Source organism: Alphaproteobacteria bacterium RIFCSPHIGHO2_01_FULL_41_14, assembly GCA_001767855.1.
In the GTDB taxonomy this organism is placed as follows: Bacteria; Pseudomonadota; Alphaproteobacteria; order UBA7879; family UBA5542; genus 2-01-FULL-41-14.
Map to the genome: position 1 here is coordinate 680,114 of MEMF01000002.1, position 115,343 is coordinate 795,456.

The 115,343-nt window shown below is 45.4% G+C and carries 118 protein-coding genes and 4 tRNA genes (2 of these 122 running past the window's edge); 47 read left to right on the forward strand and 75 right to left on the reverse strand.

What is annotated here, in order from left to right:
* Positions 1 to 1,036 carry the 5' portion of a hypothetical protein gene (locus A2621_03345; protein OFW89896.1) on the reverse strand. 278 nt of this gene lie to the left of the window's left edge, so 1,036 of the gene's 1,314 nt are visible here — the first part of the coding sequence; the start codon lies at positions 1,034 to 1,036; the stop codon falls past the left edge of the window.
* A 229-nt stretch (positions 1,037 to 1,265) separates the two neighbouring features.
* Between A2621_03345 and A2621_03350 the strand changes: the two genes are divergently transcribed.
* The 11 genes from A2621_03350 to A2621_03400 all read left to right on the forward strand — a co-directional run bounded on the left by A2621_03350 (position 1,266) and on the right by A2621_03400 (position 8,873).
* Positions 1,266 to 1,589: a hypothetical protein gene (locus tag A2621_03350; GenBank protein OFW89897.1), complete on the forward strand. Its 324-nt coding sequence runs from the start codon at positions 1,266 to 1,268 to the stop codon at positions 1,587 to 1,589.
* A 43-nt stretch (positions 1,590 to 1,632) separates the two neighbouring features.
* A tRNA-Pro gene (locus tag A2621_03355) sits at positions 1,633 to 1,709 on the forward strand.
* Between the two features lie 20 nt (positions 1,710 to 1,729).
* Positions 1,730 to 2,041, forward strand: coding sequence for a hypothetical protein (locus A2621_03360; protein OFW89898.1), 312 nt, complete (start codon positions 1,730 to 1,732; stop codon positions 2,039 to 2,041).
* Between the two features lie 98 nt (positions 2,042 to 2,139).
* Positions 2,140 to 2,601 (forward strand): 50S ribosomal protein L13, encoded by a 462-nt coding sequence (locus A2621_03365; GenBank protein OFW89899.1) that lies wholly within the window; start codon positions 2,140 to 2,142, stop codon positions 2,599 to 2,601.
* Positions 2,602 to 2,604: 3 nt separating this feature from the next.
* Positions 2,605 to 3,051, forward strand: coding sequence for a 30S ribosomal protein S9 (locus tag A2621_03370; GenBank protein OFW89900.1), 447 nt, complete (start codon positions 2,605 to 2,607; stop codon positions 3,049 to 3,051).
* A gap of 92 nt (positions 3,052 to 3,143) precedes the next feature.
* Positions 3,144 to 3,356, forward strand: a complete 213-nt coding sequence (locus A2621_03375) for a hypothetical protein (GenBank protein OFW89901.1) — start codon at positions 3,144 to 3,146, stop codon at positions 3,354 to 3,356.
* Positions 3,357 to 3,441: 85 nt separating this feature from the next.
* Positions 3,442 to 4,479: a rod shape-determining protein gene (locus A2621_03380; GenBank protein OFW90134.1), complete on the forward strand. Its 1,038-nt coding sequence runs from the start codon at positions 3,442 to 3,444 to the stop codon at positions 4,477 to 4,479.
* A gap of 30 nt (positions 4,480 to 4,509) precedes the next feature.
* A complete protein-coding gene (locus tag A2621_03385; protein OFW89902.1) occupies positions 4,510 to 5,394 on the forward strand; it encodes a rod shape-determining protein MreC in 885 nt (294 codons plus the stop codon).
* Between the two features lie 2 nt (positions 5,395 to 5,396).
* Positions 5,397 to 5,900 (forward strand): hypothetical protein, encoded by a 504-nt coding sequence (locus A2621_03390; protein ID OFW89903.1) that lies wholly within the window; start codon positions 5,397 to 5,399, stop codon positions 5,898 to 5,900.
* The gene (locus A2621_03395) at positions 5,897 to 7,765 is read left to right on the forward strand and encodes a penicillin-binding protein 2 (protein OFW89904.1); all 1,869 of its coding nucleotides are present in this window, start codon (positions 5,897 to 5,899) and stop codon (positions 7,763 to 7,765) included. The genes A2621_03390 and A2621_03395 overlap by 4 nt, the downstream gene beginning before the upstream one ends.
* Positions 7,755 to 8,873, forward strand: coding sequence for a rod shape-determining protein RodA (locus A2621_03400; protein ID OFW89905.1), 1,119 nt, complete (start codon positions 7,755 to 7,757; stop codon positions 8,871 to 8,873). Before A2621_03395 ends, A2621_03400 begins: the two co-directional genes overlap by 11 nt.
* Positions 8,874 to 8,936: 63 nt before the next feature.
* On the opposite strand, the gene A2621_03405 is transcribed toward A2621_03400, so the two are convergent.
* From A2621_03405 to A2621_03415, 3 genes are all read right to left on the reverse strand, one after another.
* Positions 8,937 to 9,275 (reverse strand): tRNA-binding protein, encoded by a 339-nt coding sequence (locus tag A2621_03405; GenBank protein ID OFW89906.1) that lies wholly within the window; start codon positions 9,273 to 9,275, stop codon positions 8,937 to 8,939.
* 167 nt (positions 9,276 to 9,442) lie between these two features.
* The gene (locus tag A2621_03410; protein ID OFW89907.1) at positions 9,443 to 10,021 is read right to left on the reverse strand and encodes a hypothetical protein; all 579 of its coding nucleotides are present in this window, start codon (positions 10,019 to 10,021) and stop codon (positions 9,443 to 9,445) included.
* Positions 10,018 to 10,467: a hypothetical protein gene (locus tag A2621_03415; GenBank protein OFW89908.1), complete on the reverse strand. Its 450-nt coding sequence runs from the start codon at positions 10,465 to 10,467 to the stop codon at positions 10,018 to 10,020. Before A2621_03415 ends, A2621_03410 begins: the two co-directional genes overlap by 4 nt.
* Positions 10,468 to 10,548: 81 nt before the next feature.
* On the opposite strand from A2621_03415, the gene A2621_03420 reads away from it, so the two are divergent.
* Complete coding sequence (locus A2621_03420; GenBank protein ID OFW89909.1) at positions 10,549 to 12,597, forward strand: hypothetical protein; 2,049 nt, start codon at positions 10,549 to 10,551, stop codon at positions 12,595 to 12,597.
* A 5-nt stretch (positions 12,598 to 12,602) separates the two neighbouring features.
* Here A2621_03420 and A2621_03425 read toward each other — a convergent pair whose 3' ends face one another.
* The 4 genes from A2621_03425 to A2621_03440 are packed head-to-tail and all read right to left on the reverse strand — an operon-like array spanning position 12,603 to position 15,760.
* Complete coding sequence (locus tag A2621_03425; protein ID OFW89910.1) at positions 12,603 to 13,394, reverse strand: class D beta-lactamase; 792 nt, start codon at positions 13,392 to 13,394, stop codon at positions 12,603 to 12,605.
* A 6-nt stretch (positions 13,395 to 13,400) separates the two neighbouring features.
* On the reverse strand, positions 13,401 to 14,315 hold the full coding sequence (locus A2621_03430) for a hypothetical protein (GenBank protein OFW89911.1): 915 nt from the start codon (positions 14,313 to 14,315) through the stop codon (positions 13,401 to 13,403).
* Positions 14,316 to 14,330: 15 nt separating this feature from the next.
* Positions 14,331 to 14,621 (reverse strand): hypothetical protein, encoded by a 291-nt coding sequence (locus tag A2621_03435; GenBank protein ID OFW89912.1) that lies wholly within the window; start codon positions 14,619 to 14,621, stop codon positions 14,331 to 14,333.
* A gap of 44 nt (positions 14,622 to 14,665) precedes the next feature.
* Positions 14,666 to 15,760, reverse strand: a complete 1,095-nt coding sequence (locus A2621_03440; protein OFW89913.1) for a hypothetical protein — start codon at positions 15,758 to 15,760, stop codon at positions 14,666 to 14,668.
* A 165-nt stretch (positions 15,761 to 15,925) separates the two neighbouring features.
* Here A2621_03440 and A2621_03445 point away from each other — a divergent pair, with 165 nt between their 5' ends.
* The 3 genes from A2621_03445 (at position 15,926) to A2621_03455 (ending at position 19,810) form a co-directional block, all read left to right on the forward strand.
* Positions 15,926 to 16,198, forward strand: coding sequence for a hypothetical protein (locus A2621_03445; GenBank protein ID OFW89914.1), 273 nt, complete (start codon positions 15,926 to 15,928; stop codon positions 16,196 to 16,198).
* 12 nt (positions 16,199 to 16,210) lie between these two features.
* On the forward strand, positions 16,211 to 18,544 hold the full coding sequence (gene clpA / locus A2621_03450) for an ATP-dependent Clp protease ATP-binding subunit ClpA (GenBank protein ID OFW89915.1): 2,334 nt from the start codon (positions 16,211 to 16,213) through the stop codon (positions 18,542 to 18,544).
* 150 nt (positions 18,545 to 18,694) lie between these two features.
* On the forward strand, positions 18,695 to 19,810 hold the full coding sequence (locus tag A2621_03455) for a hypothetical protein (protein ID OFW89916.1): 1,116 nt from the start codon (positions 18,695 to 18,697) through the stop codon (positions 19,808 to 19,810).
* 102 nt (positions 19,811 to 19,912) lie between these two features.
* On the opposite strand, the gene A2621_03460 is transcribed toward A2621_03455, so the two are convergent.
* The 7 genes from A2621_03460 to A2621_03490 form a co-directional block, all read right to left on the reverse strand.
* Positions 19,913 to 19,988, reverse strand: a tRNA-Glu gene (locus A2621_03460).
* Between the two features lie 82 nt (positions 19,989 to 20,070).
* Positions 20,071 to 21,489: a hypothetical protein gene (locus A2621_03465; GenBank protein ID OFW89917.1), complete on the reverse strand. Its 1,419-nt coding sequence runs from the start codon at positions 21,487 to 21,489 to the stop codon at positions 20,071 to 20,073.
* A 103-nt stretch (positions 21,490 to 21,592) separates the two neighbouring features.
* Entirely contained in the window at positions 21,593 to 21,760 is a 168-nt protein-coding gene (locus tag A2621_03470; protein OFW89918.1) for a 50S ribosomal protein L33, read from the reverse strand.
* A 183-nt stretch (positions 21,761 to 21,943) separates the two neighbouring features.
* Positions 21,944 to 22,447 (reverse strand): hypothetical protein, encoded by a 504-nt coding sequence (locus tag A2621_03475; protein ID OFW90135.1) that lies wholly within the window; start codon positions 22,445 to 22,447, stop codon positions 21,944 to 21,946.
* A gap of 133 nt (positions 22,448 to 22,580) precedes the next feature.
* Positions 22,581 to 24,440, reverse strand: coding sequence for a hypothetical protein (locus A2621_03480; GenBank protein ID OFW89919.1), 1,860 nt, complete (start codon positions 24,438 to 24,440; stop codon positions 22,581 to 22,583).
* A gap of 26 nt (positions 24,441 to 24,466) precedes the next feature.
* A tRNA-Arg gene (locus A2621_03485) sits at positions 24,467 to 24,543 on the reverse strand.
* A 62-nt stretch (positions 24,544 to 24,605) separates the two neighbouring features.
* On the reverse strand, positions 24,606 to 24,836 hold the full coding sequence (locus A2621_03490; protein OFW89920.1) for a hypothetical protein: 231 nt from the start codon (positions 24,834 to 24,836) through the stop codon (positions 24,606 to 24,608).
* Between the two features lie 165 nt (positions 24,837 to 25,001).
* Here A2621_03490 and A2621_03495 point away from each other — a divergent pair, with 165 nt between their 5' ends.
* The 7 genes from A2621_03495 (at position 25,002) to A2621_03525 (ending at position 30,292) form a co-directional block, all read left to right on the forward strand.
* Positions 25,002 to 25,913, forward strand: a complete 912-nt coding sequence (locus A2621_03495; protein OFW89921.1) for a hypothetical protein — start codon at positions 25,002 to 25,004, stop codon at positions 25,911 to 25,913.
* 79 nt (positions 25,914 to 25,992) lie between these two features.
* Positions 25,993 to 26,086: transfer RNA gene (locus A2621_03500), tRNA-Ser, on the forward strand.
* Between the two features lie 45 nt (positions 26,087 to 26,131).
* Complete coding sequence (locus A2621_03505; protein OFW89922.1) at positions 26,132 to 26,500, forward strand: glyoxalase; 369 nt, start codon at positions 26,132 to 26,134, stop codon at positions 26,498 to 26,500.
* A gap of 85 nt (positions 26,501 to 26,585) precedes the next feature.
* A complete protein-coding gene (locus A2621_03510) occupies positions 26,586 to 27,326 on the forward strand; it encodes a hypothetical protein (protein OFW89923.1) in 741 nt (246 codons plus the stop codon).
* A gap of 10 nt (positions 27,327 to 27,336) precedes the next feature.
* Entirely contained in the window at positions 27,337 to 27,930 is a 594-nt protein-coding gene (locus tag A2621_03515) for a phosphoheptose isomerase (GenBank protein OFW90136.1), read from the forward strand.
* Positions 27,927 to 29,381 carry a hypothetical protein gene (locus A2621_03520; GenBank protein ID OFW89924.1) on the forward strand — a complete coding sequence of 485 codons (1,455 nt, stop codon included), beginning with the start codon at positions 27,927 to 27,929 and terminating at the stop codon, positions 29,379 to 29,381. Before A2621_03515 ends, A2621_03520 begins: the two co-directional genes overlap by 4 nt.
* Positions 29,382 to 29,557: 176 nt before the next feature.
* Entirely contained in the window at positions 29,558 to 30,292 is a 735-nt protein-coding gene (locus A2621_03525; protein OFW89925.1) for a hypothetical protein, read from the forward strand.
* A gap of 152 nt (positions 30,293 to 30,444) precedes the next feature.
* Here A2621_03525 and A2621_03530 read toward each other — a convergent pair whose 3' ends face one another.
* Positions 30,445 to 31,638 (reverse strand): hypothetical protein, encoded by a 1,194-nt coding sequence (locus A2621_03530; GenBank protein OFW90137.1) that lies wholly within the window; start codon positions 31,636 to 31,638, stop codon positions 30,445 to 30,447.
* Positions 31,639 to 31,830: 192 nt separating this feature from the next.
* Between A2621_03530 and A2621_03535 the strand changes: the two genes are divergently transcribed.
* A complete protein-coding gene (locus A2621_03535; GenBank protein OFW89926.1) occupies positions 31,831 to 32,898 on the forward strand; it encodes a hypothetical protein in 1,068 nt (355 codons plus the stop codon).
* 74 nt (positions 32,899 to 32,972) lie between these two features.
* Here the strand turns inward: A2621_03535 and A2621_03540 are convergent, their stop codons facing one another.
* From A2621_03540 to A2621_03570, 7 genes are all read right to left on the reverse strand, one after another.
* A complete protein-coding gene (locus A2621_03540; GenBank protein ID OFW90138.1) occupies positions 32,973 to 33,260 on the reverse strand; it encodes an addiction module toxin RelE in 288 nt (95 codons plus the stop codon).
* 12 nt (positions 33,261 to 33,272) lie between these two features.
* Entirely contained in the window at positions 33,273 to 33,512 is a 240-nt protein-coding gene (locus A2621_03545) for a hypothetical protein (GenBank protein ID OFW89927.1), read from the reverse strand.
* Between the two features lie 112 nt (positions 33,513 to 33,624).
* On the reverse strand, positions 33,625 to 34,629 hold the full coding sequence (locus A2621_03550; protein OFW89928.1) for a hypothetical protein: 1,005 nt from the start codon (positions 34,627 to 34,629) through the stop codon (positions 33,625 to 33,627).
* A complete protein-coding gene (locus tag A2621_03555) occupies positions 34,598 to 35,872 on the reverse strand; it encodes a beta-ketoacyl-[acyl-carrier-protein] synthase II (protein OFW89929.1) in 1,275 nt (424 codons plus the stop codon). Before A2621_03555 ends, A2621_03550 begins: the two co-directional genes overlap by 32 nt.
* Before the next feature lie 39 nt (positions 35,873 to 35,911).
* Positions 35,912 to 36,148: an acyl carrier protein gene (locus A2621_03560; protein ID OFW89930.1), complete on the reverse strand. Its 237-nt coding sequence runs from the start codon at positions 36,146 to 36,148 to the stop codon at positions 35,912 to 35,914.
* Between the two features lie 115 nt (positions 36,149 to 36,263).
* Complete coding sequence (locus A2621_03565) at positions 36,264 to 37,004, reverse strand: 3-oxoacyl-[acyl-carrier-protein] reductase (GenBank protein OFW89931.1); 741 nt, start codon at positions 37,002 to 37,004, stop codon at positions 36,264 to 36,266.
* Between the two features lie 15 nt (positions 37,005 to 37,019).
* The gene (locus tag A2621_03570) at positions 37,020 to 37,958 is read right to left on the reverse strand and encodes a [acyl-carrier-protein] S-malonyltransferase (GenBank protein ID OFW89932.1); all 939 of its coding nucleotides are present in this window, start codon (positions 37,956 to 37,958) and stop codon (positions 37,020 to 37,022) included.
* Positions 37,959 to 38,114: 156 nt separating this feature from the next.
* Here A2621_03570 and A2621_03575 point away from each other — a divergent pair, with 156 nt between their 5' ends.
* Genes A2621_03575 through A2621_03585 form a run of 3 tightly spaced genes read left to right on the forward strand, consistent with a single transcriptional unit; the run spans position 38,115 to position 39,349 of the window.
* Positions 38,115 to 38,450: a 30S ribosomal protein S6 gene (locus A2621_03575; protein ID OFW89933.1), complete on the forward strand. Its 336-nt coding sequence runs from the start codon at positions 38,115 to 38,117 to the stop codon at positions 38,448 to 38,450.
* Positions 38,451 to 38,469: 19 nt separating this feature from the next.
* Positions 38,470 to 38,745, forward strand: a complete 276-nt coding sequence (locus A2621_03580; GenBank protein OFW89934.1) for a 30S ribosomal protein S18 — start codon at positions 38,470 to 38,472, stop codon at positions 38,743 to 38,745.
* Between the two features lie 13 nt (positions 38,746 to 38,758).
* Entirely contained in the window at positions 38,759 to 39,349 is a 591-nt protein-coding gene (locus A2621_03585; GenBank protein OFW89935.1) for a 50S ribosomal protein L9, read from the forward strand.
* A gap of 56 nt (positions 39,350 to 39,405) precedes the next feature.
* Here A2621_03585 and A2621_03590 read toward each other — a convergent pair whose 3' ends face one another.
* On the reverse strand, positions 39,406 to 39,987 hold the full coding sequence (locus tag A2621_03590) for a hypothetical protein (GenBank protein OFW89936.1): 582 nt from the start codon (positions 39,985 to 39,987) through the stop codon (positions 39,406 to 39,408).
* Positions 39,962 to 40,477 (reverse strand): hypothetical protein, encoded by a 516-nt coding sequence (locus A2621_03595; GenBank protein ID OFW89937.1) that lies wholly within the window; start codon positions 40,475 to 40,477, stop codon positions 39,962 to 39,964. The genes A2621_03590 and A2621_03595 overlap by 26 nt, the downstream gene beginning before the upstream one ends.
* 215 nt (positions 40,478 to 40,692) lie before the next feature.
* Here A2621_03595 and A2621_03600 point away from each other — a divergent pair, with 215 nt between their 5' ends.
* Positions 40,693 to 40,905, forward strand: a complete 213-nt coding sequence (locus A2621_03600; GenBank protein OFW89938.1) for a hypothetical protein — start codon at positions 40,693 to 40,695, stop codon at positions 40,903 to 40,905.
* Here A2621_03600 and A2621_03605 read toward each other — a convergent pair.
* Complete coding sequence (locus tag A2621_03605) at positions 40,902 to 41,912, reverse strand: 2-nitropropane dioxygenase (GenBank protein ID OFW89939.1); 1,011 nt, start codon at positions 41,910 to 41,912, stop codon at positions 40,902 to 40,904. The two genes, A2621_03600 and A2621_03605, sit on opposite strands and share 4 nt — an antisense overlap.
* Before the next feature lie 117 nt (positions 41,913 to 42,029).
* Here A2621_03605 and A2621_03610 point away from each other — a divergent pair, with 117 nt between their 5' ends.
* Together A2621_03610 and A2621_03615 are read left to right on the forward strand one after the other, a co-directional pair.
* Positions 42,030 to 42,773, forward strand: a complete 744-nt coding sequence (locus A2621_03610) for a hypothetical protein (protein ID OFW89940.1) — start codon at positions 42,030 to 42,032, stop codon at positions 42,771 to 42,773.
* A gap of 541 nt (positions 42,774 to 43,314) precedes the next feature.
* Positions 43,315 to 44,739, forward strand: a complete 1,425-nt coding sequence (locus A2621_03615) for an antibiotic ABC transporter ATP-binding protein (GenBank protein ID OFW89941.1) — start codon at positions 43,315 to 43,317, stop codon at positions 44,737 to 44,739.
* Between the two features lie 11 nt (positions 44,740 to 44,750).
* Here A2621_03615 and A2621_03620 read toward each other — a convergent pair whose 3' ends face one another.
* The 11 genes from A2621_03620 to A2621_03670 form a co-directional block, all read right to left on the reverse strand.
* The gene (locus A2621_03620) at positions 44,751 to 48,203 is read right to left on the reverse strand and encodes a DNA polymerase III subunit alpha (GenBank protein ID OFW89942.1); all 3,453 of its coding nucleotides are present in this window, start codon (positions 48,201 to 48,203) and stop codon (positions 44,751 to 44,753) included.
* Positions 48,200 to 48,883 carry a hypothetical protein gene (locus A2621_03625; GenBank protein ID OFW89943.1) on the reverse strand — a complete coding sequence of 228 codons (684 nt, stop codon included), beginning with the start codon at positions 48,881 to 48,883 and terminating at the stop codon, positions 48,200 to 48,202. The genes A2621_03620 and A2621_03625 overlap by 4 nt, the downstream gene beginning before the upstream one ends.
* Positions 48,876 to 50,120, reverse strand: a complete 1,245-nt coding sequence (locus A2621_03630) for a hypothetical protein (GenBank protein OFW89944.1) — start codon at positions 50,118 to 50,120, stop codon at positions 48,876 to 48,878. The genes A2621_03625 and A2621_03630 overlap by 8 nt, the downstream gene beginning before the upstream one ends.
* The gene (locus tag A2621_03635; GenBank protein OFW89945.1) at positions 50,117 to 51,424 is read right to left on the reverse strand and encodes a proline--tRNA ligase; all 1,308 of its coding nucleotides are present in this window, start codon (positions 51,422 to 51,424) and stop codon (positions 50,117 to 50,119) included. Before A2621_03635 ends, A2621_03630 begins: the two co-directional genes overlap by 4 nt.
* Positions 51,425 to 51,431: 7 nt before the next feature.
* The gene (locus A2621_03640; protein OFW89946.1) at positions 51,432 to 52,076 is read right to left on the reverse strand and encodes a guanylate kinase; all 645 of its coding nucleotides are present in this window, start codon (positions 52,074 to 52,076) and stop codon (positions 51,432 to 51,434) included.
* A 4-nt stretch (positions 52,077 to 52,080) separates the two neighbouring features.
* A complete protein-coding gene (locus tag A2621_03645; GenBank protein ID OFW89947.1) occupies positions 52,081 to 52,878 on the reverse strand; it encodes a hypothetical protein in 798 nt (265 codons plus the stop codon).
* Between the two features lie 64 nt (positions 52,879 to 52,942).
* Positions 52,943 to 53,494 (reverse strand): hypothetical protein, encoded by a 552-nt coding sequence (locus tag A2621_03650; protein OFW89948.1) that lies wholly within the window; start codon positions 53,492 to 53,494, stop codon positions 52,943 to 52,945.
* 51 nt (positions 53,495 to 53,545) lie between these two features.
* Entirely contained in the window at positions 53,546 to 55,156 is a 1,611-nt protein-coding gene (locus A2621_03655; GenBank protein OFW89949.1) for a microcin ABC transporter ATP-binding protein, read from the reverse strand.
* Positions 55,153 to 56,187, reverse strand: a complete 1,035-nt coding sequence (locus tag A2621_03660; GenBank protein ID OFW89950.1) for an ABC transporter permease — start codon at positions 56,185 to 56,187, stop codon at positions 55,153 to 55,155. Before A2621_03660 ends, A2621_03655 begins: the two co-directional genes overlap by 4 nt.
* Positions 56,188 to 57,255 (reverse strand): microcin ABC transporter permease, encoded by a 1,068-nt coding sequence (locus A2621_03665; GenBank protein ID OFW89951.1) that lies wholly within the window; start codon positions 57,253 to 57,255, stop codon positions 56,188 to 56,190.
* 1 nt (position 57,256) lies between these two features.
* Entirely contained in the window at positions 57,257 to 59,056 is a 1,800-nt protein-coding gene (locus A2621_03670; GenBank protein OFW89952.1) for a hypothetical protein, read from the reverse strand.
* Positions 59,057 to 59,096: 40 nt separating this feature from the next.
* Between A2621_03670 and A2621_03675 the strand changes: the two genes are divergently transcribed.
* Positions 59,097 to 59,840: a 3-deoxy-manno-octulosonate cytidylyltransferase gene (locus tag A2621_03675; protein ID OFW89953.1), complete on the forward strand. Its 744-nt coding sequence runs from the start codon at positions 59,097 to 59,099 to the stop codon at positions 59,838 to 59,840.
* Here A2621_03675 and A2621_03680 read toward each other — a convergent pair.
* Complete coding sequence (locus tag A2621_03680; GenBank protein OFW89954.1) at positions 59,837 to 60,865, reverse strand: hypothetical protein; 1,029 nt, start codon at positions 60,863 to 60,865, stop codon at positions 59,837 to 59,839. The two genes, A2621_03675 and A2621_03680, sit on opposite strands and share 4 nt — an antisense overlap.
* 6 nt (positions 60,866 to 60,871) lie before the next feature.
* Positions 60,872 to 61,153 carry a hypothetical protein gene (locus A2621_03685; GenBank protein ID OFW89955.1) on the reverse strand — a complete coding sequence of 94 codons (282 nt, stop codon included), beginning with the start codon at positions 61,151 to 61,153 and terminating at the stop codon, positions 60,872 to 60,874.
* Positions 61,154 to 61,313: 160 nt separating this feature from the next.
* Here A2621_03685 and A2621_03690 point away from each other — a divergent pair, with 160 nt between their 5' ends.
* Together A2621_03690 and A2621_03695 are read left to right on the forward strand one after the other, a co-directional pair.
* Positions 61,314 to 62,540, forward strand: a complete 1,227-nt coding sequence (locus A2621_03690; GenBank protein OFW89956.1) for a hypothetical protein — start codon at positions 61,314 to 61,316, stop codon at positions 62,538 to 62,540.
* A 65-nt stretch (positions 62,541 to 62,605) separates the two neighbouring features.
* On the forward strand, positions 62,606 to 62,731 hold the full coding sequence (locus A2621_03695; GenBank protein ID OFW90139.1) for a 50S ribosomal protein L36: 126 nt from the start codon (positions 62,606 to 62,608) through the stop codon (positions 62,729 to 62,731).
* A 77-nt stretch (positions 62,732 to 62,808) separates the two neighbouring features.
* Here A2621_03695 and A2621_03700 read toward each other — a convergent pair whose 3' ends face one another.
* From A2621_03700 to A2621_03735, 8 genes are all read right to left on the reverse strand, one after another.
* Entirely contained in the window at positions 62,809 to 63,933 is a 1,125-nt protein-coding gene (locus A2621_03700) for a hypothetical protein (protein ID OFW89957.1), read from the reverse strand.
* 32 nt (positions 63,934 to 63,965) lie between these two features.
* Complete coding sequence (locus A2621_03705; protein OFW89958.1) at positions 63,966 to 65,786, reverse strand: glutamine--fructose-6-phosphate aminotransferase; 1,821 nt, start codon at positions 65,784 to 65,786, stop codon at positions 63,966 to 63,968.
* A gap of 9 nt (positions 65,787 to 65,795) precedes the next feature.
* Positions 65,796 to 67,124, reverse strand: a complete 1,329-nt coding sequence (locus A2621_03710; protein ID OFW89959.1) for a UDP-N-acetylglucosamine diphosphorylase/glucosamine-1-phosphate N-acetyltransferase — start codon at positions 67,122 to 67,124, stop codon at positions 65,796 to 65,798.
* A 102-nt stretch (positions 67,125 to 67,226) separates the two neighbouring features.
* Entirely contained in the window at positions 67,227 to 67,643 is a 417-nt protein-coding gene (locus tag A2621_03715; protein ID OFW89960.1) for a nucleoside-diphosphate kinase, read from the reverse strand.
* A gap of 146 nt (positions 67,644 to 67,789) precedes the next feature.
* Positions 67,790 to 68,218: a MucR family transcriptional regulator gene (locus A2621_03720; GenBank protein OFW89961.1), complete on the reverse strand. Its 429-nt coding sequence runs from the start codon at positions 68,216 to 68,218 to the stop codon at positions 67,790 to 67,792.
* A 146-nt stretch (positions 68,219 to 68,364) separates the two neighbouring features.
* Complete coding sequence (locus tag A2621_03725) at positions 68,365 to 68,808, reverse strand: hypothetical protein (protein OFW89962.1); 444 nt, start codon at positions 68,806 to 68,808, stop codon at positions 68,365 to 68,367.
* A complete protein-coding gene (locus A2621_03730) occupies positions 68,786 to 69,436 on the reverse strand; it encodes a tRNA (adenosine(37)-N6)-threonylcarbamoyltransferase complex dimerization subunit type 1 TsaB (GenBank protein ID OFW89963.1) in 651 nt (216 codons plus the stop codon). The genes A2621_03725 and A2621_03730 overlap by 23 nt, the downstream gene beginning before the upstream one ends.
* A gap of 1 nt (position 69,437) precedes the next feature.
* Complete coding sequence (locus tag A2621_03735; GenBank protein OFW89964.1) at positions 69,438 to 70,508, reverse strand: recombinase RecA; 1,071 nt, start codon at positions 70,506 to 70,508, stop codon at positions 69,438 to 69,440.
* A gap of 127 nt (positions 70,509 to 70,635) precedes the next feature.
* On the opposite strand from A2621_03735, the gene A2621_03740 reads away from it, so the two are divergent.
* Positions 70,636 to 72,432: an aspartate--tRNA ligase gene (locus A2621_03740; protein OFW89965.1), complete on the forward strand. Its 1,797-nt coding sequence runs from the start codon at positions 70,636 to 70,638 to the stop codon at positions 72,430 to 72,432.
* Positions 72,432 to 73,700: a hypothetical protein gene (locus A2621_03745; protein OFW89966.1), complete on the forward strand. Its 1,269-nt coding sequence runs from the start codon at positions 72,432 to 72,434 to the stop codon at positions 73,698 to 73,700. Before A2621_03740 ends, A2621_03745 begins: the two co-directional genes overlap by 1 nt.
* A 35-nt stretch (positions 73,701 to 73,735) precedes the next feature.
* On the opposite strand, the gene A2621_03750 is transcribed toward A2621_03745, so the two are convergent.
* The gene (locus A2621_03750) at positions 73,736 to 74,290 is read right to left on the reverse strand and encodes a hypothetical protein (GenBank protein ID OFW89967.1); all 555 of its coding nucleotides are present in this window, start codon (positions 74,288 to 74,290) and stop codon (positions 73,736 to 73,738) included.
* A gap of 179 nt (positions 74,291 to 74,469) precedes the next feature.
* Here A2621_03750 and A2621_03755 point away from each other — a divergent pair, with 179 nt between their 5' ends.
* From A2621_03755 to A2621_03765, 3 genes are all read left to right on the forward strand, one after another.
* Entirely contained in the window at positions 74,470 to 75,600 is a 1,131-nt protein-coding gene (locus tag A2621_03755; GenBank protein ID OFW89968.1) for a hypothetical protein, read from the forward strand.
* Positions 75,601 to 76,018: 418 nt separating this feature from the next.
* Positions 76,019 to 76,516, forward strand: coding sequence for a hypothetical protein (locus A2621_03760; GenBank protein ID OFW89969.1), 498 nt, complete (start codon positions 76,019 to 76,021; stop codon positions 76,514 to 76,516).
* On the forward strand, positions 76,495 to 77,031 hold the full coding sequence (locus A2621_03765) for a hypothetical protein (protein ID OFW89970.1): 537 nt from the start codon (positions 76,495 to 76,497) through the stop codon (positions 77,029 to 77,031). The genes A2621_03760 and A2621_03765 overlap by 22 nt, the downstream gene beginning before the upstream one ends.
* On the opposite strand, the gene A2621_03770 is transcribed toward A2621_03765, so the two are convergent.
* The 9 genes from A2621_03770 to A2621_03810 are packed head-to-tail and all read right to left on the reverse strand — an operon-like array spanning position 77,006 to position 85,763.
* On the reverse strand, positions 77,006 to 78,220 hold the full coding sequence (locus tag A2621_03770; GenBank protein OFW89971.1) for a phosphoglycerate kinase: 1,215 nt from the start codon (positions 78,218 to 78,220) through the stop codon (positions 77,006 to 77,008). The genes A2621_03765 and A2621_03770 overlap by 26 nt on opposite strands.
* Positions 78,221 to 78,224: 4 nt before the next feature.
* Positions 78,225 to 79,193: a hypothetical protein gene (locus tag A2621_03775; GenBank protein OFW89972.1), complete on the reverse strand. Its 969-nt coding sequence runs from the start codon at positions 79,191 to 79,193 to the stop codon at positions 78,225 to 78,227.
* Positions 79,190 to 81,271: a hypothetical protein gene (locus tag A2621_03780; protein ID OFW89973.1), complete on the reverse strand. Its 2,082-nt coding sequence runs from the start codon at positions 81,269 to 81,271 to the stop codon at positions 79,190 to 79,192. Before A2621_03780 ends, A2621_03775 begins: the two co-directional genes overlap by 4 nt.
* Complete coding sequence (locus A2621_03785) at positions 81,261 to 82,496, reverse strand: hypothetical protein (GenBank protein ID OFW89974.1); 1,236 nt, start codon at positions 82,494 to 82,496, stop codon at positions 81,261 to 81,263. The genes A2621_03780 and A2621_03785 overlap by 11 nt, the downstream gene beginning before the upstream one ends.
* Positions 82,496 to 83,071 (reverse strand): hypothetical protein, encoded by a 576-nt coding sequence (locus A2621_03790; GenBank protein OFW89975.1) that lies wholly within the window; start codon positions 83,069 to 83,071, stop codon positions 82,496 to 82,498. The genes A2621_03785 and A2621_03790 overlap by 1 nt, the downstream gene beginning before the upstream one ends.
* On the reverse strand, positions 83,068 to 84,246 hold the full coding sequence (locus tag A2621_03795; GenBank protein OFW89976.1) for a hypothetical protein: 1,179 nt from the start codon (positions 84,244 to 84,246) through the stop codon (positions 83,068 to 83,070). Before A2621_03795 ends, A2621_03790 begins: the two co-directional genes overlap by 4 nt.
* Positions 84,243 to 84,893: a hypothetical protein gene (locus tag A2621_03800; protein ID OFW89977.1), complete on the reverse strand. Its 651-nt coding sequence runs from the start codon at positions 84,891 to 84,893 to the stop codon at positions 84,243 to 84,245. The genes A2621_03795 and A2621_03800 overlap by 4 nt, the downstream gene beginning before the upstream one ends.
* A 10-nt stretch (positions 84,894 to 84,903) precedes the next feature.
* Complete coding sequence (locus A2621_03805) at positions 84,904 to 85,374, reverse strand: hypothetical protein (protein OFW89978.1); 471 nt, start codon at positions 85,372 to 85,374, stop codon at positions 84,904 to 84,906.
* Positions 85,371 to 85,763 carry a hypothetical protein gene (locus A2621_03810; GenBank protein OFW89979.1) on the reverse strand — a complete coding sequence of 131 codons (393 nt, stop codon included), beginning with the start codon at positions 85,761 to 85,763 and terminating at the stop codon, positions 85,371 to 85,373. The genes A2621_03805 and A2621_03810 overlap by 4 nt, the downstream gene beginning before the upstream one ends.
* A gap of 117 nt (positions 85,764 to 85,880) precedes the next feature.
* Here A2621_03810 and A2621_03815 point away from each other — a divergent pair, with 117 nt between their 5' ends.
* Genes A2621_03815 through A2621_03825 form a run of 3 tightly spaced genes read left to right on the forward strand, consistent with a single transcriptional unit; the run spans position 85,881 to position 90,396 of the window.
* Entirely contained in the window at positions 85,881 to 87,614 is a 1,734-nt protein-coding gene (locus A2621_03815; protein ID OFW89980.1) for a hypothetical protein, read from the forward strand.
* A 60-nt stretch (positions 87,615 to 87,674) separates the two neighbouring features.
* On the forward strand, positions 87,675 to 88,565 hold the full coding sequence (locus A2621_03820; protein ID OFW89981.1) for a hypothetical protein: 891 nt from the start codon (positions 87,675 to 87,677) through the stop codon (positions 88,563 to 88,565).
* Positions 88,558 to 90,396 (forward strand): hypothetical protein, encoded by a 1,839-nt coding sequence (locus A2621_03825; protein OFW89982.1) that lies wholly within the window; start codon positions 88,558 to 88,560, stop codon positions 90,394 to 90,396. Before A2621_03820 ends, A2621_03825 begins: the two co-directional genes overlap by 8 nt.
* Here the strand turns inward: A2621_03825 and A2621_03830 are convergent.
* The 13 genes from A2621_03830 to A2621_03890 all read right to left on the reverse strand — a co-directional run bounded on the left by A2621_03830 (position 90,348) and on the right by A2621_03890 (position 104,655).
* Positions 90,348 to 92,141: a hypothetical protein gene (locus A2621_03830; GenBank protein ID OFW89983.1), complete on the reverse strand. Its 1,794-nt coding sequence runs from the start codon at positions 92,139 to 92,141 to the stop codon at positions 90,348 to 90,350. The genes A2621_03825 and A2621_03830 overlap by 49 nt on opposite strands.
* A gap of 17 nt (positions 92,142 to 92,158) precedes the next feature.
* Positions 92,159 to 93,040: a hypothetical protein gene (locus A2621_03835; protein OFW89984.1), complete on the reverse strand. Its 882-nt coding sequence runs from the start codon at positions 93,038 to 93,040 to the stop codon at positions 92,159 to 92,161.
* A 117-nt stretch (positions 93,041 to 93,157) separates the two neighbouring features.
* Complete coding sequence (locus A2621_03840) at positions 93,158 to 93,526, reverse strand: hypothetical protein (protein ID OFW89985.1); 369 nt, start codon at positions 93,524 to 93,526, stop codon at positions 93,158 to 93,160.
* A 192-nt stretch (positions 93,527 to 93,718) separates the two neighbouring features.
* Complete coding sequence (locus tag A2621_03845) at positions 93,719 to 93,970, reverse strand: hypothetical protein (protein ID OFW90140.1); 252 nt, start codon at positions 93,968 to 93,970, stop codon at positions 93,719 to 93,721.
* Positions 93,971 to 94,053: 83 nt separating this feature from the next.
* A complete protein-coding gene (locus A2621_03850) occupies positions 94,054 to 95,337 on the reverse strand; it encodes a phosphopyruvate hydratase (protein ID OFW89986.1) in 1,284 nt (427 codons plus the stop codon).
* Between the two features lie 9 nt (positions 95,338 to 95,346).
* On the reverse strand, positions 95,347 to 96,189 hold the full coding sequence (locus A2621_03855) for a 3-deoxy-8-phosphooctulonate synthase (protein ID OFW90141.1): 843 nt from the start codon (positions 96,187 to 96,189) through the stop codon (positions 95,347 to 95,349).
* A 6-nt stretch (positions 96,190 to 96,195) separates the two neighbouring features.
* Positions 96,196 to 97,815 carry a CTP synthase gene (locus A2621_03860; protein OFW90142.1) on the reverse strand — a complete coding sequence of 540 codons (1,620 nt, stop codon included), beginning with the start codon at positions 97,813 to 97,815 and terminating at the stop codon, positions 96,196 to 96,198.
* Positions 97,816 to 97,862: 47 nt separating this feature from the next.
* Positions 97,863 to 98,168, reverse strand: coding sequence for a preprotein translocase subunit SecG (locus A2621_03865; protein OFW89987.1), 306 nt, complete (start codon positions 98,166 to 98,168; stop codon positions 97,863 to 97,865).
* Between the two features lie 323 nt (positions 98,169 to 98,491).
* Positions 98,492 to 98,767 (reverse strand): hypothetical protein, encoded by a 276-nt coding sequence (locus A2621_03870; protein OFW89988.1) that lies wholly within the window; start codon positions 98,765 to 98,767, stop codon positions 98,492 to 98,494.
* A 139-nt stretch (positions 98,768 to 98,906) separates the two neighbouring features.
* Positions 98,907 to 99,359: a hypothetical protein gene (locus A2621_03875; protein OFW89989.1), complete on the reverse strand. Its 453-nt coding sequence runs from the start codon at positions 99,357 to 99,359 to the stop codon at positions 98,907 to 98,909.
* A gap of 11 nt (positions 99,360 to 99,370) precedes the next feature.
* A complete protein-coding gene (locus tag A2621_03880; GenBank protein OFW89990.1) occupies positions 99,371 to 100,864 on the reverse strand; it encodes a leucyl aminopeptidase in 1,494 nt (497 codons plus the stop codon).
* 78 nt (positions 100,865 to 100,942) lie between these two features.
* Positions 100,943 to 102,535, reverse strand: a complete 1,593-nt coding sequence (locus A2621_03885; GenBank protein OFW89991.1) for a hypothetical protein — start codon at positions 102,533 to 102,535, stop codon at positions 100,943 to 100,945.
* 83 nt (positions 102,536 to 102,618) lie between these two features.
* The gene (locus A2621_03890; GenBank protein OFW89992.1) at positions 102,619 to 104,655 is read right to left on the reverse strand and encodes a hypothetical protein; all 2,037 of its coding nucleotides are present in this window, start codon (positions 104,653 to 104,655) and stop codon (positions 102,619 to 102,621) included.
* Between the two features lie 65 nt (positions 104,656 to 104,720).
* On the opposite strand from A2621_03890, the gene A2621_03895 reads away from it, so the two are divergent.
* Both A2621_03895 and A2621_03900 read left to right on the forward strand, forming a co-directional pair.
* Positions 104,721 to 105,374: a fructose-6-phosphate aldolase gene (locus A2621_03895; GenBank protein ID OFW89993.1), complete on the forward strand. Its 654-nt coding sequence runs from the start codon at positions 104,721 to 104,723 to the stop codon at positions 105,372 to 105,374.
* A gap of 1 nt (position 105,375) precedes the next feature.
* Positions 105,376 to 106,281, forward strand: a complete 906-nt coding sequence (locus A2621_03900) for a hypothetical protein (protein OFW89994.1) — start codon at positions 105,376 to 105,378, stop codon at positions 106,279 to 106,281.
* Positions 106,282 to 106,423: 142 nt separating this feature from the next.
* On the opposite strand, the gene A2621_03905 is transcribed toward A2621_03900, so the two are convergent.
* Entirely contained in the window at positions 106,424 to 107,233 is an 810-nt protein-coding gene (locus A2621_03905; protein ID OFW89995.1) for a hypothetical protein, read from the reverse strand.
* Positions 107,234 to 107,412: 179 nt separating this feature from the next.
* Complete coding sequence (locus A2621_03910; GenBank protein OFW89996.1) at positions 107,413 to 107,838, reverse strand: hypothetical protein; 426 nt, start codon at positions 107,836 to 107,838, stop codon at positions 107,413 to 107,415.
* 118 nt (positions 107,839 to 107,956) lie between these two features.
* On the opposite strand from A2621_03910, the gene A2621_03915 reads away from it, so the two are divergent.
* Together A2621_03915 and A2621_03920 are read left to right on the forward strand one after the other, a co-directional pair.
* Positions 107,957 to 108,844: a glycine--tRNA ligase subunit alpha gene (locus tag A2621_03915; protein ID OFW89997.1), complete on the forward strand. Its 888-nt coding sequence runs from the start codon at positions 107,957 to 107,959 to the stop codon at positions 108,842 to 108,844.
* Complete coding sequence (locus A2621_03920; protein OFW89998.1) at positions 108,841 to 110,898, forward strand: glycine--tRNA ligase subunit beta; 2,058 nt, start codon at positions 108,841 to 108,843, stop codon at positions 110,896 to 110,898. Before A2621_03915 ends, A2621_03920 begins: the two co-directional genes overlap by 4 nt.
* Before the next feature lie 15 nt (positions 110,899 to 110,913).
* Here A2621_03920 and A2621_03925 read toward each other — a convergent pair whose 3' ends face one another.
* Positions 110,914 to 111,900: a hypothetical protein gene (locus A2621_03925; GenBank protein OFW89999.1), complete on the reverse strand. Its 987-nt coding sequence runs from the start codon at positions 111,898 to 111,900 to the stop codon at positions 110,914 to 110,916.
* 230 nt (positions 111,901 to 112,130) lie between these two features.
* Between A2621_03925 and A2621_03930 the strand changes: the two genes are divergently transcribed.
* From A2621_03930 to A2621_03940, 3 genes are all read left to right on the forward strand, one after another.
* Positions 112,131 to 112,448: a thioredoxin gene (locus tag A2621_03930; GenBank protein ID OFW90000.1), complete on the forward strand. Its 318-nt coding sequence runs from the start codon at positions 112,131 to 112,133 to the stop codon at positions 112,446 to 112,448.
* 61 nt (positions 112,449 to 112,509) lie between these two features.
* On the forward strand, positions 112,510 to 113,064 hold the full coding sequence (locus tag A2621_03935; protein OFW90001.1) for an iron transporter: 555 nt from the start codon (positions 112,510 to 112,512) through the stop codon (positions 113,062 to 113,064).
* A 230-nt stretch (positions 113,065 to 113,294) separates the two neighbouring features.
* On the forward strand, positions 113,295 to 113,681 hold the full coding sequence (locus A2621_03940) for a hypothetical protein (GenBank protein ID OFW90143.1): 387 nt from the start codon (positions 113,295 to 113,297) through the stop codon (positions 113,679 to 113,681).
* A gap of 34 nt (positions 113,682 to 113,715) precedes the next feature.
* Here the strand turns inward: A2621_03940 and A2621_03945 are convergent, their stop codons facing one another.
* Both A2621_03945 and A2621_03950 read right to left on the reverse strand, forming a co-directional pair.
* Positions 113,716 to 114,894, reverse strand: a complete 1,179-nt coding sequence (locus A2621_03945) for a hypothetical protein (GenBank protein ID OFW90144.1) — start codon at positions 114,892 to 114,894, stop codon at positions 113,716 to 113,718.
* A gap of 20 nt (positions 114,895 to 114,914) precedes the next feature.
* Positions 114,915 to 115,343, reverse strand: partial view of a hypothetical protein gene (locus tag A2621_03950; protein ID OFW90002.1) — the 3' portion only. 240 nt of this gene lie beyond the right edge of the window; 429 of the gene's 669 nt are visible here — the last part of the coding sequence; the start codon falls outside the window, past its right edge; it ends in the stop codon at positions 114,915 to 114,917.

The following is a 115,343-nucleotide window of genomic DNA, read 5'->3' on the forward strand; positions in this document are numbered from 1 at the left end:
AAAAATCTGGATCAAGAACATCAGCCCGAACCATGGCATGGGAGGAGGGGTCATACCCTTTCGTTGCTCCCTCTATTGGCAACGCAACGGTTAATTCCCCTACGTGTGCATCTCCACATGTTAAGCAATTATTTATCGCGCTTGGGAGAAGCCTGGTTTCTCTGAAGGCGCTGAGCGCATCATGGTCAGGCTGATGCCAAACCGTGGATCCACATCCAAGTGTTAGGATGTGGGGATGCCTAAGAAAAGACAAAGCCTGGCGTGTTGCCACTCTTGCATTATATGTCCAACCAGCAAGATCATCTGGGATGATCGTGTCGATAAGACGAGAGTCTTTCATTGTTTTCCAAAAGGCCAAAGTTTCGGGCGTTCTTCCTTCTGCAGGAAACAAAATCTGTGTATCAATGAAATGACGCAGGAGAGAGTTATTTTCAGGCCCGACTTCACGCAAGGCATCATTATAGCGCTTTGTTGTTTTATCAAGTGTTTCTCTGTAGGATGACAAGAAAGCCTCACGTGTGGCTGGTTCTGTCTTGAACAACGCCTGTGAAGACAGGAGGTACCCAATATAGTCCTCAACAGATCCTGCAAATTCTGAAAATACTGTACAAGGAGTGTACAGCACAGACCTTTGTTGCTTTCCTTCCTCTGTTTCCAAGTCAAGTGTTTCTATATAGTGTGTGCGAATCTGAACATAAGTTTCCCGCGCCAAATATTTTTTAAACAAGGGATAGGATTCATTTTCCTCTAAGCGGGTTAGAAGGAGATGGGGGAGGATATTTTCTCTAAATTCTTTTACAGCTGGTGATTCGGGTAAATCATAAACAGTTTGAGACAAGGCACCGATAGTGTCTTCAGAAATTCTGGGGAAATAATGCCCTTTAGAGACATAGTCAGCTTCCTCAATGACACTCCCTGCCGTTGCCGAAAAAGAAGTTTCAACAGAGAAAAAACTGAACATTCCCGCGATCAAAAAAATAATTTTTTTCATTTTTTCATATCCTTTATATATATTTAAATACAACGAACTTTTCAATTATGCCTTCCTAAGTTCTATATAAGTATTTATTGTAAAAAAACAAGTACCTTCTTGATCTTAATGAAAAAATAATTCACAGCCTGAAAAATATCCCTAATTTTTTGATGTATTTTATCAAAAATGTATACAAAATTTGCGGGAAGCTATTGACCACAATCGCATAGCACGGTAACTTGTTTGAAAATACGTTTTATATATTAACATGAATGGTAGGGAGTTATTTCCGATGAAGAACGAAACCGTTACTCGCGCACAGATTAGTGATGCTTTGAGAAAGAGGCTTGGACTCACAAGATCTCAGTCTCTTAATTCCATTGATTGTGTCTTAGATGAAATCACAGAAGTTTTAAAAGAAGATGAAGAAGTAAAATTACCGTTGTTTGGGGTTTTCTTCTCACGCCAGAAAAAAGAACGGATTGGTCGCAATCCCAAAACGCTTGAAGAAGCAAAAATCTCTGCTCGTCGTGTGACTGGCTTCCGCCTTTCTCGCCTGATGAAAGACCGCGTTGATATGTCCATTAAAAAAAGAAACACCCAGCAGTACAAATAATCTTTTGTCCTGGAAAGTTTTTTGTGTATAGTTCCTCGGAAGTCGGAGCGTAGCGCAGCCCGGTAGCGCGCTACACTGGGGGTGTAGAGGTCGTGGGTTCAAATCCCGCCGTTCCGACCATTCGTCTGAAGGAAACTGTCGTGTTCTACCTTGTATATACCACCGTCCCCGATGAAAAATCTGGTGAGAAAATTGCCAAACATCTGCTAAATAACAAACTCATTGCTTGTGCAAACCTTACACCCGCTAGCAAATCTTTTTACGTCTGGGAAGGCAATTTAAAAAACGAAACCGAGCACCTCTTATTTTTAAAAACAACCCCAGACAAAATGAAAACAGTAGAAGAAGAAATTTCAAAAGTACATCCTTACGAATGTCCATGTATTCTCTCCTGGAAATCAATTCAAGTTCACCCTCCTTTCTTAGAGTGGGCTATTCAGTCCATGGCGTAGGTATTTTTATACCGCTCTCTTTTTCTTAAATTATCTCTTGCTTTTTAGCCTTAAATGATCTAAAAATCCCTGTACTTACTAATAAATGGATACGATAAATGAAAACATTCTCACTGAAACAATCCGAGATCCAGAAAGACTGGCACCTCATCGATGCGTCTGGTCTGGTTGTTGGACGTCTTGCCTGTATTATCGCTAATCGGTTGCGCGGCAAGCATAAACCTGAATTCACCCCCCATATGGACTGTGGCGACAACATCGTGGTGATCAATGCCGATAAGGTTGTGTTCACCGGCAAGAAGTTGACTGACAAAGTCTTCTATTGGCATACAGGTCATCCAGGCGGGATCAAAGAGCGGACCATGGACAAGATCCTGGATGGCAAGTATCCTGAACGCGTCCTGATTAAGGCCGTGGAACGCATGATTGCGCGTGGGCCCCTAGCGCGCGCTCAAATGAAAAATTTGCACGTCTATGCTGGATCTACCCATCCGCATGAGGCTCAGCAACCACAAACCTTGGACGTTGCTTCCATGAACAGAAAAAATAAGAGGACTTAACGAATGGCAGTTATCATAAAAAAGACAGCAGAACTAAAGGCCACCGTCGCAAAGCCTGCAAAGACCTTAAAAACTTATGCCACCGGCCGTCGGAAAGACGCCGTTGCCCGCGTTTGGATTAAACCAGGCTCTGGAAAAGTATCGGTAAACAATCGGGATTGGGAGTCTTATTTTGCTCGCCCCGCTTTACGAATGATTATCAATCAGCCCTTCTCCGTTGCCCAACGCGCTGGCCAATACGACATTATCTGCACCATCATGGGGGGCGGATTGTCTGGTCAAGCCGGGGCCTTGCGTCACGGTATCAGCCGGGCCTTGGCAAGCTACGAACCTGATCTACACTCTTTGTTGAAGTCCAATGGATTTCTGACGCGAGACAGTCGTGTGGTGGAACGTAAAAAATACGGTCGCGCCAAAGCACGTCGTCGTTTCCAATTCTCGAAGCGTTAATTTTATGATAGGCTACCCCTGGATCCTCTATTTGGGGTGCCCTTAAAATTAAGAAGCCTTTTTTTTATTTCATATGACACGGAGAAACCCAGATGAATGGATTTAAAATAATAGTCTTAGGAGCAATCGTCACACTGAGCCTTGGTCACGCCGCCATGGAGGAGGATTCTTCAGCCGCAACGTGCGACGGGGAAAAAACTCCAACAAGACACGTTGAATCCTCCGCAGGAGACTCTGCCCCTCAAACAGAATCGAAAAAATATTACCCGGATATGGTACAGTATTTTCTCAAATCAGATAGTTGAATGTGCATTAGAAAATTGCTCTTCCTTTTTGCCTATATTGGGTATAAATTAATTTAAGCTATAATTTTTAGAGTATTCCATGTCTATTATTTCAAGATTTTTTCGTTTTATGTCTTCCGATATGGCCATTGACTTGGGCACCGCCAACACCCTTGTCTATGTCAAAGGAAAAGGCGTTGTTCTCGATGAACCGTCCGTGGTGGCCGTTTCCACAATCGGGGGTAAAAAACAAGTTTTAGCCGTGGGTGAAGAAGCCAAAATGATGGTGGGTAGAACGCCCGGGCACATCCAAGCTATCCGACCTTTGCAAGACGGCGTGATCGCCGATTTTGATGTGGCGGAAGAAATGATTAAACATTTTATTCGCAAAATTCACAATCGTATCATGCTTGCCCGTCCTCAAATTATTATTTGTGTTCCCTCTGGCTCCACAGCCGTTGAACGCCGGGCTATCCAAGAATCCGCTGAAAGTGCCGGGGCTCGCTCTGTGTTTCTCATCGAAGAAAGCATGGCCGCTGCCATTGGCTCTGGCCTGCCTGTCACTGAACCAACGGGTTCCATGGTAGTCGATATCGGCGGAGGCACCACCGAAGTTGCCATCATCTCTCTCGGCGGCATTGTTTACGCCAAGTCAATCCGCGTAGGCGGAGACAAAATGGACCAAGCCATCATCTCGTATGTGCGGCGCAACTATAATCTTTTGATCGGGGAATCCAGCGCTGAACGCATTAAAAAAGAAATCGGATCCGCCTCGTTAAAGCCCTCTCAAGAAAAAGAAATGAAAGTCAAAGGCCGAGATCTGATGAATGGTATCCCTAAAGAAATCACGATCCGCTCAAAAGATGTGGCAGAAAGTTTAGCAGAACCTGTGGCGGCCATTGTGGATGCCGTCAGAATGGCCCTTGAAAATACTCCTCCAGAATTATCTTCTGATATTGTTGATAAGGGCATTATGCTCACGGGCGGAGGCGCTTTGCTGAGAGATTTAGATAAAGTTTTAAGAAAAGAAACACACTTACCTGTATCTGTGGCCGAAGATCCGCTCTCTTGCGTTGTCTTAGGCACGGGATATGCCTTAGAGCATATGGACGTATTAAAGGATGTGTTGGTTTCAGAGGTATAATCCGCGCACTAACCTAGAGGAGGGGGCCTCTTGAGCTTAGACAAAAATGGAGCATCCAAATTTTATGTTAGAAAACCGTTTTTAAAACAGGTTAATTCTACTTTTCATGCGTATCGCCAGCTGATTCTATTTTTATTTCTATGCTTTGTAGCTCTTTTTATCCTGATCATTTCTATTTCAAGCCATGTTTTTGCCCAAAAAACGCGTCTCTTTTTAATGGAGATGATGCATCCCATCGCAAAGCTGTCAAATGCCCCTTCTGAAGGGATAAAAGACGCCAGAGAAAAAGTGGGGGACTGGATTTTCGCGTATGACCACTTACAAGCCCTCAAAAAAGAAAATCAGCAATTAAAGGATCGGGAAGCTTATTACCAAACCCTTAAAGCTGAGAATGCAGAGCTTCGCCAGATTTTGCATGTGGTTAAGAGCCATGAACGTCAATTTAAAACAGTCCCCGTCATTTCTTATCCAGGGAAACCTTTTGTAAAAAGTATTCTGCTCGAAGCTGGACAACAGCAAGGAATTGAGCCTCAAAAAGCGCTCATTACCAGTGATGGCCTTGTGGGACGCACCATTGAGTCTTCCCCCACCTTAACCCGGGGTCTTTTAATCACGGACTTAAACTCGCACATTCCCGTTATTGTGAAACCCTCGAATCACCACGCCATTTTAATCGGAGACAATACAGACAAACCTCTTCTAAAATACTTGCCCTACAATGTGGAGTTGAAGAAAGGGGACACAGTGGAAACCTCTGGGAAAGGGGGTGTGTTCCCCTCGGGCATCCCCGTGGGTGTGGTGGATTCCTTTTCTGACGGTGAAGCCACCGTAAAACCTTATGCGAATTTAGATTCCTTATCTTTTGTTCACGTCCTTAGCTATAAACTTGGGGAATTTTCTTCAAAGGTTGAATAGCCATGATTATTTTTTCGGACGTCGCAAAAAATGTCTTTTTTATAAAGCTCAAAATTATTGGATCTCTTTTAATTGCGGCCTGTATTGATCAGTTTAATTTTTTTCATTTGGTGCCCCTCCAACCTAATTTTTTCTTTTTAACTCTCTATTTTTGGTGTTTCTTTTTTAACCACTATTTATCCTTTACGCTGGTTTTCCTTTTTGGACTTTTGGTTGACCTCATGGGAGGGTCCTTTCTAGGTGAAAACACGCTAACCTTTATTCTGCTCTATGGATCGATCTCCTTTTATCAAGAGCATTATTCAAAAGATCCGGATCTCGAGTGGAACATTCTCTCCGTCGCCGTGGGGTCACTGACCATCTTTCAAATTCTTATGCTTTCCCTTATTCATCAACGTTTTGTGTTCTCCTGGAGACACTTAGTGGAAAATGGCCTTATGTTTGTCTTCTACCCGTGCATAAAATATGGTCTTCATTGGTTGATGAAAGAAAGAAGGTCCTCATGATTCCTCATGGCCAATCTTCTTTTTTTCAGCGACTTACGTACATTGGATGGTTTCAAGTTTTTGTGGTGTTTGTCATCGTTATTCGCCTTTTCATTTTACAGGTTTTATACTCTGACGAATACAAAACATTAGCGGAAGAAAATCGTACCCGCATTCGGGTAAACTTTGCACCGCGCGGGTATATTCTAGATCGATGGGGAGATCCCATTGTGAAGAATATAAAAAGCTATAACGCTTTGATTGTGCCTCAAGAATGCGGAGACCTTTCCAAGGCTTTAGAGACCATGACTTCCATTCTGAACCTCAGTTCGGAAGAAAAAAATGCCATTCTTAAAAAAGCAAAAATCCAGCCCCGATTCATTCCTTTATCCCTTAAAACCAATCTCAACTGGGATCAAGTGGCCAAGCTTGAACTACATAATACCGAATTCCCGGGCATTTATACGGAAGAAGGTCGGGCGCGAGATTATCTTTTGAATGACCATGCGTCTCACGTGATTGGGTACATTTCCTCCCCGAGCCGTAAGGAAGCGGAAAAAAATAAGCTCTTTATGATGCCTGGGGCCAAAATTGGCAAGAATGGCATCGAGGGGTATTACGAACAAGAAATTCGGGGAGAAATTGGTCAACGGTCCATAGAAGTTAATGCAAGAGGTCGCATCATCCGCGAACTCAAAAACACTGCCCCAAAGTCAGGCAACAACTTTTATTTAACCCTTGACAAAGAACTCCAAGATTATGTAAGCAATCTGCTCGCCCCTTACAAAAGTGCCGCCGCCATTGTTTTAGATGTGCATACAGGGGAAGTTTTATCCATGGTCTCTTCCCCCGGATATACACCATCTTTGTTCTTTAATGGCATTGCCCACGAACCGTGGAAACAATTGGTTAACAGCCCCTATGCCCCCATGATCAACAAAGTTATCTCCGGTCAGTATAGCCCGGGTTCTGCCTTCAAAGTAGTGATTGCTTTGGCCATTCTCGAAGCAGGTATTAGCCCTGAAGAAAAAATTTCTTGCCCTGGCTTTATGATGTTGGGCAAGCATCGGTTCCACTGTTGGCAACATCACGGGCATGGAGCGGTTAATCTCGCCCAGGCTCTGGCCCAATCTTGTGACGTGTATTTTTATCAAATGATGCGACGTCTCAAAATAGAAAATGTTTTGAAAATTGCCCAAAAACTAGGTGTTCATCAAAAAACGGGTATTGACTTAGAGGGAGAGCAAGAAGGATTTATTGCCACCCCTGAATGGAAAAGAAAAGTCAAAAAAGAACCCTGGTATGCGGGAGACTCCGTTCTAACCGCCATCGGGCAAGGATATGTATTGATGACCCCCCTTCAAATGGTTACCATGATGGCTCAACTGGCCAATGGAGGGTATAAAATTCGTCCCCATCTTAAATTGCAGAAACCAGAGGCTGAGGCGTCGGGAAAAGAGTCGCTTGATCTTAACCCTAATCACATTCAATTTGTGTTGAATGGCCTCTCTGAGGGGGTAAATGACCCCAAAGGCACGTCATATAGAGCCCGCATCACGGAAGAAAAATATAAAATGGGAGGTAAAACGTCCACCGCCCAAGTCCGACGCATCAGTATGCAAGAACGGCTGGAGGGTGTCAGACAATCCAGTGCCCTTCCTTGGCACTTACGGGATACGGCTGAATTCATTGGGTATGCCCCCGTCGATAACCCCCGTTATGCCGTTGCTGTGATTGGGGAGCACGAAGGGTGGGGAAGTGTGTTTGGGGCTCCTAAAGCACGAGACATCTTATATAAAACACAGCAGATTATGGACCGCAAAGAACTCCTCAAACAGGAGACCTCTCCCCTGACACCTAAAACAGGAAGCCCTCATGTACAGTGATTTTTTATCCCCGGTGGATCGTCTCCGAAGCCTAAACTTACCCGTGATTGCTCTTATTACACTCTTAGCCATCATTGGATTCTTGATGCAGTACTCAGCGGGAGGGGGGTCTCTTCTGCCCTGGGCTCTGCCGCAGATTGTTCGTTTTATGGTGGGGTTTGGGCTCATGCTTTTTATTGCCAGCACAGATTTGGAATGGTGGTTTAAAAAAGCCTATTTTATTTATGGCATAACGTTTGCTCTTCTCCTTTTAGTAGAAGCCGCCGGCATGGTGGGGAAGGGGGCTCAGAGTTGGCTGGATTTATATTTCTTTAAACTGCAGCCCTCCGAGTTCCTCAAAGTATCTCTCGTGCTTGCTGTTGCGGCGTATTTTCATCGCTATTCATCGGATGACATTTACAAACCTTCCCAATTGATTTTGCCCCTCTTAATGATTCTGTTACCCACAGCCTTGGTTTTGAAGCAGCCAGATCTGGGAACGGCCCTGCTTATCGCAATGATTGGATTTTCCTTATTTTTTGCCGCAGGTGCCCACATTTATTATTTTGCCGGGTTGTCCATTCTATTTTTAGCGGCCATTCCCTTTGCTTGGAATTTTTTGTTGAAATTTCACCAAAAAAATAGAATTTTAACGTTTCTCAGTCCTGAAAAAGACCCTCACGGCACAGGGTATCATATTCTACAATCAAAGATTGCCATTGGTTCGGGAGGCCTTTTTGGCAAAGGATACTTTCATGGCACACAAGGATACCTTAACTTCCTGCCCGAAAAACAAACGGATTTTATTTTTACACTTTTTTCAGAAGAGTTTGGCCTGTTTGGATCACTTTCACTTCTGTTCCTTTATGCCTTGCTGATTGTTCAATGCTATAAGATTATCTTAAAAAATCGCAGTAAGTTTGGACAGCTGGTTAGTCTTGGTATCATGATGACCATCTTTATTTATGTAAGCATTAATATCGCCATGGTCATGGGGTTGGTGCCCGTGGTGGGGGTTCCCCTTCCCATGGTGTCTTATGGAGGGTCCTCCATGATTACCATCATGATTGGGTTTGGGCTTTTGCTGAATACGGACGTGAACCACAAGACAAAGGTATCGAAGTATTAAAATTCCCAGGACGGAGTTCTCTGATAAGGATAGCCCCAAATTCTGAGAATGATTTTCAAAAGCCTAAAATAACTTCTGTCCTTTGGGCACAGCAGGCTCTGCTGTCACCAGACACACGGCTCCTGTTTCATCAGCGAACCCCACCAACAAGAACTCGGACATAAAGCCCGCAATGTTCCGAGGAGCCAGGTTAATGCATCCCACCACGAGACGACCCATGAGGCTCTCTGGCGTATAATGGACAGTCACTTGGGCAGAGGTTTGTTTGATGCCGATGGCCGGCCCAAAATCCACCCATACTTTATAGGCAGGCTTTTTGGCTCGTGGAAAATCTTCCACTTTTATCACCACACCAGACCGTAATTCAACTTTTTCGAACTCTTCACAACTAATGATATTCATTGTTTTTCCTTAAAATTTGTTTGATGTCACTCCCTCGACCATTTCCCGTCACTTCATGTCATTTCCGCGAAGGCGGGAATCCAGTTCTTCTCTTTACAATTTTCTTGACTGAATCATTTCCTGGGCCCCCGCCTGCGCGGGGGTGGCAGGAAGGAAATACGGGGGTGTCAAGAGTGAAAACCAGAGGAGGCCAGTTTTTTACTTTTCTTGGCCATCCTTTGAACACTTTCATAGAGAGGGTTTTGAATAATCTCCTCTAAAGGCACCCACGCCAACGCCAAGGATTCTCGCGGATTTATCTTTAAAGCAGCATCGGAAGGAGCCTGCAACAGAAAACGAATATCATAATGAAAATGTTCTGGCACGGACTGCCGCGCGAGGATGAGGTGCACATCCACATCAAAGATGTCATTGGATAAGACTTTAAGCGCCAGAATGCCAGACTCTTCCTGGGCCTCCCGCAAAGCCACATTTAGAATGTGACTATCTCCCTCTGCATGCCCTCCCAGCTGCAGCCATAGTCCCAGCTTGCGATGATGCACCAATAAGGCCGCTTCCATGGTTTCATTCACGATCCACGCAGAGCCTGTGACATGGCCGGAAAGATGAGATCGACAAAAACAATCCTCATTTTGATCTACGAATGTTCTGATTCTGTTTGTGGCTTCCAGCTGGAGAGGATCATTTTGACAATGCTGTCCATACCTGGTGAGCTTTGCCCGCAGCCACTCTCGGCTTTCGATCATGTAGGATCCTTAAGCGTACTTTTCAGCATCCATATGGTTTTTTGATGCTGCTCAATCTGCCCCAGCAAAATATCTGCCGTGCCCACATCTGTCATTTTTTCCGCCACCTTCATGGTTTTCTGCATAGAGTCAATCAAGATATCATACCCGCTCAGCAAAATTTTAATCATTTTTTCGGAGGGAATTCCGAGTTCCTCCACTTGGGGTACATTGGAAAGATCCTCAAACTCTTTAAAACTGCCGGGGGCATAGGCGCCAAGCCCGCGAATTCTCTCGGCCAACACATCCGCATAGTCTGCCAAAATTTCATACTGCTTTTCAAACATCAAGTGAAGTGCTGGAAAATCAGGTCCTTCCACATTCCAATGGCATTTCTGTGTGTTTAAATACAAGGTGTAGGTTTCAGCCAAGCACTGAGACAGTCCGTTGATCGCCGCATTCTTCATTTGAATCCTCCATTAAATTTCAACTTAAAATATACGTGTTTTCCCTTGTTAAAGAAATGAAAAAAGTTAGGGTGGGGGTAGATGGTGCTCTTTCTGAACGATACGCTAGATCATTTCTTTCATGAACAAAGAGAACGGTTCATTCTTTGGGTACCCGTTGGCATTGGGGTGGGTATTTTGGCCTACTTTTCTTTTACCCCTTTTTGTCACGTTTCCTGGTTTTTAATAGGAGGGATAGGTCTCCTCAGTGCGGCGTTGACGGTTCTTTTCTCAACGTTTTTCAAACTCCGCATCCTCCTCCTGGGCCTCTTCTGTATCAGCCTGGGCTTTATGGCCAGTCACATTCGAACTCTTGTTGCCACCACCCCAATCTTGAACACCTCCCTGGAAGACCCTGTCTGGGTGAGGGGGACGATTGTGGACATATCCCAAGGTGTTAATCAAAAGAAGCTGATTCTCTCTGTGGAGCACATTCAAAAAGTGATTCAAAACCCGCCGAAGAAGATTCAGCTGATTTACCGCGCCAAAAGAGAAAAGGAGAAAGTCTTACACCCTGGGGATTTTATAGAACTCAAAGCGAAATTAGAATGCCTCCAGGGCCCCCTCGTCCCGGGTGGGTATGATTTCAGGCGGCAGGCTGTTTTCAAACAAATTGGCGCCCAAGGATATGTGGTGTACATCCACCGGGTAACACATCCCCAGAAGAACTCTTTCTTTGCGCTTCTCGACCATTATCGTCTGACCCTCACCCAAAAATTTCTCAAACATCTGCCGGGGCAAGAAGGCGCCATGGCCGCCGCCCTCATCACCGGTGATACGGCGAGTCTCTCGAAGGAGGTGCGAACAGCTTTTGCGGACTCAGGCACGGCTCACATTTTGGCCATCTCCGGGCTACATCTTAGCCTCATTGGAGGACTCCTGTTGGCCCTCACGCGGTTTTTAGTGGGGTTCTGCCCCCCCTTGATCCTGCGCATTCCTGCCAAGAAGATTGCGGCTGTCTTGGCCCTTGTGGGCGCATTGGGGTATTTATATCTCTCCGGGTGTCGGGTCCCCACCCAACGGGCCTTCATTTCCTTTGGGCTCATGATGCTCGCCATCTTGATTGATCGGAATCCGCTCTCCATGAGACTCGTTGCTGTGGCCGCCACCTGCATTCTGTTGATCTCGCCAGAAGTTCTGTTTACCCCCAGCTTTCAGCTTTCCTTTGCCGCCGTGGTGGGGCTCATCGCCTTTTACGAAAGCGTTCAGATTCAAACCTACAACAAATCCCGCATTCATAAATTTTTAGTCTATGGCGTGGGCATTCTGTTCTCGAGCGTGGTGGCGTCAATCGCCACACTTCCCTTTACCATTTATCACTTTTACAAATTCACCCTGCAATCCATCAGCAGCAATTTGTTGATGATTCCGCTGTTGAGCCTTTGGGTGATGCCCTTGTGTTTGGGGTTCATTGGCCTCTCCTGGTGGCCATTGGGCGAGCAAGTCTGTGTTTTTTTCTTAGGCAAAGGCCTCGCGTTGATGATCCATATTGCGGAGGTGTTCTCTAATCTACCAGGCTCCCTCCTTTATCTGCCCGGGTTTTCCAGGGCGGCCTTTGCGCTGACTGTTTTTGGGGGACTGATTTTGTGTTTGTTCACCGGAAAAGTCAGATGGAACGGAGTAGGACTGTTGGTACTTGCCGTAGGATACACCTTTCTTTTTCCCAAACCAACACCCATTCTGTTCATTGCAGAGGGGGGTAAAAATATTGGCATTGTGCATCAAAATCATTTGTTTCTGTCGTCACCTCGAACGGATACGTTTCTAGCCACCGTATGGTCAGGATATGTGGGCATCCCCCCGAATCACGTGCATGCCCTCAAGCAGAAAAAAGCCCATCCCTTGATGCCACCTATTATCTGGCAGGGAAAAAGTTTTTTGGTGACATTGGAAGACCTGACCATTGGCTATGAGAAAACGGCGGAAGATGTGGCCTGGCTTAGGGAAAAGAGCGACGTGTTGGTGGCACCGAAAGGGCAGATTGTCAAAGGCGAGGGGGCCGTACCCACATTTCTTGTGGATGAAGAGATCGCGTCCCACGGCAGCCATATATTTTACCGGCATCCTAATCGCATGATGCGTGCACGGTAGGATCCCTATTCTGTAGACTGAACAAACTCCAGCAGCTTCTTCTTGGCGATTTCTTTTGCCCGTGAGCCGCCGCTGTCTTCCATTTTCTTATCATCTTCGATGTAATGCACAAACAGAACCTTCCGGTCACCCTTTTGAATCCAGCCGATAAACCAACCCATCTTTAAGTCGCCCTGAGACCCATCCGGCTTTGGTACACGCCCACTCCCCGTTTTTTCGTAAAGCTTCCAGCCAGGGGCGAGATCCTCAACGAAAAGAAGGTGACGCGTTAATCTTTGCGCTTTCGCACTCACCGGTAATTTATCATTGAGAAGCTTTTCCAGAAAAGCCAATTGCTCCAATCCCGAAATTTTCAGAGAGCTTGAAAGCCACGACTCTGTGAGGCCATTGTTTTTACCTTTATCTCCTGAAACATCCTGATTGCCATAGTCAAACTGGGCAAGGTAGGCTTTGAACTTTCGCAAACCGATTTTTTGTGTAATCAGTTGGGAATACCAAACACACGTATTTTTTATCCAGCTGGTGGGATTTTGAGGCCTTTTCCAAATTTCATACCAATCAGCATATCTTTGTTTAAACGGCCATTCAGGCGTCACCGCATCGATGAGAATGCCGTCATTGTATCCCATTAAACTGATGGGAATTTTAAAGGTAGAGCAGGGGGCATGACGCTCTTTACAATTTCCCTCTTGCTTTAGAATATAGCCCTTCTCAGAGAGAAGAAAACATTTCGTCTCTGAGAATCCTTGAACCCCGCAGAGCAATACACTCAAGAAAAAGAAAAGAAAAAATTTCATGGAAGGTTATTTCCCGAATAATTTGTGCAAATACGGCTTACCAGAATCGCAAAGAGGAAATACCACCACATCTTTTTCTGTCAGAGTGTTAGCAATCTTCATCACACCCAAAGCCGCCGCGCCTGAGCTGAATCCCACCAAATGCCCATAGGTGTGGCAAAGAGTACGGGTCATCTCAAAAACGTCCGCGTCTGCCACGGGAATCACATCATCAATCACCGAAAAGTCGATGAGATCGCTAGGGGCATCAATGCCAAAGGCTTCCACGGCATACGGGCGAGGGGATCCTTTGGTGGAATGAAACGATGTTTCTGGATCCACCGCATAGATTTTAATATTCTTGTTTTGTTCCTTCAAAAAACGTCCGGCCCCCGAGACTGTGCCCGCCGTTCCAGCTGCTGCGACAAAATGGGTGACTTTGCCCTGGGTTTCCCGCCAAATCTCAGGACCAATCCCATAATAATGGGCCAGGGCATTGTCTGGATTGTGAAACTGGTCGGGCATGTAAGCACCTGTCTCTTTGGCGATTTTGTGTGCTTGCTTATAATATCCTCGGGGATCCTTCTGATCCGTGACCATTGGGCAAATCACCACTTCTGCACCATAGGCCTTGAGGGTATCAATCTTTTGCTGAGCCGTTTTATCAGAGAGGGTAATGATCACCCGATATCCTTTCAGTCGCCCAATCATGGCAAGGGCAATGCCCATGTTTCCCGAAGAGGGCTCCACAATCACGCCCCCCCGCTTAAGCTTTCCTTGATTTTCAGCCTGTTGCACCATATAAAGCGCCGAGCGATCTTTGATGCTGCCAGCCGGATTCATATATTCCATTTTGGCATACACAGAGGCCGCACACGGCAAGGGTATTTTTACCAAAGGTGTATTACCAATCACATCCAGTATTGAATTAAACGTCGTCATAAATACCTTGAAAGCTTAAGCAGATTGAGAATCTGTGTCTTCTTCTTCTAAAGAATCTTCCGTGACAGGGGGTTGTCCCGCCTCAAAAGAAGTTGATTCTCCTGTGCTAGGTTCCTCTAAAGAAGGCTCACCACTGTCTTCTTCATCAGTCGCAGCGCTTTCTGGCTCCGCTTGAGAAGTAACATCTGGTGTGGGTGTAGGAGCAGGAACAGCAGGAGGCTCCGCATCCACAGTTTCGGCTATATCAGGTGTGGCAAGACTTAGGAAAACCCCCATTATCATAAATACAAAAACATACCTGAACATTCTTTATCCCCTTCCATTCAAGCATACGCCTAATCTTAGCGTTCTCATTTGTTTTTTACAACCACACATGATAAAGATTTTTTCTTCATGGAATTACACAGCTTCTGGGCTTCTGTTTTTGAGGCAAACCGACCGACGCGCGTGGTGTATTGCTTCCTTTTCAATCGCACAGAATTCCCCAATCTCGTAAAAAAGTTCTGTTTTTTGAAAAGGTGGCGATGCTCTTTCTTTAACTGTTTATTAAAAGAGATGGCCTGTTTACGCGTCCTGAAGGCCCCCGTTTGCACCGCCCAATAATGGACTACCCCTAAATCCTGACGCACATGGTGAATTTTGCGCTCGGCTTCCCGAATCTGTGCGAGTGTCGGTCTTTGTTTTTCAAGCAGGTAAACCATTAGCAAATCACGACGATGAAAAGACGACTCTCCCATCACCACCCCAATGACGTGTCGGTCTTCTAGTTTCTGAGAGGCGATTAAACAATGACGAGCAACCTGCGTATATCCCGTTTTCATGCCGTCAACGCCCTGGACAGTTCCTAAAAGTTTATTGGAGTTTTTATATTTTCTATTGTGGAAATAAAAATAGGGGGTGGAGAAAAAATAGGCATACTCGGGATGATCCTTTAAAAGATGGCGCGCTAGCTTTGCCAAATCACGGGCAGTACTGAATTGTCTTGGATGAGGAAGGCCAGCTGGATTATCAAATTGTGTGTGTTCTAAGCCGATTGCACGCGCCTTCTTATTCATCATGGCTACGAAAGCCTGTTCACTTCCCGCAATATGCTCGCCCAGGGCGATGGCTGCATCATTGGCTGATTTTATAATAATCGCTCGGAGAGCCTGATCCACCGTGATACTAGCCCCTGGCTTGTGGTACAGTTTAAAGTTGGGCATGTTGGCCACAGAGTTGGGCGTAATAGTTATCCACTCATCCAAAGAAAGTTTCCCAGCCTTCAGCTGATCAAAGGCAACGTAAGCTGTCATAATTTTTGTCAAAGAGGCCGGATAACGCACCAGATCTGGGTTGTGGGAGACAATCTCTTGTCCTGTCTTTGCATCAATCAAAATGGAGGAAGGGGTAGAAAACAAAAGCGTAGGAAAAAAGAAAAAAAGTAAAATTGATACACGTCTTTTCATGAAATAGTCTGTCTCTAATTCTTTATATTTTATGTTTTCCTAATATTCATTAGAAAACATCTCATTTATTTCTGCAAGGTCTTTTGAATCCGGGTAAACAATTATTTTTATTGAATCCTTCAAACTACTTGTTATATGATAAAAGCATAAGAACAGGGAAGCACAATGACAAAAAAAACAAAAAAAAATCCGTCTTGCTATCATGTGATCTTACTGGGGGATGATAGAACACCAACTGATTTCATCGCAGAAATTTTGGTTACCTTATTCCGCAAAAAAGAAAAGGAAGTATTACGCATTATTGCAGATGCTCATACTAAGGGAGAAGCCATTTGTGGCACTTACTCGTTAGAAATTGCGGAAACAAAATCAGCTGAAGCTGTAGAATGGGCCCGGCGCCAAGAGTTTCCTCTGCAATGCCGCATGGAGAAAGCATAAAAGGGAGCGACCATGATTTCAAGTAGACTGGAAACCACTTTGCAAAAGGCGATCGAGTTTGCCAAGATAAATCGCCATGAATATACCACTTTAGAGCATCTTTTGATGGCATTGCTTGACGATGAAGATGCAGCGGAAGCCTTTAAAGAAAGTGATGTTAAAATTGATAAAGTCCGCAAAGAACTCGTAGACTATCTCAAGGAACAAGACCTGGCCTTGCCAGGATCTGCCCCCATTGAGACACGTGTCACCATCGGATTTCAACGCGTTCTGCAACGGGCTTCCCTTCAGGCGGATAATGAAGAAATCAATGCCATTCATCTCCTTATTTCTTTGTTTAGCGAGAATGAATCGTACGCCGTCCACGTTATGGAGAAGCAACACATCACCCGTGTAGATCTTTTGAATCATCTTGCCGAAATGAGCAAGAAAAACTCCCGACAGAAAAAAGAAGTCCCCCAAGAATCGCCCCACCATACGGAAACACCGAGTGATGTGACCACGGCAGATGCTGACCCAGGTATTGTGGAAAAATTTTGTACCAACCTCAACAAAATGGCTCTCAACGGAGAAATTGAACCCGTCATTGGGCGCGAGGAACCCATTCAACGTATCATCCATATTCTCTGCCGCAAGGAAAAGAATAATCCTTTGCTTTTGGGGGATGCTGGCGTTGGAAAAACGGCTCTGATCGAAGGGCTTGCCCTTAAAATTGCCAGAGGAGATGTCCCTCCTGCGCTTCAGAATGCAAAAGTATTTGCGCTTGATATGGCAGGACTCGTAGCCGGTACTAGATTCCGAGGCGATTTCGAAGAACGTTTCAAAGGGATTTTGAAAGGATTAGAAGAGGAAGACAAAGCCATCCTTTTCATCGACGAAGCACACATCATGGTCGGAACAGGCTCGGTTCAAGGAGGCTCCATGGATACCTCCAATATGCTGAAGCCAGTGCTTTTGCATGGGAAGGTGCGCTGTATCGCTGCCACCACCTTTAAAGAATATAAAACACATCTAGAGAAAGATTCCGGCTTGTTAAGACGGTTCCAAAAAGTAGAAATTAACGAACCTTCCGTCTCAGAAAGCATCGTGATTCTAGATGGGCTCAAAGAAAACCTCGAAACCTACCATAATGTAAAGTATAAAGACGACACCATCCAAGCGGCGGTTGAGCTTTCCGTTCGTCACCTCATGGACCGACGGCTACCCGACAAAGCCATCGATATTTTGGATGAAGCCGGCGCTAAAAAACGCCTGGAAGCCGATAGTGACACAAAAACGTTGTCCATTACCTGCAAAGACGTGGAAGAAGTGGTAGCCCGCATGGCCGCCATTCCACCAAAACAAGTATCCCAAGATGATCGAAAAGTTTTGAAGAACTTAGAAAAAGAACTTAAAACGTTCGTGTTTGGCCAGGATGTCGCTGCCAGCGCCTTGGTGCACTCCATTAAGCTATCGCGATCAGGCCTCCGAAGCCCTGAGAAACCCATTGGATGTTACTTATTCTCCGGACCTACAGGCGTTGGTAAAACAGAAATATGTAAACAACTGAGCGCCACCCTTGGGATGCCACTCATTCGTTTTGACATGTCGGAGTACATGGAAAAGCACAGTATTTCAAAGCTGATCGGAGCTCCTCCAGGATACGTTGGGTTCGAACAGGGCGGTGCCTTAACAGATTCTGTGAGCAAGACACCCCACTGTATTATCTTGCTAGACGAAATTGAAAAGGCTCACAGTGACATTTACAATGTGCTGCTGCAATTAATGGATTACGGTATTGTAACCGATCACCATGGCAATTCGGTAAACTATCGCAACGTGATCTTGGTGATGACCACCAATGCCGGGGCGACAGAACTTTCCAAGCATGGGGTTGGGTTTGGCAACGAGAAACGGGAGGGGGAAGATGAGTCCGCTATTCAACGCATTTTCTCGCCCGAATTCCGCAACCGTTTGGATGCCATCATCCCCTTTGCCTCTCTAACTTCAGATATTATGGAAAAGATCGTGGATAAGTTTCTGAACGAACTTAAAAAACAATTGGATGATCGCGACATTAATTTGGCCATCTCCAAAGAAGGCAAAAGATGGTTACGTGACCATGGGTTTGATCCGGTCTATGGTGCTCGCCCCTTGGCCCGCACCATTGATGAGTATGTGAAGAAGCCACTGGCTGACCAAATCTTGTTTGGGAAATTGCAAAAGGGCGGCACGGTGGAAGTGTCGGTGAAAAAAGACCAGCTTGTTCTTGAATATTTCAAGATTTGTTCCCAAACAAAGAAGAAAGAAAAAGCCCTTGAGCTCAGCGAAATTAGCAAAGCCCAAGTAAGCTATAAACGGAAGTAGGAGAGAGAAGAGGGGGCGCTTTTGCTCTTCTTTATTTTGGTTTAAACTCTACAAACAGTTAGAGACTTCATATTTCTGGGTTCTTTTGTCTTGTAAAATCATGAAATATCCCCCTAGAATTAAGGGCAAAGTTTTAACAGGAGGCAATTCATGATTTCTAAAATGACAAAACAATGGGTAAGTGCTGCTTTTCTTTCGGTGGCCATCGTAACGGCCAGTCATGCCGCAATGCAGGATGATTCCTCACCTGGCTCCGGTCGAATCAAAAGAACATATGTTCCAAACCTTCGTCAGGAAGGAAAAAGTCATCGATGGCTTAAGCGTAATCTTACGGTTCCCCGCGCTGAAACATTAGAGGCCGCCACCGCTCTTCCTGCTTCTATGGATCTCCGCAGCCATTTTGGAGATGTGGATGATCAAGGCAGTCTAGGATCTTGTACCGCTTTTGCATCCACTGCCGCCTTAGAATACATGTTCAAGAAACAAGGCACTCAAACCCCAGAAGAATTCTCGCGCCTTTTTCAATATTGGAATACACGATTTTATGATCAATCCACCCAACAAGATGTGGGAGGGACCATTGCTGATGCCATTAAGGCTTTGTGCCAATATGGGGTGTGTTCTGAAGAAATTTGGCCTTATTCTGATGCAAAAAAACTTTTTAAGAAAAAACCTTCTGCTGAAGCCTATGCTGCGGCAAAAGGTTTTATGAATTTAGATAAAGGTCTCAGTGCTATAAACAACCAGTCTGCTAATACTATAAAAAGCTTTTTGGCCAAAGAATACCCTGTGGTCTTTGGGATGGATGTTTATGATTCCTTTGAAAGTGATGCGGTTACGACCACGGGTATGGTTCCGATGCCGAACACCAAAAGAGAACGGTTACTGGGAGGTCATGCCCTTGTTTTAGTCGGGTATGATGACGCAAAAACCGAGGGATCCAATACAGGATACTTTTTGGTTCGTAATTCTTGGAGTGATAAATGGGGCCTAGAAGGATATTGTTGGATTCCTTATGCCTATTTAACCAACACCTCTTTGGCTTCAGATTTTTGGGCGATTACACAAGTAGGGTCCCGGACGTCACAGCCTCCGGCCAGTAATATAGCCTCCCTTGTAAGAGAGGCAGAAGGCATCGAGGAACAATTGGGAGCTTTGTTTGATACGCTTATCCATCAAGCAACTGATGCAAGGAGTCGACTTAGTGTCCTCACAAAAAGCCTGAGAGACTTAGAAACTGCTGCGGCTAACGCCTCCCGTCAATAAAACTTAAGTCACCCACAGAAAAAGCCTCTGAAATTTTTCAGAGGCTTTTTTAGAATAGGCTCCTTGTAGAACCAAAGATTTTGGGGCTGACACCTGATATAATGGCGTCCCCAACCGGATTCGAACCGGTGTTATCGCCGTGAAAGGGCGGTGTCCTAGGCCTCTAGACGATGGGGACTTAAGAATCATAGCCATGAATAAGCTATATCCTCCCTGTTTAATCAGGATCCAGCTGAAAAGCAAGAGATATTTCTATTTCTTTAGAAAAGAGGGGAGGTCGTCATCCCCGAATCCCTGAGGGCTGCTGCTGCAGCTCTCCGTCTCTGGCCTTTGTTTTTGCGGTTCCTCTTGGGAGGGAAGGGAAGGTTGTTCTCTGTCCGCTGAGGCGAGAAGGTCGTAGCTGAGCGGTGCCGATTTTTCTTTTTTTTTTGGCCCTGCTGATTTCTATCTTGAGGCCCGTCTTGTGATTTTCTCTGAGATCTGTCATAAGACGCCGCTTGGACCCCCTTTTCTACGCTTGGCGTATAAGAAACGGGCAAGTCTTTCACACTCACAAAGTCGATCTGCTTTCCAATCATCTTCATAATGTCTTGGGCGGCCCCACTCGTGGCTTTCGTAACCATGGTAAAGGCAAGGCCTTCGGCCCCCGCACGACCCGTCCGACCAATACGGTGCACATAATCCTCAATATTCATGGGAATATCCATATTGATCACGCACGGCAAACTGATGATATCAATCCCGCGCGCGGCCACATCACTGGCTACCAAAAATTTGGCGGTCCCAGCTTTCATATTCTCGAGGGCTCTGTTGCGTCGGGACTGAGTCAAATCTCCATGAATCACTTCCACAGAAAAATTTTGTTTCTTCAGTTGTTGATACACTTTATCCACGTGGTGCTTCTTGTTACAGAAGATCACCGCCGAGGAAATAGACCATTTCTCAAAGATGCCGATCATCAAGGCTACTTGTGTGCGCAACCGTTCTGATTCGCTTTTAACGGGGGGCACATTCACAAAATACTGGGTGATATTCACCGCTGTGGAGGCTGGCGCTGCCACCATCACCTCTTTCGGAGACATGAGAAATTCTTGCGCCAACTTTTTAATGGCAGGCGCCATGGTGGCTGAAAGCAGTACAGTTTGCCGCATTTTCGGCATGGCCGCGAGGATTTTGCGCACATCTGGCAAAAAGCCCATGTCCATCATCCGATCAGCCTCATCAATCACCACGTTTTTAATTTCTGTGGGCAAAATACAGCCGGTTTCATACAAATCCAAAAAGCGACCTGGGGTGGCAATCGCCACATCGATGCCCTTATTCAAAATTTGTTTTTGCTTCATGATGGACGCACCCCCAATGAACTCCGCCACTCTAAGCTTGTGGTTCTTCGTGTAATCCTTAAACGCTTCACTAACTTGCGTCGCTAATTCTCGGGTTGGCACAAGGACCAAACACCGAATCAAGCGCGCTTTTGAGGCTGTCTCTGACAAAATTTCAACCAAGGGGAGGGCGAAAGACGCCGTCTTGCCGGTGCCGGTCGGGGCACACGCTAAAACATCAGAGCCCCTCAGAATCAAAGGAATGATCTGGGCTTGAATGGGGGTGGGGGTAGTATAGCCTTTATCTTTTAAGGTCTTTAGAAGGCTATCGCTGAGTCCTAGGTCTTCAAATGTCATAGCGGGGAAATACTCCGTCCTGTCTTTAGGGGTGAAATCTTATACAAAACTAAGATAAGGACGATTTATCAAATTTCAAGACGGGAGAGAAAAGAAATAGAAACTACTTAATCTTTGTTTCTTTGAAAAGGACGTGTTTACGAACGCGGGGATCATATTTTTTTAATTCAAGCTTTTCTGTCAGCGTGCGTGGGTTTTTCTTACGCACGTAAAAAAATCCTGTGTCCGCTGTGCTTTCTAGCTTAATTAAAACTGTCTTTCCTTTAGCCATCGTGACGTCCTAATAAATTTATTTGTAGCCCCTGTATACACTAAGGGATAGGGGGTTGTCAAGGATTTAGAAACGGAAAAGGAAAAAATGAGGTGAACTCCACGGCCCTACGGGCCTCTGAATGGCGAGAAGAAAACAGAATCGTCATCCAGAGGAGGTGCTAAGCACCGACGTCGGAATCCATCAATCAAAAACTCTTAACCGCTCCGCTTTCAAGAGACGTTCAATCGATTTTCTTTCATGAACCTCTAGACGTTTTTTCTGCGCTACTGTGACAGACGGGGTGGAGATTAAAAACTCTATTGTACGATTTCTGAACACATGCTCAAAAATCAGACGCGCTCTCCGCACGTGAAAATCAGAGGTAGCTATGAAAAGCCGATCAATCTCTATGCCTTCTAAGGCGATGGACGATAAAAACGCATCCTCTATGGTGTTAAAACTTTCCACAATGCCCAGAATGGCAGAGGGAGGGAGGCCCAGCGACATCAGATAATCTTTCACATAGGCCCCGTGAGGTTTGTCCGTTTGGTTAAACCGAGCGCCAAACCCCCCCGTTAAAAGAAACTTAAAGGAGGGATGCGAGAGCCAAAATTCATAAGCCTTTGCCGCCCGAGCTTTAGAGATCGGCGACAAGACACCTTGTTTTGTATTGGTGGATCCCAACACAATAATAAGCCCCGGCAACTGAATCTCTGGTTGTTTCAACGTGCACTCCTCAAACGGTCTTCTGCTGTCTTTAACCTTTATCCTACCGTGTTTTGGGGACGGATACTATCCTCTTTCATCTTCGAGAGAAGGGGGGCGACAAGACGGGGGGCTACTTCACCTCAGTGACGATACCCACATCAAAGTAAAACTTAAGATCTTTGGCCAGCTTTTTATAAACAAGTCCTTTGAGATCGTCCGCGGGAATGAACCTTGTTTTAATGACCAACGTATCTTCCATGTGCAAACCCTCTTTTTCCTGCGTACAAACCCTTTTAGCTTCCACCCAGGGGGTTTTAATTTCTGCATTCAAAATCTGAGTGTTCTCAATAGTTCCCCCTTTTATGACGCGAACCTTTTTAAGGGTGATGGGAGGCGACCCCAGAAACATATCTGAAACTTGATCTTCTGCCGTCAGTAAGGACAGCATGGCGGGAATCTCTAAATAATAGCCTCTATTCGTTCTCTTGACTCCCTGTCGCTGGTGGTAGGTGTACTTAAAAACCAGATCTTCCACAATACGCTTTGTCAAATCAGGCATTTCCACAGTCCGCTTGTCTTCCTTCTCTAAAGGTTCCCCCACAGACGTACTGATAATCTCTTCTTCAATCCCCTTGGGGGATAAAACCAGCCCTTTCCCTGCCCATTCTAAGGCTGACTCCCCCTTGAAAATAGCTTTACCCGAGACATCTATAGAACAATCTTTCTGAATGGTGAGCGCTCTATCCGCCACTGTTTGATTGGTAAGCAGGCTTACCTCTGGGATCTTTTCACGGCTTGGGTTCTTGGGATCCAAAACAAAAGCGTGTTTCCCCGCCACATCCGGGAAAATTCCTTGAGCCATACTCACGAGGTTTGTTGGGTCCACCCAATAGATTTTGCCTGACTTTCCAATGGCCTTTACCATGGCATGATTTGCATCATAAAAGGGTAGGGCCTCTTCAAAATCCCGAACTTCTACGCCTCGGTTCACCAAAACAACGTAGGCCTGGAATCCTAATTTCCTTAAAATAGCCACCGTCACAACCGAAAAATCCTTGCAATCACCGATATGAGTTTCTGCGATTTTGGCCAAACTCCGAGGCCACAATCTTCCCTCCACCGTTCGCCAATCCCCCATATACTGAATGGTCTCACTGAGAAGAGAGGTAACTGTGTTTATCTGCCCTACTTCTGTTTTTTGTTTTTTTGCTTTTTGCTCGATAGCCTCAAATCTCTCTGGTAAAGGTTGAACCAAGACTTTCTCCCACCCATCTAAAGAGCGGCGAGAGAGTTCCTCCCAATTCTTTAAACTTGAGAGCGATACCCAGGTAAGTTTCTTGTAAGCAACCCAATTCCCGTCTTGTACCGTTTCTGCATAAAGGGGCTTTGTCTGCGTGATCGAGATCTTCTGAAGCTTCCCCTCTTTACTCTCTTTCACCTTTAAAACATGCTGAGGATCGTTCACTTTGATTTTTAGGGGAATGGCTGAAAGAATAATGTTCTGACTCTTTTTCCAATAATAACTCTGACCCCATATGGGGATTGATGAAAATACATTTTCTAAGGGAACCTGTGTCCTCTCGACCTTGTATTTCAAATATACTTTTGACCCCACGGCCACGCGCGGATACACCAACAAAATTTGCCGTTCCTGATCAAACCCCGCCCCAAAACTGGCCATAGGCTTGTCTTCAATCGTGGCGGGATCCACTTTATGTTTTTGTCCCTCCGTTAGGGTGTAAGCATCCAGAATGGATACCTTTTCTGAAAACTCGTTATAATAAAGACGCTGGACTGTGGCCGCCTCTCGCCCAGAGTCTTTTAAAACTTCTAGTTCTTCTGTAATTTCCATTTCCGATGTGCCATCCGGTCGAACGGTCTCAATTTGGGTTCGATCGTTCAGCTGCAGCGCGGCATCTTCATGTGTTGCCCATCTCGCCTCGGCAAAGAAGGGGATCAATAGAATCCAGAAAAGAAAGTGAAACGTCATGAAAACAGGCCTATCCCTAAAAGAAGTGGTGCGTCCTAGAGGATTCGAACCTCTGACCTGCGGCTTAGAAGGCCGACGCTCTATCCAGCTGAGCTAAGGACGCATGCCCCCAAATTACACACAATCAAGGCTTTTTGTAAAGACAGACAACGGAGAATAATCAATTTAACAGCAGAGATACGTCAGATGCGCTTTTTCCGCAAATCGAATGGCCTGCTCAATGGACGAAAAGAAAAGCTTATGATTGAGAAAGGGCTCGGTCGTTCCACACCACCCTGTTTGAGGGTCAAATACGTGGGCGCGTTTCTGGACAAACTCTAAAACCCAACGGATTTTTTGCCCGCACCCCAGCTGTACGGCAGATTTTGGCGGCTGATAAATAACCACATCAAACATTTTATACTTCTTTATATCCATAGATATACGATCTTACAGCTGATACATAGTTATAATTATTATGAGATCATTTCAAATTGAATAAGTCAATACTTTCTAATACTTTATCAATACTTTGGATTGTTCAGGGGTTTTAAAAAAAGAAGATCTCGTTTACACTACTAAATGAACGATAAAAAAAGTGGAGGATATTTTATGAAAAAAATCATTGTGAGCTTACTTTTCCTAACCTTAGGTCTGGGCACAGAGGCCGCCATGAGACAATCCCCCGCTCCAGATGAAATAATTGCCGAAATGATGCAGAATAATCCTGATCTGTCTGACAGAGAAATTTCACAGAGGTTGCAAGACATGGGCTTCGCTCCTCTCTCTGGAAGAAACTCCCCAACAAGAAGAAAGTCGCCCCCTCATTCACCCAAAGCGCCACATTCACCCAAGGAAGCCCGAGCCGCCATGACACGGATGGGAGATTCCTTCTTAGTGATTGGAGTATCTGAAAAAGAGAAAGATCACCCTCTTCTAAAAGCACACAACCTCCCGAAAAATGTATATTTCCTCGATAGGCAAACTCTTCCAAACGATGGATCTTCTCACTTCATCCATGCCGATTTCGATAGCTCCGATTTTCAAAAGCTTGCAGCCCAATATCCAGAAGCGTTTACAAACATTTATTTTGATTTTTCAACACTAAAGTTTCTCTATGCCAAAAATGAAAAGACGACATTTTCCACTCTCTTTAGAATGCTGAAGAAAGGAGGACGCCTCTACCTGCCCGATCCTGGCCCAGGAATAATAGGACTCATGCTACCACTGCCAGAAGGGATGTCAGAATATCAAGCCTCCCTAGACAGAGACTATAGGGAAAGAAACCGAAAAGCAGTTACGGATCATTATTTTAATAACCTTATTGCCAACCTAGAAGCGTCTGGTTTTCTTATAAAATTTGAAGACAACAAGGCTATTCATGGAGATCCTGTTTTTGAGGGCATTCGCGAGAATACCCTCGACAAAGGAAAATATATGAAACCAGACACAATTAAAGATTTTCAAGTACTGATCGCAAAGAAACCACAATGATCAGGTGCCTTCCCAAGCGCTCTTTTTGTGAATTGTAGATTGACAATCCAGGCCACACCCTCTAAAACCAAACACAACTGGAGGGGTGGCTGAGTGGCTGAAAGCGCCGGTTTGCTAAACCGTTATACGGATAATAATCTGTATCGAGGGTTCGAATCCCTCTCCCTCCGCCAATAAATTTTTGAATTTTTATATTCAAAGTTAAGAGTACTACGAAAATATCCCCTAGACCAAACCTACAGCTTATCTATGTATCTGATATCGAGCGCTCAACAATATTCTACAAAAGGCTTTTTAAGGCTGAGCCCGTATTTTCGAGCCCACGTTATGTGGCATTTGACGCTGGGGGTGGTGAGGCGTTCTTTGCGATTTGGACAGGTGGGGAATCTCCCGATGCTGATGCGCCGCGATTCTCTGAAATTGGCATTATGTTGCCCTCCAATGAAGATGTAGACCAGCTCTTTCAGGAATGGCAAAAGAATCCAGATATTAAAGTCTTACAAAAACCCAGTACAGAAGTCTTTGGTCGCACTTTTCTTGTTCGAGATCCCGATGGCCATATTATCCGGGTATGCCCGCTGGATTAACGCCGGTTAAAAAAAGACTAGAGAGATTGGGTATTTTCCCGCAGTACCAATTGCATTCCATCCCAAAACCAATTATAAAAATAAGATGGCTGAAAATCTTCTCATCACAATTTCTTGTCCTGAGTGCACTACCCCCTTTGAAATAGAGGGCGATTTATTGGGCACAGAGGGACGGTATGTCGCTTGTTCCGAATGTGACCACCAATGGTTCCAGTACCCACCCGCCCCAAAAAAAGGCACCTCTGATGAGGCTACGTTAGAGACCCAAGAAGACATTCCCTTGATCGCCGTTTCAGACCAAGAGGAAGAATATTTAGAAGAGAAAGCCTCCTTTTTTACAAAACAACTTTTTTTGATCCCCGTGCTGCTGGGGTTAATTTTCACCGGCTTGTTTTTTGGTCGTAATGACGTGGTGCGGTTTGTGCCCGGCATGGAAAGAGTCTATACAGCGCTAGGGATCTCGGCTTATAACATCGCTGCTTTCCGCTTTCACAACACCCAGTGGCAAGTGATCAATAATGGCATGCATCGCTCCCTCGAGATCACAGGCAGCGTGACAAACACCTCGGATAAACTTCTGACTCCACCTTGTATCCAAGTTACGCTCAGAGGGCAGGGGGTCTGCCAACCTCTTTCCTGGGTTGATCAATTCCTTGACTTAGAACAAAATGAAAACAAAACATGCACTATTGGTAAATGGATGACTCACCTCAAAGAAGGCCGGCTTTTCTCCGGGCAAACTTGTTCTTTTAAGGTTTCCTACCCTCTGACCACCATCCAACTGCCCACAGAAGTTTTGCTAAAGTTTGTGAATAAAAATGAATAAGAGCCCCCTCATGACCTTTAATTTGCAACAATTTTATAAAGATGAGTTTGAAGAGCATCTTAAGGTGGCTCAGCTTACCCAAGACCACGTGTACGAACCCTTTAAGTCTTTGGTGAAAATTTGTACGACTTCTATCCAAAACGGAGGGAAAATCCTTTTTTTTGGAAACGGAGGCAGTGCGGGGGATGCGCAGCATCTTGCGACCGAGCTGGTGGTTCGGTATCGTAAAAACCGTGTTCCCATTGCAGCCCTTGCCTTAACCACAGATACCTCAGCCCTAACCGCCATCGGCAATGATTTAGGTTTTGAGTTTCTTTTTTCAAGGCAAATTGAAGCCCTTGGAAAGAGGGGAGATGTGGCGATTGGGATCACCACATCAGGGAAAAGCCCCAATGTCATTAAAGGGCTAGAGATGGCTCGGAAAAAAGGACTTACCGCCGCCTCTTTAACGGGTAAAAAAGGGGGAGACCTTCTGGGGCTCGCCGATCCTCTGATTATTGTCCCCTCGGACATCACAGCGCGCATTCAAGAAATGCATATCACCTTAGGTCAAATGCTCTGTGATGCGTTGGAAAAAGAGTTGAAACTGGAAACCTATTCATGACCTCTATTCTTGCCTCCATCGATCAGTTCAAAGAGGCCTCCATCCTCTGTGTCGGAGATCTTATACTCGATCTTTTTGTTTATGGGGAAGTCTCCCGCATTTCGCCCGAAGCCCCCATCCCCATCTTAAAGGCGACGCGAGAATTTTATACCCTAGGCGGGGCAGGCAATGTGGTAAATAATGTGTTATCACTCGGCGCTAAGCCTCTTATCCTCAGTATCATTGGAACCGATGAAAATGGCAATAAGCTCTGCGATCTTTTAGAGGAAAAGGGCATTAATACGTCCCACCTCATTCGGGATAAATCCATCCAAACCATTGAAAAGCGTCGATTTTCCACAAAAAACCAACAGTTATTGCGGGTCGATTACGAGCGCGTTGGTTTTTTTAATCCGTCTCTTTATAAAACCTTAATGGAACGAGCCAAAAAAATACTTCCCCAAGTACAGGCCCTTGTTTTATCTGACTACGGCAAAGGCGTTTTGCACCAAGACCTTGTCCTAGCACCATTGATTGCAGAAGCCAGAAAACATAAAATACCCATTATTACCGATCCGAAAGGAAATGATTATTCCATTTACAAAGGATCTACACTCATTACTCCGAATCGAAAAGAACTCCATGACGCAACGGATCTTCCCACCTCAACCGATAAAGAAGTCACTCTGGCTGCCACCAAAATTTTGAGAGAGTGCGACATAGAAAATGTTCTGGCCACCCGCAGTGAAGATGGGATGACCTTGGTGAGAAATAACGGTGAAACCCATCATTATAAGACTCAGGCCAAAGAAGTATATGATGTCTCGGGGGCAGGGGACACCGTTGTTGCCCTTATGGCCACAGCCTTGGGAGCAAACGTTCCTCTGCAAGATTCTTGCTATTTGGCGAATATTGCCGGCTCCATCGTGGTAGGAAAAATAGGGACAGCCACTGTCTCTGATCAAGAGCTAAAACACTATTGCACAGAAAAGGCCCACGACAAAGAAGACAAACTTATGCCCATTGGTATGGTGCTGGAAAAAATAAAAGTATGGCATCAAAAAGGGCTGAAGGTTGGGTTTACCAATGGATGTTTTGACCTTTTACACCAAGGCCACATCAAGATCTTAAGAGAATCCAAAGAAGCTTGCGACAAGCTGATTGTGGCCATCAACAGCGACGCCTCTGTCCGTCGTTTAAAAGGCCCCACACGCCCCATTAATGACGAGAAAACACGAGCCACCATCATGGCGTGTCTTAAGTTTATAGATGCGGTTCTTATCTTTGAAGAAGACACACCCCTCGAAGTCATTCAAGAACTGTGTCCTGATATCTTAATTAAAGGCGCTGATTATACGGTGGATCAAGTGGTGGGCGGAGACTTTGTTCAAAAAAGGGGCGGGAAGGTGGTTCTGGTAGAACTGGACCCAGGGCGCAGCAGCACAGCCATTATTGGAAAAATTCAGCAGTAAATAGCTTTTCTTTTGAGGGCGTTGTTTAAAAAAAATAAACATGATATCCTTTTTCTAATAAGAGGAGGTAGGCTGTGAGAGTATTTCGTCGTTCTATTTTTTTATCAACAACACTTGTTGCCTTTTCTTCCTTTGCGGGGATTACTCCCTGGATGGGGGGACCCATCTACAACCCCATGGGCAACCCGGGAGGCTTTCTAACTGCCCCTGCTAATTCTGGGTATAATACTGTATACAACCAACAAGGCTTACGGTCTGGGTTAAGTCAAGAGGCTAGAAATGTGATTGCAAGATGGACCTTAAAGGTCGACAACTCTCGAGAAACCCCCAAAAAGATCACTGATGGAACCCCTCAAATCAATGCAGATCGACGTGTTTTAGACGATGCCCTCAAAACACCCGGCGTCACCATGGACGAACTAAACAGCATTGGACAAATCAAAGTATTGTTAAATCTCGCTGAGGTGAGACAGTTAACAAATCAGGCTGCCACAGCCCAAACCAGTTTCCCTGCCACCTATCGAAACCTTATTGGGGAACAGAAAAGTCAACGATATCCAGATAGAGGGGGCCAATCTAGGACAGAAGACTGGTATACCGCCAAAAGAGATAGATTAAGAGTTTTGCTGAACGATCTGCAGGAATTCTTGAATCGCAGCCCTCAGTTTGCCCAAAACCCACCAGACTTGTTAATTGGACTTTTGCCCTCCCTCCAAGCGGGAAGTCAAGCCCTAGACCTGTATAACAAATTCTGCAACTGTTTCACGAATGCCAATTTGTCGTATTGTAAAACTCTAGCCCAGGCAGCCCCATCTAAAGGGGGTCGTGGTTTTAGCAGTGGTTTTAGCGACGATGATAGTGATAACAGAGATGATCGTTTTGATGACAACCAGGGTTTTGATCCCTTCTGAACGTTTTCCCTATCCCGTCAGACGGGATAGGTAGAATGCGTCCCTCATCAAATCACCCCACACATCCTTTCCATAATACTTATTCTTGTGTCATTGTTAGTGGTGCTCCCTGGGTTATTGAAGCCTTTTGAGATCGCCCCTCTCTGATTCAATTAGCAATACTCCCCTGCCGCGTATCCGGATGACCAGGCCCATTGAAAATTATATCCACCCAACCATCCAGTAACATCCACTACCTCGCCGATGAAGAATAAATGGGGAATCTTTTTGCTTTCCATGGTTTTAGAGGATAATTCATCCGTATCCACGCCCCCCACGGTGACTTCTGCCTTCTGGTACCCTTCACTGCCATCGATCATGACCTTAAAGTGGTGAATCTGGTCCGCAATGGCGAAGAGCGCCGTATTCTTAAGATCGGTCAAGCTCCACCCATAATCAGGATGCAGCGAGGCCATGGCTTCAATGAACCGATTCGGGAAATAAGTTTTCAAGAAATTAGCAACGGTTTGCTTACTATTTTTGTGGACCGTAAATTCCGTCCTTAAATTAAGATCAGGCAACAGGTTGATGTAAATTTCTTCTTGAGAAAATTTCTCCAAATAAGAGGAAATTTGCAAGATGGCTGGCCCGCTAAGGCCCCGATGGGTAAAGAGGATATTTTCTCTAAACTGCACATCGTGATAAGAAACCATCACATTTTGAGACACGCCACTCAGTTGGGTAAACATGGGCAGAAGGGAGGGTGTTACTTTGAGCGGTACCAAGGCTGGCTTTGTGGCCAGCACCTTAAGGCCAAATTGGCGAGCGATTTTGTATCCAAAATCGGTGGCCCCCAAAGGCGGGATGGAGAGCCCTCCTGTGGCAATCACCACCGAGGTGGCCTGTATCACCCCGTCTGTGGTTGTCAGGACGAATTGGTCATTTTTTTCTATAGAGGTCACCGAACAATTAAGCCTCACCTTAACCTGCCCTTTTTGGCACTCTGAGAGCATCATCTCAGTGATCTGCTGGGACGACCCATCACAAAAGAGCTGGCCCAATGTTTTTTCATGATACGCAATGTTATAAGATTCAACGAGCTTGATAAAATCATGCTGAGTATACCGTGCCAAGGCAGACTTGGGGAAATGTTTGTTGCTGCAAATATAATTTTTCGGGGAGGCCAACAGATTGGTGAAATTACTGCGCCCACCCCCAGAGATACGGATTTTTTCCCCAATCTTAGCGGTATGCTCAATCAGCACAACCCTCCTGCCCCGCTGCCCTGCCGTTGATGCCGCCATAAGTCCCGCCGCCCCGCCGCCAATCACAGCCACATCGTAGTATTGTGTGGGAATATCCTTCATCATGGAGACTATGTACCACAAAGGGACGTTAGAATAAAGATTCTCTTTCATCAGCACCAAAATAGATGCTCTCAAAAAGCATTTGTTTAATCTGAAGAAATGTGAAAAACTAAGTAAAAAGATCTCCCATATTTTTGGAGTTATAATGAATAAAGAGGCCCCGTGAACCGTTACTTTTTTATAAGTCTACTGATGATTTTATTTTCTTCGGACATAAACGCTTCCGTTTCCATGAAACACATAGAAGAGGACTTTCTGAGTGGACACTATAAAAGGATCTCAAAATTTCTTATCGATGACCAAGAACAAAGCAATGAGGCATTAAAAAATCAAGAAAGAGCACAGATTCTTCTACTCGCTATGGGAGACTTTAGAAAATATTTTAGGGGCACTGTAGAAGAAGAGAATCTCTTTGTTCAAAAAACTTCTGCCACCATAATATCGATGTTCGACAGGCAAGATCCTCTAGCCGTCATTATAAAAGCTCTGTGGCATGTTAATGACGTTATATTTGACGATCGAGAAAGTTTTCCATCTACCTATCAAACTTTGTTTTCAGAGACTGAAGAATCAAAAAATCCTAAGGTTGCAAAAAAACTTTTGTCTACGTTAGCCAAAACAAATCCACATGCCGCTTATATGCTCGCTCAGATATACCTAAGACCTTCTGCTGAACCTGGCTCGCATTCTACAGGCAATGATTATTTAATCATAGCTGCCCGGTTAAATCACTTCGATGCTCAAGCTCTCTTTAGAAGAACCGGTACTAACTGGAACGACGAAGATCAATTTGGAGACCATTGTGAAGGATGGTGCCTGATCCCAAACTGTAGAGGAACAGCGGGTCACACAAGGTGCGAGACATTTTCAAGAACGATTCATTCTTGTGTAGGATGCGGGCCTTCTTCTACCAATGAGGGATGGGCTGATTGTAACTGCTGCCTTTGGGGATATTCAACAGAATTAAATTCCGCACAATGTGCAAAGTATGCAACCCGTGGTTTTTTAAATATACTGAAAACGATGGAACACCCCATTAAACTATGCACTGCTTTGTCCTCCATCGTTGGGACCATTTTACAAGCTGGAAATTATCCTGGAGCCTTAGTCATCCAAGGAGTAGCCGCGGGCTGCGCCACTTTGTCCGCTTTTGTAAAACAAGAAACGAGCCTCCCCCCTAAAAATTCCGAACCACCCCCAGTCATAGATCAACAACCCTCTGCGACTACATCTATAGGTCACTTATCAACTATTGTGTAGAACCCTCTTCCTCCCTTTAATTTTACGCGGCAACCTATTTCTTGCCACCATTGAGAGAGAGAGAGAGGAATAACCTAATGGGTTATTTCTTGCTCATAGACGTCTTTCCGATGGCCTACGCGAACCACGATAATGGTCAAGACATCATCTTTAATCTTAGAAATAATTCTATAGTCTCCAACGCGGTAACTCCAAAATTGGTGAAGAGGGCCAGTCAGCTTTTTCCCAAAGATCCTAGGATCATCAGATCCCAGAAGTTTTTCATACAAAAATCTCTGAATTCTTTCGTTTTCAGATTTTCCCATTTTATTAATCTCTTTGATAGACGATTCTGTCAAAACAATCGTCCATTGAGCTTTCATAATCATCCTGGTCTAGAGGTCTTTTAAGTCTTTCCAACCCAGTATACGGCTGGCTTCTTCCAAGGTATAAGTTTTTTCAGTCCCTTTATCAATTCTTTTTTCAATCTCTATAGCAGCGTAATAATCTGCTTGAGCCTCCAAAAACTCTTCCAGAGCCTGACATACAAAAGACGTCTTCGTGCGTCGAGCCTTCTTGGCGAAGCGGGTCAATCGCTCTTCAAGATCTTCAGGTATTCTCACAGATAAAGTCATTTCTCTCCATCCTCTCTTGATAGTATTTACAGCATGTGCCATACAAAGAAATACATGTCATACAAATATAGTACGTCTCTTACCTGGATTCAAGAGGGAAACCACAGGTAACTTACTTTTTACCACTGTTGAGAACAGACCGAAAAGCCTCAATATTCCTCAAATGATGCTCATGGGTCTCGGCAAAGGCATGCCCTCCCCTGCCCGTCGCCACATAGAAAAGGTGTGAAGTCCACACCGGGTTCACGGCTGCTTCTAAAGAGGATTTTCCGGGATTGCAAATGGGGGTTGGGGGTAATCCACTGATATAGTACGTATTAAAAGCATTTTTCCTTTTCAGATCACTCAACTTCAAGGGTCGACCCAGAACACCCGTTTTCGTTATGCCATAAATGGTTGTGGGATCCATTTGTAGTTTGATCCCACGTTTCAAACGATTCATAATGACCCCTGCAATCAAGTGCTTTTCGTGGGGAATATTGGTTTCCTTCTCAATAATGGACGCCACAATCAAAACATCTTCTGGGGTTTTAAAGTATAAATTGGGCACCCGTTTCTGCCAAGCTTCCTTGAGGTTTTTTTCCATATTGTTTTGCATGAGACTGATGAAGCTGGAATAGGTTGTCCCCCCTTCTATTTTATAAGTATCCGGATATAACATTCCCTCAGGGGGTAGTCTAAACTTATCCTTTTCGAGGAAACTGTATTTTTGAATATTTTCCGCAATCCGTAGATTTGTATACCCCTCTGGGATAAATATGCGATAATAAATGCCAAAGCCTTTGTAAATCGCATCCGCAATATAGGCCTCTGACATATAGGGTTCAAAAACATACTGGCCCTTTTTCAGCGCGCGATCTTTTTGGGTATACCTCAAATAAACAGAGAAAAGAAATTTGGAACGAATCAGACCTAAATCATAGAGGTGCTGGCTAATAACGGGAACGGTTTCCCCTTTCCGTACTTTCAAGATCACCGAATGGGAAAAAGGCCCTGGGGAATGCATAGACCCATAAAGCCCTAACAAACAATAAAGAACGGCGGAAATGCCCCAGAAGGTGGTCTTATACCACACATTGTAGGCGTTATGAAAACCGTTTAAAAACGAGTGAGGCATTTGTCCCCCCAAAGCCAAAAGAATTCGATAACACATAGTTTACCTTTTTTTCTTTTGCTTTTAAAGGGATCAGATCAACCCCTTCGCAGGCAGGATCTGGGTCGTTTAGATTTAAAGTTGGAGGCAATATGCCCTCTCGCATGGCTAAAATGGAGAAAATAGCCTCCACACTACCCGCCGCCCCTAGCAAATGCCCGATAGAGGACTTGGTGGACGACATGGACAGCTTTGGACGATTGCCGAACAAACGCTGAACGGCTTGCAATTCCATAATATCCCCCACAGGTGTGGACGTCCCATGGGCATTCACATATCCCACCTCTTCTGGTGCAATTTCTGCACGATTTAAGGCCATCTTCATGGAACGATAGGCCCCATCCCCATCTGGCGCCGTCACATGGTAGGCATCTCCAGAAAGGCCATATCCCACTAATTCAGCATAGATTTTGGCACCTCTCTTCTGGGCATGCTCTAGGCTCTCGAGAACCACAATGCCAGCCCCCTCGCCCATCACGAATCCATCACGTCCCTTATCCCAAGGACGAGATCCTTCGGTGGGGCGATCATTATAGGATGATGAAATGGCACGCAAGGCTGCAAACCCCGCCAAACCAATACGACACATACTAGCTTCTGTGCCCCCAGCCACCATGACGTCCGCATCCCCATACTGGATAAGACGGGCCGCATCCCCTATGGCATGCGCGCCGGTGGAACAAGCCGTTACAACCGAATGATTAGGACCTTTGAGGCCATATTTGATGGAAACGTTGCCAGACGTCATGTTAATGAGACACGCCGGGATGAAAAAAGGATTCACACGTCGGGGGCCACGTTCGAACAAAGCCACTGAGTTCTGATAGATGCCCTCTAAGCCCCCAATACCACTGCCGATCATAACACCGGTGCGCTCTTTCTCAAGGTCTGTTTGGGGATGCCATCCAGCATCTTTTAAGGCTTCATCTGCCGCCGCAATTCCAAAAAGGCAATACCGCCCCATTTTGCTTTGATTGCGGGGCTCTACAAAGGCATCAATATTAAGATGCTCTGTGGAAGGTTGACTTCCCTCACCATCTTGGAAAATGGAGATTTCTCCCCCAATTTGGCACGCAATATCTGACACATCGCACTGCTGGATTTTTCGGATGCCAGACTCAGCATGAATCAATTTCTTCCAGCTCTGAGAAACGGCTGGGCCCAGCGGGCTCACCATCCCCATTCCTGTAACAACAATACGCTTCATGATTATTCTATCATATAAAGGAAATCCAAAGATTTCCTATTATTCCACATGCTTGTCAATATACTCTACAGCGTCTTTAACTGTCTTGATTTTTTCTGCATCTTCTTGAGGAATTTCACACCCAAATTCATCTTCAAAAAGCATGATAAGCTCTGCAAGATCAATGCTATCTGCGCCGATGTCATCTGTGAAACTTGCATTATCAGTTACCTTTGAGGCATCAAGTTTAAACTTTTCCATCACAACTTTTTTTACTTTGCTTGCTGTATCAGCCATCGTTTCTATTCCTTCATAAATTACAGATTACCAAATGGCTACTCATCATCAAACAGCCACTAGCTAGACATGATGTTCTAGCTATCATAAACAGTTTAATTTGGCTAGTCAAAAATTAAACCATGGCCATACCACCATTCACATGGATGGTCTGTCCCGTTACATAACCAGCTTCACGACTTGCGAGATAAACAGCCGCAGCCGCAATATCCTCAGGGGCGCCAATATGCCCTTGTGGGATAGAGAATGCAATTTTTTCTTTTTGTTCCTCCGTTAGAATATCTGTCATGGGAGATTTAATAAATCCCGGGGCAATGCAGTTAACGGTGATATTTCGCGAGGCCACTTCCTTTGCCAATGACTTAGACATCCCGATTAAACCCGCTTTAGCTGCAGAGTAATTGGTTTGTCCTGGGTTTCCTGTCACCCCCACCACGGACGTAATATTGATAATGCGTCCAAATTGGGCTTTTAACATAGACCTCAACACTGCTTGAGTCAGGCGAAAGGGCACCTCAAGATCTACCCGCAGCACTTCTTGCCAAGCCTCAGGCTTCATCACAAACATAAGACCATCCTTGGTGATTCCCGCATTATTGATGAGGGTATCAATGGCCCCCATTTTTTCCATCGTGTCGGGAATCAATTTGCTAACGGAAGCCTCGTCTCCCAAATCGCAGGTAACAATGTGAACGCGTTCGTTCCTCAAGCCGTCTGCGATCTTTTCCAAGGCGTCTTGTCGACGACCACTTAAAGTGACAGTGGCACCCCGCGCATGAAAAGAGGAGGCAATTGCTTGGCCAATAGCCCCAGAAGCTCCCGTCACTAAAATCTTCCTCTCTTTAAAGTCAAACATAATACACTCCTAAGCTCACGCCTCAAGGGCCATAAATTCTTCCACATCACGGGGGGACTGAATGGACAAACTCCGCACATCGGGAGAGATCCGTTTTACAAGCCCACTTAAAACTGTCCCGGCCCCCACTTCTACAAACCGCGTCACCCCCAAAGACTGCAACTTTTGTATAGTTTCTGTCCACCTTACACGCCCCGTGATTTGACGCACTAATAGATTCCGCAGAATGTCCCCGTCTGTCTCGGGGACAACGGTCACATTGGGGAGGATAGGCAGCGAGGCATTTTCAAAGGGCAGCTTTTCTAGGACGTTTTTCATCCGCTCGGCCGCCATCATCATTAAAGAGCTATGGAACGGTGCACTCACCTTTAAAGGAATGACTTTTCGAATAGAGAGACTTTCTGCAATGGCCGCCACATGGGATAACGCCACCAACTCTCCACTCAGCACGATCTGGCCTGGGCAGTTATCATTGGCCACTTCACAGACACCGTACCGAGAAACTTGTTGGGAAATGGTTTCTGCTTGTTCCAACGATGCTCCAATCAGCGCCACCATCCCGCCCTGTCCCACGGGCACAGCGTGCTGCATAGCTCGACCACGCTCTTTCAAAGCCTTCACTGTATCGGTAAAATTTAGCACCCCCCCGGCACAGAGGGCCGCGTATTCTCCAAGAGAATGACCAGCCGCATAAGAGAAGGAAGGTGTACCAATCCCCGCCTCATTCAACACACGAAGTGCCGCCATGGAAACAGCCACCAAAGCTGGCTGAGTATTCTCGGTTAACATGAGTTGGTCTGCTGGTCCCTCAAAGATAAGGTCGGTGAGATTCTGAGAGAGCGCATCATCAAGCTCTTCAAACACTTGGCGCGCGACAGGAAAGGCGTCATATAAATCTCGCCCCATACCCACAACTTGGGATCCCTGGCCTGGAAATAAAAGAGCTTGCTTCATTTGTGTGTTTCTATCTAATTTTTCCCAAAATGAAAAGTGTTTTTATTTCTTGCAATTTGATATAAAAGCTCGTATAAGCTGAGGATTAATCGTAATGTACTTCTTGCTGACCCGTAAATTCGCGCGTTCGGTAATTTTTAGCCATAAGGAGTTTATATGTCATTTTACGAAAATATTTTTATTGCACGTCAAGATTTATCCCCCAATCAGGTAGATGCCCTGGTAGAAGGATACAAGAAGCTCGTCCAAGATCAAAAGGGCGAAGTGAAAGAGCATGAGTATTGGGGTCTTCGAACCCTTGCCTATCCCATTCGCAAAAATCGTCGTGGCCATTATGTGTTGTTGAAAATCAAAGCTTCAGGAAAAACTATCTCAGCCCTGCGCCATGAAATGAATCTAAATGAGGACATCTTGAAAAGCCTGTCTGTGAAAGTGGACAAGCTTGAAGAAGGGCCTTCTGTCATGATGCAAACAAAACGTGACAGCGAATAAGAGTTTAAGGATTTGAAAAATGACCAGAGAAACAAGAGACTTTAAAAGAAAACCAAAGAGTGGCCCAAGCCAAACCAAGAGCCACTTTTCAGGAAAAAAATCTTGCCCTTTTAGTGGACCAGATGCCATCGCCATCGATTACAAGGACGCAAGAACTTTGTCTCGCTTTGTAACCGAGAGAGGAAAAATTATGCCACGCCGTATTACGTATGTAACACCAAAGGCACAACGAGGCCTGTCAATTGCTATCAAAAGAGCGCGGTACATCGCCCTCATGCCCTACGTATCGAAGTAAGGAGCCTCATAATATGAAAATAGTTTTATTAGAACGCATTGAAAGACTAGGCCGTATGGGCGACGTTGTTTCAGTAAAAGATGGCTTCGGACGAAATTATCTTTTACCTCAGAAAAAGGCCTTAAGAGCCACCGCGGAAAACATTGCCTATTTCGAGCAACAACGTGCCTCCCTTGAAGAAAAAAGCAAAGATCTTCAGGTAAAGGCGGAAGCCATTGCCAAGAAAGCAGCCAAAGTAAACTTGCTTGTTATTCGTCAAGCCAGTGAAGTCGGCCACCTTTATGGTTCTGTCACCTCTCGGGACATTACCAAGTATTTGGAAGGTCATCATATTGACATCACCCATACCCAAGTGCGTCTTGACACGCCTCTTAAAACAGTGGGTGTCTACGATGTGAAGCTTACTCTTCACCCCGAGGTGTCTCTCTTCATAAAAGTCAGCATTGCCCCTTCCGAAGAAGAGGCAAAGAAATTATTGGAAAGCCCAGACGGGGTTTTCAAGAAAGAGACGACTGCCGCACCCGTAGAGACGATCGAGACAGAACACCCTGGTTTCCCAGAAGAAAACGTGGCTGATTTGGGAGAAGAACTCTCAGCTAACTAAAAGATTTTTCAATCAACAAAAAACCCGCTCTCTTTTGAGGGTGGGTTTTTTGTTGTTCAGCGCGATATTGGTTTCCCTATTATAGATGATGCCTCTTCCAGTCTCTTTCCAAACCTCTTGAGTAACGTATTAGGGGAAACTTTGGACGCATCCATAATATGTTCTTCGGGCCGAGATGGGGGGCAAGAACCACTCAAAAAACTTATGGTTTTATTTTTTTCCTTAAATGGTTCAAAACAAACAACAAAATTTTTATCTTCCTTTACTGGATCATGGAAAATCAAACTTAAGCCTGCTGCTACACTGTTGTGATCCCCTATTTCTAAGGTCGATTTCTTTAATCCCTGATGAATCCTAATGACATCAAAACTCTCAATTCTAAAAGGATTTTGTTTGTCATTGAGAATTGTTTCTATGAGAGAGGTATTACCTCCTTCTCCTGTTGTTATGATTTTTTTGGGATCCGTCTTCTTTTCAATATCAGGAATATTGACAGTTGCAGTAAAATTTAGGGTAGAAACCCAACGACACCCATAGTCCTCTTCTCCAATAGCAGAAAAACAAAGCGGGAAAAATAAGAAAAGAACGACTATCTTAAAAAGAACTTCTTTTTTACCATTGAATCTTTCCATAAACATTTTGCCCAAGACCAAGGAAAGACATTTTTTGAATCCAAGGAAAACATGCTATCCCATTGCCTTCCAGATTTATTTTTTCAAAACGCTCCTTGGCAAGCAGGGTGTTTAAGGTCTGTTCAAATTTTTCTTGTTCATCCCATCCTGTTTCATAAAGACGATTAAAACTCAAATTTAGCCGCGTCAAAGAAGGAAGATTTTTATTAATATAGTCAATTATTTCTGTTGCCCCCTCTAACGTAATTATGTTGTCATTTAGGTTTAAAGATTTAACACGTGTGGAAGCCTCAGGAATTTCTTTTAAATAATCAATCACACTCGTTGTGTCAAGAGGGCGATGACCTCTAAAACAACAGGAGATTGAAGGAGACGTAATGCTCCGACGACTCAAATCTATATCTATATTATTTTGGTCTAGTAAAGCCGAATGAACATGAAACCCTATCAGCAAGAATCCAAAGAAACTACATATATTTTTCATATTAAACTCCATCTTAAAAATGAAAAGGAAACTCTGTACTCTTAATCAAAAATTCCTCTGTCCCATATGAGGACTACACAAGATGGAGATGTATAGCAAGGTGAAATTTCTTATTTTTTAAATAAAAAAAGGGCTAAATGACAGTCTCCCTAAAACTGGGCAGTTCAATGCTTAGCTTCCCATGATTTGATTTAATCCGGATCCCCAAAGACCGTACTTTTACACAAATGGGGCTGGTACTCCCCTCACCTTTAATTTTTAAATCAACCTTTTATTTCAATCTTATTCTTGAGAAACTCGAAAAGTTTGGTATATTTACTCACATGAAAACCCCTGCAAATACGAATAAGAAAAGCTCGTCGAGAGTCCTCTCTTCCTTTGTGGGATGGCTCATCGTCATCGTCGCTTTTGTGGGGGTCATGTTCTGGATTTTTTCCTAAGAAACTTTTTTCTGCTCTAGACAAGAGAGCGATTGAGTAACCAACTCTTCAATGATCTCTGCCACTGGCTGTTCTTTGGAAACCATCCCCACACTTTGCCCGGCCATGAGGGATCCTCGCTCCACGTCCCCCTCAACCACGGCCCGTCTTAAAGCCCCAGCCCAATAGTGTTCAATCTCTAATTGCCCTTCTTTCAAGGTAACCTTGCCATCATCCACCCGTTGGATTACTTGACGTTGCAGCTTAATGAAATCTTCCGTTCCTTTATTGACCAATCCTCGAACAGGAATCACAGGGAATCGCTCGTCTAACTGCACCGAGGCAACGGCATCTCGGGCATTGGCCCGCATAAAGGCTTGTTTAAAGTTAGGATGGGCTTTGCATTCTGTAGCACACACAAATCTGGTCCCCAGCTGACATCCTGAAGCCCCCATCTCTAAATACGAGACAATAGCCTCCCCTCGCCCAATACCGCCGGCTACGAAGACAGGAACTTCTTGAATGTGAAGCAGAATCTCTTGGGCTAATACCGTGGTGGAAACGGGGCCAATATGCCCACCGGCTTCCATGCCTTCAATCACTAGGCCATCTATCCCCATACGAATCAGCTTTTTCGCCATCATTAAGGAGGGCGCGAAGGCAACCACCTTAATGCCCGCCGTTTTTAACATATCGAGGAAGCTTGCCGGCGGAAACCCGCCTGCCAAAACAACATGGGAAACTTTTTCTGTCATACAAGCCTTCACCAAGTCTTCGATGAGAGGGTGCAATAAAATCAAATTTACCCCAAACGTATTTTTCGTGAGCGTGCGTGTTTTTCTGATTTCCTCAGCTAAAATATCAGGAGGCATCGCTCCACACGCCAAGACCCCAAACCCACCAGCATTAGAAATTGCCGCTACCAACCCTGGTTCCGAAACCCAGGTCATGGCGCCCCCTAAAATAGCATACCGAGACCCCAACAGGTCACAACCGCGCTTCCATAGTTTATTTAATCTGTTTTGCATAAATCTTCTGTGAGTTTGTGATAATTTTCTTTGTTTTTCTAAACAGAGGTAACTTACCAAGAGAATTTATAAAAAAAAAGAAAATTATGATACTATTAAAGGAAAAAGGTTCCTTGCATGATTAAACCAAACAATAACATAGATTTAAACGAAGTCAAAAAATTCTCAGACAATGCCCAAGATTGGTGGAATGAAACGGGTTCATACCAATCGTTGCATAAACTGAACATGATACGCCTTTCTTACCTGAAAAGCCTTCTCATGCAACATTTTCATAAAAAACCAGATGCCCTTCCCCTCAAAAACCTGACCATCCTGGATGTTGGCTGCGGCGGAGGTCTTGTCTGCGAGCCTCTGAGTCGACTTGGTGCCTCTGTCACCGGTATAGACCCCAGCCCTGAGAATACGTCCATCGCGAAAGATCATGCCCGTCATTTTGGGCTAGATATTCTTTACAGCACCTGCACGCTCGAAGACTTACAGGATCAAAAAACATATGACGTGGTGCTGGCCCTGGAAGTTTTAGAACATATTCCAAACCCGGCAGACTTTTTAGCTCTGTGCTTTGAAAAGACCTCCCCCGGTGGGCTGTGCATTGTGGCCACGCTGAACCGAACATTGCGCTCTTATTTAGAGGGAATCATTGCAGCTGAGTACGTTTTAAAGTGGCTGCCCAAAGGCACCCACCATTGGTCTAACTTTTTGAAACCTGCCGAATTGTTTCATTTATTTAAAAAGGCAGGGTTTCAAGATGCCTCTTTCAAAGGTGTTCATTTTTCTCCCCTGAAGAATGAATGGTCTTTATCTGATACGCTGGAGATCAACTATATGGGCTATGCTATCAAAGAAAAGCTTCTCTAGAAAGGCCTCAAAATAAAAAGGGCCAGATTTGACTCTGGCCCTAAGTTTAACAGGGAGGCTTACGTCTGGGAGACGTAACTAAGAGAAAACTCTTAGCTCTAGGCCTTGCGCCTAGAAGGGTTTAGCCTTTCGGCAAACTTGTGAAGCAATTTCTCGCTTCAGTCCCTAATATAGATATTTTTACGCAAAAAAGTAGATCATTTTAGTCCAATTTATCATGCAGTTTTTGCATGGCCTATTGGGTAGGAGAGGCCGCAGATCCCGCTAAAATACCCCCATCGATGGTGAATTCTGATCCTGTCACATAGCTTGATTCGTCAGACGCTAGAATAACACCACTGTCTTTATATGATGAAGTTCGATTGGATGATTGAGGTATACACCTCTTGACACTCTGGCCTCCCCATACTATAGGTCAGAAGAGGACAACCAATTCAGAATTGAGGCCCGTGTTATGAAAGTTATTTCTTAAAGTATCGTTTAGCTGAAAGGCATCCTGCTCCAGGGATACCCGTCATTAAATTTATCTTGAGAGATTTTCATGTTACACAAGCCCCTCCACCTAAATAATCTATGCTTTTCTTTGCCCAATAAAACCTGCTTCGAGGGATTTAGTTCCCAAATCAGCCCTGGCAGTCGCATTGCCCTTATGGGCTGCAATGGCAGTGGAAAATCCTCCCTCCTTAGGATAATTCAAGGTCAAGTCGAGCCTACTAGCGGGACTGTTCATCGACCTGAAGATGTTCGTCTGGGCTTTGTACCCCAGATCATCCAGGGATTCCAAGACCTCAGCGGCAGTGAGCGGTTTCAAGCCACCCTCACCCAAGTCTTGAGCCAAGATCCCAATGTTCTCCTTTTGGATGAACCAACGAATCATTTAGACGTCCATAACCGTCGCTCTCTCTTGCGTATGTTCCATTCCTATCAATGCACCTTGATCATTGCCTCCCATGACGTGGATATCCTCCGATTTGTGGATACCCTATGGCATATTGATAACGGGCGAGTCCACGTGTTTTCCGGTAATTATGATGATTATCAGCGGGAGATGGGAGTAAAGAGAGCTTCCATTGAAGAAGAGCTTTCTCGGCTAGATCGGCAAAAGAAAGAGCTTCACCATGCCTTCATGAAGGAACAACAACGCGCGAAGAAAAGCCAGGCGCGAGGGCAAAAAAGCATTCGGAACAGAAAATGGCCCACCATTGTGTCCAATGAAAAAGCCAAACGAGCAGCAGAAACATCGGGTCGTAAAAAAAGCACCCTTACCCACCGAAGAAACGACCTCTTAGATCAGCTTGCCACCCTGCGTCTTCCCGAGATCATTATGCCCAAATTTTCTTTGAAGGTGGGAGAAGCTCACGGAAAAACCCTCCTTCACATCACTGAAGGGACTGTGGGGTATGGGGAACATCCTATTTTAACAGAGATTAATCTTTCGGTGAGAAGTGGAGAACGCATTGCCATCCGAGGGGATAATGGATCGGGCAAGTCTACCTTGATTAAGGCTATCCTCACCCAAAAAGAAGTGACTCGGACAGGAACATGGACTATATCCAACCGAGAAGAGATGGGATATTTGGATCAACATTATGAGACGCTGCAACCGAATCATACTGTTTTTGATGCCATTCATACGTTAGCCCCCTCTTGGTCTCACGCGGAAGTTCGCGCGCATCTCAATGATTTTTTATTCCGAAAAAATGAAGAGGTGAATGCTTTGGTCTCCACTTTATCTGGCGGGGAAAAAGCGCGTCTTTCCCTCGCCCACATTGCTGCTCAAACACCTAGGATTTTAACTTTAGACGAGCCGACGAATAACCTAGATCTGGACACCCGCAATCATATGGTCCAGGTCTTAAGGGCTTATCCGGGGGCTCTTCTCATTATTTCCCATGATGAAGACCTGTTGGAAAGTATTCAGATAGACGCCGTTTACACTATAATGGAGGGAAGGTTAACCCCATGAGATATAACAACTTAAGAACAAACTGTTTCTTCAAGACGGATCCCCGCCAAACTTTTAAGCCACTCTCTGTCTTCCTGAGACAATTGATATCGATCTGGCAACGTTACTTCCAACTGGCCAAGATTCTGTTTGATAAAGAGCTTTATCCCTATTTTTCCACCCGTTCTCTGGGACAAAAAATTCTTCAACTCTTCCATGCCTCTCAAGGTTTCGAAATGGAGAGAGATCCCATATTCAAGAGAAGATACCAACTGTTCCAAAGGAGTAAGATCATTAATCGTCAAGCGCAACATGCCTTGATCGTCCCGCTTCAACAACGCTTGCACAAAAAGAGGGTCCCCCTTTTCCACACATGCTCGCGCATGGTCTAATTTATCTGAAAATACCAAGGCTTCATAATTCCCGTAAGCATCCGAGAAACCTATGAAGGCAAAGCGATTCCCCTTCTTGGAGGTTTTTAGTTTGAAAGACACGGGCAAGCCCACCAAGCTAGCTATGGCTCCCGGATGAGTTTCCAGATCCAAGCTTTTGATAACCTTAAGGTGCTCTAGGACATCAGCGCTATACGCTTGCAGAGGGTGGGCAGATAAATAAAAGCCAACAGCTTCCGCTTCCTTATTCAATCGGTCCAAAATGGGCCACTCTGCTACTTGGGGCAGTGTAAACCGGTCCACCTCCGACTCATGGGCAAACAAAACCGTTTGCAAGCTTTCCGTCTTGGACGACGCCGTATTGGCATGCCGCACCATGGCCTCCACCGATTCATACAAAGCGCGACGGTTCCCACTGAGAGAATCAAAGGCCCCGGCCGCAATCAAGTGCTCTAACTGTCTCTTATTTAAAACCCTGGTGTTAAAGCGACTTAAAAAATCATCTATGTTTTTAAATAATCCATTTTTGGCACGCTCTTCTGTCACCACTTCCATGGCTTGAGTCCCCACATTCTTTAAGGCGCCGAGGGCATATCGGATGGATTTTTCTTGAGTCTCTGCATCAATCTCTACCGCAAAGGTAGCGGATGATCGATTAATATCTGGAGGCAACAACCGGATCCCCCTCTCCTTCAGTTCTTGATGATACACCGCCAGCTTATCTGTGTTATGCATATCATACGTCATGGTCGCCGCCATAAATTCGTGGGGAAAATTGGCTTTCATATAGGCAGTTTGATACGAAACAAGCGCATAAGGTGCCGAGTGAGACTTGTTAAACCCATAGCCAGCAAACTTGGCCATCTGATCAAAAATCTGGGACGCCACCCCCCGATCCACCCCTTTCTTAATGGCCCCCTCGGTAAATATTTCCCGCTGGGCATCCATTTCCGATTTAATCTTTTTACCCATAGCCCGGCGCAATAAATCTGCCCCTCCCAAGGTATATCCTCCCAATACTTGGGCAATTTGCATCACTTGTTCTTGATACACCATCACCCCATGTGTGACTTTTAGAATAGGTTCGAGGGCTGGGTGCAAATAAGACACCTCTTTCTCACCATGCTTGCAGGCAAGATACCGAGGGATATCGTCCATGGGGCCAGGACGATACAAAGCATTCAGATCTATCAACTCTTCAAACTGCTCTGGCTTTAAGCGCCGCAGCACATCGCGCATGCCCTGGCCTTCCAGCTGGAAGATGCCCACTGTTTCCGCCCGTCTGAGCAAGGCAAAGGTTTTTTCATCTGTGAGCGGCAGTTTAGAAATTTCCACCTCATGCCCTTGATCCCGTGCCATTTGGGCCGCATTTTCTAAAATGGTTAAGGTCTTTAATCCCAAGAAGTCAAACTTGACCAAGCCAGCCAATTCCACAAACTTCATGCTAAACTGAGTCGCCAAAATATCTGATTTTGGATCACGATACAAAGGCACTTCCTCATCCAACGGACGATCTCCGATAATCATGCCCGCCGCATGGGTAGAGGCATGCCGATAAAGCCCTTCCAGTTTTAAGGCGATATCCATGAGCTTGGCCACCGATTCATCGCTGCGCCGCATCTCTCGTAAGAGAGGCTCTTGATTGATGGCTTCTTGCAACGTACAGGGGCTTGCGGGCGTAAAGGGCACTAATTTACAGATACGATCTACCTGAGGATAGGGCATTTGCAAAACACGGCCCACATCTCTGAGCACGGCCCGGGCTTGCAGAGTTCCAAAGGTGATGATATGCGCCACCTTTTCGGCCCCATATCTTTGTTGGACATAATGGATCACTTCGTCACGACGATCTTGACAAAAATCGATATCAAAGTCGGGCATGGAGACACGTTCTGGGTTCAAAAATCGCTCAAAAATCAGATCAAATTCGATAGGATCAATGTCTGTGATCATCAAAGACCATGCCACCAATGACCCTGCCCCCGACCCACGTCCGGGGCCCACCGGGATTTTTTGAGATTTTGCCCACTTAATAAAATCAGACACAATTAAAAAGTAGCCTGCAAACCCCATCTGAACAATAACGCCAATCTCATAATCCAAACGTTCTTGGTAAGTCTGGATTAGCTTTTTCCTTTCAACCTCTGAGATATTTTTATGGAGAAGACGATCTTCTAACCCCTGCTCTGCCTGACTCTGTAACTCTTCTGCTTCATCTTTCCCAGAGTCGCTTGAAAATGGAGGCAACAAGGGCTTGGACGCGGGCTCTGGCATAAAAGAGCACCGCTCCACAATGGCCAGCGTATTCTGCAGCGCTTCGGGTAAATCCTGAAATAAATCAGCCATGTCCCTAGACGACTTAAAAAAATGATGGGGAGATTCTCGACGTCGATTTTCTTCATTCACATAAGACCCCCCGGCCACACACAGCAACGCATCATGAGCTTCGTACATAGCTGCATCGGCAAAGAAGCAATTATTGGTAGCCACTAAGGGGATATGGTGGGCATAAGCTTCTTCCAAAAAAAAGGTCTCCGTTTTGTCTTCAATTTCCAGACCATGGCGCTGAATTTCCATGTAAAATCGATCCCCAAAAATATCTTTGAAAGATTGAATGAGTTTCTGTGCCTCTTCTATTTTATTCCTTAAGAACAAAGACCCTATGGGCCCTGTGGCCGCTCCTGACAAGACAATGAGTCCACTTGAATACCGAGAGAGGTCCGCCAACGTGACATGGGGCAGATGCCGCGACGGCAACTCCGCATAAACCTGGCTTATCAGTTTAATCAGATGTTGGTATCCTTCTTTATTCTTGGCAAGCAATACAAGAGGGGGGAAATCCATCCGATCTTTAAAGGCTGGTAACGTGAGCCCTATTTCCAACCCCAAGATAGGCTGAATCTTGTTTTTGGCACACGCCATCGCAAACTCGAGGGCCCCAAACATGTTGTTGGTGTCTGTCATCGCCACTGCCGGCATCTTATGTTTAAGGCAAAGCTCCACCACTTGAGGGATTTTTAACGCCCCTTCCAATAAAGAATAGCCTGTATGAAGTCTCAAATGAACAAAGGAGGAAGGGGACAGAGATGTCATGCTCTTTCCTTTACCAATCCGTTCTCTAAAACAAGAACGCGGTCCATTTTGCCCATTAACATCAAATTATGCGTCACCATCAGAGTTGTCACATTTTGTTCTTTAGCCAAGGTCACAAAGAGGGAAAAGACCTGTTCTCCTGTTTCATGATCCAAATTTCCCGTGGGTTCATCCGCGAGTAAAATGGTGGGTTTTTTTACCAAGGCCCGCGCGACGGAGGCTCTTTGTTGCTCTCCTCCTGAAAGTTTTGTAATAGGATAATTCACCCGATGAGACAACAAAACCTTGTCTAGCATGTCAAGCGCTCGCGCTTTGGCCACAGATTCTGCAACTCCTTGCACCAACAAAGGCATCATTACATTCTCTAAAACCGTAAACTCTGAAAGCAAATAATGTTTTTGATACACAAACCCAACATGCAAACACCGAAACTTTGTTTTTTCTTTTTCGGAGGCTTGCCCTAACTTTTTCCCGTCTATGGAAATCTCACCCGAGGTCAGAGAGTCCAGCAATCCAATGAGGTGAAGCAAGGTTGACTTGCCCACACCTGACTCACCCACCAACCCTACCATTTCACCCGGATAGAGAGTGAGAGTGATCCCCCTTATGATATGAACAAAAGAAGATCCTTCTGAGAACTTTTTATGAACATTTTCTAAGCGGACAGAAGCATTATTCATATCGCAAAGCCTCAACGGGATTAAGTTTTGAGGCTTTCCACGCAGGATATAACGTCGCCACAACTGAAAAGCTAAGACTCATAAGGGCAATCCCCACAATTTGTCCTATCTCCATATGCACAGGAAGTTCTGTCAAAAAATAGAATTCTTGGTTAAACAAGGTGGTATTCGTCATCCATTGGAGGGCTTGCCGAATGGACTCTAAATTTAAAGCGACGATGATACCTAACAAAACCCCCAACCCGGTGCCCATCACGCCTAAAGAGGTTCCCACCCCTGCAAAAATGCGCATGATGCTTGACGAACTCGCTCCCAAAGTTTTTAAAATAGCAATATCTTGGGTTTTATCTTTCACCAGAATAATCAAACTCGACACGATGTTAAAAACAGCGATCAAAATAATCAAGCTCAGGATGATAAACATGACGTTCCGCTCGATTTGTATCACTTCAAAAAAGCTGGCATTTGCTTGTACCCACGTTAAATATTTTGAAGGACGTCGAATAATATCCTGTACTGTCTCAATAACAAGATCTGTTCTATAGGGATCGTCTAAAAAAAATTCAAAATGACTAATCCCTTTTCCTTTTTGAAAGAAGCTTTGCGCTGTTTGAAAAGGAAGGAATGCCACCGTACTATCATATTCGAAAACCCCTGATTCATAAATGGCAGCCACTTTAAAAGATTGGATGCGCGGCATGCGCCCGAGAGGTGTCACGTGCCCCTCTGGGATGGTGATCGTTACCACATCTCCTACCTTAAGCTTTGCTTTTTCCGCGAGGCGCATGCCTACGGCAATAACATTTTCATTGCCTTGGAAAGAGGTAAACTCCCCCATAAGATTCTTTTTTGTCAGAATAGATCGAGAGCTCAGCTGATCATAGGGCATGGCTCTGATCATCACACCCCAAGATTGTCCTTGGAAAGAAAACATCCCCTGCCCTTCAATGACGGGGATCACTTGTTTCACTTCTTGAAGTTCCCTCATCTTCGGCAGGAGAGTTTCATAATCTTGAAAGGACGTTTCTTGATCTGTGACCGTTAAATGGCTATTGAATTCCAGAATTTTTGACAGCAATTCATGACGAAACCCATTCATCACCGACATCACCACAATGAGAGTGGCAACCCCTAAGGTGATACCCAAAAGAGAAAAAACATTAATAACTTTCAGAAAGCTTTCTGCCCGTCGTGGCCAAAGGTAACGACGGATTATAATCCATTCAAATCTCATCATAGAACAGATCTTAGCGCGTCTTTAAGAAATGACAAAACAGTATCTACAGACACCTCGTGAACGTGACCCGTTCGACGGTTTTTGAGCTCCACCGTTTTGTTGAGCAAACTCCGAGGCCCAATAATCATCTGCCACGGCAACCCGATGAGATCCATATTGGAAAACTTTGATCCAGCCCCCTCGTCTCGATCATCGTAGAGCACAGAAATGCCCACTCGCATCAGTTGAGTATACAAATCTTCACACAATAGGGAAACAGCCGGATCTTTCACTTTGACGTTAATGAGGCCGACCAGAAAAGGAGAAACGGATTCAGGCCAAACAATGCCTCGCTCATCATGACTTGCTTCGATCATGGCCCCCACCACACGAGAGACACCGATCCCGTAGCATCCTCCTTCCGGATAAACGGGCATACCTTCTGGCCCCATAACGGTGATATTCATGGCCTTTGTGTATTTGTCTCCATAATAGAAGATATGCCCTACCTCGATCCCACGCGCCTCTTTTAAATCTTCCTTGGAAATAGGGCAATTGGAGGGATCATGCAGCTCATCCGTGCTGGCATAGAGCTGCAGCAGATCTTCCACATCTATGGATTCTATGTTTTCTTTCAGCAGATCGTATTTTTTATCATAAAAAACGCCGCTTTCCCCGGTTTGGGCAATCACATGGAATTCATGACTCAGATCCCCTCCAATGGGACCTGTATCCGCCCGCATGGGCAAAACCACTAAACCCAATCGTTTAAAAATACGCAAATAAGATCTTAAAATGCTTTTATAGGTCTCGCGCGCTGCCTTTGCATCCAAGTCAAAGGAATAGCCATCCTTCATCAGGAATTCACGACCCCGCATAATCCCAAACCGAGGGCGCACTTCATCGCGAAACTTCCAATGGATTTGATACAAACACTTGGGCAGATCTTTATAACTCTGCAAATGACGGCGGAACAAGTCATGCACCACTTCTTCTGAGGACGGAGCAAAAACCATCTCCCGCTCATGACGATCTTGAAGACGCAGCATTTCTTTGCCGTAGGCATCATCCCGGCCGCTCTCTCTCCACAAATCCCGGTTTTGCAGAAGGGGCATGAGCACCTCTTGGCAGCCAATTTTATCTTGTTCTTCTCGGATCACCTGCTCCACTTTTTGCAGCACCTTTAACCCAAAGGGCAACCACGAATAAATGCCCACCGTATCTTGGCAGATCATCCCTGCGCGCAGCATCAAGCGATGGGACGTCACCTGCGCCTCACTGGGGTTTTCTTTAAGGGTCGGTAAAAAATACTGGGATAATTTCATAATTTGGTTACTCAACAAGAGTTTTGATAAATTTCTCTAATCCGACCTGTCGGCGGCGGCGTAATTTTTCAGAGGAGACGATTTTTAGAATTTGATCCACCGTTGTTTCAAACTGATCATTGATCAGCACATAGTCATACTCAGGCCAGTGGCTGATTTCATCAATGGCTTTGGTCATCCGATCCATAATAATATACTCGTGATCTTGGGCTCGCTTGTAAAGCCGGGTTTCCAGCTCTTTTAAAGAGGGCGGCAACAAGAAAATAGAGACTACGTCCGGCCGAATGCTTTGGCAGAGCTGCTGCGTGCCTTGCCAGTCAATATCAAAGATAATATCCCGCCCGGCATGCAGGGCTTCCTCCACGGGCTGCCTCAAGGTTCCATACTGGTTTCCAAATACTTTGGCCCATTCTAAGAACGCCTCTTTTTCCAATAGATCATCAAACTCTTTTTGGGTTTTGAAATGGTAGTGCTTTCCCTCTTCCTCTCCTGGCCGAGACGGGCGCGTTGTGACGGAAATGGACAGGGAAAAATTAGGGTTCCTTTCCATCAATGCGTGGGAAACAGACGACTTGCCCGCACCCGACGGCGACGACAAGATCAACGCAATCCCTTTGTGTTTAATCTCTGTTTTTTCTATAATATCAAACATGGGATCATTCAGCTGACTCTAAAGAAATAAGGGACAAATGCACCCCAAAATCTTTTTCCTTTTTATGCGCCGATCGACGGCAACTAAAAAAAAGATCTTCTTGTTCGTAGGTACAATAAGGCAACCGTTCACTATGCCCTATTTTCAAGGTTGCTAGTTGATGCTCCACATACCCGGGAAGATCAAACAAAAATTTTTCCGGAGATTCTTGAGGCACAAAGAATTGAGCATTGTCGTCGGACTGATCCATAAAGGCATTATAAACTTCTGCCCCCACCTCATAAGACTCTTGATTGATGCAAGGCCCAACCGCCGCTGAAATAGAATGCGCTTTTGCACCACACTTTTCCATGGCCTTGACCGTATTTTGCACGATGCCCGCGAGCGCCCCTCGCCATCCCGCATGGGCCGCTCCAATCACCCCGTGGGTCGCATCCAAAAACAACACCGGCACACAATCCGCCGTTTGAATTCCTAACACAAGATGCGTCGATGTCGTCACGACCCCATCTGCCTCCGGTAGCGTTGCCGGAACTCGCTCTAAAATCACCACCTTATTGCTGTGCACCTGGCTTAAGGTACATAGATTCTTATACTCTAGGCCCACTGCCTCTACGGCGCGTTTCCGATTTTCAACAACGTTTTCTTTACCATCACGTCCTTTTTGATCTCTATTTTCCCGAAAACTACAGTTTAAAGACTCATAAGGTCCAGTACTAACCCCCCCCTGACGGGTCAGGAATCCGTGCTTAACGGATTTAAGACAATGGGCTTTTAAAATAGGAACGGATAAATGGGTCATATAGAAAAACTAAGAGAGTCTACCTCAAAAGTAAAGAAAATTTAAAGAGATTTTTTCCTCTCGCCTAAGAACGTCGCCCCTCTACAATACTGTGCAAATCCATTTGGTTCCAATCCGTTTGGCCAAACTGCAACTCCTTTAACCGAGGGGGATAGTCTCGGGGAGGAAGTTGGGCGGCGGGTGGAGGCAATGGAGCACCATCATCCGATAAAAAGTCTAGCCCCTTTTCATCCATAGTATCTGACGAAGGCGCTACAATTTTCTCTGGAGCTTCCATCCCTTTCTTTTGCTGAAATCCTGGTCGTCTAGAAGGGGTGCCCCTAGGTTGAGTCAGCATCTTTTGTGCTGGAGGTTGAGAAACCATTGGGGCAGCTTGCGGCGGCATGGCTACTTGTAGTGGTGGACGATCGTCCTCTCCCCCCTCATCCATCCAGTCCTCTCCCATATCTTCTTCATCGCCCATGTCCATATCAAGATTTTCCGCGGGCGGCAACGGAGCTGCCTTCCCTGCAGAGAAAGAAGGCAGGGGCATTTGTCCAGCAAAAACATCCCCTAGAGTGAACAAAAGGGTAAAACAAAGGCTAAAAAATAAAATGAACCGATGAAAAAACTGCATAACCAACCTCCTCTAGTATACTGCCCTAGAGTCCTCCCCATCGCAAGAGGATTAGTCCACAAATGCCGCCTTAATCAATTCTTTCGTATACGTTGTCTGGGGTTTAGAGAAAATTTCTTTGGCTGTGCCTTGCTCTATGATTTTTCCTCTCTTCATCACAATAACTCGGTGACTAATGGATTTAATGACCCGAAGATCGTGACTAATAAACAAATATGAAGTTTGGTATTTTTTCTGAAGGTCTTTCAAGATGGATAAAATGTGGGTTTGAATGGACAAATCCAAAGAAGAAGTGGGTTCATCCAACACAATAAGCTTTGGTTTTAAAATCAGAGCTCTCGCAATGGCCACCCGTTGGCGCTGCCCCCCCGAAAGCTCGTGAGGATAACGCTTTAAAAAATCTTCTGATAATTGAACATCAGCAAGTGCTTGCACAATTTTTTCTGTGACTTCTTGGAGAGTTAAATCCCGACGATACGACCGTAACCCCTCTTGTACAATTTGTTCTACTGTCATTTTAGGATTCAAAGAGCTGTAGGGATCTTGAAACACGAGCTGTAGATCTTTTCGAAGCGGTCGGATCTCCCTTTGCCCCAAGGCCTGGAGAGAGTGTTCTTGAAAAGTTATGTCTCCTAAAAATTTATACAACCTCACCACAGCAAACGCCAACGTGGATTTCCCCGAGCCACTTTCTCCCACCAGCCCCAATGTTTCGCCGACTCCCACCTCAAAACTTACTTTTTTAACGGCCTGAAAATCGGGACCTTTTTTAAAGAAGGACACCCGCGGGCGCGGGAAAGACACACTGACATCTCGTGCCTTTAAAAGTAGGGGACGCTTCTTGTCTTGATCCGACATAATTCCCTTAGGAACAGCATTCAATAATTTCTGAGTGTATGGATCTTTGGGAGATTTGAATATTTTTTGGGCTGTCCCTGACTCCACAATTTTTCCGCGATGCATAACAAGCACACGATCAGCCACTTTTTTTACCACCGTTAAATCGTGGCTGATCATCAACAAAGACATGCCAAACTTTTGTTGCAAATCTTTTAGGATGGAAAGAATTTGGGCTTGAATAGTCACATCTAACGCCGTGGTGGGTTCGTCAGCAATTAATAGGTCTGGCTTGTTCGCAATGGCAATGGCAATCATGACCCGTTGCCTCTCCCCCCCGGACAGTTGGAAGGGGTAAGCATTTATTTGCTTCTCTGGATCCTGCAGCTGCACAATGTGTAAAAGGTTTAAAGTTTCTTTAAAAGCCTGAACCTTCGTCATCTGTTGATGCAAAGTCAGAACCTCCTTAATTTGATCCCCCACCGTATGCAAGGGATTAAGCGACGTTAAGGGATCTTGAAACACAAACCCAATTTTTCTATTTCTTAAAGATCTGAGTTCCTCCCCAGACGCCCGTCCAACATCAATGCCCTTGAAAATAATCTCTCCCGAGGGATGGTAGGCTTCAGGATAGGGGAGCAATCGAATAATAGAGAGAGCTGTTAGCGATTTTCCCGAGCCACTTTCCCCCACAATGGCGACTGATTCTCCTGCCCCAACATCAAAGGAAACTCGATCCACAACAACACCTTGCGCTTGAGGGGCACTTCGAAAGGCAACGCTCAGATCTTTCACAGACAGTAAAGGGGATCTTTTTCTAGTCACAGGATTGTCTCACCCTGGGATTGATAGAGACGAAAAGCATCTCGAATCCCCTCCCCCACAAAAATTAAGGAAGTTAACAATATGGTAAGTGCCACAAATCCCGTAATCCCAATCCAGGGAGCATAGAGATTATTCTTCCCCTGATTCAAAATTTCTCCCAAAGACGGGGGGCCAAAAGTAGGGACAAACCCTAGAAAATCAATGGTGGCCAGCAACGTGATGGACGCAATCAGAAGGAAGGGCACAAGGGTCAGCGGGGCCGATAATACATTGGGAAGAATGTGTCGGAAAATAATGGGAAAAGGTTTAACCCCCATAATGCGGGCAGCCTTTACATAATCTAAATGACGCGCTTTCAAAAACTCAGCCCGCACAATAGGGACAACCAGCATCCATTTGAACGCCGAAATGACAAAGACTAAAACGGCAAAATTCAATCGAAATAAAGCTGACACCGTAATGAGCAGGAAGATAAGGGGCAATCCCGACCACACTTCTGTAAATCGCTGCAATGTGAGATCCACATACCCCCCAAAATACCCCTGAATCGCCCCCATAAAAAACCCGATGGTCACACTAATAAGCGTCACTGTTAACCCAAAAATAATGGAAAATCGGTAACCATAAATAAGGCGTGCTAATAAATCCCGTCCTTGATCATCTGTCCCCAACCAGTTTTCTTGGGACGGGGGAGAGGGTACCGGCGCTGTCAAATCATAATTGACCGTGTTGTAACTATAGGGAATCAAAGGCCATATCATCCATCCGTCTTCTTTGATTAACTTTTTCACAAAAGGATCACGATAATTCGCTGCCGTGACAAACGTCCCCCCGAATTCTTGCTCGGAGTAATTAACAACCAAGGGAAAGTAAGCTTTATGCTTATACCAAACAAAGAGAGGTTTATCATTGGCGATGAGTTCTGCCCCTAAACTGATTAAAAAGGTACCCAGGAAAAAATAAAGCGCATAGACACTTCTCTTTTTTGAAATGAATTTTTGATATTTTTCTGAGAAGATGGAGGGGGTCATTTAATCCTCTTTTTCAAAATTAATGCGCGGGTCAATGATACTGTAAAGAAGATCTCCAACCACATGTAGACAGAGGCTCAACAGCGTAAAAATGTAAAGAGTCCCAAACATCACCGGATAGTCTCGATTCACAGCGGCTTCAAACCCCAAAAACCCCAAACCATCTAAAGAAAAAATAATTTCGATTAATAAATTACTGGTGAAAAAGATGGTAATGAAGGCACTGGGAAACCGTGCCACCAAAGGCAGCATGGCATTACGAAAAATGTGGTTGTAAAGAATTGCTTTCCGATCCAACCCCTTTGACCGCGCTGTAATCACATATTGTTTTTGAATCTCTTCAATAAATGAGTTTTTTGTCAGCAAGGTAACACTTGCAAGCCCACAAATAACGATGGACACGATGGGCAAGCACAAGTGCCACAAATAATCTGTAATTTTGTGAAAAAAGGTCAGAGACTCCCAGTCATCAGAAGAAAGCCCTCGCAAAGGAAACCAATCTAGATAAGATCCCCCAGCCAACAGAATGATCAAGAGCAAGGCAAATAAAAAACTGGGAATAGCGTATAAGAACACCATCACAATACTTGAGATTGTATCAAATCGACTCCCGTCTCGAACGGCTTTGAACACACCCAAAGGAATGGAGATGAGATAAATTAAAAGCGTTGACCAAAATCCCAAAGACAAAGAAACGGGCAGTTTTTCTTTGATAAGCTCCCACACAGAAATCTGGCGAAAATAACTGCTCCCAAAATCAAAGGTTAAATAGCTTTTCACCATCAAAAAGAATCGCTCTAGGGGCGGCTTATCAAAGCCATACTGTTTTTCTAATTCTTGAATAAACTCTTGGGGTAATCCTCTCGCCCCTCGATAGGAGGAGGAAGAGTCTGCCCCCGAATCGATCAAGTTGTCTGACAGCCTTCCTTCTACCATGCCACTTGCTTTGGCGATCATCTGATCAATGGGGCCCCCCGGTGTAATTTGCACAAGAAAGAAATTAATCAGCAGAATAAAAAACAAGGTGGGGAATACCAAAAACAATCGGCGAAAAACGTAAGGCATCATCTCAGAGACCTTTTTTCTCTAGGGCCTTCACCCACCACGTATCTGTATCGTATAAACTTGCATCTTTTGGTAACACGTTTAGTTTTCTCCAATAGGCCAAATAGCTCTTTTGAGGGCACCACCCCGGAATTAGATAATACCCTAACCCGATAATACGATCTAGTAAAGCCGTATAAGTCTTGAGAGTTGCCAGATTTTTGGCTGTTTTAATCTGTGTGACAAGATCATCCACAAGGGGATCTTGGACCCCAGACAAATTCAGTGTGGAAGGACTCGCTGCCCATTTGCTCGACCAAAAGAGCTCTTGTTCTGGTCCAGGGATGACCACATGCGGGTGGAAATGTAATACCAGGTCAAAATCCAAAGTGCGCAGACGACACGTATGCCCAGACCAATCACTGATGGTAATGGAGGCCTCTATACCCACTTTCTGTAAATTGTGCAGAAAATCCTGGAATAGAGCCACCTGCCCCGATGTATACACAACCAAATCCAAAACCATGGGTTGGCCCGTCTCTTGGGACACTAACTTCCCTTTTTTCAAAACCCATCCCGCTTCCTTAAAAAGGTCGAGGGCTTGACGAAACCGATCTCGTTCCATGAATGGACCCATTTTGTTCGATGAATAAGAACAGTCCTTTAATCCCTGGGGCAATGAAGAGGGAGAATATTGACGGCAAAGGTTTCTTTCTGCCACACTCATTTTCTGGGGGGCTCCATACCCTGAATTCATAAAAATACTGGTGTTTCTTTTATAAGAATGAAAGAACCGCGCTTTATTGAGCCATTCAAAATCAAACAAAAGGGTGAGCGCTTTCCGGATCCGCCCATCCGATAAATAGGGTCGGCGCGTATTGATAAAAATCCCTGTGAGTCCATGATAAAACGGTTTGTCAAAGGCAACCTTCATCACCTCACCCCGCTCAGCCGCGGCGAAATCATACCCTTGATGCCAATTGCTGATCCGTTCATCCCTCCACCAGTCGATCAGACCTTTTTTAAAAGCTTCAAACCCCACACGTGAATCAGCATAGTACGTCACCTTCAGCGTGTCGAAATTATAAAATCCCTTGTTACAAGGCGCTTTCTCCCCCCACCATGGTCGTACACGTTCGTAAAGAATAAACTTGCCCAAATCAGAGGACTGAATTTTATAGGGACCGCTCCCTACTAAGAGAGGTTCCTTCTGCCACTGTTTTCCCTCTAAAGACTTTTTAGAGAACACCGGAAAAGATCCCAAATGATAGGCCAAATCTCGGTTAGGCCCTTGAAAAACAAATTTAAGAGTGCAGGGATCTAAGATCTCAACCTTTGCCACCTGTTGAAACAAAGAGCGAAAAGACAGTTTACCTTCTTTTTTGAGCAGATTGAAAGAGAACGCCACATCTTCCGCGGTGATGGGATCTCCATTATGGAAAGTGGCTTCTTTTCTTAAAGAAAAAACAACAAACCCATGGGCTGGATCCGTCATGACTGATTGGGCGAGGTAAGGATAAGAGGCTTCCAGATTGTCCCGCGCCGGCTTCATGAGCGTGGCAAAAGTTAACTCCATCTCAGGCACAGTGACGCCCACATCCACATAGGGATTAAACCCGTTGAACCGACGTGATGTGGAGAGATTAAGATGGCCTCCTTTGGGTGCCTCAGGGTTTGCATAGGCAAAATGAGAAAAATTTTGTTTATACTTGGGTTGACCCATGCCACGTAACGAGACATAGTGAGAACTCGATTGGGCTTGCCCCCAGACAGATGACAAGAAGGAAGGCAGCAAAAAAAGAAGAATGAGTATTTTATAAAACATAGTTTAATCCCTATACAGATTTTTTCAGAGGTCCACAATCATGACAACACCCCTTATCGTTATTCCGAGCCGGTTAGATGCTCAACGGTTCAATCGGAAACCCCTTGCCCTGATCCACGGGAAGCCCATGATTTTACGGGTGTGGGAACAAGCCATCAAGGCTGACATAGGCCCCGTTGTGGTGGCTTGCTGTTCCAATGAGATAAAAGATTTGATCGAGGCCGCTGGTGGGATTGCCGTGATTACCCCACCCGAGCTTCCCTCCGGTACAGACCGCGTTCATGCAGGTGCAGATGTTTATGACCCCCAGAAAAAACATGGCGTGGTCATTAATCTTCAAGGAGACCTACCTGCCATTCATCCGGATGATGTTAAAAAAGTATTGAAGGCCTTGGTGGGTCAGAAAATGGATATTTCTACCCTGGCATCCCCCATTCACACCGAAGAAGAACGCACCAGCCCCAACGTGGTGAAAGCCATCATTGGCAATCTGAAGGATGACATGGGTCAAGCCTTCTACTTTACACGACAACCGGTTTCCTCGGGCCACAATAAAATGTACCACCATGTGGGTATTTATGCCTTTAACCGAGACGTCTTGGCAGACTTTGTGAGTAGACCTCCCTCCCCCCTGGAAAAGCAAGAATCTCTTGAACAATTGCGAGCGCTTGAAGCTGGTTATACCTTTGGCATCCATTTAACGGACTCTACAGTTTTTGGGGTGGATCATCCGAGTGACATTCAAAAGACGGAAGATCTTCTGAGAAGACTGAACTGGAGCTAAACGCCGTAATAGGTTTTGTACCAATCCACGAAGTGGCGAACGCCTTCTTCGATACGCACTTTGGGTTCAAAGCCGAGTTCTTTTTGGGCCCGTGAAATGTCAGACAGAGACGCCGAGATATCCCCCGGTTGCATGCCTGTGTACTTAATGGTGGCTTTCTTCCCCACATATTTTTCGATGAAGGCGATATACGCATTCAAATCTTCCATGTTGCCATTCCCTAGATTGTAAATCCGGTGGGGGGGATTTTTTCCGTCATCCTTGATGGGATTGGATAGGGCTGCCACAATGCCTTCCACGATGTCAGAGACGTACGTAAAGTCTCGCTGCATGTGCCCTCCATTAAAGACAGTAATGGGTTTGCCTTCCAGGATGTTTTTCGTGAAGATAAACAAAGCCATGTCTGGGCGCCCCCACGGGCCATACACGCTGAAAAATCTGAGCCCAATAACAGGGAGTCTAAAAAGGTGGGCGTAGGCTTGGCTCAGCAACTCATCACATTTTTTTGTGGCCGCATACACAGCCATGGGCGAATCGGTGGGGTCTTCTTCGGAAAAAGGCAGCTTAGTATTCGACCCATACACAGACGAAGTACTGGCATATACAAAGTTTTCAATTCCTTTCTGGTGGCGTGCGAGCTCAAGCAACACCACATTACCCATCACATTGGTATCCACATAACTGTAAGGATCGGTTAAGGAGTGTCGCACCCCCGCTTGGGCTGCCAAATGCACCACATGGGTGATTTTGGGGTTCGCTTGGCGCCAGACATCGAGCATCTTTTCTCGGTTTTGAATTTCGGCTTTCACAAAATGAAACGAGGGACCAAAGGTTTTCTGAAGCTCCACCACGCGGGCTTCTTTCAAGGAGACGTCATAATAGTCAGAGAGAGAATCCACCCCCAGGACAGTCTTGCCCAAACTTAAGAGACGATGAGCGGTATGAAATCCCACAAACCCTGCAGCGCCAGTGACGAGAATGGTCCCCGTTCCTTGTCTCTGAAATTTTTCAATCAGTGGATTCATGAGTCTTTAATGATTGGAACATACCCGCCGACAACGCGCGGCATAGTGCACCCAGAGATCATAGCAGTTTTGCTTTGTATTGTCACAAAGAATGGGCAAATTTTCTTGCAATAATCGCAAGCACTCTTCTTGGCTTTGATGGCACCGGCTGCAATCTTCTCCGCAATAGGCCACAATGGGATTTTCGTGGTAAACAGCAAAGGGCTTTTCGCGAGGTACTTTTTGCTCTTCCCCATCACAACCACTGAGTGTTATCAATAAAAGCAAGCTGAGTAAAATATGTATCATTGTTTTTCTTTGTTTTTTCTGATCTTTTATAAAAATTTTATCTTAAAATACAATTTTCTTCTATAGATAAGTTTAAGTATTTACTTTCTTAGCTCTTGAAAAGAAGAAAAAGAACATATATATCAATGTAGTACTTAATTTTATAGGAATATTTAAGACAATGAAATTTATATACCCCCTTTTGTTAGCCTTCGCAACTCTGGCCCCTTTATCTTATGCGGCATCTGCAGAGATCTCCCAATCTTGTGATGAGCAATCTAGAGAAGCACAGTTGAAGATGATTTCAACCCTAGGCAAAAAAGCTCTCCATGAAGATTCTGAAGTTCTTTCAGATCTCGCGACTCGTAATATTCTTCCATCTGATCTCCTTGAAAAAATCAGAGGAGTTATTGGGGAAGAAACCTCTTTAGACGCCTTAAAAGCTATGGAAATCATATACGAACGTCAATTTTCAAATAGTCACATAATGGCTGCAAGCATATGTGCTGCTCTAGAGGGCACATCATACCACCCTTCTTTGTCCTCAGAGGAAAGACCTTTTTTCCAATTTGGCCTCAGTCTTTCTTATTTGGCCTCTGGAGACCCACTTAACTCCTCTCTACCCCTCTTGAGAACAGGGCTAAAGTCTATTTTAGATTATTATACAGGATCTGGGTTCAAAACCTTCTCCATCTCCTCAGACGCTGATGTTGAAGCAGTAAAAAGTACTGAAGAGGATGGCCTTCCTGTAGTGGAAAGGGCAAAGAGGATAGTAAACGCGGCGAAGCTCAGCTATCAGTTCCTAATAGGGACCCCTCTCACGGAATCTCTTCGTTTCTGGGATGATGTGGCTAAAGCCAGCGGATGGTGTGCTCTCCATGAATTTGGGACAGAGCGTTATCGTCAAAAAGAAGTGGCCCTTTTCCGCGACCCCATGGAACAGCGATTTCAAAAAATGATTGCTCAAGCCCAGGAATTAAAAACAACCATTGATTACACACAAATCGACTCTCAAAAAGGGACAAACTATGCCGCAATACCTTCTCTGGAAGAAAAATATGAGATGTTCTTTCTTGAAGAATTGTCTAACTATGTGAATGCTTGCTTGCGCGGTTCATATTATCTAAACCGTGACCGTTCAATGGATGAGGGAATCGAGACGGCAAGGGCTACGAAGGCAATGGCCTATAAAAAAATGGCCGATCTTGCGGTCGCTCTGTATCCAGGAAAATCTGGATCTGAAATGATTCAAATTATTCAGGGCATGCAGCAACAAGATTGGGCTTTTAGAGAAATGAAAACTCTCTTTCATAGCAATACCACCCCCAACTTGGAAAATGGATTGTGGGGAGAGCTTATCTTAGGATATGAGAAACTATCTCTCTTAAGAGCTTCTGTCCAGGCTTGACAAACCAACAGGATATTGATACTAATGGGCTCCCTTTTGAATATAAATGTTTAGAGTTTTTGAAAATGAAAATAGTTAGTTCCCTTAAAACCCTTAGAAAGCGTGACAAAAACTGCCGCGTTGTGCGTCGCAAGGGTCGTATTTACGTTATTAATAAAGCCAACCCTCGCTTTAAGGCCCGCCAAGGATAACTAAGCGAACAGCGTATGGCTAGCAAAAACCCGACTAAACTTTAGCCGGGTTTTTTATTGGCTGGAGGGAAAGAGACTTATGCCTCCATCAACCTTTTTAATCGGGACACAATACCTTCTGATGCCTGAGATGGTATACCCGCGGCTGTCATGATTTCTTGGTTCTCTTTCAAACGCGTCGCCCATAGCTTGGGTTGCCCCAGCATCTTTTGCGTCAAATATTTTTCAAGTTGATCTTCTGTTTCTACTCGGATCACCAATTTTTGATCCGTTAAAAAATTATGATATTCCTTGCCAGCTACATAAACACAGGACACTCCCACAGAAAAGGCTTGCTGACAAACAGAGGACTTGTGACAGACCAAGACATCTGCGATGGTCGCCAAACTGTTTGTCTTGATGTCATTACTCACTTTAATATTCCTCGCGTTCGCGTCCTTAACTGCAGCCCGCTCTACACTTCCATCTGTCTTCGGATGATAGGTAACGAAAACTTTCCAATGAGGATGACGAGCCACTGTCCTGACAAAGATATCAAGATTTTTCTTATAGGTATCATCTGTACCTCCCGCAAAAACGATCACTTTTTGATTCATTTCCAAGCCAAGATCTTTTCTTAGTTTTGTCCGGTCAGTGGATTCAAAGACATCCCTCCACTCTTCCAAAGCGGGCTGACCCACGGCCTCCACCGGAGTGCCTTTGAAAAGATCCTGGAAAGGGGCCACCAGAAAAACTGCGCAGACCATATAAAGGTGAATTGGCCCCACCGTTTTCACAAAAGGCTGGATAAATTCTTTGCCTTCTGGTGGATCGAAATTATCGTAGATGGCCACTTGTTGTGATTTGGGGAAGGCATTTAAAACCTGTGCTTGCCCAGCAGAGGCCATACCCGCCAATACAATCTTGGGCTCAAATTCTTTTTGTACTGATCGTATGTCTGTTTCTGATAACAATTGTCCCCGATTTTCCAAACTTCCGCTCTTCAGAATATGGAGCATCTTTTCATCCTTAAAAATATCCACCCCCCGTCCAAAAGCAGTAATAGCATAGGTCATATTATTTTTTGTAATCTCAGGAAGGAGTCGCTTCATAATGTTCGAATCCCCTGTATCATAGGCACAGAGCAAAACATCCACAGGTTTCCCTGCGAAGGTTGATAAACATAAACAAATGAGTAGGTAAAAGATTGAAAAAATACGCATGTCCACACCTCTTCAAAACAATTAAACGAAGGCTATTCGACGGTGACAGACTTTGCGAGATTTCTTGGTTGATCCACATCATTTCCTTCCAAGACCGCTGTCTTATAGGCCAACAACTGAATCGGAATGGTGTAGAGAATGGGGAGGAAAACTGAGGCCATTTCTGGCATCTCAAAACCGTCGTACACCTTCTTGGCAAAAGTTTTAACACAAGCAGCATCCCCAAACAATAAAACTTTCCCCTTCCGAGCAATGACTTCTTCTAAATTTGACTGATTTTTTTCTTTCAATTCATCAGGTGGTAACAAGAAAACGATGGGGGTATTTTCATCAATCAACGCAATGGGGCCATGCTTCAATTCACCGCTGGGTGCCCCCTCCGCATGCAAATAAGAAAGCTCTTTCATTTTCAAAGCGCCCTCCATGGCAATGGGATAGAACGCTCCACGCCCAAGATACAGGATGCTTCTTTTTCCTTTTAAGAAATGGGCCGCCCGATCAATATCAGCTTGCCGATCTAAGAGCGCCTCCACATACGAGGGGATATGACGCATATTTTTTATAAGATCCTGATAACCCTTTTTTTCCAAATGTCCCTTTTCTTTGGATAATACCAAAAAAAGACAAGACAAAACCATAAGCTGTGCCACAAATGCTTTTGTAGACGCCACCCCAATCTCAGGGCCTGCCAAAAGATTCAAAACATAATCAGATTCACGGGCGATCGAACTTTCCGGCACATTCACGAGACTGAGGATCTTTTGACCCTTCGACCTGGCATATCGCAGAGCCGCTAATGTATCTGCTGTCTCGCCAGACTGAGAGAGCGCAATGGTGAGTCCCCCTGTAGGTAAAGGTGGTTGACGATACCGAAATTCAGAGGCAATTTCCACCCGCACCGGTAAAGACGCATGGCGCTCAATCCAGTTCTGTGCCACAAGACCCGCATAGTAAGATGTACCACACGCCACAATGGTGATGGCCGGCAGCGATGCCCACTCTATCTCGAAGGGAAGTCTGATTTCCTGACGCTCCGCCTCCACGTACGTGTCGAGAATCTTTTTCACCACAGCGGGCTGCTCGTAAATCTCTTTCAACATATGGTGTGGGTACGCCCCTTTGTACCCGTGATCTTCCCGCACCGCGGAGAGAGTTTGAGGGCGTATCACAGCCTGATTACGGTGGTCGTAAATGTCATATCCCTCTTTGCGCACAACCGCCCAATCCCCTTCGTCTAAATAGACTAAGGTTTGGGTCAAAGCGGAGAGCGCCAAGGCATCAGACCCCACATACATCTCTCCTTTTCCAACACCTAAAGCCAGGGGGCTGCCCCGACGTCCACAAATAATTAAATCATTGTGATTTCGGAAAATCATGACAAGGGCGAAAGCCCCTTCTAATTTCTCAAAAGAAAGGGAAGCTGCTTCTTGGGGAGTGCGGCCTACTTTCAGAAAACTCGTCACCAGATGCGCCACCACTTCTGAATCTGTTTCTGAGTGAAAAACAGCCCCCTGTTGAAGAAGAACTTCTTTCAACGGTTGATGGTTTTCGATGATCCCATTATGAACAATGGCCACGTCTTTTGTGACATGGGGATGGGCATTTCTCTCTGACGGTACCCCATGGGTCGCCCACCTGGTATGCCCAATGCCCGTCAATCCCTCAATGGGATCTCTCTGCAGCAAAGCCTCAAGAATAGCAATCTTTCCTTCCGCTCGACGCACTTGGATCTGTCCTTGATCCAGCACCGCAATACCGGATGAGTCATATCCTCTGTACTCGAGGGTTCTGAGCCCAGAGAGCAGCCGAGATACCACATTTTTTTTCCCCACGATACCAATGATGCCGCACATAAAAGGACCTTATTTCTTTGAATGTTTTGAACGAAATTTTGTGGAAGCACCCCGGATGTTTTTTTGAGGAGCTCGGGAAAGGGCGATGTCTCCCGCAGGCACATCATCCGTAATCACACTGCCGGCGCCAATCATGGCATCTTTGCCTAACGTGATGGGAGCCACTAATGCTGTGTTTGACCCCACAAAGACACCGTCTTTAATTACCGTCTTATGTTTGCTGTACCCATCATAATTACAGGTGATGGTCCCTGCGCCGATGTTCACGCGATTACCCAACTCGGCGTCTCCAATATACGTCAAATGAGACACTTTTGCTTCTGTTCCCAGAATGGATTTCTTAATTTCCACAAAGTTCCCCACCTTACATTTTTTTCCCACAACTGTTCCCGGGCGCAGGCGGGCAAAAGGCCCCACCACTGCTCCTTGACGAACATGGGCGCCTTCCAAATGAGAGAATGCTTTGATCTCGACCCCTGCTTCTAAAGTCACCCCTGGCCCCATAAAAACATTAGGTTCAATGAGAACATCTGGGGTAATTTCTGTATCGTAACTGAAGTATACAGAGTCCGGATCCAAAAGGGTCACACCCTTCTCTAAAAATTCTTTTCTTTTTCGGGTTTGAAACGTTTTTTCGGCGCGCGCTAACTCTCCTTGAGTATTAATGCCTTGCAGTTCCGATAACGCACCTTCCTCCACCACCACAGAATAGCCCTCTTGACGGGCGATCTTTACGATATCTGGCAGATAAAATTCTTTTTGCTGATTTTTATTCCCAATCTTTTTCAACAAGGGCAGCACCACCTTGTGACGAATCAAGAAAATACCAGAACTGCAGAGAGTGACTTTACGTTGCTCAGGGGTACAGTCTACGGCCTCAACCACTTCCTCCACCTGACCCGATGCATTCACAAGGACCCGACCATAAGCGTTTTCTTCCTGAACCTGCATGCCCAGCATAACAACATCGTGGTCTTGTCCTTTTTTTATGATGCGCTGCAGGGTCTGTTCCGTGATCAGGGGCACATCCCCATACAAAATAAGGATATCCGTTTTATAAGAGGAGATTTCCTTTTCAGCCGCGAGCACCGCGTGAGCCGTCCCTAAGGGGTGGTCTTGAATGGCATGATCCAAGGCAGGGAAAGAGTCCCTCACCCTCTCCATACCTGGCGCTGTCACCAGACAGGTGTTCCGACAGTGAAGCTTTTTCAACGTTTCCACCAGGTGCGCTATCATGGATTGCCCCCCAATGCGATGCAACACTTTGGGGAGAGCGGCGTGCATACGTGTGCCACTGCCGGCTGCTAAAATAATGGTTGAAAAAAGATTGGTTTTCATGATTTTAGCATAAGCGAAAAATCGGCATCTTACCACTAGATGTTATTGAAAAATTATGACAATTTCTTACAGAGAATCGGAATGAGTTTTCTGACGAATCCTTTAGGCCGTGATTTCACGCTCGCTAAAGAAGAATGCAATTTCATTCTTCGCGTTTTCCAATGAATCTGACCCATGGACAGAATTGGCCTCGATAGATTCAGAAAACATCTCACGGATAGTCCCTTTAGCTGCTTGTGCAGGATTGGTGGCGCCCATAATTTCACGATTTTTCGCCACAGCATTTTTTCCTTCTAACACTTGAACAACAACAGGACCTGAGGTCATAAAATCGCAAAGCTCTCCATAGAAAGGGCGGTCCTTGTGCACTGCGTAAAACTTTTTTGCGTCCGCTTCTGTCAGTTGCAACCGCTTCTGGGCCACAATTCGCAACCCTGCCTTTTCAAAGCAAGCATTAATTTGTCCAGTTAGATTACGACGCGTTGCGTCTGGCTTAATAATGGATAATGTACGTTCCATTCAATATTTCTCCTTAAAGTAATAGAGGGAAAATAAGGAAATTCACCGGATTTGTCAAAAGCTTTCAGCTGAAGAGGACAATTTTCCTGAAGAAAACTCAGTCCTTCAAAAATCGCGCTCTCTCAGCTCATAAATTTTATTAAAAACTATACTTCTACTTCTCTTGGTTGTTTCCGATTCCGACTCCCCAGTCCTATGTTCTTGGCGAGACTACTTCGTTTCTTGGCATAGTTGGGCGCCACAGACGGATAATCAATTGCAAGACCCCATCGGGCCCGATACTCAGGAAGGCTCATGCCATAGACAGCTTTTAAATGTCGCTTGAGCATTTTTAGTTTCTTTCCATCCTCTAAACAAATAATGTAATCAGGGGTTACTGACTTCTTAACGGGAACGGCTGGTACCAAACTGGAATTTTGAACAAGCTGAGGAGATTTAACCTTGGTCAAAGTGCCATAAACTTGTTGAATTAAAGCAGGTAAATCAGCCGAAGAAACGGCGTTATTAGAAACATGGGCCGCAACAATATTCGTCGTCAAAGATAAAATATGATCAATGTTGTTTTTTTCATTCATTTTATACCTCTATTTTATAATTTTATTCTTATTATAATATTTTTATATTTTCAGATACCGCTATACTATTTTTAAAATTAAAAAGCAATCTTTTTGGTGGCCCTAAAAACAAGTACATTTTAATCTTTCATTCTTTTTCTATATTTTTATTTAATTGTTTTCATCATGACATGTGCGGATTTGTTTTGTTTATTGGAATAGTAATCCTTTCTATTGCCCGTGATGGTAAATCCAACTTTCGTATAAAAATGAAAGGCGGCCTCGTTCTCAACCGAAACCTCTAGAAAAAGATGACTTATTTTTCTTTTTCTCAAATAAGCCTCTGTTTTCTCTAGCAAATTATGTGCGATCTTTTGCCTCCGGACAGAGGGATGCACAACAATTAAAAGAATTTCAGCTTCATCTGCCGCCATTTGAATGAAAGAAAATCCTCTCAGTTGATCGCCCTGAAAGGCCCCCCATGCTTGACAGCTGTCTAACATCATAAATTTATGAAGGTCGTGCGCGGACCAAAGAGAGGCCGGAAATCCCTCTCTTAAAAGCTGCTCCATCCCTGGCACATCCAGATTAGAGAGGAATCTGTTTTCCATGAATCTCCGGATCCCTCAAGTAATATGGCTCAGAGGAAAAATCGGAACGATCTCTCTCTCTATAAAAACGAAAAGACCGGAGACCTTCTTCTGCCTCTAAAGGGTAGATTTCTCTTCCCGAGATGAGACCAGGAATAAGAACAGCGTCAACATTACCCACCACATGAAGATTATTCTGAGAAGCATAAAAGACACTAATTTCTTCGTAAGACATGACCGTCTCAAAAGACGGGTCCAACTCTCCTGCTTCAAAAAATCCGACGAAACAATCATCCCGACGCGTATCAATCAAAACCAAGAGATTTTTTTCCATATTTTCTAAGCTGCGATAAATGGCAAACCCTGTGAGTCCAAAACTAGGAATTCCTCCAGCTAATGAGATGCCCTGGGCCACCGCAAGGCCTACTCTGAGCCCTGTAAAAGAACCTGGCCCCCGATTCACCACCACGCCATCCAATTGTTTCCAGGAGGTCTCAGACGCCGTTAAAACCTCTTGGATCAGCCCCATGAGATGCCCCGCTTGGCCGTACGGCATGGAAATTGATTTTTTGGAGAGAACAGAGGCATCTCTTCCCACCGCCACCGAGCAAAGATCTCCAGAGGTTTCGATGCCCAAAAGGCAATGCAATCTATGCCCCTTCTGGCTCAATGGACCCATCTTCAATGGCCTTGGCAATCACCCCTTGCCGATCCAGAATTTCCTGTTCGATGGATTTCATCACGGCAGGATTTTCTTTTAAATACTTGCGAGTTGCTTCTTTTCCTTGACCAAGCTGGGTGTTTTTCCATGAATACCAGGCACCGGACTTCTCAATAACGTCTGCTTTAACGCCTAAGTCGATGATCTCTCCTGTTTTGGAAATACCTTCCCCATACATAATATCAAATTCAATGACTTTAAAAGGGGGGGCTACTTTGTTTTTCACCACCTTCACACGGGTTTGGTTTCCCACAATTTCTTCTTTATCTTTAATGGCTCCAATCCGGCGGATATCCAAACGAACAGACGCATAAAATTTCAAGGCATTTCCCCCTGTGGTGGTTTCTGGGTTTCCAAACATAACCCCAATTTTTTGTCGAATTTGGTTAATGAAAATCACCATGCATTTCGATCGAGAAATAGAAGCCGTGAGTTTACGCAAGGCTTGGCTCATGAGCCGCGCTTGCAATCCCATATGGGCATCTCCCATGTCCCCTTCTAATTCTGCCTTTGGCACAAGGGCCGCCACGCTATCCACAACCAACACATCAATGGCCCCAGACCTTACCAAGGTATCCGCGATTTCCAAGGCTTGCTCGCCATTGTCTGGCTGGGAAATAATCAGTTGCTCTGTGCTCACTTTCAATTTTCTGGCATAAACAGGGTCCAAGGCATGCTCCGCATCGATGAAAGCACAGGTGCCGCCCGCTTTCTGCGCTTCTGCCACCACATGTAAAGCAAGAGTAGTTTTGCCTGAGCTTTCTGGCCCATAAATTTCAATGATCCGCCCTTTGGGCAATCCACCAATTCCCAAGGCAATATCTAACCCAATGGAACCTGTGGAAATCGATTCAATTTCAACCTTGTTATCTTCACCCAGCGTCATGATGGACCCCTTACCAAAGGCTCGCTCAATTTGTTTTAAAGCCGCATCTAAAGCTTTTGTTTTTTCGCTGATCGTTGTCATCTTATCCTCGTTACTACTAATGGGTTGATACATTTGAGATTAAGTTAATATACCACCTGACTTGCGTAAAGCAATAGAATTCACTTGCCACTTTCAACTCTATGCTTCTATAAATGAGGGTTATATTACTTGGTCTACTCATTACTGAAGGAACTAAAGAATGCACCCTTATCGAACTCATACCTGTGGGCAACTGAGAAAAGAAAATACAGAACAACGGGTCCGCCTTTCCGGCTGGGTGCACCGCAAGCGGGACCATGGAAATCTTTTGTTTATTGACTTAAGAGACCATTATGGCATTACACAATGTGTTATTCAAACAACAAACCCTCTTTTCCCGGTGGCGGAACGTGCCACGCTCGAAAGCGTTTTAACCATTTCTGGCACGGTGATCGCCCGGTCTCCTAACACCATTAATTCAGATTTAGGCACAGGAGAAATTGAATTAAATATCGAAGGCCTTCACATTGAATCTCTCTCCCACACCTTGCCTCTACAAGTAAATGGGTCTGAGGACTACCCAGAAGAAACACGCCTTAAATACAGGTTTTTAGATCTGCGTCGCAAAAAAATTCATGAGAATATTATTCTGCGCAACCACATCATTTCCAGTTTGCGCCGTCGCATGCAAGAGAACGGATTTATGGAATTTCAAACACCCATTTTAACGGCCAGCTCTCCAGAAGGCGCACGCGACTTCCTGGTGCCCAGCCGTCTGCATCCCGGCAAGTTTTATGCGCTGCCACAAGCTCCTCAGCAATTCAAACAATTGCTCATGATTTCAGGGTTTGATCGATACTTTCAGATTGCCCCTTGTTTTAGAGACGAAGATGCGCGGGCCGATCGCTCGCCAGGAGAGTTCTATCAGCTCGATATGGAAATGTCCTTCGTCACCCAAGACGAAGTATTTGAAGTTCTCGAGTCTGTTCTCCAGGGCGTTTTTACGGAATTTGCAAACAATCGACGCGTATCTCCCCTCCCCTTCAAAAAGATTCCGTATCAAGAATCCATGCTGCATTATGGGTCGGATAAACCCGATCTGCGCAACCCGCTTCTCATTCAAGATGTCACCACTATTTTTGAGTCGTCTTCCTTTTCCATTTTTGTGGAAAACATTAAAAGAGGTCAGGTGGTTCGCGCCATTCCAGCCCCAGCAGTGTCCAATCAACCTCGCAGTTTTTTTGAAAAACTAAATGAGTGGGCACAAACCCAGGGACTTCCCGGATTGGGGTATATTCTTTTCAAAGATGGCGACGCCAAAGGGCCCATCGCCAAGTTTCTACAAAACCATCATCTAGAGGCGCTTCAAAAGAAGCTGCGCCTCAACAACGGAGATGCCGTCTTTTTCATCTGTCAAACGAAAGAGATAGCCCCTAAGTTTGCGGGCCTCATCCGAACAAAATTGGCGGAAGAACTTGGATTGCTTGACCCCAACGCCTTCGAGTTCTGCTGGGTCACCGATTACCCCATGTTTGAGATCGATGAGAAAACGGGGAAGATTGAATTTAGTCACAACCCCTTCTCCATGCCTCAGGGAGGCCTCGCTGCCTTAACGAATCAAGACCCGTTAACGGTAAAGGCGTATCAGTACGACCTCGTCTGCAATGGCATTGAGCTCTCCAGCGGTGCCATTCGGAACCACTTACCCGACGTGATGCGCAAAGCATTCGAAATCGCCGGTTACTCTGAAGACGATCTTGAGAGAAGATTCGGAGGCATGTTGCGAGCCTTGGAATATGGAGCCCCTCCCCACGGAGGAAGCGCGCCCGGCATCGACCGCATTGTCATGCTGCTCGCCAATGAACCCAACATTCGAGAGGTGATTGCCTTTCCCATGACGCAGCAAGCCGAAGATCTTTTGATGGGTGCCCCGGCGGTGGTTGATTCCACCCATTTGCAAGAAATTCATATTCGTATTGCAGAACCCTCCAAAAAAGGCCATAATTCGCGGGGTTAATGAAAGGGATTATCCAAAGAACCATGCAACAATCTAGTAAAAAATCTCATATCGTTTTTGCCAGCATTCTGGGCAATACGCTCGAGTTTTATAATCTGACGCTGTACGCTTCTTTAGCCGCTATTTTTGCGGACATTTATTTTCCCAATTCAGACAAAACCCTTTCCCTGTTGGCCAGCCTAGCGACATTTGGAGCGGCGTTTTTGGTTCGTCCCTTGGGTGCTATCTTATTCGGATACATTGGCGATCGCCTCGGGCGCAAAAAAGCCCTGGGTCTTTCCATTCTATATATGGGTATCCCCACTTTCATTATTTGCATTTTACCGGGGTATGAGACCTTTGGGGTTATGGCTCCCCTTATTCTTATTATAAGTCGGCTTGCCCAAGGATTATGTGCCGGGGGTGAGTACAACGGCGCCCTGGTGTTTGCCCTTGAGCACACCGAAAAGGATTCTCCTGGATTTGTAGGAGGGCTCATCACTGGGTCTTGCCTGATGGGGTCTATTCTTGCCACAGGCACTGCGGCTTTAGTCACCAACTCTTATTTCCCTGCTTGGGGCTGGCGTATTGCCTTATTCTTAGGAGGTGTTTTTTCTATTTTTGGATATTACATCCGAAAAAGATTGGCCGAAAGCCCCGCATTTACAGAAATAGAACATAAAGAAAAGGTATTAAAAATTCCCTTAAAGACTGTGTTGTCGAAACATCTTCGGTCTTTTTTCTTGGTGCTTGCTGTGGGCTCTTTTGATGGAATACTAACGTATACATTGATTGGGTTTTTAAGCATTTACCTCGTCACCTATCTTGAAATTCCCTTTCAAGAAGCAGCCTCCTATAACCTGGCGGGTATGGCCGCCTGCATGGTCTCTTGCCCTTTATTTGGGCATTATGCAGATAAATATGGAGCAAAAGAGACCTTGGTTTTGTCCTCCATCCTTATTTTTGGTCTCAGCATCCCTGTGTTCATGACATTGAACGCCACTCATTGGTTTTCCATTCTCTTCGGACATCTGTTGCTGGGTCTTCTGGTGGCCAGCATCATTGGGGTGCAGCCTCTTTTTTCCCAAAAGCTTTTCCCCACCCAAGACCGGTATACGGGCATTTCTTTCAGTTACAGTTTAGGCGTTGGTATGATGGGGGGGCTCACCCCTCTGCTGCTCACCATGGCAACAGAGTATCACCTGGCCCTCTTTACTCCCGGGTTCTATTTGATGGCCGCGTCTGTTGTCTTTCTTCTCTGCTTGCTATTCATTACGCCTCGGAAGTAAGAACAAAATCACCCCCAAATCGTCGGTTTTAACGGCTATTCCGCCATTCTTTTGACCCAGAGACGCAAGTAATCCAAAAACGAAATGGCCGTAGAAAGTGCCATGCCATACATCAATAGATTCAATGGAATCAATGTCCCATACGAGAGGGATAAGAGGACCAAACAGAGGAAGACAAACAAAAGAACGGTATGAATCTTCCCGGAGCGTGTTGGGGCAATGGTACGGTTTTTATTGGCCAATACTAGAGCAACAAATCCTACCAAAATGAGAAAATCTCTTAACAAGATCATCCACGCAAACCACTCTGGAAATAAATGAAGCCCAAACCCCATGGTCAGAAAAACGCTGATGAACAGAATTTTATCAGCCAGAGGATCGAGCGCCCGCCCCATGGGGGTAAGCTGGTCAAATTTCCGGGCCAAAAATCCATCTAACGCATCCGTAATGCCCGCAATAATTAGAATGGACAAGGCAAAAAGATACTCTTCTTTCACCATGCCCCATAAGGCAAGAGGGGTCAGAAGAATTCTGATCACAGACAAAATATTGGGGATATTAAAATTTGATTGGGTTTCTTCGGGTGTCATTGTCTGCCTCCTCAATGTTCCCTTAAATTTATACAAGATTGGCAGGGAAATATCACTTTAAAATTTTTTAACCTAACACCGGACATTATCAAATTGATCTTACAACAAAAAATTAAATTTGACTTTTTCTAGAAGAATTCATATATCTCAGTCACTAATAATTTTTTTGAGGAAAACACATGAAAAAAGTGAATGGTTTTGTTAGTGTTTCTATAATCTCTTTAATGAGCGCAACCGTTATATGGGCGGATAGACCCAATGACTTTGAACCGGCAGTGTCTCTAACAGCACACCGAATAGCAGCATATTATAAGCCAGATCCTAACTCTTCTTGGATTGAAATTCAAAACACTGCTTCCATTAAGCCACCCCTTACGGGAAACGCTGCCGACGAGTCCTGGATAGCCATTGAACCTCAATCTGTACAATCCTTTATTGGTGGAATGAGTTTGGGTGGATCTTTTTCTGCAAAAGACGTGGAATTTTCTGGGCTTTTGTCAGATCTTGCGTATCGCAGCATCGCTAAGCCAAAAGATAAACAAAGAATAGTAGAGGATTTAGAAAAACAGGGCTTCTCTTTATTGTTTGTCCATGACTCAGGAAATTCCCAAGCGGCCTTTGTGGTTGCCTATGATCAAAAGGCCAATGTCACTGTGGCTTTTAAAGGGACGAGTACGTGGGAGGAATGGTGGAACACAAACTTTGCGATACTTCCAACCTGTGATACCGCAACAGGTATAGGGGGACATGGTGGTTTTCAGGCTAAATTCCTAGGGTTGAAAAGTTCTTTGGATAAAGTCTTAGGGAATATTGCGCATGAACTTGGGGTGCTCGTTCAAGATCTAAACATTACTTTTACAGGCCATAGTTTAGGAGGCGCTCTTGCTACGCACGCGGCTGTGTCAACCGTCAAACAGAGTGCTAATAAAAAACCAGTTTTGGTGACTTTCGGAGCTCCTGCAACTTTAGACGCTGTTACATCAAAAGCTGCAGAACATCTTACACAGTCTCTACATATTGCCCAGTCATACGATCTTGTTCCTCATACACCCCTTCCTTATGTTAACCCTGGGGAAAAGCTTACGTTAGCAGTGCCAGCTGGTACTGCACCTCATAAGTTAGCAGGGTATCGACAGGGATTACAAGACGAGCTTTTGGCAGCAGCAGCTCAAGGACGCGCATATGTTTCAACAGGAGATCAACAGAATTCTTCCCCCACAATTTTCCGTCGCCTTGTGAATCAGGTTCATAAGGCAGCTTCCAGCATAGCTTCTGGACTACGGTCTGTTGCGTCTTGGTTCGGATTTTAAACACAAGCAAGAAGAATAAATAAAATTGGAGACCTTTGACATTGATCTGTTAAAGATCTTTAAGACCTTCATTAAAAATAGCTTTAGCACAAAATTTATGACAGGCTCTTATTGCTTACCACCTGACAGAATTAAAGAGGCGTAAAAAAGGTCGTCTTTGCGAGAAAATCCTTCGGGATTTTCTCGGCAGTCCAGCTTATAGAACCTTTCCACAGTCGAAATATTGCTTGAATTATACTTAAAGAAAGATGGATCACCACAAAAATTCTCACGAATTTTTTCGTGATGACGAGGGGGGGGGAGCTCAATTTTTTCGAGGATGACGAAAAGGGGAAGATTGAAAATTCCCTCTTTATCAAGATATGTCGGATGGTAAGCTCTTATTGCCTCCTCCTTAAAGATCCACTAAGATGTCTCCATGCGTTTTTCTCTTTTAGGCAGCTTTCACCCCAAAACAGCGTCCTTGATGATTGCCCTCATTTCTCTATGCATTCTCGGCACCACATTCATCCTGGAGCATTTCTTTGAAATACCCGTGTGTCGCATGTGTATGCTCGAACGCTATCCCTATGCCGTAGCCACTCTCTTAGGCGTTCTTTTTTATATGTTCTCTGACCCTACCATCCTCCACCGCTGGGCAAGATATCTTTTGATCGCCACCTTTATCGTGAGCACGGGCCTTTCTTTTTACCATATGGGGCTTGAACATAACTGGTTTGATCTTCCTGAGTTCTGCAAAGGATCTTCCCTGAAGCTCGACACCGTAGAGGCTCTTCGCGCCCAAATCCTCAGCCAAACAACAGTCATCCCGTGTAATGTCGTGTCGCTTCGCCTCTTTTTCCTGTCGCTCGCTGAGTGGAACGGGATAACCTCTCTTATTTTGTTGGGGGCCTCATGGAAACTATTAAAGAAGTAAAGACCTCCCCCACCCTTGAATCGTTCCTGCGCGTTAATCATGCTGGCGAATTCGCGGCCGTCAAAATTTACCAAGGACAGTTGCGCGTTTTAAAAGATTCTAAAACGGCGCCTACCCTCCGTCACCTATTGGCTCAAGAGTCCCTCCATTATGAAAAATTCAACACGGAACTGGGGAAACGGAACTTGCATCCCACGCTCCTTCAACCTGTCTGGGAAAGAGCCGCGTATGGTCTGGGGGTCGTATCCGCTCTCTTAGGCACCAAAGCCGCCATGGCGTGCACTATCGCCGTAGAAGAAGTGATTGAGGACCATTACGCCAAACAGCTCAACAACTTGCCCAATGACACGTCTGCTGATGTTCAAGCGCTCATTATGGAGTGTTATCAAGAAGAAATTGATCATAAAAATATTGGTCTTACCCACAACGCGCAAGAGATGACAGGATACAAAGCCTTTACGAGCACCATTAAGGCCGGGTGTCAGCTCGCTATTTGGCTTTCCAAGCGCCTTTAGCTGCCGCCTTTTCGAGCGCCTTCAACCCGGGCAACGAACGCCCCTCTAGCCATTCGAGAAAAGCCCCCCCTGCCATGGACACGTAGGAAAATTTTTCGATCACCCCCAGCTTATTCAGAATAGACACCGTATCTCCGCCCCCACAAACGGTGATCATGTCTTTCTGATGGGCGAGGAACTCTGCAATTTGTCGAGTTCCCCGATCGAAAGGCTCCACCTCTATGCGTCCTAAAGGACCGTTCCACACAACTGTCTTCGCCCCCATTAACGTCTCCTTAAACAATTCGACTGTTTCAGGACCCACATCCACAATCATCTCTTTCTCTCTAATATCATGAACAGAGGTAATTCTTTGCTCTTCACCCGAGTCTTTATTTTTAACCACAACCACATCCCGGGACAAAACCAGTTTGCATTTCTTTTCTTTGACTTTCTCAAGAAGAGATAGCGCTTCTTTCCTTAAAGACGGTTCGCTTAAGGAATCCCCAATAAAAATCCCCTGAGCTTCTAAAAGGGTACCCACCATGGCCCCTCCGATCAACAGGGTATCTAGTTTTGGAATAAGATGTTCAATAAGAGCTAGTTTACTGGAAATCTTGGCCCCACCGAGGATTGCCATCATGGGCTCTTTAGGATGAGTCAAAAATTTCTCTAACTGTTTCAATTCTGAATCTAAAAGAAGCCCTGCACAGGCTGGCAAAAAGTGGGTGACCTCATCGATGGAGGCATGGGCCCTGTGGGATGCAGAAAAAGCATCGTTTACATAAAGGTCACCCAGCTTCGCCAGCTTTTTGGCAAAGTCTTTATCGTTCTCTTCTTCTTGTTTGTGAAAGCGTAAATTTTCTAATAATAAAATGTCTCCGGCCTTCAAAGCATGGGAGTCCCGCTCCACTTGATCTCCGACGGTCTCTTCTAAAAAAGAAACGGATGTTCCCGGCAATAACCTCTTCAAAACCCTTACAAGAGGTTTGAGCGAAAACTGCGATTCTTTTTGCCCCTTAGGACGGCCCAAATGCGACATGAGGATGAGGCGAGCCCCCTGTTCTTGCAGATAGCGCAACGTCGGCAAAACAGCTTCGATCCGGCTCTCATCCGAAATGATCCCCTGCTCCATCGGCACATTAAAATCCACCCGCACAAGAACGCGCTTATCTCGAAGACTATAATCTGAAAGCGTTTTAAATTTCATCCCCCTATATCCCCACCATAATTTTTATAAAACAATAGAATAGAAACAGCATAACAATAAACGGCAGAAAGACTTTAAAACTAAGTCGCACGATTTGGTCATGGCGCAAGTTAGGCAGAACAGCCTTAATCCAACTTGTCCCGATTAGAAAAATGATTAATTTTAGAAAAAACCAAGAAAATCCTGACATCCACGAGATATTCCCCAACGGCAGCCATCCTCCAAAAAAGAAAACGATACCGAGCACTGAGAATAATAAAAATTGGCAATATTCTGCAATGACAAGGAAGACAAAAAGCCCCCCAGCATAACGGCTTTTATACCCTCCCATTAAGTCGATTCCCGATTCTGAAGCCCCAAAAGGTGTACTTCTTCCTCGCATCAATAACACAACCATATACACCAGAAACACGGGAAAAAGAGGGACAATAAACCAGATCGATTTCTGATCTTGAATAATCTGAAGCAGGTTCATGGACCCTGCCCACAAAGTGATGATCAAAGACACAAAAACAAATAATAAAGCGGACGCAATGAAATGACCAAAAATTCGAATGACTCCTTGCAAGCTATACTGGGTATGACTGGCCCACCCAATCACTTCTATACAGAGAATGATGAGATGAGACACAACAATTATCCACAGAACACCATAATCAGAAGACCAAAAAAAGCCCGTTTTATGAAACGGAATAAAAATCCCCATCATGAAAACAAGAGGGCCTAAAAGAAGGGGAGATAAAACATACAAGAATTTATAGGGTGTTTCTGGGAAAACTAATCGCACTCTAAACAGATTAATGAACAGAGCCACAGGAAACAAAAAATCTCGCAAGCCAAGACTTCTTCTCAGTCCTCTCATCTGAACAAAAGAAATTATTTTTTGTTCAAAATACATGAGGTACAAGATGCTTAAAAAAGCTACCATTCCATAAGTAATCACCTTCAAAGGTAAAACCAGAGGGTTAATCATCTGACCCCTCTTTTCTTTTTACGCTCTGTCTCTTTGGCACGCTGCATCATGGTGGGAGATGCTCGGCAAATGGGGTTTGTGAAATAATAATTCTTTTTCTCTTTTGAAAACCCGTCTTGTTTCAAAGAAACCGGCTCGTAACTTCTGGTAGATGATATCTCAGATCTCACCAGGGATCCCAAGGTCCGAAAAGCAGGGGAATAATTCCGAAGAGACTCATAAACATCTTCATACGTCTCATAGGGTAATTTATATCCCAGCACTTCCGAGAGACCCCGAATGATTTTCCAATCTTCCTTTGCCTGCCCGGGCGGAAACACTGCCCGCCGTACAAATTGCACACGCCCCTCGGTATTTACATAAAACCCATTTTTTTCTGAAAAAGCTGCCCCCGGTAAAATTAAATCTGCCGCTTCGGCACCTGCATCCCCATGGTGTCCTTGATACACCACAAAAGTGTCTTCGAAAGAAGCGAGGGGGATTTCATCTACGCCCAATAAGTAGAGAAGTTTGAGTTGACGTGATTTGGCTAATCTCAAAATGCCCGATAAACCCTCTCCTCCTTCCCTTGGCACAAATCTCACATCTAAAGCCCCCACTCTCCCCGCCGCTCGATGCAGAATGTTAAACCCATCCCAATCTTCCCGTTTTAAATTGTATTTCTCGGCAATGAATCGCGCTGTCTTATAAATCTCCTCTCCCTCTGAACTGCTGAGAGCATCCATCCCCAAAATCAAGAGGGGGTTTTTTGCTTTTTGAAGGATACGACAAAAAGGATGGGACCCTGCCACCATATCATTTAAAACCTGCGCAGAAGGCCCTAAATAAGCGTGAGGAAAGGTCAGATCCTGTGGGTCTCCAATCACCGCTAAAGCCTCCCCCGAATTTTTATACCCTTGCCGTAACCGCAGATTTAAAAGAGGCGCATCGTATCGGATATCTGCCCCTATGATTAAACAAGCGTCAGAGATTTCGATCTGGTCCAAAGGCGTATTGAATAAATAATCCCTTCTTTCTTCCGTGGGGATAAATGCCCCTTCCACACAACAATCCCGATTATAAATTTTCATGTCATCCAAAAGCTGGCGCAATAAATATACAGAATCAACCTCCACCAAGTCACCCACCAAAAAAGCCATTTCGGAAGGCTGTAATTCTACGATTTTTCTGACCAGAGTTTTAAACGCTTCCACCCATGAAGCGGGCTCCAATACTCCATTTTTGCGGATATACGGTTGGTCCAATCGTTGATGTAATAACCCATCATACGAAAATCGCGCTTTGTCCGTACTCCAATATTGATTGATCTGAGGCTGGGTGACAGGTAAAACACGCACAACTTTTTCTTCTCGGCAATCTAACCGTATAGCAGATCCCATGGCATCCATCACGTCGAGAGAGGGGACCTTCTCCGTTTCCCACCGATGCCCCACAAAAGAAGAAGGGGTTTCAATCAGGGCTCCTGACGGACACAAATCCAATAAGTTGCCAGAGAGCTCGGAAGTAATGCCTGCATCAGACCCGACATCGATCTTAAATCTTTCCGTGTCTTGTTGTTGGAAAAAACCCAACTCCCCTGTACCTGTGACGTTTTCTAAAAAAGAGACACATCGCTGACAACTAATACAACGATTCATATTAGCCTGAACCACAGAATTAAATTGTTTGAGTGGCATTTTAGGGGGGGAGTAAAATTTTACGAGAGGAGAAGCTTCCCCATAAAAAAAAGTGAGGTCTTGTAAATCACATTCTCCTGCCCGCACACAAACGGGACACTCCAGCGGGTGATCTGAAATCAGCAGCGTCAATGCCTCTTTGCGCGCCTCCTGAATCGCCTGGCTTGTGGTGATAATCTCCATCTGATCTTCCACAAAGCAGGAGCATGCACATTCTAAATTTTCCCTGCCCTGAATGGACACAAAACACACGTGACAAGTGCCCTGAGTTGGTACGCCCGGATGGTAACAAAAGTGGGGAATCTCAACGCCTGCTTGGCACGCCACCTCAAGGATGGTTTGCCCCGGCTTACAATCCACTTTGGTACCATCCAAATGAATGAAGTACGTATCAGAGGACATGGCTCTCCACCTCCCTATCCATCGAGATCTCCGAGTATCTGAGGTATCCCTTGATGGGATTGAGAGCATAGGCAGCATATCCACATTGACATCTGGTTTCTATTTGTTGAGAAAGGGTAGATAAAGAAATCGTCCTCTTCATGTCTTCCTCTGGCTTCCTTTCCCTTGTTTGCCCCTCTTTCAAAAGTCCTACACACACAGGAATTCCTTCTCTACAAAACAAACATCCAGAAACGGGAATGTTCCCCAAAAAATCCATGGCGATTAAAGTCCCCATCAGCCAATTGACAGATCCATTGGCCACCACAATAGACCCACTTCCCAACCAAGAATGAAAAGCCCCAATACCTTCATACGACAGAACCAGATCGTTGCAGAACGATTTGGGTAAGGGAAGACTCCCTAAGCCGCTTGGAAAAATAAAATTCAAATGAGACCATCCACCCCTGACCCCGCCCGCATACTGTTCGAGACTTGAGCGTAAAGAAACCCCAAAACTTTCCTCAACCACACATGGCTGGTTCACATGTCCTGAAAAAGAAAAGACTTTTGTGCCGGTACTGTGCGGCGTTCCTAAAGCAGAAAACCACTCTCCCCCTCTTCTGAGGATGGTGGGAATAGTCGCCAATGTTTCCACCTTATGAATCAAGACGGGCTGACCAAACAACGTGCCCCTGGGTTGTTTCTCTCCCGCCAAAGAATCCGTCAGGACATCGTCACTGTAGGATACATAGTCGGTAGACCCCATATGCACCTGCAAATGGAAGGAAAAACCTGTGCCTAGAATGTTCTGTCCCAATAACCCTACCGCATAACATTCGTCCAGCGCTTTCTGGATCAGAGAAAATGCCCGCCTTTGATCAGCAGCCACATAAAAATACCCAGAGGCACTCCCCACCATAAAAGCCGCTAACAAGGCACCCTCTATGATTTTATAAGTTTCATAGTAAATCAGATGTAAAAATCCCACCTCTCCAGGCACGGCCCGACTTGCATCAATGACTAAAATAGGGTTTCTTCCTAAAGGTTGCCACTTTTCAGATAGAAGGGGTGCTTTATGATCTCTTTCCCTGACTTTCGATAAAGAAATCTCCTTTTGCAAATTTTTCTTTCCCCGATTCAAGAGTTCTGCAAGATCTGCCCAATCCCCCTGCTGGCGAGATTGTTCCAAGTTTAATTCTTGCTGTGTCAAAAGATTTTTAAAAATTTTAGGGGAATTAGACATCATTTCTTATTCTGTGAGGGTCTATAAGGATTACGCACAACAGTGGTGTCTTTTGGAGAAATAGAGGATTCTTCTCCGGATAAATTTTGGAGCCAAAAAACCATTTTCGTGGGGGTTAAGCCTGCTCTTTGATCCTGATTTATTTTAGCAATGGGGCCTTCTGTGCACTGATTAAAGCAAGATTTCTTGGTCAAGGAAAACCGTCCATCAATTGTTTTCGTGCCACACGGAAGGCCTAACCATTTTTCACACGCTTTCATGATTTCTCCCCCTCCTCGCAGTAAACACGGTAAAGAAGTACAGATACTCACAGCGGCAGATACTTTCTCCTCTCTCTTCTTGTATCCCAAATCATTTCTCATCACCTCTGTTAGAAAGCGGGGAGAAACGCCACAACAATAGGAAACAGCTTTGATTGTCTCTTGAATCTGGGCTTCCTCCATCTCGGGCGACAACAGAAGAAATAGAATTTCTCTCGTGGCCGCTTTTTCGGCCCCTTTGGGATACTTTTTTAAGAGTGCCTGTAACATTTTTTGTTGGTCTAAAGAAAGGCAGCTTACAAAAGGAAGATTCATCGATCCACCTCTGCGGAGTAAATATCAAAGGATGCCAAGAGGACCGGCAAATCTGAAAAGGCGTATCCCTTCAACAGAGATTCCAAAGCCTGAAGATTAAAAAAACTGGGAGCCCGTACTCGCACGCGATCAAAAGCGTTGGATCCGTTAGACGACAGAAACAATCCTATTTCCCCTCGCGCGCCCTCAATCTCCACGTAAGTGCGTGAGGGTGGTAAATGTGCCCCTTCACTAAAGAGTTTATAATGGCAGATTAACGCTTCCATAGAGTGATTGATACGTTTTTTCAAAGGGATTTTAAGCTTGTTTTCTGGGTGGCATACCTCTCCTTGAGGCAAAAGATCAAGACACTGCTCTATAATGGAAACACTCTGAATCATTTCTTCAAGACAGAGGGCGGTTCGCTCAAAACTATCCCCATGAACGCCCACCGGGATTTTAAATTCAAGACGATCATACACATCATACGGTTGGGTTCGACGCAAATCCCAGGCAACCCGAGATGCCCGCAACGCAGGCCCGGATAATCCCCACGAGATAGCTTCCATCTCTGACAAAACGCCAACCTGAATGGTGCGCAATTTAAAAACTGCATTGTTCAAAAGGGCAGATTTGATATCTTCAACTTTTTTTCCAATCTCTTTCATCGTAGACTTAATCTTTTTCAACAGATCATTTGGAAAATCCGACGTCACCCCCCCCGGTATAAGAAATACATGATGTGTCTCACGTATCTCTAAAAACAGACTATCTAACTTCTCCCCCAAATTTAAAGACCAGAAAGAGATTAAATTAAAATCAATGCTTTCCGCAATGGAGGCGATTTGATTTAAGTGGCAAACGATCCGACCCATTTCTGCCAGCATGACACGAATAAATTGCCCTCGTATAGGTGGGTCAAGAGTCAATATTTTCTCAACGCCCAAAGCCAGCGCATAAGAAAGTCCATAAGGGGTTAAAAAATTCCGATCAGCGTTCTCTAGAATTTTTTGAACCTGCAAGAGGGGTTTGTCCTCGAGCACTTTCTCAAGACCTTTATGGGTAAACCCCACATAACACGTGTTTTTTTGAATAGCCTCGCCATCCAGCTTCAGCATAAACCGCAACATTCCCTTAATGGCGGGATGATAGGGCCCAAAATTCACCCGTTGAAAGGCAGAAGTATCTTGGTTCATTCCACCCATTCCTCCTCAGGGATCGTTTTTGGCGCTTCCTGAGTCTGACTTTCTGCGTGGGGGGCTTGTTTCTCTTCAAGGTGAGGTGAAGCTCCCTCCCAAGGGCTGCTCACGTCAAAGACTCGATGTTCTTGAATCAACAATAAAGGAACGGACAGAAATTTATCGGTATGCTCGTCAAAAACATAATCCATCATCCCACTGACCGGATAGTCTTTCCTCAAGGGATATCCTGCCACCCTAAAATTGGTGAGCAATCTCCTCAAGTCTCGACTGTTTTTAAAAAAGATACCAAACATTTCCCAGGCTTCCCTTTCCAGCCAGGCAGCGTTTTTATAGATCTCGGAAACGGAGGCAGTCTCGGTATTCACACGGATCAACACACGGAGACGTTGATTGTTTTTCAAACTGCGAATGACATAAATAAGATCAAATCTTTTTTCATGATCCGGACAGTCCAGAACAATTAAATCTAAAAGCTGTTCAAATTGACAATGGGTATCATGGTGTAAGAAAGAAAGCACATTATACAAAGACTCTTCCGACGCGTGAATCTCAATATCTTTATTCTCATAAGAGACTTTTAAATTATAATTTGAAAGTCTCCTTACAATGTAATCTTCTATTTTATTTCTTACTGAAAACACGCTGTCACTCTTACGAAGCTTTTTGCACAATTTTATCAAGGGCGTCTATTAGACTCTCCCGTGAGACGGGACAGCCTGGTACAAAGACATCCACGGGCACAATTTTATTTAAGTCTCGTGCTACTGCATAGGAATAGTGCATCGCCCCTCCTCCCGCCGCACACGACCCCAAAGCCACAACCCAACTTGGTTTTTCCATCTGGTCGTACAAATGCCGAATGATGGGGCCCATTCGATGTGTTACAGCCCCACATAAGATTAAGACGTTTGCTCTGCCTGGGTTCTGGGTGATGACCCCACTGATTTGATTGGGCTGTCCCACTTTAAGATCCTTAAGATGACCCGTACAACAAGATTGGGCATTCACTATCATCAAGGTAAGAGATCTTCTAAGAGCCCACTTAAAGAGGGCATCGCTCACTTGAAAGGACTCCACACTCTCTTTGATGCTTTTCTGTTTTTTTTCCAAAAAAGAAATCATTCAAACAATCCTTTTTTCCAGGCATAGATATATCCTGAAGAAAAAATTCCCATCATAAAAACCACAAGAAGAAGACCCAAAGGGCTAGAACTTTCACTGGAGGACACCCATAAAAACAAGAAAATAGAAAAAGAAATGAGAATTAAAAACAAGAGCCCCAACGTATAAAAATGAACATTGAAATCCTGATGAGAGCGAAAAGAAAATGATTGCTCACGTTCATAAAAAGAATTTTTGATTCCAGGGCTATTCTTTATTTTTCTTAACAGTTTCACTGTCAAAATACTAAAAATAATCCCAAGACCAACATAGAAAAACCCATAAAGATGAGGGATAAGATTCATGTTTTTCTCTCCATTGCCCCCATAATTTATCATACTCTCGCGCATCACAATAGGATTATCTCGTACATTTTCAGACAAAAATTCTCACTAGTGTTACGGGTGTGTTTATGGTTAAATAGTTATTGAACCTAAAGAATTTTATAAACGGGGAGACGTATCACAGTGGAAGCAGTACCGGGCCAGTTTTGGGAAATATTATATTTTTTAGGAACAGCCATATTTATTTCCATTATTTGTGGTAAATTAAAAGTCACATCCGCTCTGGGATATTTAGTGGCAGGAGTCATCTTAGGCCCCTATGCCGTCAATCTTTTCAACAATGTGGAAGCCTCCAAACACATTGCCGAATTTGGGGTAGTTTTCCTGCTGTTTACCATCGGGCTTGAACTTCCCTGGGAGCGTCTTCAAGAACTAAAAAAATATGTCCTCGGAATGGGTTTTTTACAGGTATTTCTAACCTCCATTCTCATTGGATGTATTGCCTCTTACTTTGGCGCCAATCTTGAAACCTCTATTTTGTTAGGGCTTGGTCTCTCTTTTTCCTCTACAGCCGTTGTGTTACAAATTTTGTCCGATCAAAAGGCCATCACCTCACGATTTGGCCGCATTTCTTTCTCTATTCTCTTGTTCCAAGACCTCATGGTGATTGTTGCCCTTGTCTGGATTACGCTGGCTCAAGGATCTGAAAAATCCTTTATTTCAATGCTGGGAATTTCTTCTCTCAAAGTCATCGCCGTTTTTGGTGGATTCATGGTTTTTGGCCGATATTTATTACGGCCCGTTTATCGTATTGTGGTTGCCACCCGTAACTCTGATCTTTTTTTTGCGCTGACGCTTCTCATCATTTTAGCCACAAGTTTTGCCACCGCCTATGTGGGTCTCTCTTTGGGTTTAGGCGCCTTTCTTGGAGGCCTTCTTTTAGCTGAAACAGAACACCGACACCGAGTCGAGGCCGATATTAAACCCTTTAGGTCTTTACTTTTGGGTCTCTTTTTTATGACTGTCGGCATGTCTCTAGATCCTTACCTCCTCATGAGCAAAACATCTTTTGTTTTTTCTTTCCTAAGCCTTCTTCTCTTAGCGAAAGTTTCTATTTTTCTAATCGCCTCTATGGTAATGAAGATTCCTATCAAAACTGCGATCCGTATTTCTCTGCTCTTAGCGGGAGGTAGTGAGTTTGTATTCGTCCTTTTCAAACAGGCAGAAACAGGCGGGCTCATTGAAACAGAACTGAGTCAAATTGCCTACCTCGTGGTGGTGATGAGTATGATGTTCAGCCCTCTTCTTGACATGCTGGGCGCTTTTATTAGTAAGCGCATTGGAAAATCCGTAGGAATCTCGCTCAAGGCTGCTGCCGAAGAATCTGTGGACATGAAAAATCACGTGATCATTGTTGGGTTCAATATGGTGGGTGAAGCGGTGCATGACCTTCTATCCATTCGATACATCCCGCACAGCATTATAGATATGAGTGTCACCCGGGTCGCCAAAGGCCGCATGAATCACTTCCCCATTTTCTTTGGGGACGCCAAAAAAATAGAAGTCTTCCAGGCTCTCAATGCGGCAGAGGCCAAAGCGGTTGTCATTAGCTTGGAAGATTTTAATTTTTCTTCCCACGCGGTGGTTATGCTTAAAAAATATTTCCCTAAACTCAAAATTTTTGTGCGTGTCCAAGACAGTGACCAAGCCTACAAACTCCAACAAATTGGAGCAGAGCCTGTCTCCCCCGAAATGTTTGCGCCCAGCTTTCAACTGGCGTCAGCTGTCTTTGAATTGTTCGGCATGACCTCTGAGCAAGTAGATCTCATCATTGAAAAATACAGACGATCCCTGATCTCTAAAAGCAAAATGGTAAGCAGTAAATTAGGTTGGATTTCTCACACATTTAAAAAATAACCCTTCAACTATCTTGTCCTCATCCCTTCTACCCTTTATAGTGTTTTTTTGTCGGAAACCATGAACAAACCAATTTTATTCCACCTTAAACTCATCGTTGCGCCCACGTTGGTAGATAGCTTTGTGAATCTTTTAGAGAACATATCAGAAAATGTGTCTTGGGATGTTTCTGAAAATCCTGATCAAGATATCCGGATTGATGCCTTTGTCTCGAACAAAGAAACACTCCTCCCTTTGACACAGACAATGGTGGTAGAAACACTTTCTAGAGCTCTCAAAAGTTACAACCTTCCTTCTCCCACCGCGCTGTCCATTGAAGAGATTCCTGAGAAAAATTGGCTCCTGGAAAATCAACTCTCCTTCCCACCTCTAGAGATTGGATCTTTCTTTATCTATGGGTCCCACTTTGAGGGAAAAATCCCAAAGCATAAATTAAGTTTAGAAATAAATGCCGCCCTTGCGTTTGGAAGTGGTGAGCATGCCAGCACCAAGGGGTGCTTACTCGCCCTTTCCTCACTCCCAGAATTTATACCCCAAAAGGGCTTAGATATGGGCTGTGGATCAGGGATTCTTGCCATGGCAGCGTCGATGTTTTTTAAGATCCCTTTCACAGCCGTGGATATAGATCCCTTCTCCATAGAGACCACGAAGGAAAACCTTAGAAAAAATAATTTGAAAACTAAAGTTTCTTGTTTTCAAAGCAACGGATATGTAAGCCTAAAAAAAGAAGAAACATTCGACCTTATTTTGTGCAATATCCTAGCAAAGCCTCTTTGCGAGATGGCGCCTCAGTTAAGGAAACATCTTCGCCCCAAAGGAATGGCTATTCTGTCAGGCCTTTTAAAGACACAGTCTCAAGAAGTGATTGAACAACATCAAAAGTATGGGTTACAATTAACAAACAGAATTGCCATAGAAGATTGGGAGACATTAATTCTAACCCATGAATAAACTCAAAAACCTCAGACGGAAACTCCACGAAGCCAAAGTAGACGGCATGCTCATCGCCATGGCAGATCCTTTTCAAAATGATAATATCCCCGAGTACTTCCAACGCATAAAATTCCTATCTGGTTTCACAGGTTCCCTTGGGACCATTTTGGTCCTGAAAGATTCGGCCGCCCTTTTTGTGGATGGTCGCTATACACTCCAAGCACAGAATGAAGTGGATCCGACCGCCTTTGAAATCAGAGGTCATGGTCTAAGTGCCATCGTTGAGTGGATCCACGAAAAACAACTGTCTTCTTCCCATTCCCTTGTCATCGGCTATGATCCGTGGGATTATACCGTCGCACAAATAAATCAATTGCAAGCCGCCACTGAATCCGTGACCTTTTCCCCTCTAAAGATAAATCTGGTGAGTGAGATATGGAAAGATCAGCCCGCCATTACAAAAACAAAAGTCTTTCTATATCCTGAAAAATATGCGGGGTTGTCTTGGATAGAAAAGCTAGACCTCATTGCGGCCGAAATACAAAAGAAAAACATAGATGCTCTCTTTTTGAACTCCTCTTTCTCAATCTGTTGGCTTCTTAATATGCGTGCCCATGATACATCTTATACACCCATTTCTCTTTGCTTTGCGCTCATTCATAAGACAGGGAAAGTTGATCTTTGTATTTACTTAGAAAACCTCACCCCCGCGATAAAAAAACATTTTTCTGAAAGGGTCACCTTCCATAATTTATCATCGGTGGATTTAAAGAAAAGCTTACCCATTCTCGTCAAAGGATTAAAAATAGGATACGTCGAGCAAAGCGCCCCCTGTGCCATAAAACAAATTCTAGAGCTCCCAGCAGCGGCTCTTATAAACGTGGAAGATCCTTGTGTAGCCATAAAAGCTTGTAAAACACCAACAGAACTCTCCCATGTTCAAAAAGCCCACCTTTGGGATGGCATTGCACTCACCAAGTTTTTCTGTTGGCTAGAGAAAACTGTTTCTTCCAAAAAAATCACAGAATTTGAAGCGGCCCTCAAGCTAGATTCCCTGCGAGCTGAAAACAAACATTGCAAGGGCCCCAGCTTCCCCACCATTGTCGGTACAAATGAAAACGGGGCGATCGTCCATTATCGTGCCAACGAAGAATCCAAGACCTTAAAAGTAAATGATTTATTGCTGTGTGATTCTGGAGGGCAATACTTTGAGGGAACAACCGACGTTACGCGCACCATATGCCTTGGAGGCAACCCTACCCCTCTCCAAAAAGATGTGTTTACAAGGGTCTTAAAAGGATTCATCGCTTTGTTCTTGGTACACTTTCCTAAAGGCACCAATGGGATGCAGTTGGATGTCTTAGCACGATGCTCTTTGTGGGAAGCTGGTTTTGACTATGCCCATTCCACTGGGCATGGAGTAGGGCATTATCTGAACGTTCATGAAGGGCCCCAAAACATCTCCCCCCGCTCTTCTCCCACACCGCTCAAACCTGGCATGATTTTATCAAACGAACCCGGATGTTATTTGCCTGGACAATTTGGAGTGCGCATAGAAAATTTGATGGTTGTGGAAAAATCTTCTCACAAAGATAGTCACGGAAATTTTTTACTAAAGTTTAGAAACTTGACCCTCTGCCCCATCGATAGCACCTGCATTGAGAAGACGCTTTTGTCTGATCATGAAATAGACTGGCTCAATAAGTATCATCAAACCGTTTGGACCGCTCTTCATAAGTTCTTAAATCCTAACGAAAAGGCCTGGCTGAAAACCGCCATCGCCCCTTTCGAAAAAAAGGATCAAGCTTTTTCCCACCAAGACTCTATGCGAGACTCCATCATCAGCTGAAGAGTCGGATGGGCTAACCGCTCTTTGTAGGCGATCATATCCTTTGCCAGGTGAAAGAGGGGAAGGACATAATTCCCTGACATTAAAATACGATCCAACGCTTTCACGTTAGCCACCAAAACCGCCCGATCTTTTGATTGAAGCATGTTTTGAATCAAGTCATCAATGACGGGATCTTTAATGCCCGGATAATTACGACTTCCCTGAATATCGGCGGCTTTTGAAGAGATATAGTTAATAAGTTCATTTCCAGCAGGAGAACGTGTCCCCACCCACAAGTAATAAAGCATATCAAAATCGAAATCGATTTTTCGACGTTCATACTGGGCTTCATCCACGATTCGAACAGAGGCTTTGATACCGAGGGGCTCGAGATTTCTCCCAAATTCTAAGGCCACTTTTTCATGCTCTTTTGATTTTAAAAGAATCTCAAAAACAAAAGGGGTCTTTGTTTTTTCATGAACCAGTTTATTTTTTTCAAGGCGCCATCCTGCTTGTTTCAAAAGCTGCAAAGCTCTCTCTACGTTTGCTCTTTTCTGCGCTGGAGTTTTATTCACCGGCGGCTGATAAGATTCTTCAAAAACTTTGGGATTCACTTTCTTTTTATAGCGATTCAAGATGGCTAATTCTTGGCCCGTTGGTTTGCCGTGAGGCACCAATTCTGTATTGTCGAAAAAGCCGTGCGTGCGGGTGTACATCCCATAAAACAAAGAATCATTTAAGTGCTCAAAATCAAACACGAGAGTCAAAGCCTCCCTCACCCGCGCATCCTTGAAAAGCTCCCTCCGCGTATTAAAAACAAAGGAAGACATCCCCACAGGACGTTTGTGATCGACTTCTTCCTTCTTAATTTTTTTAGATGCGGCAAATGCGTAATTCCACTTCCATTTTTGAGGGTTTTCTTCTTCCATCATGTCAATTTTTCCAGATTTAAAGGCCTCAAATAAAATGGATTCGCTTAAATAGTAATCCAGGCGAATTTCATCAAAATTAAAGCGGCCTTTATACGTGGGCAGATCCTTGCCCCAAAAATCTTTTATGCGTTCATAAACAATAAATCGACCAGGCTCAAAAGATTTAATCCGGTAAGGCCCATTTGAAACCAATGGCTTCAAAGAAATTTTGCTTAAATCTTTGCCCTCATACACATCCTTCGGCAATAAAGGCATCATTCCCATGACCAGCGGCACCTCACGATCAGATTTTTCTGGATCAAAGGTAAACTTAACGCGCTTATCCGAAAGCTTTTCAACTTTTTGAACCTTTCGATAATAAGTTTTCATGAAAGGCTGCCCTTGCTCCAGCCACGTCTGGTAACTGAAAATAATATCATCTGCTGTGATGGTTTTTCCATGATCCCACCGTGCTTCCGGACGAATGTTAAAGATAATCCACGCTCGATTCTCAGGGAATTCTAGTGTCTCTGCCACCACCCCATACATGGTAAAAGGCTCTTCTGGGGAACGACCCAACAATGTTGCTCGTGTGAGCGTAATCTTTTTCGCCGCCACTCCCTTTAAAATCCACGGATTCAAACTATCAAACGACCCGACTTCACCCAAAACGATCTTTCCTTTTTTCGGCGCATTGGGATTCACAAAATCATAGTGCTTAAACCCCCCTTTATATTTGGGAAGACCATGCATGGAAATACCATGAACCTTCTTGGGGGCACTCTCTGCACTCGAGAGGAAAGAAAAAAGAAGGAGGAAAATGCCGACTAGAAAACTACCTATCTTAAACACCAACAGCTCCTAAACTCCTAATGGAAGAAAGTGTGAACAAACTCTCCAAATCTTTTTACCGGGATAGCATTTTTATGCAAGTTTGGATAGATATAAAAGAAATCAATAACACTTCCTTCGTGATCAGGAAGAACGGGCACAAGATTTTTATTATCACCCACCATTTCAGAGGAAAGCGCCGCAATACCAAACCCTCGCTCTGTCAAATCTAGTCGCGTCTTAAAACAACTTGTTTGAATATAGGGTTCCCGCGGATTCCCAAAAGACAATCCCGCAAAGAGATGCCAGTTGACGACGGAAGACAAATCATTTTTAGGGCCGTACGCCAACAAGCGATGATGCGACAAATCTTCCAGTCGCTTTGGGGTTCCGAATTCTTTCAAATAAGCCTTACTTGCATATAGCCTGATATGTAGCCTGGTTAAAAATTCTTGTACAACGTTTGTTGCGTTCTGCATATAGGGCCTAATCGCCACCATCATGTCGCTTGAATCGAGATCAGAAACATTCCATGCATCTACTTTGTTAATGTTTAGGCGAATATCTGGGTATGATTCTAAGAAACCATGGAGATTAGGCAATAAAAAGTGATCATAGAAGTTATCTAAAACACTAATATTTAATAAACCACGAGCTTCATTATGAACATTTTTAACAATGTTTTTCATGCCCTCGATACGGTTTAAAATCTCTCTTGTCTCCTCTAAAAGAGCCTGTCCTTCAGGGGTTAAAATTAATCCTCGAGCTTTGCGCGTAAATAGCTTCGTACGCAATCTCGTTTCCATAGAAATGATTTTTCGACTGACATTAGATTGGTCCATATTTAATTCTATGGCCGCACTCGTGAAGCTCCCTGCATTGGCAACTATATAAAAGGTCTTTAACTGATCTAACGTCATTATCTAAAATCCATTCAAATATTAACTAGTAATACATAAATTACTAATTTAAGTTATTCATATCATATTTTTCTGATAATACAAAAAAATGATTATTCTGTTTATATTTTGAAAAGATTACTCAAGTCCCAACATCGAAAGGCGCGCACTCTCATACTTCGTCTTGGGAGACAGCCAGATATCACAAAAAGCCTTGGCAAATGTCATATCTCCAGATTCTTTCAGTAATCGATCATTATAATAGAAAAGGATCTTTTGCTCTGGCATATAAACGACCGTTACTAAATCACCCTCTTTTAAGTCTGGATAAAAAGACTCAAGAAACTGGGTATAGTCTCTAGATTGACTTTCTGTCATCTTCGTATTTCTTTTCATTACTTCTATTGTACTATCCAACATCTCTTTTTTACTTGAATCCCACCTGGCTTTAACCTCCAAGGCAAAAAGCTGGTCATATCCCCACTTTTTTCCGTTCTCAACCCACAAACTAATATCATAAGCAGGAATAATAAATTTATAGACCGTCCCTTTTCCTAAGCACTTTTCTTGTCCAAAATACTTTTGGATAACAAGAGAGTTATCTGCTCCAGCAGAAAGAGTGATCTGTCCTACCAGTATGAGAAAGAAACTAAATATTGAAATAAGATTTTTTTTTATAATTTCTACTACCTGTCAAAATTAAGATCCTATGGCGTCATCAATCACGACTATGTCTTGATCATCCGCCACATTCAGCATCTCTCGTGCTTTTTCATCTAATAAGTCGCGGTCCAAATGTTTTGGACGCATCAACTTAACCTTGTTTTGTAATTTTTTTTCTTCTTCTTCTAATACCAATAGGATTTTGCGACTGTCCTGTAATTCAGTCTCTAGGGAGCGCCACGAAAACCATCCGTGATCTCCGCTCAGAATATGCCAAAAAAAATAGATAAATAGAATGGATGAAGAAGCAGGCAGAAAGAATTTTTTTAGGTAATAGCGGTACTGTCTATTCATAGCCTTTCAAAGATACGCTATTTATAGGTTTTTGGAAATGCCTGTTTTCCGAAATAATACCCATTACCTTCTAATTCTTCCTCAATCCTTAGAAGTTGATTATACTTAGCTATTCTATCCGTTCGCGACAAAGATCCTGTTTTAATTTGCCCTGTCCCCAAAGCAACAGATAAATCAGAAATAAATGTATCTTCCGTTTCACCCGAACGATGGGAAATGATAGCCGTCATGGACTGACGATGGGCTGATTGTACCGTTGAGATCGTCTCAGATAAGGTGCCTACCTGATTCAGCTTAATGAGAATAGAGTTCGCTGCCTCCCTCTGACACCCCTTGAGGAGTCTTTTTTCTGACGTTACAAACAGGTCATCTCCCACCAGCTGTACCAAGGATCCCATCTGCTGGGTCATATGGTGCCACCCTGTCCAATCATCTTCTGCCATGCCATCTTCAATGGAAACGATGGGATAGGCTTTTATGAGCTCGAAATAATAGTCAGATAGTTGTTCTGCGGACATGCTCTTCTTCTCTCCCTCAAAATGATACTGACCATTCTTATAGAGCTCTGTAGCGGCCACATCTAAGGCCAAGGCCATGTCTTGTTGAGGCTTAAAGCCAGCTGATTGAATGGCTGTCACAAGCAAATCAAGGGCGTCGCGGTTTGATCGAAGATTGGGGGCAAATCCACCTTCATCTCCCACATTCGTATTCAACCCTTTTTCTTTCAGTAACGCCTTGAGGGCATAAAAAACTTCTGCTCCCATCTTCATAGCATCAGCAAACGTCTTCGCCCCCACGGGGACAATCATAAACTCTTGGATATCCAGGTTATTATCCCCATGCGCGCCCCCATTAATCACGTTCATCAACGGAATAGGCAAAATGCGGGCAGAAGGCCCTCCTAAATACCGATATAGCGGACACCCGAGTTCGTCTGCCCCTGCCCGTGCCACGGCCAGGCTCGTTCCCAAAATGGCATTAGCCCCTAATTTCTTCTTATTGGGTGTTCCATCCAAGGCACACAGCGTTTTATCAATGAGTAGTTGGTCCAGACCTTCCAGCCCTCTGAGCGCATCAAAAATATCGTGAGTCACATGATCAACCGCTTTTAACACCCCCTTGCCTCCGAAAGCTTTGCCTCCATCCCGCAATTCCACTGCCTCATGGCTGCCCGTCGACGCTCCCGACGGTACAGATGCCCGACCCCAAGCCCCACTTTCCAATAAAACCTCCACTTCAAGGGTAGGGGTCCCCCGACTATCAAAAATTTGACGCCCAATAATATCAACAATGGAACTCATAAAAATCTCCTATAAATGAACCGGATTTCTTTTGGCAAAAGAATCGAGTTCTTTCAACTCCATCAACACCCGTCGCATATCTTTTAAATAAATCATATTAGGGCCATCACTGGGGGCGTGATCTGGATCTTGGTGTGTTTCCATAAAAAACGCCGCAACACCAATGGCAGCCGCCCCCCGTGCCAGAATGGGGGCAAACTCTCGCTGTCCCCCGCTTTTGGATCCTTGTCCCCCTGGCTCCTGAACCGAATGGGTCGCGTCAAACACCACAGGATAGCCTGTCTGTGCCATGATGGGGAAACTTCGCATATCCACCACCAGCCGATTGTACCCAAAGGTCACCCCCCGTTCACATAATAAGATATTTTTGTTGCCCGTGGTTTCAATCTTCTTGGCGATATTCGCAGCATCCCACGGCGCTAGAAACTGACCTTTTTTCACATTCAGAACCCGCCCTGTCCGACCTGCGGCTAATAAAAGATCCGTCTGTCGGCACAAATATGCTGGGATCTGTAAGACATCCACATAGGGGGCCACGTCTCTGCACTGTTCTTCTGTATGCACATCTGTGACCACCGGACAGCCAAATTTGGATCGAATCTTCTCAAACACAGGCATAGCCTTTTCTAGTCCCATGCCCCGCTCCCCTGAAATGCTCGTGCGATTTGCTTTATCAAAGGAGGTTTTGTAGATAAAAGGAATCTGAAGATCACCACACAGTTCCACCAGCGCATGGGCCATTTCAAAGGCATGGGCCTCACTTTCCATCTGGCACGGGCCTGCCAATAAGGTAAACGGGAGGTCATTTCCAATTTTTAAGGAGCCAACAGGAACGTGTACAGGAAGGATCATGGACATCTACTTTCTTTTTAAAGCGGCTTTTAAAAATGATACAAACAAAGGGTGGGGAGAAAAGGGTCGAGATTTAAGCTCTGGATGAAATTGAACAGCAACAAACCACGCATGGTCTTTAAGCTCAATGATCTCAGGCAGTTTCCCATCAGGAGACATCCCTGAAAAGACCACGCCCGCTTTCTCTAAATCGGCTTTATATTTAATATTCACTTCGTATCGATGGCGATGGCGTTCTTGAATCATGTTCCCTTGATACGCCTCATAAGCCTTTGTGCGGTCTAAAACAGTGCACGGATAATTACCGAGTCGCATCGTCCCCCCCTTATCAGATTGCTCTGTCCGGGCCTCCAAAGCACCCTCCTTCTCCCATTCACCCATCAAACAAACAACCGGAGTCTTTGGGTTTTCCAACTCAGTAGATCCCGCCTCTTTGAGGCCTGCCACCTGCCGTGCGATTTCAATCAAGGAAAGCTGCAAGCCAAAGCAAATACCAAAAAACGGCACATTGTTTTCTCGTGCATATCGGATGGCCAACATTTTCCCATCCACCCCACGCCCGCCAAATCCACCAGGCACCAGAATGCCATCCAGTTCAGATAACATGGATTTATAAGTTTTGGGGATTAACGTATCGGCATCAATCCACCGAATCTGAACCTGGGTATGAAGGTGAACCCCTCCATGAATGAGTGCCTCATGAATAGATTTATAAGCGTCTTGCAAAGAGACATATTTTCCAATGAGACCGATTGTCACCGTATGTTTTGTACGGCTCTGGTTCTCCACAAATTTCTGCCAGTGGTTTAAATCTGGGGCTTTCTTTTGAAAGATCCCAAAATAGGATAAAATTTCTTTGTCTAGATTTTGTTTATGCAGCATCAGGGGCACTTCATAGATACTGCCAGCGTCTAAGGCTGATAGCACACGATCTTCGGGGATATTACAGAACAGAGAAAGTTTCGTACGTTCTTCAGCTGACATTTGTTTTTCACTGCGACACAAGAGAATGTCCGGTTGGATCCCATAACTCAAAAGCTCTTTTACCGAATGTTGGGTCGGTTTGGTTTTCAGTTCCCCTGTTGTGGCAATATAGGGCAATAAGGTGAGGTGCACGAACAAAGAACGCTTCCGCCCAATATCATTGCTAAATTGACGCAAAGCTTCAATAAACGGCAGGCTTTCAATGTCTCCCACGGTGCCACCCACTTCAGTAATGAGAAAATCCAGATCCTCGTCATGGAAGCCTATGAATTCTTTTATTCGATTTGTAATATGGGGAATAACTTGGACAGTGCCCCCCAAGTACTCTCCCCGTCGCTCACGCTCGATTACGTCCCAATAAATTTGACCGGTGGTGATGGTATCTGATTTACGGGCATCCACATTGGTAAACCGTTCATAGTGGCCAAGATCCATATCGGTTTCAACACCGTCATTGGTCACAAAAACCTCCCCGTGTTGATACGGGTTCATGGTGCCGGGGTCTACGTTGATATAGGGATCCATTTTGCGAAGACACACTTTATACCCATTGGCTTGCAGCAAGGTCCCAATTGAAGATGCCGCGATTCCTTTCCCTAAAGAAGAAAGAACACCACCTGTTACAAAAATATAGTATGTCACATTACCGCCCTTTCTTTTTTCCAAAAGAAAGGCTCCCTCTTATAAAATCACTGGCTGATTGGCGCCGCAGGAATGACGGGTTTCTGTTGGCTAATCTCGTCTAACACGGAACTTTCTACGCTCTTCCGCCCCGCGCCACTCAGAATGGCTAAAACAATGCAAAGTGTCATGAAAATAGTAGCCAAAACAGCGGTGACGTGAGTCAAAAGATTTTTTGCCCCCCGTGCCGACATCATGCCTCCCATAGCTGGCCCTCCAGAAGTCAGGCCTCCCCCTTCACTTTGTTGCAACAAAATGCAAATAATCATGGCAAGCGTTACGAAGGAGAGAATAATTAATAAGAATGTGGTCATCTGTTCGTCCTTAAGAAATAAAATTGTTCCTTCTTTTCTATAGACATTCCCTTATTTATTCAAGGTTTTTTCTTAATCTCTCCCTTTTGTCGCCCTCGCGTAGGCGGGGGCCCAGAGTTTTGCGTCATCGCGAAAAGGCTTGAAAAGCCGACGAAGCGATCCATCTTTTTTAAGAGGAAGAAAGGTGGACTGCTTCAAAAATCCTCACAAATTTTTTCGCAGTGACAGGACTGGATCAACTCTATTATTTAAAATAAAAAAGCAGGACATTCATCCTGCTTTTTTGAAAGACATCTTGCTAGAAAAATAGCTTTTAAAAAAGCTTATTGCTTTGTCTTGGAAACTACGTTGTCAAGCCTCTTTTCACCAAGATCATAATCCGTGATTGTGACTTCGTTTCCACCTTCATCACGACACGTACATCCTTTTCGGTTATCCGCAGAAGTCGGATCCCACTTCCATCCTGCATTTTTCAAGCAAGCTGTACGACATGCCTCTTGTTGTTTTGCACTCATTCTGCGATCATCTCCCAAAGAATAAGAAGACAACCCACCAAACAAAACTGCTAAAAGTGTAACACTTAATAAAGACTTTTTCATTGAAACTCCTCCGTTATGAATCTTTGTATTCGCATAAGAAAAATATCTCACGATAGCTTAGAGGTCGTCAACAACTTTTATCGTCAAAAAAAGATGGAGGCTTTTTTGCAACACTTCCATCCTCCCCAAACCCAGGGACTCAACCCACTTCCGCGGCCACTTTTTCAACCCACGCGCCTTCCACATCCTGGTCCCAAAAAACAGTCTCTATTTTTTTATTTTGACACTCTTGCCATAAAGAAATAAAGGCCGCGTTTCGGCTAGATTCAAAAAGGTAAACCACCACCTCAAATCGGCTGAGCTCCTCTAGTTTTTTAGGTTCGATGGAAACACACACGGTGGCTCCATTCAATGGCTCTACTTTGGAAGAAAGCCAAATGGGCTGATTGGTCGCATCCCCTTCCTTTGACGTACCATGGGGTAAAAAGCTAGTAGGACGATAGGTCCACAACCCTTCATTAAAGGCCTGTACCGTTTCTTCATTGGAACACAAAACGAGGATGCGCTGACGCTGTTCATAAATCTTTTCTAAAAGCTTCGGCAAAACCTTTCCCAAAGGGGCCGACGTTAATTGGTAAAACCGGACTTTCATTCCAGCCTCCTTTATTTGTTTTCATAAAATTTCTGAACAAACGCATTTAAAAGCCGCACGCCAAACCCAATGGGGTACCGTCCTGACAACGTACGCGGCTCACTTGTCCACGCTGTGCCTGCAATATCAAGGTGGGCCCAGGGCTTCTTATTCACAAACCGCTGCAAGAACTGGGCGGCCGTTATACTGCCTGCCCCGTTATCCCCGATATTTTTCATGTCCGCAATGGGTGAATTAATATCTTTGTCATAGCGTTCATCCAAGGGCAGTTGCCAGACCTGCTCTTTTGTCTCTTCTCCCGCTTGACGCAGCTTATGCACCAATCCTTCATCATTTGAAAAGAGCCCAGCATACTTGCTACCCAACGAGACGCTGATAGCCCCGGTGAGCGTCGCCAAATCAATGATGAGTTTGGGATTAAAGGTTAATTGGGTGTACCACAAGGCATCCGCCAAGACCAGACGTCCTTCTGCATCCGTATTGAGAATCTCAATGGTCTGACCCGACATGGACGTCACCACATCTCCGGGGCGCTGGGCATTCCCATCGGGCATGTTCTCCACAAGCCCGACCACACCCACCACATTCACTTTGGCTTCTCGGGCGGCAAGCGCATACATCAGTCCGCATACTGCTGCAGAGCCGCCCATATCCATCTTCATTTCATCCATCTTCGCACTTGGTTTAATGGAGATACCACCGGTGTCAAACGTCACCCCTTTGCCCACAAAGGCAAGAGGCGCCTCATTATTCCCAGCCCCCTTCCAATGCATGACCACCAACTGGGCTTCCTTGGAGCTCCCCTGAGCCACACCGAGCAAGGCATTCATCCCCATCTTTTCCATATCCTTACGACCCAGGACTTCTACTTTCAGGCCTAGTTTGGAAAGATTCTTTAACTCTTTGGCATATGTCTCTGGATCCAAAATATTGGGGGGCTCACACATTAAATCGCGCGCAAACAAAACAGCTTCCACAACTTTTTCTTCTTTCTGAAAGACTGCTTCTGCATTCTTAGGCGAGTCCACTGAGAACACCACGTCTTCGAGCGCCAACTTTTGATTGGGTTTCAACTGTGTTCTATACTTATGAAAGTCATAGCCGCGCAATAGAAGGCCGCTGGCCATACCGGCTGCCAACTTCCCATTATCTAGATTAGCATTCTCAATGCCTTCAATCATCACTAGGATGTCCCTGTCTGGCACTTGGCGAAGATAGGTGACAAGGGAAGCCCCCCCTTCAATGGCATCTTGAAACTTTAAATCGTCTAACTTTCCCAGGCCAAACAAGATAACTCGGGTCAAAGAAAGGCCGCCGGGAGACGCCACCGGAAACACTTCTCCCTTTTTTCCCTCAAAATGAGCATTCTTGAGGGCACGGGCCAAAGCCCCCCCCATCTTTTCATTCAGAAGCTGGGCTGGCCCCGACAAAACATTCCCTTCGAAAACAGCCACACAGACAGTGCCTGTCGTGGGGAATTTAGACGGCTTGAAAGCTATATTCACAGAAAAATCCTCCTCATCTACGTATGGACTACGTCCTTTTAGCAAATTCTAAGAACGTCGTACAGGAAAAGAAGATTTTTAATCGGTTTTTGTTTTTGGATTGTTGTAGGCTGATAGGTACGCCGCCACTGTTGCCACTGTTCCTCCCAATCCAGACACAGTGGACCCCCCTTCACCCAAATCAACAACTTCATTCACTGATAATTGTTGCAAAACAAGAAGTCCAACACCCGCCGCCATGACAATATTCTCTAGCATTGTTCTTGACACATTTCGAATATTGGAACAAAGCTGATCCGCAGTCCATCCCACCCGAGCCCCACACAATCCTAGCCCACAATCCCACTTCTCCCCATATCCAGCACACCCCAATCGAGGCGCCCCTATCGGTACACCGTAACAACACCAACATTCACAGTTGTCTGTCCAGTAAGAGGATCCATCTATCTTTAAAAACTTTTTGGAAAAGGTAAGTGCTGCCACATTTCCTAGGCGCCCTGCCGTCAGTAGAGCTCCCAACCCCCGACTTTTAAGATAAGCGCTCACTTCGATCGTAACGGGCGACCTATCACTCAAACTATGAGTACCATAAAAATAAAAGCCGTGATGTTTTCTTAATTCTATGAGGCGCTGTAAATCAAGAAGACCATTTTCTTCTGACGGCCCTCCTTCAAATAAATCCGCAATCGGGAAATATTGATTCCCATGGACAAAATCAACAATGTCTTGAAAATCAGGATGTTCAAGCCCAGCGGCTGCCATAGAGTGTCCATAATCTGGAGATGCCCGCCCTCCCTCGATGACCGTATCTATAGAAACATTCGAAGTCCTAGAGACGCTTCTTGGCTGTTCCGCTATATGAGGTATGGGAATCACCGTGTCAAGATCTATCACTGTTCCTCTCCGTCGCATCCTTTCAAGAGAAGCAGACGCCTCTGCTGCAGGCGGCGCCTCTACTATAGAGTCAGAACGACTTTCTTCCTGCCGCTGCGACGCCGCAGCAGCACCGGAATCACCCCTCTCTGCTGCGCCCCGTGGCGACGTCTCAACAAAACTCAGAGGAGAAGAACGTCCTGTTTCCCCCGATTCCTGCCTGAACATCTCATAGTCAGGAGCAGGGCGTCTTGCTTCCCCTAATGTTGGATCGACCGTATCAAGATAGGAAGATGTTCTTTCCAACGGTGGTGGAGTCCTCCTCTCTCCTGTCTCCCCCCACACCCTAAATCTTTCTGCCGCATTTGCACCATCCCTCCCTCTTTCCTCTGTCGAACGCCGGTGATGATGTGTTTCATGCAGATGTTGGACCCACTTTACAAACCGTCTTTCGGGGACAAGAACAGTTTCCGACCGCCTGGTCTCTTGAGAGTAAAGGTTCCAAAAAGATCGAATCAGTCTTGCTACGACATAATATGAATGGCTTTCATCGTCTATAGCATCTCTTATTAAAGTTCTTAACCCAGCCATTACGTGGGGCTCTATTTTCCGAGCAGAAAAGGATTGTGATGCCAGCAAATAAGCCTGGGCACCAATATCGTTCGGGCTACACTTCAAGAGCAGACGACGAGCTTCTTCATAATCTCCTCTATTAAAGCAATCAACCCCTTCTTTAAGAGGATTGGTATAAGAAAACAAAACTAAAAACAAAACCGGATAAAAAATTTTGAAAAACATGTGTGTCCCCCTGATTTTTGCTTTTATATGGTCGTTATTAAAATAGTACAGAAGAAACGAATCTGAAACAAGATGCCCCCTCTCTAAAAAAAACTATAAGGATCCACGTCAATTTGGAATCGGATGTGGGCAGGCAATGCCGCCGCCGCGCGCCACCTCTTTAAAAAAGCCTGCAGCTTCAGGGTCCTCGGGCTTTTCACCAAGAACCGCCAACGATACTGGCCTTTGAGCCGGCTCATGGCTGCGGGCACAGGGCCCAGTACCTCAATGTCTTTCACCCGAGGAATCACGGCCGCTAGAGCGCGCGCCGCCTTCTCCACCTCTGGTGCTTGCCGTCCTGAGAGAATCACTGCGGCAAGTCGTCCATAGGGCGGAAATCCATACATCTCACGGCTTTCTTTTTCCAACGCCAGGAAAAGGGAAGGATCTTGCACCAGCAAGGCACACATCACCGGATGATCCCCCCTATGGGATTGAATGAGCACGCGGCCTTTTTTCTCCGCACGCCCCGAACGCCCGGCCACTTGATGCAGCAACTGATACGTGCGCTCCACCAAGCGCAAATCGCTACCCCCCAGCCCCAAGTCGCCATCAATCACCCCCACCAAAGTCAAGTGGGGAAAATGATGCCCTTTGGCCATCACTTGCGTCCCCACAATGATGTCCACCTCTCTGTTCTCAATCTTCGAGATCATAGCTTCGGCCTGCTTCATGGTGGTCATGGTGTCACTGGTCATCATCAACGGACGGGCATCAGGAAAAAGCGCCGTCACTTCCTCCATCACACGCTCCACCCCCGGGCCACACGGCACAAAACTCTTTTCAGCTCCACATCCCGGACACACCGTTCGGGGCTTCTCTCCATGGCCACAATGATGGCATTGCAGCTTATTTTGGCTTTTGTGATACACCAACCACGCGTCACACTGTTTGCATGTTGTCCGCATCCCACACGCCTGGCACAGTAACAACGGGGCATACCCCCGACGATTGAGAAACAAGAGTACTTGATTCCCCGCTGCCAGCGTTTCTTTCATCTCTTGATAGAGAGGTTTAGAAATCCATTGGCTTCCCGGCACGCCGCCCCCCTTTTCTTCCCGTCGATCCACCAACACCACCTCCGGAAAGGTGGCCTCTGCATACCGTTCTCCCAGATGACATCTCTCATAGCGCCCTTGCTCTACATTCACCAAGGTTTCCAAAGAGGGCGTCGCAGAAGCGAGCACCACCAAGCAGGAGGCAAAAGACGCCCGCACCACAGCCATGTCACGCGCTTGATAGAAAACACCAGACTCTTGCTTATATCCTCCGTCGTGCTCTTCATCCACAACCACCAACCCCAGATCTTGGTACGGTAGGAATAAGGCAGACCGGGCTCCCACCACCACACGAGCGTCTCCGCGGGCGACTTTCTCCCAGTTGTCTCGCCGCTGGGCTGACGTCAGGTCCGAGTGCCACAACAAGGGCTTTTCCCCGAATCGCCGTTCAAAGCGTGCTACCCATTGAGCACTCAGCGCAATCTCCGGCAACAACACCACCGCCTGTTTCCCCCGGTCAGAAGCTTCTTTGATCAACTCTAAATAAACTTCTGTTTTGCCCGAGCCCGTGGCACCTTCCAACAAAACGGTGTGGAATCCATTGAGTCTTTCGGCCAAAAAAGAAGCGCAGTGTTGTTGGGCTTCTGACAAGACAACGGGGACACGTGGCTGAAGAGCAGGCGCCTCTTTGGAGGTCTTCCGTTTCCGTTCCTTAAACACCGAAGGCTCTGCCATCACCATTTTGAGCACCAGTCCCAAAGGGGAAAGATAATACTGGGAAACCCACTCGATGAACTGCCGGGTCTGGTCGGTCAAGGGAGGGAGATCTTTCTTTTTCAAAATCGGTTTTAGGGTATACGCCGCCCGCGTTTTGGTGATCACCTCTCCCGCTGGCGCCGGCACCTCCTCCGCTACATCCTCCGCTTCTCCCCACACCACCCCAATGAGGGTGCGGGATCCAAAAGAAACCTGCACGTAATCACCCCGCCCCACCGTCAACGCCTCTGGCACTTGGTACGTAAAGGTCTGATCAAAGGGCACCGGCAGTAAGATTGCAATTTTTTTTAGACTAGGCACTGACATTGTTTCTTTTTTTCGGTATGGTGAGAGCTGAACTTTAATTAGTAACAGAAAGAAGTGGAGAGTCCATGAAATTTTTTATAGACGGCGTCGATATTGCGGAGATTAAAGACCTGGCGGCCATGGGGGCAGTAGATGGGGTTACAACCAACCCTTCCATCATTGCCAAATCAGGCCGCCCTTTCAAAGACGTGATCAAAGAAATCTGTGAGATTGTGCAAGGCCCCGTCAGTGCCGAAGTGGTCTCTCTCCACGCCAAGGAAATGGTCAGCGAAGGCCGTACTCTTGCCAAAATTGCCCCTAATGTCTGTGTGAAAGTACCCTTAACAGCCGAGGGTCTTAAAGCTTGCAACATTTTTCACCAAGAAGGCATTATGACCAACGTCACGCTCTGCTTTTCTTCCGGCCAAGCCCTGCTAGCCGCCAAAGCCGGTGCCACCTTCGTGTCTCCCTTTGTGGGACGCCTGGATGATATTTCCGAAGACGGCATGGCTTTGATCCAAGAGATTTGCCAAATTTATGGGAACTATCCTGAACTCACCACTGAAATATTGGTGGCCTCCGTGCGCAACCCCCGACACATTTTGGACGCCGCCCTCATGGGAGCCCATGTGGTGACCGCGCCTGCGAAAGTGATCAAGCAACTCTTAAACCACCCCCTCACGGAGGCGGGCCTCACCGCGTTCCTAAAAGATTGGAAAGAGTCAGGCCAGAAGATTTAATATGTCTCTCCCCACCACCAGTTGGATCACGTGGCTGCAAAAAGAAAAGAAGCTGTCACCTTTAACGGTGCAAGTGTATAACCGTGTCCTGACCCAATTTTTGTCCTTCACTCAAGCCCATTTGGGTGAGGAGATTCAGCTCTCTCACCTCAAAGACTTGAAATCCAAAGACTTCCGCGCCTGGATGACAGACCTTCTCTCTGCCCAAGAACAAACCAAATCCTCGGTGACGCGCGCAGTGTCCGTCATTCGCAGTTTCTTTTTGTTCCTCGATCAGGAAAACTTGGTGCATAACCCCCTTGCTCGGAACCTCCGGGCCCCCCGACGCGAGCAATCCCTGCCTCGGGCGCTTTCCCAAGAGGATACCCGAACGCTGCTCAGCCATGCCTCTGATCTGGTGACGGAAGAATGGGTGGGCAAGCGCGACCAGGCCTTTTTCACGTTGCTCTATGGCTGTGGCCTCCGCATTAATGAGGCGCTTACCCTCAATCAAGGGGATATCCCCCCACCGAATGGCATGCTGCGCGTGCAAGGAAAGGGCAACAAAGAGCGCGTGGTACCGTTTTTGCCCCTGGTGTGGCAGAGAATCCAAGAGTATCTCGCTATCTGCCCGTTTTTGAAATCCCACGAGCAGCCTCTTTTTTATGGCCAGCAGGGCAAGCGGCTGAATGTATCAGTAGCCGAGCGGGCTATCACTTTGTTGCGCCGTTCCTTAGGCCTCCCAGAAACCGCCACGCCTCACGCCTTGCGTCATAGCTTTGCCACGCATTTGTTAGAGGAAAACGCCGATCTCCGCACCATCCAAGAACTCTTGGGACACGCCTCCCTCTCCACTACCCAGAGATACACCAAAATCAACCGTAAAAAGCTGCAGCAAGTTTATAAAAATAGTCATCCGCGGGCGTAAAATCCCCCTCCGTCATTGCGCGGAGAGCCCATAGGGATCGACAAAGCAATCCATCTTTTATGAAAGCACAAGACAGCTGGATTGCTTCAGGAATCCTGACAGATTCCTTCGCAATGACGGAAAAGTTGAACAGAGTTTGGCCCTATTCGTTGTCGCTGTACGGGCTCGCCTTTTCATAAAAGGGAGAGACGGCCTGAACAAACTTTTCGATGAAAGAGGGGTTCGTTTCCCCATTCACGTTTTTAATCACAAGACGGCCCTGCTGTTTGGGTGGCTCAAGCCCTCCAAAATCATAGAGCGCCCCTATGATAATAAGCTCGCCCTTGCGGACTTGGTCTTTATACCGCTCTAAAGCCTTGGCCACCTGAACATTAATATTCAGGGCGATATTTTCTCGGACCGTCCTGATCTGCGCTGCTGTTTGGTCCTTGGGCGATCCCGGAATTAGCTGAGACACCGTATGTCCCTTCAGACCAGCTCTGATGCTCTCTAATTCTCTGTAAATAGGCGTATGCTGCGCTTTTAATTCTTCCATGGTCTTGTCTGCAGAGGCTGCTGTGATCGCACCACAAAAATCGTGCCCCACAATGATCAGCAACGGGGTTTTCAGTTTCAGAACGCCATAGTCTACACCCCCCACGCCCGCCGTATCATCTAATTGATTGCCGATATTTCGAATCATGAAAATGTCATTGTCAGGTGTCTGATCAAAGGCATGGGTATGAACGCGGGAATCCCCGCACGAAACAATGGTAGAGCGAGGATGTTGAGAGTCTATAAATCCCTTAAAATAATGGGGGCCACGACCGCGCACAAAAATCCGATTGTCTTGGAAAATATTCACAAGCCCGCTTAAATTCTCTCGGTTGAATGACCGACCCTCCACCACAACAGACGGCCCTTTAGCAAAAATCAACCACGGAAAAACGAGTAGAAAAATCCCTAGTTTCATTTTATTTTACCTCCACCGTTCATGGTATAGGAAAGAAGAAAAAAAACAAAGTTGAAACCGTTCAAGAGACAGTCCCCATACAGAACTTGGAGATTTAATCTCTTCTGGATTCTAAAATGAGACCATTCCATATTTTTCTCACACAATAACCATGTGAGATTAGTCAAGAGCACTTACTCTTACTTCTCCAACCCTGTCTTCTTAGTTTCTCTATACTGCCTAGCCAATTCTTCCCACGCTTTTGCAGAGTCTGTGTAACCCAATTTTTTTGCGGCATGGGCTACTTTTTTCATTTCTGTTGAGATCTGCTTTGACAACGTTTCATAGAAAGACTGGGTGATGATGCCCGACAAAAGAGCTTGATCTGCCTCCTCTATTTCCAACTTCAAGGAATCGATCCACAGACTATATACTTCAAATTTTGCCTGCGGCGTTTTAACGGATTGAATCAAACGGCCGATGCCATTGATTCTAAAATGCGCTGCCTTCTTCTGATTCCAGGCGACGTAGGCCGCTTTTTGGTCTTCTGGCTTGGATTCTGCCATCCCCATGGCGGGGAACACCCCCATAAAAAATACGACGATGGCGAGTAAAAATTTTGCCATAATCCTCTCCTTGTTGAGCGTTCAGTATCTCATATCAAAAAATTCTGCGCAATCTTCGGCGCACGCTTGAGTTCCTTCCTAAATTCCATTAGACTGAACGGATGTTTTTGTGGTGTCCATGTTAGATTCTCAGCGTAGCTTTCAAAGCATTATTTTTGCTCTCCAAACTTTTTGGGCCAAGCAAGGGTGTGCCATCCTTCAACCTTACGATATGGAAATGGGGGCTGGCACCTTTCATCCCGGCACCACTTTGCACTCCATCGACCCTCATCCGTGGCGTGCCGCGTACGTCCAGCCATGTCGACGTCCCACTGACGGGCGATATGGCGAGAATCCCAACCGATTGGGCCATTACTACCAATTCCAAGTCATCATCAAGCCCGCCCCCGAAAATGCCCAAGAGCTTTATCTCGAAAGCCTCAAAGCCATTGGAACGGATACCATCACCAATGACATTCGCTTTGTGGAAGATGATTGGGAAAGCCCCACCCTGGGCGCGGCAGGACTTGGGTGGGAAGTCTGGTGCAATGGGGCAGAAGTCAGCCAGTTTACCTATTTTCAACAAATGGGCGGGATCCCCTGTTCCCCTGTCTCCATGGAGCTGACCTATGGCCTTGAACGCCTCGCCTTAGTTATCCAAAAGAAGGAAAGTATTTTTGATCTCAACTGGAATGGCTGCACCGGCAAAGAGGAGATTACCTACAAAGATGTTTTTTTGGAAAATGAGCGCCAATTTTCCCGCTATGCCTTTGAAGAAGCAGACACCGACATGCTCTTCCGTCAGTTTCATGACGCTGAAAAAGAATCCCGCGCTCTTTTGGCCAAAAACCTTCCCCTCCCGGCCTACGATCACTGCATGAAGGCGAGCCATCTCTTTAACTTACTAGATGCTCGTGGAATGATTAGTGTCACAGAGCGTCCCTCCTACATCGCCCGAGTGCGGGAGATGGCCAAGGGCTGTTGTCAATCGTGGGCCCAAAGCCAAGAACTGCCGATGGTGCCATGAGCGAATTTTTAGTGGAACTTTTTTCCGAAGAAATCCCCGCTGCCTTTCAAACCTTGGCCCAGGCCCAATTGGCGCACACCTTTGAGCTCAAACTCAAAAAAGAAAACATCCCCTTTGACACCATCAAAGCCTTTGGCACCCCGCGCCGCATGGGGATGGTGATCACCGGCCTGCCTTCCGTTCAGGCAGATCGCTCGGAAGAGCGACGTGGTCCACAGGTCAATGCACCCGCCGCCGCCATCGACGGCTTCCTGAAATCCATCCAGAAACAACGCCACGAATGTGAAGAAAAATACATGGGAGACAAAGGCCCCTTCCTCATAGCTACCCTCCATGAACGCGGGAAACCCACCGCTGAAATCTTAGCCACCTTTATTAAAGAGACGCTAGAAAATTTTGAATGGCCCAAATCCATGCGGTGGAAGTCCGATGATTTTCTCTGGGCCCGGCCCCTACATGGCATCCTCGCCTTGTTCGAAGGGCAGGTTGTTCCCGTTAAGTTGGAACAGTTAGCTATCCGTTCAGGAGCCTCCACCTTTGGCCACCGATTCTTGTCCCCCCACCGACTTGATGTAAAAAATTATGCTGATTACAAACTTCAACTCGCCGAAAATTATGTTCAAATAGACCCTTTAGACCGTCAGGCCTCCATTCGGGAACAAATCACCAAATTACTGGCCCACAAAGGGTTAACCCTGGAAGAAGACTCTGGTCTCTTGGAAGAGACAGCCAATTTGGTGGAATGGCCCGTGGTGCTGAGGGGCACCATAGACAAAAGATTCACGAGCCTTCCTGAAGAAGTCCTCATGACCTCCATGCGCGTCCATCAAAGGTATTTCTCCACCCGCGATTCAAAGGGCAAGCTTGCCTCCTCCTTTCTCATCGTTTCCAACATGGAAACCGCAGATCAAGGTCAACAAATCATCGACGGCAATGAACGGGTATTACGCGCCCGACTCAGTGACGCCCATTTCTTCTGGGCCCAAGATATGAGGCGCCCCTTGAGTGACTGGAACAAGCCCCTCACCCACCGTATTTTCCAAGAAAAGCTAGGTACCCTCGCTGACAAAATCGAGCGCCTCCAAAAAACCTCGGCGCTGCTTCTGGCCTGCTTCCCCACCGTGGATCCCAAGCAGGCTGAGCAATCCATCTCTCTCCTCAAAGCAGACCTCTCCACAAGCATGGTGGGGGAATTTCCCGAGCTTCAAGGCATTATGGGCAGCCACTATGCTAAAGCCCAGGGTATCAACCCTAACATTGCGCTGGCCATTCGCGAACATTATGCCCCTGTCGGCCCGCAGGATATCTGTCCCAAGGCAGATCTCTCCGTGCATGTGGCCTTAGTGGATAAATTGGATACCCTCGTCGGGTTTTTTGCTGTGGGGCTTGAGCCCACCGCCTCCAAAGATCCCTACGCGCTTCGCCGTACAGCTCTCGGGATCATCCGCCTCATTCATGAAAATGAGCTCCCTATGTCCATCGACGAGCTCATCAAAGTGGCACTCACTCCGTATACCTTCCCTCAGGCTAAGAAAGAAAAGGCAGCGCTTAAAATAAAAGCATTTATTCAAGACCGTTTGGTTGTTTATTTAAAGCAGTTGTATTCGGCCTCCCTTTTAAATGCCGTCTTGAGGCAAGGGGGAAACCTCTTCATCACGGATCTAAACCTGAAACTCTCTGCCCTCAAAGCGTTTCTCGAGTCTCCTGACGGGCCAGACTTTATCACGGTGTACAAGCGTGCGGCTAACATCCTGAAGCAAGAAGGCGCCCTAAAAACAGAAGAGATTAATTCGCAACTGTTCGTCAAAGAGGAACATAATCTCTTTGACGCCATCCTCGCCACCCAAACGGTATTGGATGTCTGCCTCGCTGACCCCACGCCTCATTACGCGAAGGCCATTCAAACCTTGGCGTCTCTTAAAGCACCTCTTGAGGTGTTCTTCTCTAATGTGAGGGTGCAAGATCCAGATCCCCTCTTACGCCATAATCGACTCAGCCTTCTCAAACGCATTGAGGTGGCCTGTTCCCGCATTTGTGACCTAGAAAAGCTATAGCCAAACTCAGGTCTTCTAGTGAGGACGAGAACGATCAGCCATCACCCCTGCTTGGCTGTACAGTTTCTTTGCACCCACGTCTGGTCTGATATTTTCCCTACTCCCCCCTTCTTGCCTAGAACTTGCGACAGCAGCCGCCCCTCTCGTTGCTTCACCGCCTGTGTTTCTCTTAAGCTCTGCCGGAATTTTCTTCCTTTCCCAAAAATCAGAATCAGCCAAATACCTCTGAACCCTCTCTAAAGAGAGTTCCCCTTCAAGGGCAGATCTCTTTGCAGCCAGAGCTTCTCCGAAAGGAAACATATAGTCTCTCCTTTCTGTGATTCCTAGAGGCTCATGAAAGGAAGTGAGCAAATCATTTAGTTGAGAAGCCGTTTCCATGTCTTCTTTTGCGATCATCAAAAGAGTTAAGTGTGGATTCTGAGGATAAAAATATTGTCCCAATGTTGGAGCAATGCTTGCCGTATATCCATTTGTATACTCCGAAAGAACTGCCCCTGCCCCACCTTTCATAAAATGATCAGTAGATGTCCTCATTACATCAAAACACTCTCCATAAAAAATAGATCGCTGACCGGCCCAGGCGATCAGTTTACCATAAATTGCTCCCTCCTCCTCTTTCAGAGTTCCCTGATTGTTTGTGAGTAAATGGAGTAGTTTTTTTATAAACTCATCATAGATTGCCTGCGCTTCTGTAAAAAACCCTCGCCGAATCCGTAACTGAGAAGCCCCCCGCTCCTCAGTCGTCAATCCGGTGAGTTCACCCCCTTGTTGCGCAATGAGATTTTTTAATTGTTCTAATCTAGATATGGACGCAGCTTTAGCTTGGGTATCTGCTCCATTTCTTAAACTATTCCATGTGGCATAAAGTTTGGTTTTTTCTTCTACCCCAAGGCTATAAAGGGCCTGTAAATTCGAAGTTCTTTGAATACGACTCTCAATGGGCTCCTCTTCAAGCGCAGCAACGGTATACCCTTTCCCCGCACAGAAGAAAAGGATTGCCATAAATAATAGTATGATTTTCTTGAATAAATATGTCATGTTTGTTCTCCCACGTTAGCGACGGTCAGGAAAAATCTGAACCCCAATCTTATTAATAGTCCTGCAAAGCAAAAGGGAAATCAATGAAATTATGATGCCCTAAAACTTTATATCTCCGTCCTCAGAAAAGGTATTCCCACGCCTTTTTGATTCCGGTATACTGAACCCCGAGTTTTAATGAATAAGGAAGAAAAATGACACAGAGCGTAACAGATACAACATTTCAATTTGAGGTTTTAAACGCCACAGTTCCCGTTCTGGTGGATTTCTGGGCCCCCTGGTGTGGCCCGTGTCGCATGTTGGGTCCCATTCTAGAAGACCTGGCTCAAGAGATGGGAGATCTGGTCAAAGTGGTTAAAATAGACATCGACGAGAACCCCAACGCCGCCGCTACCTACAATGTGCGCACCATTCCCACCATGATTTTGTTCCATCACGGACAAGCCATTGACACCAAGATTGGCGTATTGCCAAAAAACAAATTAAAAGAATGGGTTGAGTCCATTCTCTAGAATTTTGACTTTTCAAACGGATATGCTTATAGTGAAGCCGTTTTAAGCAGTAAGGATTCGAATGTTCATTCAAACGGAACAAACGCCTAATCCATCGGCCCTCAAATTTATTCCCGGGCCTCATCTCCTCGATGAACCTATGGATTTCCCCAATAAAGAGACGGCCAGAATCTCCCCTTTGGCCTTGCGTCTCTTTCAGGTAGAAGGCGTAGAAGGCGTTTTCATTGGTACAAACTTTATCACTGTGACCAAATCGGATGAGATAGAGTGGTCCATGCTCAAACCTTCTCTTCTGGGCAGCATGATGGAACATCTCCTGGCCCACAAGCCTATTCTCCAAGAGGTTGTTGACGCCGCCCCCCCTTCCAATCCGAGCACCACAGAGGACAGCGATGTGGTGAAAGAAATCAAAGAGATTCTCGACGCCCGCGTCCGACCGACTGTGGCCCAAGATGGGGGAGATATTATTTTTGATCGGTTTGAAGATGGCGTTGTGTATCTGAAGCTCCAAGGGGCATGCTCCAGCTGCCCTAGTTCCACCATGACCCTTAAATCTGGCATTGAAAATATGCTGAGATATTACGTTCCCGAAGTCACCGAAGTGAGGGCTGTCTGATGCATAAAAATTATTTATCCCTATTTCAATCTTCCGCCTCCCCGCGCAGAACGCGCTATGGATGGGTCTTTGGCCTCCTGGTAATCCTTGGCTTTAGTAGTACTAAACTCCTAAAAGGATCGCTGCCCTACGCGGCCACTCCTTCCTCTGAGTTAGCCAAAAATCCCTTTCCCGGCACAGCTGATCTCAAGGAATATCTCCAACGGTTAAATCCTGCGCAGAAAAAAGAGGTGGATCTCATTGCCCGCACTGTCTTTGGGGAAGCACGCGGAGAAAAATCCTTTGACTCTCTTCAAGCCATCGCTCACGTTATTTTAAACCGCGTCAAAGACAACAAGAATTGGCCCAACTCTGTTCGAGCCGTCATTCACCAGAAAAATCAGTTTTCGTGCTGGAATGAGGGAGACCCTAACTATGGAGCCGTTCAATCTGTGACATTCAACAATCCTGAGTTCCGCCAAGCCTATCAAGCCACGCTCGCAGCCCTCTTGTCAGAAGAAGACATTACCCATGGCGCGAATCATTATCATGCGAAATGGGTAAACCCTTCCTGGGCGCAGCAGAAAAATATGATTCCAGTGGCAGAAATCGAACAACACCTCTTTTACAAAGCCTAAGATCTCTTTGTCCACAAGCTTGGTCTAAAACCTTTTAATTTGATGCTTCGGAAAAATCCATTAATTCTCGGTTTCTGATCACAAAGAAAGAAGTCACCATCGTCACCAGAATAAAGCAGAGGATAATGACCCCAATACTGCGGAAGGTCCCTGTGTAAAAATACCCCGCCACCTGCAGGACAACAGCCGACAACAACAGCCGCAGACCTTGAACCACTGCCGACACCTTCCCCTTGGCCTTTGGCATAAAGCTTATACAAAGGGGGTAAAGGATACTCCCCGGAATAATCTGGACCGTAATAAAAGCAAGAAAGGCCAGCGTAATCAACAAGGGACTCGTCGTACCCATGAAGGTCACCAACGCAATACAGAGGAACCCAAAGAGAGAAAGTTTAGCAGAAAGAGACAGCAATTTTTTCTGCTCGTACCGATTAATAATAAAGCCAAAGACCACACTGCCGAGGGCAAAGGCCGTGGCGAGCGCTCCTTGATAATACCCAAACTGGGAAAGGGTGACGCCTAAGCTTTGCATATACAGCAACGGCGACATTCCCGCAAAGATCCAATAGGGTACAAAAAGAAAGACGATATGCACAATCACCAACATCAAGGGGCGAGATCGAAAGAGGGGCATATACCCTCCCAATGAGAGGGTTTCTTTCTTCTCGGGCAATTTATCCTTGGGAATAAAGAAGATCGTCATCAGCCCCACCACCACACCGGAACACAGAAGCACCACAAAGCTCCCTTGCCAATGGAAATAGAGGGCGATATAGCTTCCCACCACAGGGGCGGCCCCCACCGCCGCATTCATCACCCCGTTCAGCATGGCCATCAAGAATTGCTGCTCTTTCAAGGGATAAGCGTCTGCAATAATTAAAAAACACAACGTGGCCGGCCCTGCAATCCCAATTCCCTGCAGAAATCGGCCCCCCAGCAGAAAGGGATAGGAGGTGGCCCATAAGCAAAGGCTACTCCCGATGATGAAAATCAAAATTCCCCAGAGGATGATGGGTTTGCGCCCATGCCGATCCGCCAAACTCCCTACAAAAAAGAGGCTGAGAAAGAACCCAATGAAATTCACCGAGAGCAATGCTTCAACCCAAAAAGGCGACAATCCAAACTGGGTTTGTAGCTCAGGGAAGCTGGGCACAAAAAGATCGAGCTCTGCCCCTCCCAAGACATCCATCAGAATGACGGTGACGAGCACCATAAATTTGGTAAAAGAGGGATTCATTTTTTTGGTACCTCTTCTAGGGGAGCATCCCCTTCCATGAGAGGCAAAGCACCTCCCTCTATTTGATCCGTCACAGGAATACGGCGAATGTCTCTGAGCTCAAGGGGCCCCGTATCTCGTTGTACTTTCTCCAGAGATGTTTGCTTGGCAAGCTTCAACTTCTTGGGTCCAATCATCAAGATAATCCCCAGAAAAGCGGAAAAGAACAGAATGCCCAAATAGATGATCAGAAGTGGATAATCGTGATAAATAAGCTCTCCCAAAACACGGGGAGAGGATGGCAGATCTCCCAAAGCCTGAGGAGACTCTACAAAGAGGTGTCGCACCTTGTAGACCAGCGCAAAGAACACCTGTCCTCCTAATAAAGCTGTCACCACAAACGTAAGGCTTTTGTACCCAAAAGAAAGCGGCGGCATATCTTCGCG

Coding starts and splice junctions, on each gene's coding strand:
- A2621_03600 (OFW89938.1), top strand. CDS start 40,693: ATGGGGCTGGTACTCCCCTCACCTTTAATTTTTAAATCAACCTTTTAT.
- A2621_03595 (OFW89937.1), bottom strand. CDS start 40,477: ATGGAGTTTAATATGAAAAATATATGTAGTTTCTTTGGATTCTTGCTG.
- A2621_03405 (OFW89906.1), bottom strand. CDS start 9,275: ATGAATATCATTAGTTGTGAAGAGTTCGAAAAAGTTGAATTACGGTCT.
- A2621_03775 (OFW89972.1), bottom strand. CDS start 79,193: ATGATTAACCCTCTGGTTTTACCTTTGAAGGTGATTACTTATGGAATG.
- A2621_03575 (OFW89933.1), top strand. CDS start 38,115: ATGTCATTTTACGAAAATATTTTTATTGCACGTCAAGATTTATCCCCC.
- A2621_03870 (OFW89988.1), bottom strand. CDS start 98,767: ATGAAAAAGTCTTTATTAAGTGTTACACTTTTAGCAGTTTTGTTTGGT.
- A2621_03495 (OFW89921.1), top strand. CDS start 25,002: ATGAACGATAAAAAAAGTGGAGGATATTTTATGAAAAAAATCATTGTG.
- A2621_03805 (OFW89978.1), bottom strand. CDS start 85,374: ATGATTTCTTTTTTGGAAAAAAAACAGAAAAGCATCAAAGAGAGTGTG.
- A2621_03630 (OFW89944.1), bottom strand. CDS start 50,120: ATGATGAGATTTGAATGGATTATAATCCGTCGTTACCTTTGGCCACGA.
- A2621_03530 (OFW90137.1), bottom strand. CDS start 31,638: ATGAAGGATATTCCCACACAATACTACGATGTGGCTGTGATTGGCGGC.
- A2621_03390 (OFW89903.1), top strand. CDS start 5,397: ATGATTATTTTTTCGGACGTCGCAAAAAATGTCTTTTTTATAAAGCTC.
- A2621_03890 (OFW89992.1), bottom strand. CDS start 104,655: ATGTCAGTGCCTAGTCTAAAAAAAATTGCAATCTTACTGCCGGTGCCC.
- A2621_03770 (OFW89971.1), bottom strand. CDS start 78,220: ATGAAATTTAAAACGCTTTCAGATTATAGTCTTCGAGATAAGCGCGTT.
- A2621_03610 (OFW89940.1), top strand. CDS start 42,030: ATGATTAAACCAAACAATAACATAGATTTAAACGAAGTCAAAAAATTC.
- A2621_03490 (OFW89920.1), bottom strand. CDS start 24,836: ATGTTTGATGTGGTTATTTATCAGCCGCCAAAATCTGCCGTACAGCTG.
- A2621_03725 (OFW89962.1), bottom strand. CDS start 68,808: ATGGAAAACAGATTCCTCTCTAATCTGGATGTGCCAGGGATGGAGCAG.
- A2621_03365 (OFW89899.1), top strand. CDS start 2,140: ATGAAAACATTCTCACTGAAACAATCCGAGATCCAGAAAGACTGGCAC.
- A2621_03635 (OFW89945.1), bottom strand. CDS start 51,424: ATGAAATTATCCCAGTATTTTTTACCGACCCTTAAAGAAAACCCCAGT.
- A2621_03535 (OFW89926.1), top strand. CDS start 31,831: ATGATTTTATTTTCTTCGGACATAAACGCTTCCGTTTCCATGAAACAC.
- A2621_03580 (OFW89934.1), top strand. CDS start 38,470: ATGACCAGAGAAACAAGAGACTTTAAAAGAAAACCAAAGAGTGGCCCA.
- A2621_03810 (OFW89979.1), bottom strand. CDS start 85,763: ATGCGCGAGAGTATGATAAATTATGGGGGCAATGGAGAGAAAAACATG.
- A2621_03825 (OFW89982.1), top strand. CDS start 88,558: ATGAATAAACTCAAAAACCTCAGACGGAAACTCCACGAAGCCAAAGTA.
- A2621_03790 (OFW89975.1), bottom strand. CDS start 83,071: ATGAATCTTCCTTTTGTAAGCTGCCTTTCTTTAGACCAACAAAAAATG.
- A2621_03420 (OFW89909.1), top strand. CDS start 10,549: ATGGTGCTCTTTCTGAACGATACGCTAGATCATTTCTTTCATGAACAA.
- A2621_03615 (OFW89941.1), top strand. CDS start 43,315: ATGTTACACAAGCCCCTCCACCTAAATAATCTATGCTTTTCTTTGCCC.
- A2621_03850 (OFW89986.1), bottom strand. CDS start 95,337: ATGAGTTCCATTGTTGATATTATTGGGCGTCAAATTTTTGATAGTCGG.
- A2621_03750 (OFW89967.1), bottom strand. CDS start 74,290: ATGACACCCGAAGAAACCCAATCAAATTTTAATATCCCCAATATTTTG.
- A2621_03745 (OFW89966.1), top strand. CDS start 72,432: ATGAAAGGGATTATCCAAAGAACCATGCAACAATCTAGTAAAAAATCT.
- A2621_03835 (OFW89984.1), bottom strand. CDS start 93,040: ATGACGTTAGATCAGTTAAAGACCTTTTATATAGTTGCCAATGCAGGG.
- A2621_03660 (OFW89950.1), bottom strand. CDS start 56,187: ATGACCCCCTCCATCTTCTCAGAAAAATATCAAAAATTCATTTCAAAA.
- A2621_03855 (OFW90141.1), bottom strand. CDS start 96,189: ATGATCCTTCCTGTACACGTTCCTGTTGGCTCCTTAAAAATTGGAAAT.
- A2621_03425 (OFW89910.1), bottom strand. CDS start 13,394: ATGAAATTTTTTCTTTTCTTTTTCTTGAGTGTATTGCTCTGCGGGGTT.
- A2621_03545 (OFW89927.1), bottom strand. CDS start 33,512: ATGACTTTATCTGTGAGAATACCTGAAGATCTTGAAGAGCGATTGACC.
- A2621_03820 (OFW89981.1), top strand. CDS start 87,675: ATGAACAAACCAATTTTATTCCACCTTAAACTCATCGTTGCGCCCACG.
- A2621_03375 (OFW89901.1), top strand. CDS start 3,144: ATGAATGGATTTAAAATAATAGTCTTAGGAGCAATCGTCACACTGAGC.
- A2621_03925 (OFW89999.1), bottom strand. CDS start 111,900: ATGGCAATCCTTTTCTTCTGTGCGGGGAAAGGGTATACCGTTGCTGCG.
- A2621_03920 (OFW89998.1), top strand. CDS start 108,841: ATGAGCGAATTTTTAGTGGAACTTTTTTCCGAAGAAATCCCCGCTGCC.
- A2621_03695 (OFW90139.1), top strand. CDS start 62,606: ATGAAAATAGTTAGTTCCCTTAAAACCCTTAGAAAGCGTGACAAAAAC.
- A2621_03515 (OFW90136.1), top strand. CDS start 27,337: ATGACCTTTAATTTGCAACAATTTTATAAAGATGAGTTTGAAGAGCAT.
- A2621_03520 (OFW89924.1), top strand. CDS start 27,927: ATGACCTCTATTCTTGCCTCCATCGATCAGTTCAAAGAGGCCTCCATC.
- A2621_03945 (OFW90144.1), bottom strand. CDS start 114,894: ATGGTGCTCGTCACCGTCATTCTGATGGATGTCTTGGGAGGGGCAGAG.
- A2621_03760 (OFW89969.1), top strand. CDS start 76,019: ATGCGTTTTTCTCTTTTAGGCAGCTTTCACCCCAAAACAGCGTCCTTG.
- A2621_03915 (OFW89997.1), top strand. CDS start 107,957: ATGTTAGATTCTCAGCGTAGCTTTCAAAGCATTATTTTTGCTCTCCAA.
- A2621_03895 (OFW89993.1), top strand. CDS start 104,721: ATGAAATTTTTTATAGACGGCGTCGATATTGCGGAGATTAAAGACCTG.
- A2621_03720 (OFW89961.1), bottom strand. CDS start 68,218: ATGAATGAAAAAAACAACATTGATCATATTTTATCTTTGACGACGAAT.
- A2621_03780 (OFW89973.1), bottom strand. CDS start 81,271: ATGTCCTCTGATACGTACTTCATTCATTTGGATGGTACCAAAGTGGAT.
- A2621_03735 (OFW89964.1), bottom strand. CDS start 70,508: ATGTATCAACCCATTAGTAGTAACGAGGATAAGATGACAACGATCAGC.
- A2621_03565 (OFW89931.1), bottom strand. CDS start 37,004: ATGTTTGACTTTAAAGAGAGGAAGATTTTAGTGACGGGAGCTTCTGGG.
- A2621_03395 (OFW89904.1), top strand. CDS start 5,897: ATGATTCCTCATGGCCAATCTTCTTTTTTTCAGCGACTTACGTACATT.
- A2621_03885 (OFW89991.1), bottom strand. CDS start 102,535: ATGTTTTTCAAAATTTTTTATCCGGTTTTGTTTTTAGTTTTGTTTTCT.
- A2621_03435 (OFW89912.1), bottom strand. CDS start 14,621: ATGTTCAGGTATGTTTTTGTATTTATGATAATGGGGGTTTTCCTAAGT.
- A2621_03605 (OFW89939.1), bottom strand. CDS start 41,912: ATGCAAAACAGATTAAATAAACTATGGAAGCGCGGTTGTGACCTGTTG.
- A2621_03455 (OFW89916.1), top strand. CDS start 18,695: ATGATTTCTAAAATGACAAAACAATGGGTAAGTGCTGCTTTTCTTTCG.
- A2621_03675 (OFW89953.1), top strand. CDS start 59,097: ATGACAACACCCCTTATCGTTATTCCGAGCCGGTTAGATGCTCAACGG.
- A2621_03710 (OFW89959.1), bottom strand. CDS start 67,124: ATGAAAACCAATCTTTTTTCAACCATTATTTTAGCAGCCGGCAGTGGC.
- A2621_03510 (OFW89923.1), top strand. CDS start 26,586: ATGGCTGAAAATCTTCTCATCACAATTTCTTGTCCTGAGTGCACTACC.
- A2621_03445 (OFW89914.1), top strand. CDS start 15,926: ATGACAAAAAAAACAAAAAAAAATCCGTCTTGCTATCATGTGATCTTA.
- A2621_03640 (OFW89946.1), bottom strand. CDS start 52,076: ATGTTTGATATTATAGAAAAAACAGAGATTAAACACAAAGGGATTGCG.
- A2621_03645 (OFW89947.1), bottom strand. CDS start 52,878: ATGACCCATTTATCCGTTCCTATTTTAAAAGCCCATTGTCTTAAATCC.
- A2621_03650 (OFW89948.1), bottom strand. CDS start 53,494: ATGCAGTTTTTTCATCGGTTCATTTTATTTTTTAGCCTTTGTTTTACC.
- A2621_03665 (OFW89951.1), bottom strand. CDS start 57,255: ATGATGCCTTACGTTTTTCGCCGATTGTTTTTGGTATTCCCCACCTTG.
- A2621_03755 (OFW89968.1), top strand. CDS start 74,470: ATGAAAAAAGTGAATGGTTTTGTTAGTGTTTCTATAATCTCTTTAATG.
- A2621_03585 (OFW89935.1), top strand. CDS start 38,759: ATGAAAATAGTTTTATTAGAACGCATTGAAAGACTAGGCCGTATGGGC.
- A2621_03685 (OFW89955.1), bottom strand. CDS start 61,153: ATGATACATATTTTACTCAGCTTGCTTTTATTGATAACACTCAGTGGT.
- A2621_03875 (OFW89989.1), bottom strand. CDS start 99,359: ATGAAAGTCCGGTTTTACCAATTAACGTCGGCCCCTTTGGGAAAGGTT.
- A2621_03935 (OFW90001.1), top strand. CDS start 112,510: ATGTTCATTCAAACGGAACAAACGCCTAATCCATCGGCCCTCAAATTT.
- A2621_03765 (OFW89970.1), top strand. CDS start 76,495: ATGGAAACTATTAAAGAAGTAAAGACCTCCCCCACCCTTGAATCGTTC.
- A2621_03480 (OFW89919.1), bottom strand. CDS start 24,440: ATGACGTTTCACTTTCTTTTCTGGATTCTATTGATCCCCTTCTTTGCC.
- A2621_03930 (OFW90000.1), top strand. CDS start 112,131: ATGACACAGAGCGTAACAGATACAACATTTCAATTTGAGGTTTTAAAC.
- A2621_03470 (OFW89918.1), bottom strand. CDS start 21,760: ATGGCTAAAGGAAAGACAGTTTTAATTAAGCTAGAAAGCACAGCGGAC.
- A2621_03700 (OFW89957.1), bottom strand. CDS start 63,933: ATGCGTATTTTTTCAATCTTTTACCTACTCATTTGTTTATGTTTATCA.
- A2621_03620 (OFW89942.1), bottom strand. CDS start 48,203: ATGACATCTCTGTCCCCTTCCTCCTTTGTTCATTTGAGACTTCATACA.
- A2621_03795 (OFW89976.1), bottom strand. CDS start 84,246: ATGAACCAAGATACTTCTGCCTTTCAACGGGTGAATTTTGGGCCCTAT.
- A2621_03865 (OFW89987.1), bottom strand. CDS start 98,168: ATGACCACATTCTTATTAATTATTCTCTCCTTCGTAACGCTTGCCATG.
- A2621_03550 (OFW89928.1), bottom strand. CDS start 34,629: ATGCCTCACTCGTTTTTAAACGGTTTTCATAACGCCTACAATGTGTGG.
- A2621_03900 (OFW89994.1), top strand. CDS start 105,376: ATGTCTCTCCCCACCACCAGTTGGATCACGTGGCTGCAAAAAGAAAAG.
- clpA (OFW89915.1), top strand. CDS start 16,211: ATGATTTCAAGTAGACTGGAAACCACTTTGCAAAAGGCGATCGAGTTT.
- A2621_03560 (OFW89930.1), bottom strand. CDS start 36,148: ATGGCTGATACAGCAAGCAAAGTAAAAAAAGTTGTGATGGAAAAGTTT.
- A2621_03705 (OFW89958.1), bottom strand. CDS start 65,786: ATGTGCGGCATCATTGGTATCGTGGGGAAAAAAAATGTGGTATCTCGG.
- A2621_03785 (OFW89974.1), bottom strand. CDS start 82,496: ATGTCTAATTCCCCTAAAATTTTTAAAAATCTTTTGACACAGCAAGAA.
- A2621_03410 (OFW89907.1), bottom strand. CDS start 10,021: ATGATCGAAAGCCGAGAGTGGCTGCGGGCAAAGCTCACCAGGTATGGA.
- A2621_03415 (OFW89908.1), bottom strand. CDS start 10,467: ATGAAGAATGCGGCGATCAACGGACTGTCTCAGTGCTTGGCTGAAACC.
- A2621_03740 (OFW89965.1), top strand. CDS start 70,636: ATGCACCCTTATCGAACTCATACCTGTGGGCAACTGAGAAAAGAAAAT.
- A2621_03350 (OFW89897.1), top strand. CDS start 1,266: ATGAAGAACGAAACCGTTACTCGCGCACAGATTAGTGATGCTTTGAGA.
- A2621_03440 (OFW89913.1), bottom strand. CDS start 15,760: ATGAAAAGACGTGTATCAATTTTACTTTTTTTCTTTTTTCCTACGCTT.
- A2621_03525 (OFW89925.1), top strand. CDS start 29,558: ATGGGCAACCCGGGAGGCTTTCTAACTGCCCCTGCTAATTCTGGGTAT.
- A2621_03465 (OFW89917.1), bottom strand. CDS start 21,489: ATGACATTTGAAGACCTAGGACTCAGCGATAGCCTTCTAAAGACCTTA.
- A2621_03670 (OFW89952.1), bottom strand. CDS start 59,056: ATGTTTTATAAAATACTCATTCTTCTTTTTTTGCTGCCTTCCTTCTTG.
- A2621_03590 (OFW89936.1), bottom strand. CDS start 39,987: ATGTTTATGGAAAGATTCAATGGTAAAAAAGAAGTTCTTTTTAAGATA.
- A2621_03910 (OFW89996.1), bottom strand. CDS start 107,838: ATGGCAAAATTTTTACTCGCCATCGTCGTATTTTTTATGGGGGTGTTC.
- A2621_03400 (OFW89905.1), top strand. CDS start 7,755: ATGTACAGTGATTTTTTATCCCCGGTGGATCGTCTCCGAAGCCTAAAC.
- A2621_03625 (OFW89943.1), bottom strand. CDS start 48,883: ATGAATAATGCTTCTGTCCGCTTAGAAAATGTTCATAAAAAGTTCTCA.
- A2621_03905 (OFW89995.1), bottom strand. CDS start 107,233: ATGAAACTAGGGATTTTTCTACTCGTTTTTCCGTGGTTGATTTTTGCT.
- A2621_03555 (OFW89929.1), bottom strand. CDS start 35,872: ATGAAGCGTATTGTTGTTACAGGAATGGGGATGGTGAGCCCGCTGGGC.
- A2621_03680 (OFW89954.1), bottom strand. CDS start 60,865: ATGAATCCACTGATTGAAAAATTTCAGAGACAAGGAACGGGGACCATT.
- A2621_03690 (OFW89956.1), top strand. CDS start 61,314: ATGAAATTTATATACCCCCTTTTGTTAGCCTTCGCAACTCTGGCCCCT.
- A2621_03715 (OFW89960.1), bottom strand. CDS start 67,643: ATGGAACGTACATTATCCATTATTAAGCCAGACGCAACGCGTCGTAAT.
- A2621_03370 (OFW89900.1), top strand. CDS start 2,605: ATGGCAGTTATCATAAAAAAGACAGCAGAACTAAAGGCCACCGTCGCA.
- A2621_03540 (OFW90138.1), bottom strand. CDS start 33,260: ATGAAAGCTCAATGGACGATTGTTTTGACAGAATCGTCTATCAAAGAG.
- A2621_03570 (OFW89932.1), bottom strand. CDS start 37,958: ATGAAGCAAGCTCTTTTATTTCCAGGCCAGGGATCCCAAGTTGTGGGT.
- A2621_03430 (OFW89911.1), bottom strand. CDS start 14,315: ATGACGACGTTTAATTCAATACTGGATGTGATTGGTAATACACCTTTG.